The 114,439-nt window shown below is 57.4% G+C and carries 107 protein-coding genes, 1 tRNA gene and 8 pseudogenes (2 of these 116 running past the window's edge); 53 read left to right on the top strand and 63 right to left on the bottom strand.

The features are described 5' to 3' along the window. Positions 1–152, top strand: the final stretch of a protein-coding gene (locus tag ACZ1HN_RS05225; protein WP_472726729.1) for an HlyD family type I secretion periplasmic adaptor subunit. 1,219 nt of this gene lie to the left of the window's left edge; the window shows 152 of its 1,371 coding nt (coding positions 1,220–1,371); its start codon lies off the left edge, out of view; the stop codon is at positions 150–152. A gap of 11 nt (positions 153–163) precedes the next feature. Here the strand turns inward: ACZ1HN_RS05225 and ACZ1HN_RS05220 are convergent, their stop codons facing one another. From ACZ1HN_RS05220 to ACZ1HN_RS05210, 3 genes and pseudogenes are all read right to left on the bottom strand, one after another. Then, entirely contained in the window at positions 164–874 is a 711-nt protein-coding gene (locus ACZ1HN_RS05220; RefSeq protein WP_472729279.1) for a LysR substrate-binding domain-containing protein, read from the bottom strand. 36 nt (positions 875–910) lie between these two features. Then, positions 911–1,084 (bottom strand): annotated as a pseudogene (locus ACZ1HN_RS05215) (LysR family transcriptional regulator); the annotation flags it as partial. A gap of 630 nt (positions 1,085–1,714) precedes the next feature. Next, positions 1,715–2,299: a hypothetical protein gene (locus tag ACZ1HN_RS05210; RefSeq protein WP_472726728.1), complete on the bottom strand. Its 585-nt coding sequence runs from the start codon at positions 2,297–2,299 to the stop codon at positions 1,715–1,717. 618 nt (positions 2,300–2,917) lie between these two features. On the opposite strand from ACZ1HN_RS05210, the gene ACZ1HN_RS05205 reads away from it, so the two are divergent. Then, positions 2,918–3,817: a LysR family transcriptional regulator gene (locus tag ACZ1HN_RS05205; protein ID WP_472726727.1), complete on the top strand. Its 900-nt coding sequence runs from the start codon at positions 2,918–2,920 to the stop codon at positions 3,815–3,817. Then, on the top strand, positions 3,814–4,557 hold the full coding sequence (locus ACZ1HN_RS05200; protein ID WP_299770846.1) for a sulfite exporter TauE/SafE family protein: 744 nt from the start codon (positions 3,814–3,816) through the stop codon (positions 4,555–4,557). The genes ACZ1HN_RS05205 and ACZ1HN_RS05200 overlap by 4 nt, the downstream gene beginning before the upstream one ends. Before the next feature lie 7 nt (positions 4,558–4,564). On the opposite strand, the gene ACZ1HN_RS05195 is transcribed toward ACZ1HN_RS05200, so the two are convergent. The 8 genes from ACZ1HN_RS05195 to ACZ1HN_RS05160 all read right to left on the bottom strand — a co-directional run bounded on the left by ACZ1HN_RS05195 (position 4,565) and on the right by ACZ1HN_RS05160 (position 10,867). Next, on the bottom strand, positions 4,565–5,311 hold the full coding sequence (locus tag ACZ1HN_RS05195) for a sulfite exporter TauE/SafE family protein (RefSeq protein WP_472726726.1): 747 nt from the start codon (positions 5,309–5,311) through the stop codon (positions 4,565–4,567). A 7-nt stretch (positions 5,312–5,318) separates the two neighbouring features. Beyond that, positions 5,319–5,978: a fumarate hydratase C-terminal domain-containing protein gene (locus ACZ1HN_RS05190; RefSeq protein WP_472726725.1), complete on the bottom strand. Its 660-nt coding sequence runs from the start codon at positions 5,976–5,978 to the stop codon at positions 5,319–5,321. A gap of 3 nt (positions 5,979–5,981) precedes the next feature. Further along, a complete protein-coding gene (locus ACZ1HN_RS05185; RefSeq protein WP_299211586.1) occupies positions 5,982–6,581 on the bottom strand; it encodes a short chain dehydrogenase in 600 nt (199 codons plus the stop codon). Next, on the bottom strand, positions 6,578–7,534 hold the full coding sequence (locus ACZ1HN_RS05180; protein WP_472726724.1) for a fumarate hydratase: 957 nt from the start codon (positions 7,532–7,534) through the stop codon (positions 6,578–6,580). Before ACZ1HN_RS05180 ends, ACZ1HN_RS05185 begins: the two co-directional genes overlap by 4 nt. A gap of 181 nt (positions 7,535–7,715) precedes the next feature. Continuing rightward, entirely contained in the window at positions 7,716–9,473 is a 1,758-nt protein-coding gene (locus tag ACZ1HN_RS05175; RefSeq protein ID WP_472726723.1) for an L-aspartate oxidase, read from the bottom strand. A gap of 1 nt (position 9,474) precedes the next feature. Continuing rightward, on the bottom strand, positions 9,475–9,825 hold the full coding sequence (locus tag ACZ1HN_RS05170; protein ID WP_299211595.1) for a succinate dehydrogenase/fumarate reductase transmembrane subunit: 351 nt from the start codon (positions 9,823–9,825) through the stop codon (positions 9,475–9,477). Then, on the bottom strand, positions 9,822–10,154 hold the full coding sequence (locus tag ACZ1HN_RS05165; RefSeq protein WP_299770835.1) for a succinate dehydrogenase/fumarate reductase transmembrane subunit: 333 nt from the start codon (positions 10,152–10,154) through the stop codon (positions 9,822–9,824). Before ACZ1HN_RS05165 ends, ACZ1HN_RS05170 begins: the two co-directional genes overlap by 4 nt. Then, positions 10,154–10,867, bottom strand: coding sequence for a succinate dehydrogenase/fumarate reductase iron-sulfur subunit (locus tag ACZ1HN_RS05160; protein ID WP_472726722.1), 714 nt, complete (start codon positions 10,865–10,867; stop codon positions 10,154–10,156). Before ACZ1HN_RS05160 ends, ACZ1HN_RS05165 begins: the two co-directional genes overlap by 1 nt. Positions 10,868–10,996: 129 nt before the next feature. Here ACZ1HN_RS05160 and ACZ1HN_RS05155 point away from each other — a divergent pair, with 129 nt between their 5' ends. Then, positions 10,997–11,833 carry a nitroreductase family protein gene (locus tag ACZ1HN_RS05155; RefSeq protein ID WP_472726721.1) on the top strand — a complete coding sequence of 279 codons (837 nt, stop codon included), beginning with the start codon at positions 10,997–10,999 and terminating at the stop codon, positions 11,831–11,833. Positions 11,834–11,854: 21 nt separating this feature from the next. Here ACZ1HN_RS05155 and ACZ1HN_RS05150 read toward each other — a convergent pair whose 3' ends face one another. The 9 genes from ACZ1HN_RS05150 to ACZ1HN_RS05110 all read right to left on the bottom strand — a co-directional run bounded on the left by ACZ1HN_RS05150 (position 11,855) and on the right by ACZ1HN_RS05110 (position 23,519). Next, positions 11,855–12,871, bottom strand: coding sequence for a zinc-binding dehydrogenase (locus ACZ1HN_RS05150; protein WP_472726720.1), 1,017 nt, complete (start codon positions 12,869–12,871; stop codon positions 11,855–11,857). 75 nt (positions 12,872–12,946) lie between these two features. After that, entirely contained in the window at positions 12,947–14,041 is a 1,095-nt protein-coding gene (gene goxB / locus ACZ1HN_RS05145) for a glycine oxidase maturase GoxB (RefSeq protein ID WP_472726719.1), read from the bottom strand. Further along, positions 14,038–16,065, bottom strand: coding sequence for a CTQ-dependent glycine oxidase GoxA (gene goxA, locus ACZ1HN_RS05140; protein WP_472726718.1), 2,028 nt, complete (start codon positions 16,063–16,065; stop codon positions 14,038–14,040). The genes goxB and goxA overlap by 4 nt, the downstream gene beginning before the upstream one ends. Positions 16,066–16,211: 146 nt before the next feature. After that, positions 16,212–19,211, bottom strand: coding sequence for a hypothetical protein (locus ACZ1HN_RS05135; RefSeq protein ID WP_472726717.1), 3,000 nt, complete (start codon positions 19,209–19,211; stop codon positions 16,212–16,214). Between the two features lie 308 nt (positions 19,212–19,519). After that, complete coding sequence (locus ACZ1HN_RS05130; protein WP_472726716.1) at positions 19,520–19,840, bottom strand: cupin domain-containing protein; 321 nt, start codon at positions 19,838–19,840, stop codon at positions 19,520–19,522. After that, the gene (locus tag ACZ1HN_RS05125) at positions 19,837–20,580 is read right to left on the bottom strand and encodes an SDR family NAD(P)-dependent oxidoreductase (protein WP_472726715.1); all 744 of its coding nucleotides are present in this window, start codon (positions 20,578–20,580) and stop codon (positions 19,837–19,839) included. Before ACZ1HN_RS05125 ends, ACZ1HN_RS05130 begins: the two co-directional genes overlap by 4 nt. Positions 20,581–20,647: 67 nt before the next feature. Continuing rightward, the gene (locus tag ACZ1HN_RS05120) at positions 20,648–21,958 is read right to left on the bottom strand and encodes a TRAP transporter large permease (protein WP_299600226.1); all 1,311 of its coding nucleotides are present in this window, start codon (positions 21,956–21,958) and stop codon (positions 20,648–20,650) included. Then, entirely contained in the window at positions 21,955–22,449 is a 495-nt protein-coding gene (locus ACZ1HN_RS05115; protein ID WP_472726714.1) for a TRAP transporter small permease, read from the bottom strand. Before ACZ1HN_RS05115 ends, ACZ1HN_RS05120 begins: the two co-directional genes overlap by 4 nt. 86 nt (positions 22,450–22,535) lie before the next feature. Beyond that, a complete protein-coding gene (locus ACZ1HN_RS05110; RefSeq protein WP_299211631.1) occupies positions 22,536–23,519 on the bottom strand; it encodes a TRAP transporter substrate-binding protein in 984 nt (327 codons plus the stop codon). Positions 23,520–23,897: 378 nt separating this feature from the next. On the opposite strand from ACZ1HN_RS05110, the gene ACZ1HN_RS05105 reads away from it, so the two are divergent. After that, positions 23,898–24,578 carry a GntR family transcriptional regulator gene (locus ACZ1HN_RS05105; RefSeq protein WP_299211633.1) on the top strand — a complete coding sequence of 227 codons (681 nt, stop codon included), beginning with the start codon at positions 23,898–23,900 and terminating at the stop codon, positions 24,576–24,578. A gap of 33 nt (positions 24,579–24,611) precedes the next feature. Here ACZ1HN_RS05105 and ACZ1HN_RS05100 read toward each other — a convergent pair. Next, a tRNA-Leu gene (locus tag ACZ1HN_RS05100) sits at positions 24,612–24,698 on the bottom strand. A 201-nt stretch (positions 24,699–24,899) separates the two neighbouring features. On the opposite strand from ACZ1HN_RS05100, the gene ACZ1HN_RS05095 reads away from it, so the two are divergent. Further along, entirely contained in the window at positions 24,900–25,880 is a 981-nt protein-coding gene (locus tag ACZ1HN_RS05095) for a complex I NDUFA9 subunit family protein (protein WP_472726713.1), read from the top strand. On the opposite strand, the gene ACZ1HN_RS05090 is transcribed toward ACZ1HN_RS05095, so the two are convergent. Next, entirely contained in the window at positions 25,877–26,680 is an 804-nt protein-coding gene (locus tag ACZ1HN_RS05090) for an undecaprenyl-diphosphate phosphatase (protein WP_472726712.1), read from the bottom strand. The genes ACZ1HN_RS05095 and ACZ1HN_RS05090 overlap by 4 nt on opposite strands. A 212-nt stretch (positions 26,681–26,892) precedes the next feature. On the opposite strand from ACZ1HN_RS05090, the gene ACZ1HN_RS05085 reads away from it, so the two are divergent. The 4 genes from ACZ1HN_RS05085 (at position 26,893) to gltB (ending at position 34,219) form a co-directional block, all read left to right on the top strand. After that, entirely contained in the window at positions 26,893–28,335 is a 1,443-nt protein-coding gene (locus tag ACZ1HN_RS05085; RefSeq protein ID WP_472726711.1) for an NAD(P)-dependent oxidoreductase, read from the top strand. A gap of 195 nt (positions 28,336–28,530) precedes the next feature. Continuing rightward, entirely contained in the window at positions 28,531–28,983 is a 453-nt protein-coding gene (locus ACZ1HN_RS05080; RefSeq protein WP_472726710.1) for a GFA family protein, read from the top strand. After that, a complete protein-coding gene (locus ACZ1HN_RS05075; protein ID WP_472726709.1) occupies positions 28,980–29,693 on the top strand; it encodes a hypothetical protein in 714 nt (237 codons plus the stop codon). The genes ACZ1HN_RS05080 and ACZ1HN_RS05075 overlap by 4 nt, the downstream gene beginning before the upstream one ends. Then, on the top strand, positions 29,690–34,219 hold the full coding sequence (gene gltB, locus ACZ1HN_RS05070) for a glutamate synthase large subunit (RefSeq protein WP_472726708.1): 4,530 nt from the start codon (positions 29,690–29,692) through the stop codon (positions 34,217–34,219). Before ACZ1HN_RS05075 ends, gltB begins: the two co-directional genes overlap by 4 nt. On the opposite strand, the gene ACZ1HN_RS05065 is transcribed toward gltB, so the two are convergent. Continuing rightward, complete coding sequence (locus ACZ1HN_RS05065; protein WP_299204005.1) at positions 34,220–34,453, bottom strand: hypothetical protein; 234 nt, start codon at positions 34,451–34,453, stop codon at positions 34,220–34,222. A 171-nt stretch (positions 34,454–34,624) separates the two neighbouring features. On the opposite strand from ACZ1HN_RS05065, the gene ACZ1HN_RS05060 reads away from it, so the two are divergent. Genes ACZ1HN_RS05060 through ACZ1HN_RS05040 form a run of 5 tightly spaced genes read left to right on the top strand, consistent with a single transcriptional unit; the run spans position 34,625 to position 39,888 of the window. Further along, positions 34,625–35,269, top strand: coding sequence for an SGNH/GDSL hydrolase family protein (locus ACZ1HN_RS05060; RefSeq protein ID WP_472726707.1), 645 nt, complete (start codon positions 34,625–34,627; stop codon positions 35,267–35,269). Between the two features lie 36 nt (positions 35,270–35,305). Next, entirely contained in the window at positions 35,306–36,031 is a 726-nt protein-coding gene (gene mtgA, locus ACZ1HN_RS05055; RefSeq protein WP_472726706.1) for a monofunctional biosynthetic peptidoglycan transglycosylase, read from the top strand. Positions 36,032–36,086: 55 nt separating this feature from the next. Further along, entirely contained in the window at positions 36,087–36,752 is a 666-nt protein-coding gene (fzlA, locus tag ACZ1HN_RS05050; protein ID WP_472726705.1) for an FtsZ-binding protein FzlA, read from the top strand. Positions 36,753–36,812: 60 nt separating this feature from the next. Further along, a complete protein-coding gene (gene queG, locus ACZ1HN_RS05045; protein ID WP_472726704.1) occupies positions 36,813–37,874 on the top strand; it encodes a tRNA epoxyqueuosine(34) reductase QueG in 1,062 nt (353 codons plus the stop codon). A gap of 25 nt (positions 37,875–37,899) precedes the next feature. Then, positions 37,900–39,888 carry a hydantoinase/oxoprolinase N-terminal domain-containing protein gene (locus ACZ1HN_RS05040; protein ID WP_472726703.1) on the top strand — a complete coding sequence of 663 codons (1,989 nt, stop codon included), beginning with the start codon at positions 37,900–37,902 and terminating at the stop codon, positions 39,886–39,888. Between the two features lie 30 nt (positions 39,889–39,918). Here the strand turns inward: ACZ1HN_RS05040 and msrA are convergent, their stop codons facing one another. Beyond that, positions 39,919–40,425 (bottom strand): peptide-methionine (S)-S-oxide reductase MsrA, encoded by a 507-nt coding sequence (gene msrA / locus ACZ1HN_RS05035; RefSeq protein WP_299749402.1) that lies wholly within the window; start codon positions 40,423–40,425, stop codon positions 39,919–39,921. Then, positions 40,422–40,865, bottom strand: a complete 444-nt coding sequence (gene msrB, locus ACZ1HN_RS05030; RefSeq protein ID WP_299704836.1) for a peptide-methionine (R)-S-oxide reductase MsrB — start codon at positions 40,863–40,865, stop codon at positions 40,422–40,424. The genes msrA and msrB overlap by 4 nt, the downstream gene beginning before the upstream one ends. Positions 40,866–40,984: 119 nt before the next feature. On the opposite strand from msrB, the gene ACZ1HN_RS05025 reads away from it, so the two are divergent. Further along, positions 40,985–41,515 (top strand): glutathione peroxidase, encoded by a 531-nt coding sequence (locus ACZ1HN_RS05025; RefSeq protein WP_472726702.1) that lies wholly within the window; start codon positions 40,985–40,987, stop codon positions 41,513–41,515. Here ACZ1HN_RS05025 and ACZ1HN_RS05020 read toward each other — a convergent pair. The 8 genes and pseudogenes from ACZ1HN_RS05020 to ACZ1HN_RS04985 all read right to left on the bottom strand — a co-directional run bounded on the left by ACZ1HN_RS05020 (position 41,512) and on the right by ACZ1HN_RS04985 (position 49,959). Further along, positions 41,512–42,810 (bottom strand): capsule assembly Wzi family protein, encoded by a 1,299-nt coding sequence (locus ACZ1HN_RS05020; RefSeq protein ID WP_472726701.1) that lies wholly within the window; start codon positions 42,808–42,810, stop codon positions 41,512–41,514. The two genes, ACZ1HN_RS05025 and ACZ1HN_RS05020, sit on opposite strands and share 4 nt — an antisense overlap. Positions 42,811–42,853: 43 nt before the next feature. Further along, positions 42,854–44,761, bottom strand: a complete 1,908-nt coding sequence (locus ACZ1HN_RS05015; protein WP_299204053.1) for a polysaccharide biosynthesis protein — start codon at positions 44,759–44,761, stop codon at positions 42,854–42,856. A 194-nt stretch (positions 44,762–44,955) separates the two neighbouring features. Then, positions 44,956–45,574: pseudogene (locus ACZ1HN_RS05010) on the bottom strand (sugar transferase). After that, positions 45,571–46,341, bottom strand: a complete 771-nt coding sequence (locus ACZ1HN_RS05005; RefSeq protein ID WP_472726700.1) for an NAD-dependent epimerase/dehydratase family protein — start codon at positions 46,339–46,341, stop codon at positions 45,571–45,573. Before ACZ1HN_RS05005 ends, ACZ1HN_RS05010 begins: the two are co-directional and overlap by 4 nt. 3 nt (positions 46,342–46,344) lie before the next feature. After that, positions 46,345–47,592 carry a glycosyltransferase family 4 protein gene (locus tag ACZ1HN_RS05000; protein WP_472726699.1) on the bottom strand — a complete coding sequence of 416 codons (1,248 nt, stop codon included), beginning with the start codon at positions 47,590–47,592 and terminating at the stop codon, positions 46,345–46,347. A gap of 52 nt (positions 47,593–47,644) precedes the next feature. Further along, a complete protein-coding gene (locus ACZ1HN_RS04995; protein ID WP_299749417.1) occupies positions 47,645–48,631 on the bottom strand; it encodes a GlxA family transcriptional regulator in 987 nt (328 codons plus the stop codon). After that, positions 48,621–49,019 (bottom strand): thioredoxin family protein, encoded by a 399-nt coding sequence (locus ACZ1HN_RS04990; RefSeq protein WP_299704852.1) that lies wholly within the window; start codon positions 49,017–49,019, stop codon positions 48,621–48,623. The genes ACZ1HN_RS04995 and ACZ1HN_RS04990 overlap by 11 nt, the downstream gene beginning before the upstream one ends. Before the next feature lie 70 nt (positions 49,020–49,089). Continuing rightward, a complete protein-coding gene (locus ACZ1HN_RS04985; RefSeq protein ID WP_472726698.1) occupies positions 49,090–49,959 on the bottom strand; it encodes a DMT family transporter in 870 nt (289 codons plus the stop codon). Between the two features lie 131 nt (positions 49,960–50,090). Between ACZ1HN_RS04985 and ACZ1HN_RS04980 the strand changes: the two genes are divergently transcribed. Then, positions 50,091–51,458, top strand: coding sequence for a DUF3179 domain-containing protein (locus ACZ1HN_RS04980; RefSeq protein WP_472726697.1), 1,368 nt, complete (start codon positions 50,091–50,093; stop codon positions 51,456–51,458). A gap of 47 nt (positions 51,459–51,505) precedes the next feature. On the opposite strand, the gene ACZ1HN_RS04975 is transcribed toward ACZ1HN_RS04980, so the two are convergent. The 3 genes from ACZ1HN_RS04975 to ade all read right to left on the bottom strand — a co-directional run bounded on the left by ACZ1HN_RS04975 (position 51,506) and on the right by ade (position 55,183). After that, positions 51,506–51,793 carry an HU family DNA-binding protein gene (locus ACZ1HN_RS04975; RefSeq protein ID WP_039684873.1) on the bottom strand — a complete coding sequence of 96 codons (288 nt, stop codon included), beginning with the start codon at positions 51,791–51,793 and terminating at the stop codon, positions 51,506–51,508. A 130-nt stretch (positions 51,794–51,923) separates the two neighbouring features. Then, a complete protein-coding gene (locus ACZ1HN_RS04970) occupies positions 51,924–53,384 on the bottom strand; it encodes an AMP nucleosidase (protein WP_299204072.1) in 1,461 nt (486 codons plus the stop codon). Next, positions 53,381–55,183 carry an adenine deaminase gene (gene ade / locus ACZ1HN_RS04965; protein WP_472726696.1) on the bottom strand — a complete coding sequence of 601 codons (1,803 nt, stop codon included), beginning with the start codon at positions 55,181–55,183 and terminating at the stop codon, positions 53,381–53,383. Before ade ends, ACZ1HN_RS04970 begins: the two co-directional genes overlap by 4 nt. 173 nt (positions 55,184–55,356) lie before the next feature. Between ade and ACZ1HN_RS04960 the strand changes: the two genes are divergently transcribed. Beyond that, positions 55,357–56,112: a class II aldolase and adducin N-terminal domain-containing protein gene (locus ACZ1HN_RS04960; protein WP_299601461.1), complete on the top strand. Its 756-nt coding sequence runs from the start codon at positions 55,357–55,359 to the stop codon at positions 56,110–56,112. Positions 56,113–56,124: 12 nt separating this feature from the next. Here the strand turns inward: ACZ1HN_RS04960 and ACZ1HN_RS04955 are convergent, their stop codons facing one another. Both ACZ1HN_RS04955 and ACZ1HN_RS04950 read right to left on the bottom strand, forming a co-directional pair. Further along, positions 56,125–57,204 carry a Hint domain-containing protein gene (locus ACZ1HN_RS04955; RefSeq protein ID WP_472726695.1) on the bottom strand — a complete coding sequence of 360 codons (1,080 nt, stop codon included), beginning with the start codon at positions 57,202–57,204 and terminating at the stop codon, positions 56,125–56,127. Next, positions 57,201–58,799, bottom strand: coding sequence for a Hint domain-containing protein (locus ACZ1HN_RS04950; RefSeq protein WP_472726694.1), 1,599 nt, complete (start codon positions 58,797–58,799; stop codon positions 57,201–57,203). The genes ACZ1HN_RS04955 and ACZ1HN_RS04950 overlap by 4 nt, the downstream gene beginning before the upstream one ends. Positions 58,800–59,043: 244 nt before the next feature. Between ACZ1HN_RS04950 and dapE the strand changes: the two genes are divergently transcribed. From dapE to rnr, 4 genes are read left to right on the top strand one after another with little or no spacing between them, the layout of a single operon-like run. Then, entirely contained in the window at positions 59,044–60,189 is a 1,146-nt protein-coding gene (gene dapE, locus ACZ1HN_RS04945) for a succinyl-diaminopimelate desuccinylase (RefSeq protein ID WP_472726693.1), read from the top strand. Further along, complete coding sequence (locus ACZ1HN_RS04940) at positions 60,186–60,608, top strand: GNAT family N-acetyltransferase (protein ID WP_472726692.1); 423 nt, start codon at positions 60,186–60,188, stop codon at positions 60,606–60,608. Before dapE ends, ACZ1HN_RS04940 begins: the two co-directional genes overlap by 4 nt. Beyond that, entirely contained in the window at positions 60,605–61,174 is a 570-nt protein-coding gene (locus ACZ1HN_RS04935; RefSeq protein ID WP_472726691.1) for a TIGR04282 family arsenosugar biosynthesis glycosyltransferase, read from the top strand. The genes ACZ1HN_RS04940 and ACZ1HN_RS04935 overlap by 4 nt, the downstream gene beginning before the upstream one ends. A gap of 31 nt (positions 61,175–61,205) precedes the next feature. Continuing rightward, the gene (gene rnr / locus ACZ1HN_RS04930) at positions 61,206–63,461 is read left to right on the top strand and encodes a ribonuclease R (protein WP_472726690.1); all 2,256 of its coding nucleotides are present in this window, start codon (positions 61,206–61,208) and stop codon (positions 63,459–63,461) included. Here the strand turns inward: rnr and ACZ1HN_RS04925 are convergent. Next, positions 63,458–64,150 (bottom strand): glutathione S-transferase family protein, encoded by a 693-nt coding sequence (locus tag ACZ1HN_RS04925; protein ID WP_299774277.1) that lies wholly within the window; start codon positions 64,148–64,150, stop codon positions 63,458–63,460. The two genes, rnr and ACZ1HN_RS04925, sit on opposite strands and share 4 nt — an antisense overlap. 84 nt (positions 64,151–64,234) lie before the next feature. On the opposite strand from ACZ1HN_RS04925, the gene ACZ1HN_RS04920 reads away from it, so the two are divergent. Both ACZ1HN_RS04920 and ACZ1HN_RS04915 read left to right on the top strand, forming a co-directional pair. Beyond that, entirely contained in the window at positions 64,235–64,954 is a 720-nt protein-coding gene (locus ACZ1HN_RS04920; protein ID WP_299204102.1) for a helix-turn-helix transcriptional regulator, read from the top strand. 68 nt (positions 64,955–65,022) lie between these two features. Further along, on the top strand, positions 65,023–66,378 hold the full coding sequence (locus tag ACZ1HN_RS04915) for a lytic murein transglycosylase (protein WP_472726689.1): 1,356 nt from the start codon (positions 65,023–65,025) through the stop codon (positions 66,376–66,378). 92 nt (positions 66,379–66,470) lie between these two features. Here the strand turns inward: ACZ1HN_RS04915 and ACZ1HN_RS04910 are convergent. From ACZ1HN_RS04910 to ACZ1HN_RS04890, 5 genes and pseudogenes are all read right to left on the bottom strand, one after another. Further along, positions 66,471–67,349, bottom strand: a pseudogene (locus ACZ1HN_RS04910) (ABC transporter permease); the annotation flags it as partial. 12 nt (positions 67,350–67,361) lie between these two features. Beyond that, positions 67,362–68,999 (bottom strand): ABC transporter permease, encoded by a 1,638-nt coding sequence (locus ACZ1HN_RS04905; protein WP_472726688.1) that lies wholly within the window; start codon positions 68,997–68,999, stop codon positions 67,362–67,364. A gap of 3 nt (positions 69,000–69,002) precedes the next feature. Further along, positions 69,003–69,290: a DUF1330 domain-containing protein gene (locus tag ACZ1HN_RS04900; protein WP_299601437.1), complete on the bottom strand. Its 288-nt coding sequence runs from the start codon at positions 69,288–69,290 to the stop codon at positions 69,003–69,005. 91 nt (positions 69,291–69,381) lie between these two features. After that, positions 69,382–70,491: an extracellular solute-binding protein gene (locus tag ACZ1HN_RS04895; protein ID WP_299749462.1), complete on the bottom strand. Its 1,110-nt coding sequence runs from the start codon at positions 70,489–70,491 to the stop codon at positions 69,382–69,384. Between the two features lie 81 nt (positions 70,492–70,572). Further along, entirely contained in the window at positions 70,573–71,673 is a 1,101-nt protein-coding gene (locus ACZ1HN_RS04890) for an ABC transporter ATP-binding protein (protein ID WP_472726687.1), read from the bottom strand. A gap of 191 nt (positions 71,674–71,864) precedes the next feature. On the opposite strand from ACZ1HN_RS04890, the gene ACZ1HN_RS04885 reads away from it, so the two are divergent. After that, entirely contained in the window at positions 71,865–73,016 is a 1,152-nt protein-coding gene (locus tag ACZ1HN_RS04885; RefSeq protein WP_472726686.1) for a M24 family metallopeptidase, read from the top strand. On the opposite strand, the gene ACZ1HN_RS04880 is transcribed toward ACZ1HN_RS04885, so the two are convergent. Continuing rightward, positions 73,013–74,410 carry an aspartate aminotransferase family protein gene (locus ACZ1HN_RS04880; RefSeq protein WP_472726685.1) on the bottom strand — a complete coding sequence of 466 codons (1,398 nt, stop codon included), beginning with the start codon at positions 74,408–74,410 and terminating at the stop codon, positions 73,013–73,015. The genes ACZ1HN_RS04885 and ACZ1HN_RS04880 overlap by 4 nt on opposite strands. A 150-nt stretch (positions 74,411–74,560) precedes the next feature. Between ACZ1HN_RS04880 and ACZ1HN_RS04875 the strand changes: the two genes are divergently transcribed. From ACZ1HN_RS04875 to ACZ1HN_RS04855, 5 genes and pseudogenes are all read left to right on the top strand, one after another. Next, a complete protein-coding gene (locus tag ACZ1HN_RS04875) occupies positions 74,561–75,643 on the top strand; it encodes a polyamine ABC transporter substrate-binding protein (RefSeq protein WP_472726684.1) in 1,083 nt (360 codons plus the stop codon). 60 nt (positions 75,644–75,703) lie between these two features. After that, positions 75,704–76,828, top strand: a complete 1,125-nt coding sequence (locus ACZ1HN_RS04870; RefSeq protein ID WP_472726683.1) for an ABC transporter ATP-binding protein — start codon at positions 75,704–75,706, stop codon at positions 76,826–76,828. Next, positions 76,825–77,701, top strand: a pseudogene (locus ACZ1HN_RS04865) (ABC transporter permease subunit). Before ACZ1HN_RS04870 ends, ACZ1HN_RS04865 begins: the two are co-directional and overlap by 4 nt. Next, complete coding sequence (locus ACZ1HN_RS04860; protein ID WP_472726682.1) at positions 77,698–78,516, top strand: ABC transporter permease; 819 nt, start codon at positions 77,698–77,700, stop codon at positions 78,514–78,516. The pseudogene ACZ1HN_RS04865 and the gene ACZ1HN_RS04860 overlap by 4 nt, the downstream one beginning before the upstream one ends. Before the next feature lie 92 nt (positions 78,517–78,608). Beyond that, positions 78,609–79,832, top strand: coding sequence for an NAD(P)/FAD-dependent oxidoreductase (locus ACZ1HN_RS04855; RefSeq protein ID WP_472726681.1), 1,224 nt, complete (start codon positions 78,609–78,611; stop codon positions 79,830–79,832). On the opposite strand, the gene ACZ1HN_RS04850 is transcribed toward ACZ1HN_RS04855, so the two are convergent. The 4 genes from ACZ1HN_RS04850 to ACZ1HN_RS04835 are packed head-to-tail and all read right to left on the bottom strand — an operon-like array spanning position 79,829 to position 82,035. After that, complete coding sequence (locus tag ACZ1HN_RS04850; protein WP_472726680.1) at positions 79,829–80,356, bottom strand: FlgD immunoglobulin-like domain containing protein; 528 nt, start codon at positions 80,354–80,356, stop codon at positions 79,829–79,831. The two genes, ACZ1HN_RS04855 and ACZ1HN_RS04850, sit on opposite strands and share 4 nt — an antisense overlap. Then, positions 80,277–80,495 carry a flagellar hook capping FlgD N-terminal domain-containing protein gene (locus ACZ1HN_RS04845; protein ID WP_472726679.1) on the bottom strand — a complete coding sequence of 73 codons (219 nt, stop codon included), beginning with the start codon at positions 80,493–80,495 and terminating at the stop codon, positions 80,277–80,279. Before ACZ1HN_RS04845 ends, ACZ1HN_RS04850 begins: the two co-directional genes overlap by 80 nt. 2 nt (positions 80,496–80,497) lie before the next feature. Next, complete coding sequence (locus ACZ1HN_RS04840) at positions 80,498–81,556, bottom strand: flagellar hook-length control protein FliK (protein WP_472726678.1); 1,059 nt, start codon at positions 81,554–81,556, stop codon at positions 80,498–80,500. 44 nt (positions 81,557–81,600) lie between these two features. Beyond that, positions 81,601–82,035 carry a hypothetical protein gene (locus ACZ1HN_RS04835; RefSeq protein WP_472726677.1) on the bottom strand — a complete coding sequence of 145 codons (435 nt, stop codon included), beginning with the start codon at positions 82,033–82,035 and terminating at the stop codon, positions 81,601–81,603. A 114-nt stretch (positions 82,036–82,149) separates the two neighbouring features. On the opposite strand from ACZ1HN_RS04835, the gene ACZ1HN_RS04830 reads away from it, so the two are divergent. The 6 genes from ACZ1HN_RS04830 to ACZ1HN_RS04805 all read left to right on the top strand — a co-directional run bounded on the left by ACZ1HN_RS04830 (position 82,150) and on the right by ACZ1HN_RS04805 (position 85,468). Further along, on the top strand, positions 82,150–82,434 hold the full coding sequence (locus tag ACZ1HN_RS04830) for a rod-binding protein (protein ID WP_472726676.1): 285 nt from the start codon (positions 82,150–82,152) through the stop codon (positions 82,432–82,434). Continuing rightward, on the top strand, positions 82,421–82,780 hold the full coding sequence (locus tag ACZ1HN_RS04825; protein WP_472726675.1) for a flagellar biosynthesis protein FlgN: 360 nt from the start codon (positions 82,421–82,423) through the stop codon (positions 82,778–82,780). Before ACZ1HN_RS04830 ends, ACZ1HN_RS04825 begins: the two co-directional genes overlap by 14 nt. Positions 82,781–82,987: 207 nt before the next feature. Then, positions 82,988–83,830: a flagellin N-terminal helical domain-containing protein gene (locus tag ACZ1HN_RS04820; RefSeq protein ID WP_299204379.1), complete on the top strand. Its 843-nt coding sequence runs from the start codon at positions 82,988–82,990 to the stop codon at positions 83,828–83,830. A 92-nt stretch (positions 83,831–83,922) separates the two neighbouring features. Further along, complete coding sequence (gene flaF, locus ACZ1HN_RS04815) at positions 83,923–84,279, top strand: flagellar biosynthesis regulator FlaF (RefSeq protein ID WP_472726674.1); 357 nt, start codon at positions 83,923–83,925, stop codon at positions 84,277–84,279. Continuing rightward, positions 84,276–84,677, top strand: a complete 402-nt coding sequence (gene flbT / locus ACZ1HN_RS04810; protein ID WP_472726673.1) for a flagellar biosynthesis repressor FlbT — start codon at positions 84,276–84,278, stop codon at positions 84,675–84,677. The genes flaF and flbT overlap by 4 nt, the downstream gene beginning before the upstream one ends. A 2-nt stretch (positions 84,678–84,679) precedes the next feature. Further along, on the top strand, positions 84,680–85,468 hold the full coding sequence (locus ACZ1HN_RS04805; RefSeq protein ID WP_472726672.1) for a DUF1217 domain-containing protein: 789 nt from the start codon (positions 84,680–84,682) through the stop codon (positions 85,466–85,468). Between the two features lie 100 nt (positions 85,469–85,568). Here ACZ1HN_RS04805 and ACZ1HN_RS04800 read toward each other — a convergent pair whose 3' ends face one another. Next, the gene (locus ACZ1HN_RS04800; protein WP_472726671.1) at positions 85,569–86,921 is read right to left on the bottom strand and encodes a FliI/YscN family ATPase; all 1,353 of its coding nucleotides are present in this window, start codon (positions 86,919–86,921) and stop codon (positions 85,569–85,571) included. A gap of 82 nt (positions 86,922–87,003) precedes the next feature. Between ACZ1HN_RS04800 and ACZ1HN_RS04795 the strand changes: the two genes are divergently transcribed. The 9 genes and pseudogenes from ACZ1HN_RS04795 (at position 87,004) to ACZ1HN_RS04755 (ending at position 91,554) form a co-directional block, all read left to right on the top strand. Further along, complete coding sequence (locus tag ACZ1HN_RS04795) at positions 87,004–87,396, top strand: FlgB family protein (RefSeq protein ID WP_472726670.1); 393 nt, start codon at positions 87,004–87,006, stop codon at positions 87,394–87,396. 10 nt (positions 87,397–87,406) lie between these two features. After that, positions 87,407–87,799, top strand: coding sequence for a flagellar basal body rod protein FlgC (gene flgC, locus ACZ1HN_RS04790; protein WP_299204168.1), 393 nt, complete (start codon positions 87,407–87,409; stop codon positions 87,797–87,799). A gap of 27 nt (positions 87,800–87,826) precedes the next feature. Beyond that, positions 87,827–88,111 carry a flagellar hook-basal body complex protein FliE gene (fliE, locus tag ACZ1HN_RS04785; RefSeq protein WP_472726669.1) on the top strand — a complete coding sequence of 95 codons (285 nt, stop codon included), beginning with the start codon at positions 87,827–87,829 and terminating at the stop codon, positions 88,109–88,111. Position 88,112: 1 nt separating this feature from the next. Then, complete coding sequence (locus ACZ1HN_RS04780; protein ID WP_472726668.1) at positions 88,113–88,382, top strand: flagellar biosynthetic protein FliQ; 270 nt, start codon at positions 88,113–88,115, stop codon at positions 88,380–88,382. Position 88,383: 1 nt separating this feature from the next. Beyond that, positions 88,384–89,102, top strand: a pseudogene (locus ACZ1HN_RS04775) (flagellar hook-basal body complex protein). Positions 89,103–89,112: 10 nt separating this feature from the next. Beyond that, entirely contained in the window at positions 89,113–89,898 is a 786-nt protein-coding gene (flgG, locus tag ACZ1HN_RS04770) for a flagellar basal-body rod protein FlgG (protein WP_299204180.1), read from the top strand. Next, the gene (gene flgA / locus ACZ1HN_RS04765; protein WP_472726667.1) at positions 89,895–90,311 is read left to right on the top strand and encodes a flagellar basal body P-ring formation chaperone FlgA; all 417 of its coding nucleotides are present in this window, start codon (positions 89,895–89,897) and stop codon (positions 90,309–90,311) included. Before flgG ends, flgA begins: the two co-directional genes overlap by 4 nt. Further along, entirely contained in the window at positions 90,308–91,060 is a 753-nt protein-coding gene (gene flgH / locus ACZ1HN_RS04760) for a flagellar basal body L-ring protein FlgH (RefSeq protein WP_472726666.1), read from the top strand. The genes flgA and flgH overlap by 4 nt, the downstream gene beginning before the upstream one ends. Before the next feature lie 11 nt (positions 91,061–91,071). Then, positions 91,072–91,554: a flagellar basal body-associated FliL family protein gene (locus ACZ1HN_RS04755; RefSeq protein ID WP_472726665.1), complete on the top strand. Its 483-nt coding sequence runs from the start codon at positions 91,072–91,074 to the stop codon at positions 91,552–91,554. On the opposite strand, the gene ACZ1HN_RS04750 is transcribed toward ACZ1HN_RS04755, so the two are convergent. The 9 genes and pseudogenes from ACZ1HN_RS04750 to ACZ1HN_RS04710 form a co-directional block, all read right to left on the bottom strand. After that, the gene (locus ACZ1HN_RS04750; RefSeq protein ID WP_472726664.1) at positions 91,523–91,960 is read right to left on the bottom strand and encodes a hypothetical protein; all 438 of its coding nucleotides are present in this window, start codon (positions 91,958–91,960) and stop codon (positions 91,523–91,525) included. The genes ACZ1HN_RS04755 and ACZ1HN_RS04750 overlap by 32 nt on opposite strands. A gap of 2 nt (positions 91,961–91,962) precedes the next feature. Next, entirely contained in the window at positions 91,963–93,048 is a 1,086-nt protein-coding gene (gene flhB, locus ACZ1HN_RS04745; RefSeq protein ID WP_472726663.1) for a flagellar type III secretion system protein FlhB, read from the bottom strand. Continuing rightward, on the bottom strand, positions 93,045–93,815 hold the full coding sequence (locus ACZ1HN_RS04740; RefSeq protein WP_472726662.1) for a flagellar biosynthetic protein FliR: 771 nt from the start codon (positions 93,813–93,815) through the stop codon (positions 93,045–93,047). The genes flhB and ACZ1HN_RS04740 overlap by 4 nt, the downstream gene beginning before the upstream one ends. Beyond that, the gene (gene flhA / locus ACZ1HN_RS04735; protein ID WP_472726661.1) at positions 93,812–95,893 is read right to left on the bottom strand and encodes a flagellar biosynthesis protein FlhA; all 2,082 of its coding nucleotides are present in this window, start codon (positions 95,891–95,893) and stop codon (positions 93,812–93,814) included. Before flhA ends, ACZ1HN_RS04740 begins: the two co-directional genes overlap by 4 nt. Positions 95,894–96,179: 286 nt before the next feature. Next, on the bottom strand, positions 96,180–98,450 hold the full coding sequence (locus ACZ1HN_RS04730; RefSeq protein ID WP_472726660.1) for a hypothetical protein: 2,271 nt from the start codon (positions 98,448–98,450) through the stop codon (positions 96,180–96,182). Further along, positions 98,447–99,316 carry a flagellar motor stator protein MotA gene (gene motA, locus ACZ1HN_RS04725; protein ID WP_299774323.1) on the bottom strand — a complete coding sequence of 290 codons (870 nt, stop codon included), beginning with the start codon at positions 99,314–99,316 and terminating at the stop codon, positions 98,447–98,449. The genes ACZ1HN_RS04730 and motA overlap by 4 nt, the downstream gene beginning before the upstream one ends. A gap of 68 nt (positions 99,317–99,384) precedes the next feature. After that, positions 99,385–99,987 carry a MotE family protein gene (locus ACZ1HN_RS04720; RefSeq protein WP_472726659.1) on the bottom strand — a complete coding sequence of 201 codons (603 nt, stop codon included), beginning with the start codon at positions 99,985–99,987 and terminating at the stop codon, positions 99,385–99,387. Continuing rightward, entirely contained in the window at positions 99,984–100,355 is a 372-nt protein-coding gene (locus ACZ1HN_RS04715; RefSeq protein WP_472726658.1) for a hypothetical protein, read from the bottom strand. Before ACZ1HN_RS04715 ends, ACZ1HN_RS04720 begins: the two co-directional genes overlap by 4 nt. A 10-nt stretch (positions 100,356–100,365) precedes the next feature. Further along, positions 100,366–100,855: pseudogene (locus ACZ1HN_RS04710) on the bottom strand (flagellar basal body-associated FliL family protein). Between the two features lie 122 nt (positions 100,856–100,977). Between ACZ1HN_RS04710 and fliF the strand changes: the two are divergent. The 5 genes and pseudogenes from fliF (at position 100,978) to ACZ1HN_RS04685 (ending at position 105,051) form a co-directional block, all read left to right on the top strand. Next, positions 100,978–102,595, top strand: a pseudogene (fliF, locus tag ACZ1HN_RS04705) (flagellar basal-body MS-ring/collar protein FliF). Further along, entirely contained in the window at positions 102,595–103,194 is a 600-nt protein-coding gene (locus tag ACZ1HN_RS04700; protein WP_472726657.1) for a FliH/SctL family protein, read from the top strand. The pseudogene fliF and the gene ACZ1HN_RS04700 overlap by 1 nt, the downstream one beginning before the upstream one ends. Continuing rightward, a complete protein-coding gene (locus tag ACZ1HN_RS04695) occupies positions 103,187–103,480 on the top strand; it encodes a FliM/FliN family flagellar motor switch protein (RefSeq protein WP_299204224.1) in 294 nt (97 codons plus the stop codon). Before ACZ1HN_RS04700 ends, ACZ1HN_RS04695 begins: the two co-directional genes overlap by 8 nt. A gap of 48 nt (positions 103,481–103,528) precedes the next feature. Next, entirely contained in the window at positions 103,529–104,209 is a 681-nt protein-coding gene (gene fliP / locus ACZ1HN_RS04690; RefSeq protein ID WP_472729278.1) for a flagellar type III secretion system pore protein FliP, read from the top strand. A gap of 127 nt (positions 104,210–104,336) precedes the next feature. After that, positions 104,337–105,051: pseudogene (locus tag ACZ1HN_RS04685) on the top strand (IS5 family transposase). Between the two features lie 247 nt (positions 105,052–105,298). On the opposite strand, the gene ACZ1HN_RS04680 reads toward ACZ1HN_RS04685, so the two are convergent. The 4 genes from ACZ1HN_RS04680 to ACZ1HN_RS04665 form a co-directional block, all read right to left on the bottom strand. After that, positions 105,299–108,232 (bottom strand): Ig-like domain-containing protein, encoded by a 2,934-nt coding sequence (locus ACZ1HN_RS04680; protein WP_472726656.1) that lies wholly within the window; start codon positions 108,230–108,232, stop codon positions 105,299–105,301. 313 nt (positions 108,233–108,545) lie between these two features. Next, complete coding sequence (locus tag ACZ1HN_RS04675; RefSeq protein ID WP_472726655.1) at positions 108,546–109,811, bottom strand: glycosyltransferase family 4 protein; 1,266 nt, start codon at positions 109,809–109,811, stop codon at positions 108,546–108,548. Between the two features lie 33 nt (positions 109,812–109,844). After that, positions 109,845–111,101, bottom strand: a complete 1,257-nt coding sequence (locus ACZ1HN_RS04670; protein WP_472726654.1) for a hypothetical protein — start codon at positions 111,099–111,101, stop codon at positions 109,845–109,847. 127 nt (positions 111,102–111,228) lie between these two features. Beyond that, positions 111,229–111,834 (bottom strand): polysaccharide biosynthesis/export family protein, encoded by a 606-nt coding sequence (locus ACZ1HN_RS04665; RefSeq protein ID WP_472726653.1) that lies wholly within the window; start codon positions 111,832–111,834, stop codon positions 111,229–111,231. A gap of 463 nt (positions 111,835–112,297) precedes the next feature. Between ACZ1HN_RS04665 and ACZ1HN_RS04660 the strand changes: the two genes are divergently transcribed. The 3 genes in view from ACZ1HN_RS04660 to ACZ1HN_RS04650 are tightly spaced (at most 17 nt apart) and all read left to right on the top strand, a layout consistent with a single transcriptional unit that may run on beyond the window. Beyond that, the gene (locus tag ACZ1HN_RS04660) at positions 112,298–113,389 is read left to right on the top strand and encodes a Gfo/Idh/MocA family protein (protein WP_472726652.1); all 1,092 of its coding nucleotides are present in this window, start codon (positions 112,298–112,300) and stop codon (positions 113,387–113,389) included. 4 nt (positions 113,390–113,393) lie between these two features. Beyond that, the gene (locus tag ACZ1HN_RS04655; protein WP_299704971.1) at positions 113,394–114,263 is read left to right on the top strand and encodes a hypothetical protein; all 870 of its coding nucleotides are present in this window, start codon (positions 113,394–113,396) and stop codon (positions 114,261–114,263) included. A 17-nt stretch (positions 114,264–114,280) separates the two neighbouring features. Further along, positions 114,281–114,439 carry the 5' end (the start) of a WecB/TagA/CpsF family glycosyltransferase gene (locus ACZ1HN_RS04650; protein WP_299704973.1) on the top strand. 624 nt of this gene lie beyond the right edge of the window, so the window shows 159 of its 783 coding nt (coding positions 1–159); its start codon is at positions 114,281–114,283; the stop codon falls past the right edge of the window.

Raw genomic sequence — 114,439 nt, 5'->3', positions numbered from 1 at the left:
AACTGGATGACGTCCAACCCCAAGAGGTGGCCGCACTGGATCTGGTGCCGGGTATGCCCGCCGACCTGTTTGTGAATACGGGCGAACGCACGGCCCTGAGCTACCTGACCCAGCCGCTGAGCGACCGGTTGGCGCGCACCTTTATCGAATAGGAAAAAACGCGTCACGCCACAAATGTTGGCGTGACGCCTTTCGGTGGATTTTCCTGGATATAGGTCCCGATCTTGGCAAGCAGCGGTTTTCGGGGGCAGTTCAATCGCGACGCGGCACCGAGGTTGCGAAGGTTCCCCGGGGCTTCGAACGGGATGAAGGACAAAGGCCAATTGTCCTGGCGGAACTGCTCGGCGGCGAGGGCGGAGACAATCGTGCAATCGTCCGAATGGCAGATATGCCGACAGATGGTTTCGAAACGCAGCGCAGTCAGGTCGAATTTCTTGGACCCGCGTGATGCCTGGTCAGGTGTAGGTAACCGTTCTTCAAGTTCGTATCCGAACGAATGCGGGAGACGAATTAAGTCATGTATTGGCACGTCTTCAGGCCGGATGGATGGGAGTGGCGCAAGCGGGTGCCCCTGGTGAACTGCCAAATACAAAGGCTCTTCCCAGATCGACGTGAATTCGAGCGTCGGATTGTGATTGAGTTTCGCCACCAAGGCCACGTCCAGGCTGTGATCCTCGACCATCTTCAACATGTTCTGCGGCAGGTCTTCGATCATTGTGACCCGCATTCGTGGAAAAAGGACGCTGAACAATTTTGAGAAGTAGTCGGTCAGATACGGGGCCAGTGTCGGGGTCAGGCCGATGTTAAAGGGCACCGCTTCTGGGTCGCGAAACTCGGTAGCCGTGTCTTTGATCCGTTGAGCGCTGATCAACATCTCGTTGGCAATTTTTATGATGCGTTGGCCGCAGGCTGTTGGTCTAACCTCGCCGCTCAGGCGGAGGAACAGATCAGTGCCCAGCTCTTTCTCGAGTTTTTTGATTTGGTTTGACAGAGCGGGCTGCGAGACGTTGCAATACTCCGCAGCGGCGCTGAAGTTACCACACTTCGCAACTGCAGCCACGTATTCTAAATCTCGTAAGTTCATTACTTCCCGTAATATTTGTGTAATTTTCTTCTAAAGGACCTTTCTTGCGATAGAAAGAACCGTCCGCCGGAGCGAACCAGACGGTATTGGAAGACAGCACACGGCGGGGTTCGCTGTTTGAAGACAGGCATTTGGCTGCGTTGGCTGTATGTCGGAAATGTCTGTGGCTGCTAAGTTCGCCTGCTACCTAATTTGCACATGCGGTGAACGGTCGGTTTCGTGAAGCTGCGCCGTATTTGATGCCCCGGCCAAGGTCCGCTTCGAGCTGGCACCATTCAACCGAGCCAAACCGTCAGATGACGGCTCCGAGCCCTCTTTGACCGATGCTGCGCGATGTACCAATGTCGGCTTCTGAGGCTATCCACCAAAAACGTGCCAAAACCAAACGAAGTCTTGAAAAAGGTTTATGTCCGATGTGTTGACAATGCCGCTATAGACGCAAGGCTCAGATTTTGGACACGACTGGTTCCCCAGAAAACACTGTCAGCACGTGCGCACGTTTGTGGTTCGCTAAAGCTGCGAATTATGCACGCGCATCCCAAGCAATATGAAGTGATTGCCATAGCACTTGCGGCGGATTGAGCGGCGCTTCCAATAGGCTGGGATGTCATTCAGCGGAGGCGGCAGAGCTCACTGCTTGGTCTCAAAGACATAGTAACTTGCGATAGCCGAACGGCCCCGAGTTGGATCGCGAGCTGGCAGCCCGCAGACCAGTGTCCAGCCTGAACCCGCTCGATTGGCGCTTGGCCCTGTTGAGTTGGGTGTGCTCAGGCGTGAGGCACAAGCACCACCCGGGTTGCTGCCGGTTAACAAAAGGCTAGGGTTGCACACTGGTTCATCGACCCCGGTAAGCGAAGGTACGCTCCGCAGCACAAAGCGGTCGCGGCGGATGTCGGTATCGCCCATCACGGGCACCTCGCGCAATTCGCAAGCCAGTGGATCGTCGGCGTTATTGGCGTGGTAATAAACCGAGACATCGAGCCCCCGGGTCGTGTCGATCTCATCCCGCAGGATCGGGCAAACGATCTGCATCCGGTTGTTGTCGGAGTTGTTAATGATTTTACCAAAGCGGTCATAGCGCACGGCGCCAGTGCCCGCCTCAGAGTTGTCAGCCACCTTGCAGAAGGTGCCGGGGTAGTGCTTACCGTCCGTGTCCGCAAATGCAGTGGTGGAGACAAGTGCGGCCAATGCCGCAGGTGCAAAAATCTTAAACATAAAATACCTCAAATCGTTTGTACGAAATCAGCGCTTCCGAAATAGATGAAGTAAAAAATTCTACCAAATTTGCGACAAACTAGCAACTCTGCGGATGCAGGTGATGTGGTGGGAGAGCTTCAAGTCAATGCAGAAACTTTGGTTTTTTCACGCACATGTTCACGGTGTCGGCCGTTCGCTGCGCCCACACTACCGAGCTGAATGGGCTCGCTGCAGGCCACCCTATGGAGCCGAATGTGCCAAAAGCAACGATTGGTGCGAACGCAGTGAATTGGTGCTCTGTCCCGCAGAGCCGACCTTGAGCCTGACCAACGCAAGCCCGTGGGGTGGTGTCGCACCGCACATTCAGTAGCGCTTTATGGTCGCCAAGCACATTCCACAGAAATTCTGTTCGGGGCAGCAGCCGAAACACCAGCCCGCCGGGACGGGCTTGTGTTGGACCGGCGCCTGCGGCTTGATTCCGGTCTGGTCTGTGATCTGAATGCACGGGCTTTCGTCCCGCAGATCTAACCTATGGGCCATTCCAGCGGTGTCCGCTTCGGGCTGCAGTTTGATCTTTCGGCTTTGCGACGCTAGCCATGGAGTTTGAAAGACTGACTTTCAGGCGGTGCGGGTGACATGACCATTCGATTGCTGCGCACCCTTGTTGCGGTCGCGGACAACAAGACGTTTAGCGCTGCGGCAGACGCCGTTCACGTCACCCATGCCGCTGTAAGCCAACAAATGCGCGCGTTGGAGGCCGAGTTGGGCCTTGCCCTGTTCAACCGTTCAACGCGGACACCCGAACTGACCCCCGTTGCGCATGAAGTTGTGGCAAAGGCGCGTAAGCTGATTTCTGATTATGACACCCTTGTTCCGTCCGTGCTGGCCGATGGTGGGTTGAGCGGTGTGCTGAAACTGGGCGCCCTTGGCACGACGCTGACGGGGCTGACGCCGCAGGCCATGGCCATATTCAAAGGCCGGTTTCCACGCGTTGGCCTGCACATCCGCCCCGGGCTGACGGGCACATTGCTGGCCGATATTGAACGCGGCCATCTGGATGCCGCGATCATTACCAAACCTCACCTCATGCCCGTGGGCATCGTGTTTCGCCCGTTGACCGAGGAGCCGATGCAATTGATCGCTGCCATGGAGGAGCGGGAAGATGACCCCATGCGGTTGCTCGCGACCAAACCATACATCCGCTTCAACCGGAACGCGGTGCTGGGAGTCTTGATTGACAATTGGATCAGGTCGAAGCGTATCCGCGTGACCGAGGCAATGGAATTGGATACGCCCGAAGCCATTGTCAGCATGGTGCATGCCAACCTGGGTGTGTCGATTGTGCCCGATCTTGCCGTGAAACCGTTGGAGACTGTACCCGTGAAGCGATTGAGCCTTGGTGCCGACGCACCGACCCGGGTGCTTGGGTTGGCCTTCCCGGAAGATCAGATCAAGATGCGGGCCGTTGATGAGATTTTCGATGCCCTGGCCGGGGTCATTGCGGCCGTGCGACCGCAGGGCATAGACACTGTATGACCACTGACATGATCCTGTTTCTTGCGCTGGGGGCTGCGGCGGGGGGCTTCATCAATGGCCTGTCCGGCACTGGCACCGCATTGTTTGCACTGGGTTTTTACCTGGTTGTTCTGCCGCCCACGACGTCTGTTGCCATCGTGGCTTTGATGTCCGTACTGGTGGGCCTTCAAGGTCTGTGGATCGTGCGCGCGTCCATCTTTGCCCGTCCGGACCGTTTGGCCCGTTTCATCCTGCCCGGGCTTGCGGGTGTGCCGCTTGGCCTACTGTTGTTGGATGTCATTGACACCGGGACGCTGCGCATCGGGATTGCCGTGTTTCTGATTGTCTATGGCGGATATTTTGGCTTTCGTGCGGCGCTGCCGTCATTTTCGCGCAAGACCCCCGTCATTGACGTGATTGTTGGTTTTCTGGGCGGTGTCCTTGGCGGTACGGCGGGCGTGTCGGGTGCTTTGCCTGCCATGTGGCTGTCTGTGCGCCCGTGGACCAAATCCGAGACGCGCGCTGTCATGCAGCCGTTGAACATGGTCATTCTGAGCACGACGGTCACGTTGCTTTTCTTCAAGGGGGCGTATGATCAGGCTGCGGTGAATGCGCTGATGATCACAATTCCCTGCGGGTTGATCGCGGCGCAGGTTGGGATCATGGTGTTTCGCCGACTGAGCGATATCGGCTTTCGGCGTTTGCTGATCCTGTTGACCCTTGCGATGGGGGCGGGTCTGCTTTTGAGCGAATTGACGTAGGCGCGTGTCAGCCCAAGAGCGCGCCCAACACCAGATTTGCACCCAACACCGAAAACGCTGCCAGGAAGAGTGTCCTGAATTGTTCCGGGTTCGTCCGGTGTCTCAAGCGCTCGCCTGCTGAAAAACCGATAAGCGCCGGGATCAGCAAGAAGGTGGAGACTGCCAGATCCGGGGCCGAACTGTGCCCGACGGCAACAAACATGACAAAGATCGAGACGCTGCCTGCCGAGATCAGGAATCCAAGTGCCTGCACAAAAGCATCGCGGTCAAGCCGGAGGCCGGTCAGGTACATGACCAGGGGCGGGGCCCAAGCGGCCGTCAAGCCTCCGATCAAACCGGCGATTACGGCGCTTAATCCTTCGAACAGGCGCACCCGATGCGTCGGGATGGGGGGCACCATGTTGCGCCAGCTGAGAAAGCAGAACGCGAGAACGAAAACACCCAAGGTCGCACGCAGAAATACATCGGGTGCGGATTGGCTGAACCAGACGGTTGCGGCCACAAACAGGGTCAGAATGGCCGCGTAACGCCAATGCTGTTTGACACACCCGAGCCTGTCCGGACCACGCGAGAACTGCCAAACATTGCTGAGCAGCATGGGGACGACGACCAACGACACGGCAGACCTGGTATCAAGCTGAAATGTGAGAAGGGTCAGGGCCACTGTCGGCATCCCCAACCCGATAAAACCCTTTACCGTGCCTGCCAGCAACAGGACGGCGCTGGCAAACGCGATCAGGGACAGGTCGGGCATGGATGCTTCAGATCACCTCGTCCGTGCGGTCATCGCTTTCGCCGTAGCGTTTGAGGACGGCCGGTTTGGTGCCTTCGTACACCCGGGCCACGTTTTCGGCAATCTTGGCGTTTTCGCGTTCGAACAGGCAGTCGCCGTTCAGGTCTGATGCCACAATGAACGGTCCCATATGGTTGCATTTGATGACCCACATGGCCTGGGCCAGGCCCAGTTCCTCGTTCCAATGCACCGCTTCGACGTTCTCCACGCCGCGACCCAGCAAGGCACCGGTGCCATAGCCCACCGTGGACAGGTAGACGGCTCCGTTTGGGACGAAGTACTCTTTGTAGTCCTTGGAGGTCATGCCGCCCTTGCCCACGATCAGCTTGGCCCCGGTCTTGGCCATCCATTCCGGCAGCCATTTGGCAAAGCGGAAGGAGGCGGTGGCGGTGACGGCCCCCATATCAAAGCTGCCATCGGGGTTGATGCGGGCCGCTGGCGAGCAGTGGAAATTCGCCGCCGATTGGCTGGGCAATTCCATCGGGATGTTCGCCTTGTCCTCAAGCGCGCGCATGTAGACACCCTCGCGCGCTGTGTACATTAGGCCGTCGAGGTAGACGACATCGCCGAGGCGTAAGTCGGCGATGGCCTCATCGGTTGGGGTGGTCGATAGAACGATTTCGCGCATGTTTCACTCCACGATCAGAACTTGGCCCGTCACGGCACCTTCGACGGATTTCACATATGCCGCTCCGACCTTTTGCGACGACACCGGGATATGCCCTCTGAACCAGTTGCCATAGCGGGGCATGGAGGCTTCGAGCACTTCAGGGCTGACCACATTGATGCGCAAACCGCGTGGCATCTCAAGCGCGGCGGCCTTCACAAAGCCACCCAAGGCCCCATTGGCAGCGGCGGCGTTTGTGGCCATCGGGATCGGATCTCGATCCAATACACCGCTTGTTAAAGTGAATGAACCGCCGTCGTTCAGATGATCCAAGCCTTGCAGAACCAGATTGACCTGACCCATCACTTTTTGGGTGAGACCGATCATGAAGGTTTCTTTGGTCTGATCCACAAGTGCCGCAAAATGCGCATCGCCAGCTGTAGAAACAAGCGCATCCAATGGGCCGACCTTTTTGTACATCTCGGCTACGGAAGCTGGATCGGCGATATCGACTTGAATATCGCCCGAAGACCGCCCTGCCCGGATGATCTCGTTGCGTTCAGACAAGGCGTCGCAGGCAGCTTGACCGATGTCCCCATTTGCACCAACTACGAGGACCTTCATTCCGCGGCCTCTCGCTGTGGTTCCCATTCTACTGTTTCGCGGCGCTGGTAGTCGGTGAACCAGTCGGGATCCGTGCGATGTTCCACCCGGCCATCAGCATGGATGCGCGCGACGGCGCGGCGCGAGGACAGGCAGAAGGCGTGGACCGACATGGGCATGCCACCGGTATGGCAATAGCCCACCTCGATATTGCAATCGATCACCATGTTCTTGCCCACAAACCCCATGGCGCCCATGCCGATGGAGTTGCCGAGGTCCTTGAACTCATCCTCCATTTCGGCAATCCGCGGATCGGAATTGCGGCTGCCCACGATGCGTAGGGTCGAAGCGCGTTTGCCCAGCGTCATGCAGATGTCCTTGGACCCGCCCAGACCAATGCCGATAATGGCGGGCTGACACGCAAGACCGCGTTTGCCAAAAGCCATCAGGCTGTCGAGGTAGAACCGCTTGATCCCCTGAATGCCGTCGCTCGGGAACAGCATCCGGTAGTCGGTGCCGAACAGCCCGCCCTTGTGCACGGTGATCAGGTCGATCCATTCGCCTTCCGGCTCGAACCCGTATTCGATTTCGGGTGCACCGATGCCGACGTTGTTGTCGTGATCCGTGCGCCACAGCGGGTGCACGCGGTTGGGGCGCAGGGGCACGCCGTTGGTGGCGTTGGCCGTGGCGCGGCGCAGGGCCGCTTCGAGGGCGACCATGCCGCCCTCCACCTGCGCCTCGTTCCCCATCTTCACGAACCAGCGGGGCACGCCGGTGTCGCCGCACATGGCGCGGCGGTCTTCCTTGGCCGCTTCGTAGTTGTCGAGCATGGCCTTGAGGACGAAGGAGGACAGGTCGCCGTCTTCGGTCTTGGCCGCGTGTTGCAAGCCGTCGAGGTAGTCCTGCGGGATTTCGATGGCCGCCTTGTCCATGAGGATTTCTGCGGTGGATTGGATGAGGGAGATGGGGATCATGTCACGTCTCCTGACTGTACAAGCGTATGCGCCATGCCCGACCTCGGGAGGCGCTTCAACAAGGGCAAACCAACTTTCAGTCTAGCTGCGGTACCGGGATGACGGCGGATGGTTCTGTATGCCCTCCCCGGGGGGAGGTCGGGCATGGCGCATACGCGCCGGTTCTTCGACTTGATGATGGTCATTGCGCCGCCACCAATGTTTCTGGCTCGCCGTCCGGTAGGATCGTTTCGCCGGGACGTACGATGGTAAATTTCACCGGTTCACGGGTGACCTTGACGCCTTCGCCGTCTTGCGTCGCGACTGTGAAATCGCTGTTCTCCAACCCGCCATCTTCGGGGAAGTCCTCACGATAATGCGCCCCACGGGAGTTTTCACGGGCGATCCCAGCCTTGGTGATGACCTCGGAGACGTCGCAGAGCGAGCGGAGGTTCAGCCAATCGTGCCACGTCAGGTTGAAGGCGAGGTTGCTGGCGTCCACGCCAACATTCATCAGCGCGTCGGATACCTGCGCGATGCTCTCTAGCCCGCGTTTCATCCCTGCCTCGGTCCGCATCACGCCGACCTCTTCCCACATGAGGTCCTGTAGCTGCTTGCGCATGGGCAGGATCAGGTCGGGTTTCCGGGTCAGGGGATACGTGGCGCGTTCGAACTCGGCGGCCAGCACGCCTTCGTCCGGGTCGCGCAGCGTCATCGCACCCACGTCATGGCCCATCGTGTCACCCGCGATGCCGCCGTAGACGGTGGAGTTGGCGACCCCGTTGCCACCCAGCCGGTTCGAGCCGTGCGCGCCGCCTGCGTCCTCGCCTGCGACGTATAGCCCCTCCATCGCGGTGCGCGTGTCGACATCGACCACGACGCCGCCCATGAAATAGTGGGCTGTCGGCACCACCTCAACCTTGCCCGCGGCGAGATCAAAGCCGCTGTCGGCGCAGCGTTTCACCATGCCTTTGAATTTCTGAGCCACCCACTCCGGGCCAAGGTGGGACATGGAGATGAACACGCCTTCCTGATCCGGATTGTTGTTCTTGCGCATCTCGGCATAGATGCCGCGGCTGACGACGTCGCGGGTGGCGCGTTCGCCCTTGCCGTCATAGTCGAACATGAAGCGCTGGCCGGCGTGGTTGATCAACTGCCCGCCTGCCCCGCGCAACCCTTCCTCAAGCACCGTTCCAGTCATGCGCGTATGGTCACCAGCGAGGAGGCCCGTGGGATGAAACTGCACCATCTCCATATCACGCAGCGGCAAGCCTGCGCGCAGGGCCATGGCGAGGCCGTCCATCGTCTTGTCCCCCGAGGGGGTGTGGTATTTGTACATGGTTGGGCCACCGCCCGTGGCCATCAGCACCGTTTTGGCTCGGACCAGACGAAAGCGTCCGGTGCGCATGTCGATCATCAGGACGCCCGCCAGCGCGGAGCGATCTTTCGTTGGAATGAGGCCCACCGCCCGGTGTTCTTGCATCTTCTCGACGCCACTCGCCAGCACCTTTTCCATCAGGCGGTTGATGATCTCGATTCCCGTCAGGTCGCCCTTGTGCACGGTCCGGTCAGCGGTCTGGCCCGCGAATGCCTTTTGGTGAAGCGACCCGTCGGGATTGCGATCAAAGAAGCATCCGACCTCGTTCTCCAGCTCGCGGATGCGCACCACGGCCTGTTCGCATAGTCGCCACGCCATGTCCTGATTGGGCAGCCATTTGCCACCCTGGATCGTGTCCATGAAGTGCCGCTCGACCGTGTCGCCGCCGCCCAGCGCTACGTTGTAACCGCCCTGCACCATGCGGGTGCAGCCGCACTTGCCGATCAAACCTTTGACCGCGATGGTGATCTTGGTGCCTTCGGGGGCGGTCTGTTGTGCGTGCAGCGCCGCGAAGAGGCCCGCGCCCCCGGTGCCGAGGATCAGGATGTCTGTGTCGTGGCGTTCGATATCGCTTAGTTTCATGTCACACCGCCTGCATCAGAAAGAGCGTGGCGATCAGGAATGACAGGGCAGTCGCGCCTGCCGCGAGCGTCTTTTGCGGTGGTGTCCAGGGCAGCCATTCCATCGCCATGAGGCGCAGGCCACCGAACATGTGGACGGCCAGCAGAAAGACCAGGCCGACCTCTGCCAGTTTGACCGCGCCGATGTCCGTCAGCGCCAGAAAACCATCCAGCCGCGCGGGGTTCGTCAGGGCCAGCGACAGGATCCAGAAGTGGAACGGCAGGAACAGGGCGAGGCCGAGCCCCGACAGCCGGTGCAGGATGTAAGCGAGCCACAGGGGATGCGCCCGTGATGTGATGCCTGCGGCCCTCATGCGAATGTCACGGCCCAGACGGCCCGTGCCCCCAGTGCGAAGAGGCCAAAGCCCACCACCCACATGAATGCCTCGAGCGCTGCGCCTTTCAAACCACCCCACTCATGCACAACCGTGCGCAGGCCGATGGCGCCGTGGATCGACACGGCGGCGACGAACAGGCCGTAGAACAGGAACCAAGCGATGGATCCTTGGGTTCGACCCAGGATTTCGGCGGCGCTGAGCCCCCCTTGGATTGCATAGATCATCACGGCGAGGTGGCCGAGCACCAGCGGTGCCATCAGGAGGGCCGTGATCCGTTGCAGCATGTAGAGGCGCAAGCTCAGCATCAGCGGCGCCTCCGGAAAAAAGACTTGGCCGTTTCGCGTTTCAGACCGGCGATGGCGGACATCGGGTCGAGGTCGTTCGGACAGTAGGTGGTGCAGGAGCCCATCGAGTGGCAGTTATGACAACCGCCACTGCCCGAAACAGCGTCGAGGATGGCGACGCGCCCTTCGTCCTTTGCGTCATTGAGCAGGGTCCATGCGCGTTGCAGCGCAGCCGGGCCAAGGTAGTCGGGGTTGCCCGCAACGGTGTCACAGGCCGCATAGCAAACCGAACAATTGATGCATTCGATCCCGGCATTTGCCTCGACCCGTGCTTCGCTGGTTTCGTCCACCGGGGCGATTGGGTCGTCGCGGGTCAGGGTGCCATGATGCACGCCCTCGGCCCCGACCCACTTGTCAAAGAACGGGTCCATATCGACGACCAAGTCCTTGACCACCGGCAGATTGCGCAGGGGGCCAATAGTCACCGCGTTGTCCTTGAGGACCTTGGACATGTGCGTGCGACAGGTCCACCGGGGCACGCCATTCACCATCATCGCGCAACTGCCGCACATCCCCACACGGCAGGCGAACCTGTAGCTGAGCGTTGGGTCGGCATTCTGCTGCACCCAAGAAACAACGTCGAGCACGGTTTGGCTTTCGTATGCGGGCACGTCGAACACATCCCACGTGTCCGGGCCACGTTCGATGGTTACCTTGAGCGAATGTGCTGTCATGGTTGGCTGGGACTTTCCCGGGCTGCATGTTTCGTGTCAGAGTATAGCTTACAGAAATGCTTAATGAGTGCGATAATTTCTGAAGCTTCTTGTTAGAAAAGCTTACAATTATTCAATCCGGATGGCTGGATGACACAAAGTTCCGAACCAGACCTGAACACTGCGTTGGCCGCACGCTATTCCGACGCGCCCGATACTGGGATGTCAGAGGAGCCGCTGCTGCAATCGATGGCGGCCCGCGGGTCGTGCCGCGCCTTTGAAGCGACGCCGGTTCCGGACGATCTGTTGCAAACGCTCTGCGCCATTGCGCTGGCGTCGCCCACCAAAAGTGATTTGCAGCAGCGCGACATCGTTGTGTTGAAATCACCCGAAGCGCGCGCACAGCTTGCAAAGCTTGTGTCTGGCCAAGCGTGGGTCGCGCAGGCGCCTGTGCTGTTGGTGTTTTGCGGGAACAACCGGCGTCAGCGGTTGTTGCACACCTGGCATGACGTGCCGTTTGCCAACGATCATATGGATGCGGTCATCAATGCGACGGCAGATGCGGCCATCGCCCTTGGTGCATTCGTTACAGCGGCTGAAGCGGTGGGCTTGGGATGCTGCCCAATCAGCGCCGTGCGGAACGACGCGCAAGCCGTATCTGAGTTGCTCAGGCTGCCGGATCACGTGTTTCCCTTCGCCGGTCTGGCGCTGGGGTATCCGAGCGATGCGCCCGAGATCGCAAAGCGACTGCCGTTGAGCGTCACGTGCCATGCGGATCGATATCAGGAGGATGGTCTGCGCGACGCTGTTCACGCCTATGACGCAGATCGTGCCGAAGCGCAGCCATATGCAAAGCAGCGTTTTGTCGAAGCGTTCGGAGAAGCGGAGCACTACACTTGGTCAGACGACAAGGTGCGCCAATACAGCCAGCCGGAACGTGCAGGTTTTGGCGCGTATCTGCGCAAGCGGGGCTTCTGCGTCGACTAGGACGCTAGGCTTGGAAATTGGTTATGACAGCGGTGCCCGGCGGGGTGGGGCCATGCATGGCCCGCAATTCGGCGCTGGCACCGGACAAGGGACCTCGCGCGCAACCATGGGGCTCAGGTCAACATCGCCCCGCTCGATCATCGACAGGAGCGACGGGTACTTCCACGCGGGCATGCCGCGTGTGCCGAAGAAGGACAGTTGCTTGGTATAGATCGCCCGCATGTTCACCTGCATCATGCCGGAACCCGCTGGCATACCCACATGCACGTGGCGGCCCAAGGTGCGCAAGCAGTCCACCGACGCGTTGGTGGTCGTTTCGATCCCAAGGGCTTCGACAGATACATGGGCGCCGCCGCCGGTGATGTCGCGGATCGCAGCGGCCGCGTCGGTATCGGCTGCGTTTACTGCTGCATCCGCGCCGAGGGACTTGGCATGGGTCAGCTTTTCCTCGACCACGTCCACAACAACCACCTGTGCCCCAAGCATCTTGGCCAAGAGCAGCGTGGCAAGGCCAATGCCCCCGGTGCCATGTACGGCCACCCATTCACCTGCCCGCGCATTGGCCCGATCGGTCAGCGCATGCCACGCGGTGGTCACCCGGCATCCCAGCCCGGCGGCCAGCGCGGGTGTCATCGTATCGGGCAGGTGCACCAGATTGTGGTCAAATGGCGCGGCCACGTATTCCGCATAGGCGCCCGGCACCCCGAAACCCGGCACCACCTGGTTTTCGCAGGTATTGGACACACCGGTGTGGCACGCTGAGCAGTCGCCGCAAGACAGGATGAAAGGTGCGATCAACCGGTCGCCCAGCGCGTGTTTCGCATGTGGTCCCGCATCGACCACCGTGCCGCAGTATTCGTGGCCGAGGATCGATCCGTCTTGGACGCGAGGATGTTCACCCGTCCATCCGTGATAGTCGGATCGGCAAACGCCGCAGGCCGTGACCTCAAGAACGACGCCGTTGTCGGGGCAAACCGGGTCGGCCACCGTTTCGATCGACAAGTCTTGGCTAAATGTGCGGACGACGGCTGCGCGCATGGAGACACCCGGAAGCTGTTTCGAATGTGGCAGATGATCTGCCCTTGGACCCGTTTACCCGCCAAGCAAAAGAAATCAAAAAGTATTCTCAGCCTTCGGCACCTTGTCTGTTTTGGCATATGTGCCGGCCCTGCGTGCCCAGAATGGGCGATCCACCCATCGTTGTTCGGAGCTGTAAACCTGATGCAATGCCGTCAGATACTGTTCGACCCCGTTGGCAACATTTTCGGCGTAGGCGTGCATCTTGCCCCGATCCTGCGCGACAAACGCATCCGCAGCTTGTATGGCGGACCAAAGTGCAGTTGTCATGCCGTGCGACGAAAGAGGGTCAAACGCTGCGGACGCATCTCCGATGGCAACCCACCCAGCGCCGATGGCGGGGGCGATCCAGCTGCTGTTTGTCGTGATCCGCTTGGCATCGCCGCTTATCCGATAACCGTAGTCCGAGAGGTAGGCTGATATGGCCTTGGTTCGATGCGCATTTTCCTCGAGCTGCGCGTTTTCAAACCCGGGCAAGTCCGCGTCTGAATAGAAGTTCACGATGACGCGTTGGTCAGCCAAGACGGACATGTACCACCATCCGCGCGCTTCGGCCTCGATCAGTGTAACGGGCCTTGGGTCTTCCAGCGCCGAGCTGGTGAACAAAGCGTATTGGCAGCTCAGTTTGTCGGCTTGAAACCGGGTTGCAAACTTTGATGCGACAATTGCTTTCCGTCCGGTGGCATCGAACACGAAACCTGCCTTGATCTGATTGTCGCCGGTATCAAGGTGCCAAAGCCCGTCGGCAACGCGCAGGTTGCCAACGTCCTGTTCAATCCGTTGGGCACCCGCAGCGACCGCCTGTGCCGTCAGGGCATCCTCGAACGCGCCGCGATCGAGGACGAAAGGTGGGCCTTCGAGATGAACGATTGCATTGCGTTCGACCAGCATGTCGCTGCCCCAGGCCGAATAGGTGCTGTGGGCATGCCGGTGGACTTCGGACCGCAGCATCGCGTCTGATCCGAGTGTTTTCAGCAGCGGAATGGCGGCGGCGCTGAGGTGTTCGCCCGGTTTGAAGGTATCCTGCCGGTTCTGCGCGATCCAAACGGGGTGTAGGCCGCCCTGCGCCAAACGCAACGCAGCCGCGGCCCCCGCGATCCCGCCCCCGAGGACGGCAACCTGATGGATCAATTGGGCAACATCCCCTGACCGGGGTTCCAATCGAACCGGGTTTCCATGTTGTCGGCGTGCTGCATCTCGACAAAGACGTCGCCCTGCGGGGACGGCATTCTGACAACAAAGCCCATCCGTTCCCACACAGTGATCATGTTGGTGATCCCATCCCAGTAGCTGGAATTGGCGTGGTACCCGATGCCTGCGACACCACGCGACCAGTTGACCCGGCTTGCAAGGAACTTGTCCCGCTCGGCTTCGGTCAGGGTCTCATCAAGGCTGGCGGCGTAGTAGGGTTCGGGCAACACATCGATGGGCAGCAAGGCTGGCCACCACACGGCGGTGGGATAGTTCTGCTGCAAAAGCACCTGCTGGCAGCTGAATGCATCGCATTGCCATGGCAGGCCCATCCACCGGGTCAGGTCGCCTGCCATCTGTGGTCCGATTGCGGGCGGCGTATCTTCAAATCCTCCAAACGCAATCTCGGGCGTCAACAAACGGCCAAGGTTCTGGTTCAGGCTTGGTCGATCCCCATGCGCGATGCGGAAAGGCTCGGCCGTATCATCGTAGTTGCGCGCATACATCTCTTTGAGCCGCAGGTAGTAGGTCAGTTCCACCCCGGGATGGAACGCCCCTCCGGAACAGGGTTCGAGCGCGGCTTGGGTCAGCGCCCCCGGTTGCAGTTCGAGCGGGATGTCATCAAAGGTTTGGTAGTCTGCTGTCGTATCCTCGGGGGATTGTCCGTCATAATCGTCGACAAAGTCACCCGCCGCCCAAGCAACTAGATAGTCATATTGCAATTTGGGGAACTGGAACCACTGCAGGGGGCTGCCGTCATAATTCACGCCATCGCCCAGCATATAAGGGATCTTCAGTCGCTCTTCGATGTAGGACGTGTCAGTCAGGTTGTAAGGGTTGCGGAACAGATCGAAGATGGACTGCCGGAACGCCGCATTCTCTGGCGACGGGTCAGCAAGTTGCGCCACATATGCAGGGTCGCTCAGGTCTCCAATCGCCATCCAGCCCTGACGCAAGTTAGCGGCTTGCGTCACCCACTCCATCAACGCAACCCGCCTGAAGGTTGGGTAGATGTATGTCATGAATGAGATCGGAAGCGCTGGCGCGTCTGACCAGCCTTCCTGCACGTTCAGGTCGGCGACCAAGTCATAGAGCGTTGTGATGGGGGGAATTTCCGGCGCGAAGTTTGGACCGACACAGGCCACCCATGACGGTTCAGCCTCAAGCACTTGATCGCCGATTTGTACCAGCGCGGTGACCGGACCATCGCACCAATCGTCATGCCAAGCGTTGTTGTCTGCAAAGCTTGTGATTGCGGCATTGCTGGGTGAATTGGACACGCCATCCGGTGGGACCACCAGCAAGCGCCCGGCATCATCGGTGCGAAGTTGACCCAAACCGACCGAGATTGCGTCAGCCTGCCCACCCCAGAACGTCCCTTCGAATTGGTAGGTGGGATCGTTGCCAGCCTGATTGGTGCCAAGTCCCGAGATTTCGCGCGCACCGCCGTCGATGATCAGGTTTTCTTCGCGGTCCGCATTCGTGACAAAGTATTGATTGCGCTTTTGCGAAGGCAGGCCGGGGGCCAGATCACCATTATCGAGAGGATTGTTGAACCCGTACCAATTGGCCTTTGTGTTGGCCAAATGGACACCCCATGTGATGTCCTCGCCCGTAACTTCGCCAATGATCCTGTCCTCTGCGTCAAAGGCATAGACGCGAAAGCGCTGAACTTGCTTTTTGACCTTCTCAAGCCCGTCCTTGAAATTGCCGTCCTCGGGCTGCGGTGGCAGACCCGGCACTTCGGGCGCATAAAACCATTTTGGTGATCCCCCCACGCGGCAAATGCCCAGCGCGGGGTAAATCCGCACTTTGGCAACAGCAGCGTCGGATGCTGCCAGTTCGTAGACATTTTGCGTATTTATGTTCGCCCGCGCGGGCCAAGGGGCACCTGCGATCAATGCTGCGCTTGACGCCATGCCAAGAAACTGGCGACGGGATTTGAAATCTGAACGATCTGACACAATACACCTCTTTAAAAAATTCCTTCGAGACGAGCGTCTACGCAAAGGCTCAAAAAATCAACCATAAGGTGTGTGGGTCAGCTGGATAAAATGCAATTGTGGGTTTGACCAAGCAAAGCGTTTACAAACGCAAGCGCATGGGAATTTTAGCGCAGTTGAGCACTGTCCCCTTGTATCTTCAGCTTCCAATCTTCGATCAATGTACCTTTGGTTTTCAGGCGGCTGGCCAGATAGTACAGGCGCTGTGTTGCCGGACCATTTGGTGCCGTTTCAAAGCGCTGTTTGAGGTAGTAGGGCGGAATGGCCTGAGAATAGAGTGTGGCCGCGACGGTCACATCCTTGGCGTCGACACCGGATGGCAGCGCGATCTTGTAGGTCAGTTCATCCTTTCCCGCTTTCACGCCCTCATCATGCTCTGCCCGGCCTTCTGGCATTGTTGCTTTCATAAAGGCGGCTGTGACCTCTGACGTGCCAAACCGTTTCACGAACGCCTCGGTGCCGGGTTCGGCTGCACCCCATGGCAGCAACCGGTTGTCCTTGGGGTGATAAACCCGATGTACGAAGCTGGTCGTGAATTCCTTTTTGGCGTTCTGCGTCAGCTCTTCGTAGATTTGGACCTGTGTCTCATCATCAATCAGATTGTAATGTGGCTGATACAGTGCCTCGGTCGCGCCTTCGGGCACAAAGTCCAGGAACTCGGTTTTCAAGGGCTGTTTGTCTGGTCCGATGATGACCCCGGCGCCGTTTGTGCAACCGGAACACCAAAGCTGCGTGCCACTGCCATCGGTCACTCGAACTTCGAGAAATGCGCGGCGGAAGCCGACGCCGGATGGCAGACGGTGACCGGTCTTGTTATCGACGCTGACCACGGCTTCGAGCGTGCCATTGCTTTCCGTCAGGCTTTCGATTGCAACATCTGCCGTTTCATCCCGCGCCTGCAGCGCCATCGTGTCGAGTGACAGCTGCGCGCCGTTTGTCGCGTAAGTCATTGGATCCTTGGGACCCAATCCCATCTCTTCGTCGAACTGCGACAACATTTTCACCATAAAGGCGTTGAGGCCGACAAAGTTGTGACGTTTGTATGTGTCGCGGAACGGCACATCGATCTCTTCATGCGGTAGCGCGTTGGGCACTTCGGGCAGGTTGGTGTCCTGGATTGATGCGATTTGCGTGGTCAGGCTTTCGATATTCACCGTCCCATCCAGCGTTTCGAAGTTGCTTTTCATGTGGCAGTCCTGACAGGACTGCGCCGTGCCCGCGTCGGCGAATTCACTGTTCTGCCACTCAATGAATGTTGCCTGTTCAACCGAGTGCTGAAACTGCACCAGCGGCTCGCGATAGGTGACGCCAAACTCATCCTTCAGGAACGCAACCGCGTTCTTTGCGGAGTCGTTGAGGATGGCCTGTTCGGCAGGCGTGAACCCGGGCAATGGCTGATCAGTTGCAGCATCCACATTGGGCAGGTTGATCGTATGGCAGGCGCCACACATCTCGCTGTCTTTGATGTAATCATTGTGCAGCGGCGTGATGCCCATCGCATTCTGCATCGGCTTTTGTCGGACGTCAGAATAGGGGCCGATCAATTCATCCGCAGCGTTCATGCGGAACACCCCGGTTGTGCCGTTCATCAGATAGGTATCGAGTTTGTTGTAATCCGGTTGCCCATCTGCCCGCTCTGGTGGCGCGATGTGGTGGCACACGGCGCACGAGATGCCCTCGCGCGCGAGGTTTCCATATTCGTGATAGGGGTAGGTGCCGTCCGCGATTTGCTGGTCTTTTTCTTCCAGTGTCAGCGGGTCATGCAACAGGACGTATTCAGGTTTGAAGTTATTGCCGTCCAGCCCGAGATCGGGATTGGCATGTGCGTCAATCTCAAGCTGGCGCTGTCCCATGGCACCGTGACAGGACAGGCATGTCGTGCCCAGATTACCGGACAAGTCGCCGACACCGGCCTGTTCCAGCAGTGCAAACTCTGATTCCAGTTGCGCATAGAAAATCGGATCACGCCCGGCCAGACCCATGGGGGACCAGCGCCATTCGCCGTATTCCGAGATGTTGTAGCCATCGCCATAGTCCGGGCCGTTCTTGATGAACATGGTCACGCCTGATGGCGCGCCGCCCAGGCCGCCATGGCATCCAAGACAGTTGTCGGAGGTCAGGAAATGCTGGGTGTCATTGGGGCGGGCGGGCACATGGTCCAGCCATTCGCTTGGCAGGGTCTGCAAGTTGGCTCGCGTAATATCGACCCCGCCCGTGCCGGGGAACATGGCGGTGAACTCAGGGTTCTGATCGACGGGAGACGCGGTTGCGGCCGCCACATGTGCGGCGCGCATGGCGGCCGGATCGTGGGGATCGTTCAAATAGGCTTCGATCAACGTCGTCAGGTCCACACCGAATGCAGGTTTTTGCTGTTTTGGCAGGTCCCGCCAGCTTTCATCGACGCGGAAGATCAACGGTTCGCCCGGATATCCTTCGATGTTCTCAAGTGCGGAAAAGATCAGCTCTTCGGCCGCAGACGCATGGCAGCGCATGCACATCCCGTCGCCGCCCGCTCCGAGCGGTGGGCTGTAGGGCGGCTGGAAATTGTCGATGACCGGCTTGCGCGCCTTCATGTCGTCCTTGTCGGCGAAATAGACCGAGGCAAAGAACCACCCGCCATGCGACAACTGGCTGTCCTTGACCATGACCGTCCAATTCAGCCCGCCGGTGTCATAGGCATAATCGGCCATTTCCTTGGCGACTTTTTCGGGGTCATCCTTGTACTTTTCGACAAGCGCTGCGCGATGTTCATTGTATTTGGCAGACGGTGGATTCACCATTTCCTTGATGACGATTGCGCCATCTGCAATCACGCCCTCGCGGCCGTTTTCCAGCCAGGACATGATTTCGGGTGAATAGTACATGCGCACTGCGGGATGAATCCCAAAGCTCATGTTGAATACGAACGGGCCGGTATCTCGCCAGCTTTTGTCACGGTTCCAACCGAGGCCGACATATTCGCGTTTGGCGATCCAGGGGAACAACGCCCTCTCGTAATCGATGAGTGGCAGGCTGGAAGGCAGAGGAAGATCGGCGGGCCGGGATTGGGTCGGTTCACCCGCTGCAAATGTTGCGGTCGCGCCGACCATCGGCAGCAGTAAAAGCAATGCAAAAACGAAAATACATGCCCGGAACATCAGCAATCCCCCAGATTGTCTATACGCGACAGTATTCCCGCAAAACGTGTTCTGACAAACCGTTTTGGAGTCAAGAATTGTTACAGTTGGGTTTTCTGACGGGCCTGATGGCATTGAGCGACGCCGTCTGCAGCTGTTTTACGGGGCATATCAGCGCCCAACGATTTCATCGTCGGTTATGTGATGGGTCGGATGCTTTTTGCCCAAACGGCGCAGGTTTGATGTGATGCCACCGCACCGTTTGAGCCAAAGAACGGCGCGTTGTGCGGGAAGGAACCCTACAGGAAGTCGTCGCGTCGGGGCGTGAAGCTGTCGATCAGCGTCCCGGGCGCGAGGCAGACGCATCCATGTGTCTGCCCCGATGGAATGACAAAACTGTCGCCCGGGCCAACGACGCGTGTGGTGTCGCCAAGCGTGAATTCGAAGCGCCCGCTCTCCACGTAGGTGGATTGAACGTGGGGATGATCATGCAACGCGCCGATGGCGCCTTCCGCTGAGAAACGGAAGGCCACCACCATCATCTCGGGGTGGTCAGCCAGCACTTGCCGTGTGACGCCCTCGCCCGTCTGAACGACAGGGTGGTTCGGAGTGCCGGTCATGAAAACAGCATGCCGCCGTTGATGTCGATGTTTGTTCCGGTGACGAAGGCGCTGTCATCACAGGCGAGGAACAGCACCAGGTTCGCAGCATCTTCGACATAGCCCTGCCGCTTGAGCGGGGCGTTCGCTTCGAACCCGCGGCGGCCTGCGTCGGGTGTGTGGATGTTGTGGAAATCGGTGTCGATCATACCGGGGCAAAGCGCGTTGACGCGGATATCCGGGCCCAGTTCCTTGGCCAGACCACGTGTCATGGTCATGACGGCCCCCTTGGATGTGGCATAGGCCACCGCACCTGGCCCGCCCCCGTCACGTCCAGCCTGGCTGGCAAGATTGACAATGGCCCCTTGCGACATGTGAGCAAGGCAGGCCTTTGTCATCAGGAAAGTGCTTGTCAGGTTCAGGGACATGACAGCATTCCAATGATCCACGTCCATCTCGGCGATGGTCTTGCGCGCGATCAGGCCCCCGGCATTGTTCACGAGGATGTCTATGCCCCCGAAGGCCTCGACCGTTTTGGTCACCAGTGCATCAACATCCGCTGTTTTGTTCAGATCACCTTGGACTGCGATGGCCTTGCCGCCGACCGCCTCGACCTGCGCCACCGTCTCCTCTGCGCCCTGTGAGCTGGCGAAGTAGTTGATGGCGACATTGGCCCCTTCGGAGGCCAGTTTCACGGCAACGGCACGTCCAATGTCGCGGCCACCTCCGGTCACGATCGCGGTTTTGCCTGCAAGTTTCATAAAGCTCTCTCCTGTCAGGGCGGGCGCTATGCGGCCCGGGGGTTCGGGATGATTTAGGTTCTCGGGATCAGGGGAATGCCCCGGGCATGAGGGTTCTGGGAAGCCACAATATGATGTCGGGAACCGCCGCGAGGAGGATCAGGATCGCCAGCATTGGGGCCAGTATGATTGCCACTTCGCGCAGCACCTGCACCACGTTGAGGCCGCCGATAGCTGATGAGATCAGCAAGCATAACCCGTAGGGCGGTGTCACCAATCCGAACGCCAGCGACACGATCCCGATGATCGCGAACGCGATGGGGTCGACCCCGCCGGCCTGCGCCACCGGCATCAGAACTGTGCCAAGGATAATGATTGTCGGGATTGCATCGATGAACAGCCCGAAGATCAGGAACAGTGCAGCGATGACCAACGCGGTGCCGAACGGGCCGAAGTCCCACGCGGTCAGGATACCGACGATCAGGCGCGGCGCGTTGTAAAACGACAAGAGCCAGCCAAAGGCCGTTGCAGTGCCGATGGCGAACAGGGAAATCGCAGCGAACCGCGCGGTGTCGTACAGGATGAAGCCAAGATCGCGTGGCTTGACGGTTCGGTAGACGAACATGCCCAGGATCAGGGCATAGCCTGCTGCGATAATGGCGCTTTCAGTTGGCGTAACGATGCCCCCCACGATGCCACCAATCACGAAGATCGGCGTCAGCAGCGCAAGAGCGGCCCCTTTCCAGGCTGCGAGGAATTCACGCCAGTCCGGTCGCGCCGTCACGGGATAACCGCGTACCTTTGCAAAGCCATAGACCGTCGCCATCAGCGCCAGTCCGATCATCACCCCAGGTATGGCGCCCCCCAGAAACAGCGCCCCGACCGAGACTTGCATCACACCGCCCCAGACGATCATCAGGATGGACGGCGGAATGATCACCCCCATCACGGACGAACAGGCGGTGATCGCGACGGCAAAGCGGGTGTCATACCCTTCCCTCTGCATGGCGGGGATCAGGATCTTGCCAATCCCGGCAGCATCCGCAGTGGATGAACCGGAGATACCTGCAAACAACATGGAAACGGCCACATTCACATGCCCAAGCCCGCCGGGCAGCCAGCCCGTGAGCACGCGGGCCAGTTCGATCAACCGATCCGTGACCTTGCCGCTGTTCATCAAATTTGCCGCAAGCAGAAAAAACGGCACGGCCAGAAGGATGAACGAGTTGTAGGACTGGAACATCCGGTCCAGCACGATGAACGGCGTCAGGCGCAATTCGATCAGGACAACCGGCACCGTGGACAGGCCAAGCGCAAAGGCCACAGGAATCCGGATCAGGATGAGGATGAGGAAGCCCGCAATGAGCATGAGGCTCGCCGTGGCAGTGTCGAGGATCATTGGGTCGCTCCGGCGGGTTGGCGGAATGCCAGGAATTCCTGCACAAGTCGGTAGCTGGCAAAAATGGACCAGATCACGCCGGCAACTGGCAGGGAAATGTGGGTGATCAGAAGGTTGGCACGCATCATCACCGACCGCTGGTTGCTGCCAAACTCGGCATATTCGATCCCGTAGATTGCAAACATCAGCCCGAATATGAGGATCGCCAGATGGACAATGCCGTTCTGGATCAGACGCAGCACGGGGCGCTGTGCATCCGGGATCACACGCACATCGAAATGTGTGCCATCCCAGACAGCCACCATTGATCCGATCATGACGATCCATATGAAGATGAATGTCGCCAGTTCCTCGGTCCACAGATACGTAGGGATCAGGCCGGTGTACCGAGAGATCACCTGCATCGCGACCGGGATGGCCAGAACGCCCATCAGCACGCCGAGCAAGATACGAAGACCGATGCAAAATCGGTCTAGAAGTCGTCCAACCATGTTCTGTCCTATGCGGGAGTGTCCCGAAACCGGGTCAAAGAGCCGACGGACGGCACCCCCGAAAGGTGCCGTCCGTCATCATGAAATTACATCCCGCGGATGCGCTCAAGCAGTTCGGTTGCACCCAGCTCTGCAGCATAAGCGTCCTGGACCGGTTGCACGAGTTCGAGCATCTCTTCACGTCCGGCGAAGTCGTGAACCTTGATCTGGCCGGCGTCCGCCATCGCCTGTAGCTTTTCACCGTCCTGCCCGCTTTCAAGGGCACGACCAAATGAACCGGCCTCGGCCCCTGCATCCATGATGGCAGCCTGCAGATCGGCGGGCAAACCGTCAAAGATCTTTGCCGACATCACGATGGGACGCACTGTGATGGTGTGCTGTGTCAACGAGATATGTGGAGCAACCTCGTAGAACTTCAGGTTCTGGATTGACGCCGCTTCGTTTTCGAAGCCTGCGATCACACCGGTCTGGATGGCGTTGTAGACCTCGTTATACGCGATGGCCGACGGCGCGGCACCCACGGCCGAGAATGTCTGTGCCTGGATTGGAGCACCCATCACCCGCATCCGGTGACCGGCGAGTTCTTCCATATTGGTGATTGGTTCGGCCGAGGCGAGGTTGCGCACACCGCCGCCGTGATAGCCAACAATGACAATTCCAGCAGCTTCGCGCAGATCAGCCTCAAGCGGTTGCAGCGCGTCCGATGACAGAACCGCGTTCCAATGGTCGAGATCCCGGAACAGGAAAGGCATGTCCATCAATGGAATCGATTCCGAAAAGACGGCCATGTTGGACGGTGCAAGGATCGTATAGTCGACCGCCACGCCCTGATTGAGATACGTCACATAGTCGGATTCAACGCCCAGTTCCCCGTTCAGACGCAGATCGAATGCGACCTCACCGTCATATTTATCGGCAACCAGCCGTTCGAATTCGCGCAGGGTCTGAGTGAACGCATGTTCTTCGTCGAACATGCTTGCGCCCCGCAAGGTTACGTCGGCTTGTGCGATGGAAACGCCGCCGATCAGGACAGCAGCAGCGGTCGCTGCCTTCAGTGAAAAGTTAAACATGTGAGCCTCCCATTCATGTTCTGGTCTTCCTGTGCGGTTGCCGTCCTCCTCAGACGGAAACCATAGTGGAAGGCGTAGGCTTGCGGGTCTTAAGCTGAATCATGTGGAGCCGAATGAGCCGTTGATTGCTGGCCACTGCAAATCCCACGAGACTTCACTCCTATCGACCCGGTTGTCCCGTCCCTTCCTGAAGTGAAGATAGGCAACACGAAAACTTGCATACTAGTCAACAAGAAAGTTTACATTTTACGGTATCTGTTTATTTTCAACGTTGCGGAGCGCTGTTTCAGATGTTGTCTGGTATACAGAAATGGGGGCTTCCCAAGCCTTGTATCTTTGGCAAAATGCGCCAATCGAATATCGGAAAGACGAACACCAATGGCATCCACAGAGACCGTCGATCGCATCACCAGCACGGACCGCATCTTCGACGAATTGTTTGCTCGAATCGTCGGGCTTGATCTGCTTCCCGGTACAAAGATTTCTGAGACGGATGTTGCGAAGTCTTTCGGATATTCACGCCAGCCGGTGCGCGAGGCGTTTACGCGGCTTGCCAATCTCAACCTACTGCTGATCAGGCCCCAACGGGCCACGATTGTTCGCCCATTCTCGCGCGATTTGATTGCAAATGCACGGTTCGTGCGCGCCGCCATTGAACTTGAGGTGGTACGCACTGCCGCCCAGTCACGGAACGTGGCATTCGATGCCGATCTCAAGGCGAGTCTGCGCGGTCAGCGGGATGCAATTGCGGCGGAGGACACGAAGGCGTTTCATGATCTGGATTACGACTTTCACCGCTTGCTTTGTCTGTCGGCCGGCCGCCCCTTTGCATTCGAGATGATCGCTGCAAATAAGGCACAGGTCGACCGGTTGTGCATGTTGTCACTCACCAGCACTGAGGCCATGCAAACGCTGTACGAAGATCACGATGGGCTGGTGCAGGCGCTGTTTGGACAGGATGCGGAGGCCGCTGATCGCATTCTGCGCCAACACCTTAACCGTCTCGACCCGATCATCGACGCGATCTATACGACGCATAAGGGCTATTTCGAAGAATAGGCACACAATGCGGATCAAGGATAAGGGGATTTTTGGTGCCCAGAAGAGGACTCGAACCTCCACGTCCATACGGACACTAGCACCTGAAGCTAGCGCGTCTACCAATTCCGCCATCTGGGCACGGGTTGGTGGAGCGTCGTTTAAGCGTGGTGCTTGGGGGTGTCAATCCGATTCTGCATGATCATCAGGCCATGGCGCGGGTCTTCCGAGCGACGGCTTTGAAAAACTTCAAATCCGGCCTTTGCCGTGCCAATTTGGCGTCTTGTCTGCGCGCCAAGCGGCAGATAGACCCGTTTCGAACCTGTGCGCGAGGAGCAAGACATGTCCCAGCTGGTCACGATCTATGGCGGATCCGGTTTTGTAGGGCGGTACGTCGCAAGACGGATGGCCAAGGCAGGTTGGCGTGTGCGTGTCGCCGTGCGCCGTCCGAATGAGGCGATCTTTGTCAAACCCTATGGTGTCGTGGGACAGGTTGAGCCTGTCCTGTGCAACATCCGCGACGATGCGTCTGTTGCGCAGGTGATGATGGGCGCCGATGCCGTTGTGAATTGCGTCGGCATTCTCGCCAAACAGGGCAAGAACACTTTTGAGGCCGTGCAGGCGGAAGGGGCGGAGCGGATTGCGCGCATCGCAGCTGAGCAAGGTGTCGAAAAGATGATCCACATCTCTGCGATCGGTGCGGATGCAGAAAGCGCCAGCGATTATGCCCGGACCAAAGCAGAAGGTGAAGCGGCTGTTCTACAGCACATGCCGGAGGCGGTGATTTTGCGCCCTTCCATCATCTTCGGGCCAGAGGACCAGTTCTTTAACCGGTTTGCATCCATGTCCCGTTTGGGCCCAATCCTGCCTGTCGTCGGTGCAGATACCCGGTTCCAGCCTGTCTATGTTGATGATGTTGCCAAAGCTGCCGAACGTGCGCTGACAACCGATGTCCCTGCCGGTGTGTATGAGCTTGGCGGCCCGGACGTGCGCACATTCCGGGCACTGATGACTTTGATGCTCGAGGTGATCCGTCGCCGCCGGGCCGTTGTGAACATTCCGTTTTGGGCTGCATCCATCATGGGGTTCGGCTTTGACACGCTGAGTGCGCTGACACTCGGGCTGGTCCCGGCGCAGATCACGCGCGATCAGGTGCGCAACCTGCGCAATGACAACGTGGTGTCCGATGCCGCCAAAGGTTTCGAGGATCTCGGGATTGATCCGATTGCGATGAGCTCGGTGCTGCCAGACTATCTCTGGCGCTTCCGCCCCTCGGGCCAATACGATGCGATCAAGGAAAGCGCGCGGAACCTGCGCGTCTAACTGTAGGCCCAGATCAACAACCCAATTCCCAGGATGACGCGGTAGATCACATACGGTGTGAAGCTGACACTGCGCAGCAACCGCATCATCAGAACGAGGGCTGCGAGGGCTGCAACAAAGGCAAACGCGGCTGCGATGACTGCGTCGCGCATCACGGCCCAATTTGCATCGCTGACGACATCAACGCTCAACACCGCACCTGACGCGATGATAACGGGGATCGACATGAGCATGGACAGTTTGGCGGCCCCTTCGCGCTCATATCCAAGGGCGCGTGCGGCGGTGATGGTGATCCCCGACCGGGACGTGCCGGGGATCAGCGCCAGGCATTGTGCAAGGCCCATCAAGCCCGCGTGCTTGATGGTCCATCGTTCTGCTGTGCGATCGGTCGGGCCGCGTTTGTCGGCCCAGTAAAGGACAAGACCAAAGATCAGCATGGTCCATCCGATCACCGCTGCGCTGCGCATGGCTTCGTCCAACCCGGTCACTTTGATGGCAAGGCCAACTACCAGTGCTGGAATCGTTGCCGTGATCAGGCACAGGGCCAGGAATGCGCCCTGGGTGTCGACCTTGCGCTGTGCGAGCCGTGTCAAACCATGTGCAGCGGTTCGTACATCGGACCAGAAGTACAGGATAACCGCGAGCAACGTGCCGACATGCACTGCAACATCGATGGCGAGTCCCTGATCTGGTGTTCCGGTCAGCGTTGGCAACAAGATCAGGTGCCCAGACGATGACACCGGCAAGAATTCGGTGATGCCTTGAATGATGGCCACCATCAGAAGTTGAAAAAGAGTCATCTTGCGCCTGATCCTATGATATAGTGACGTTACAAGCCTTTGATTCTGAACGTAAAGCAGTAATATAGGTCCGACTCGGATGTATATTTGTGCCAAATTTCCCAAACCTACAGTACGATTTCGCAAAAAATCTGAAAAAAGTCAGCAATGCTGACTTTTAATTCCCCCCACGATACCATAAACGGCTCGGACCGCTTGTTGGAGGATATGTCTTGGCTGAACAACCGATGCTGAAATTCGTGAAGATCGAACGGGACATGCCTGAGAAGCGTGGGGCTGACGTGCGTCGTGAGGATTTTCGGGAGATTTATGCTGAGTATGCAGATGCGAAGGCGAAGGAGCAGGCATCGCGCTGTTCGCAATGTGGGGTGCCCTATTGCCAGTCGCATTGTCCGTTGCACAACAATATCCCTGACTGGCTGAAGCTGACCGCCGAGGGGCGCTTGCGTGAAGCCTATGAGGTGAGCCAGGCGACCAATACCTTCCCGGAGATCTGTGGCCGCATCTGCCCGCAGGACCGTCTGTGTGAAGGCAATTGCGTGATTGAACAGTCCGGCCACGGCACCGTCACCATTGGGTCGGTTGAGAAATACATCACGGATACCGCCTGGGAAGAAGGCTGGGTTCTGCCCATCAAGCCGAGCACGGAACGGGCCGAATCTGTTGGCATCATCGGGGCGGGTCCCGGCGGGTTGGCCGCAGCGGACGTGCTGCGCCGCGCCGGTGTGCAAGTCACCGTCTATGACCGCTATGATCGCGCGGGCGGTTTGCTGACCTATGGTATCCCCGGCTTCAAGTTGGAGAAGGACGTGGTCATGCGCCGCAACGAACAGCTTGAGCTGGGCGGCGTGACCTTCAAACTGAATTGCAACGTGGGCGAAGACATCGCTTTCGATGACATCCGTGCAGAACATGACGCCGTCATCATCGCCACAGGTGTGTACAAAAGCCGTGATCTTTCAATGCCTAACGGTGAATCAGCCGGTATCGAGAAGGCGATTGATTTCCTGACTGCATCGAACCGCAAGAGCTTTGGCGATGATGTAGCCGACTTTGACAATGGTCGCCTGAATGCCGAAGGCAAGCGGGTGGTTGTCATTGGTGGTGGCGACACTGCAATGGACTGTGTGCGGACGTCGATCCGGCAGGGTGCAACGAGCGTGAAATGCCTGTATCGCCGCGACCGCGCGAACATGCCCGGCTCGCAACGCGAAGTGCAGAACGCCGAAGAAGAAGGCGTCGTTTTCGAATGGTTGAGCGCGCCCAAGGGCTTTACGACCGACGGGGAAAAGGTGGCCGGAGTCATGGTGCAAAAGATGCGTCTGGGTGCCCCTGATGCCACGGGTCGCCAAGCGCCCGAGGTGATCGAAGGTGCCGACTATGTCGAAGAGGCAGATATTGTCATCAAGGCGCTGGGCTTTGAGCCTGAGGACCTGCCAACGCTTTGGAACACGGACGGTTTGGACATCACCCGCTGGGGCACGATTAAGGCGCAATTCACCACAGGCAAAACCGCCGTCGACGGTGTCTATGCCGTGGGTGATATCGTGCGGGGTGCTTCGCTGGTGGTGTGGGCGATCCGGGATGGTCGGGACTGTGCCGACGCGATCCTTGAACAGTTCAACGCGGCAACCGAGGTGATCGCGGCAGAGTAAATCGCGTAGTTTCGGATCGAAACTGCGAAGTTTGGTATCCCTGAAAACACGCCGTTTTCCAGCGATTTTGGAAAACTGCACATTTGTCGGCTCAAACCGCGAAGTTTGGGATGGGGCCGAAACCTGAACGAAAGATGAAGGCAACAGGACAGCATCGCTGACCCGAATGACCCAGAAGGTTAAGGACGTCTGAAGATGAACGACATGTTGGACAAAGCGACCGGAGGCTGCCTGTGTGGGGCGGTCCGCTTTGCTGCGCGCAATGTGCCGACCACTTTTAGCATCTGCCATTGCCCGTCCTGCCGCCGCTGGACCGGATCGGCGTTGTTTGAGGTCAGCGTGAAGACCGATGATCTGACCTGGACTGGATTCGAACACATTGCGACCCGTGCCACCAGTGATTGGGCCGAACGGGCCTGGTGCCGGGAATGTGGGACGAACCTGTATTTCCGTCAAACGAAGCCGGGTAAGTGGTTTGGGGGCACTGACCTGCCGCTTGGCATCTTTGACGATCCGGACGTGTTCACGCTGAGCCACGAGATCTTTGTTGATCATATGCCAGCCGGTCTGCGTCTGGAGAACAATGGTCAAAAGCGGCTGACGCGTGACGAAGTTGTCGCCATCAATCCAGACGTGGGTGCATCATGAAACTGTGTGCAAGCATCAGCATTGCCTTGGCGATTGCCAGTGCCGTTCCGGCCTTGGCACAGCAGGATGGATCGCGGTTCTATCCGCCTGCGGGATGTACCGAGGTTTTGACAATCCAGAGCCGTGGGTGCGAGGTGACGCATCTGTATACCTGCGAGGCGGATGCCCAAGGTGAACAATGGGGCATCACCTTTGACGTGGATGGGCCAAGCAATCTGGGCAAGATCGACTATGAAACCCAGTGGGTCGAAAGCTATGAGATGTTTCCGATGCGCCGGTTCGTCCTGGTTGAGCCGCCCGCCGATCCGGCCAACATGACCGAATTGCTGGAGACAGGGGTCGATAGCCTTGATTTTCAGCAGCAGGGACCGGACGGGCTGAACCGCTATGTCGGCTTCGACCGCATTCTGCCGGGTGAGGTTGTGATTGATGGCGAAACGCTTTTAAAAACGCAGTTTTCCATGCGCAGCGAGTTGGCCGACGGCACCGTCTTTGAACTTGAAGGCAACGAATACATCATCCCGCGTTTGCGCCGTTTCATCAGTGGCAACTACACGCGGACCGACACTGACGAGCCCTTCTCTTGGGACAATTCACCGATTGATTTTGTGTATCCCGGTGAGCCCGGGTTCTTCACCAAAACGCCGCTATATGAGTGCGAGCCGACGCTGGCGCGTTACGCAAGCCCGAAGAAAGGAACCGACCAATGACCAAATATGATGCTGACTGGGTTCGCCGCGAAGAAGCCAAGCGCACGTTTATGGCCGAGAATGGTCTGTATTCCGAGGCCGAGGAGCATTCGTCTTGCGGTGTGGGTCTGGTTGTGTCCGTGGATGGCACCAAAAGCCGGGCTGTTGTTGAAAACGGCATCAAGGCGCTGAAGGCCATTTGGCACCGTGGCGCTGTGGATGCCGATGGCAAGACCGGCGACGGCGCGGGTATTCATGTGCAGATCCCCGAGGCGTTTTTCTATGACCAGATCGAGCGCACGGGCCACACCCCCAATCGCGATCAAATGGTGGCCGTGGGTCAGGTGTTTCTGCCCCGCACTGACTTTGGCGCGCAAGAGACCTGCCGGACCATCGTGGAAACCGAAGTGCTGCGCATGGGCTATTACATCTATGGCTGGCGCCATGTGCCGGTCGACATCTCGTGCCTGGGTGAGAAGGCGAACGCGACCCGCCCGGAGATCGAGCAAATTCTGATCTCGAATTCCAAGGGTGTGGACGAAGAGACGTTCGAGCGCGAGCTTTACGTCATTCGTCGTCGGATCGAGAAGGCCGCTGCCGCTGCGCAGGTGCCTGAATTGTACATTGCGTCGATGTCGTGCCGGTCGATCATCTACAAGGGCATGATGCTGGCCGAGCAGGTGGCCGAGTTCTATCCCGACCTGATGGACGAGCGGTTCGAGAGCGCCTTTGCCATTTATCACCAGCGCTATTCCACCAACACCTTCCCGCAGTGGTGGCTGGCGCAGCCGTTCCGCATGTTGGCCCACAATGGTGAGATCAACACCCTGAAGGGCAACCTGAACTGGATGAAATCTCACGAGATCCGCATGGCTTCGGGTGCCTTTGGCGAGATGGCCGAAGACATCAAGCCCATCGTGGCCAGCGGGTCGAGTGACTCGGCCGCGTTGGATGCCGTGTTCGAGATGCTGGTGCGTGCGGGCCGCAATGCGCCGATGGCCAAGACCATGCTGGTGCCTGAATCGTGGTCGAAGCAGGCGGTGGAACTGCCGCAGGCGTGGCGCGACATGTACTCCTACTGCAACTCGGTCATGGAGCCGTGGGACGGTCCTGCCGCCTTGGCGATGACCGATGGCCGCTGGGTTTGTGCCGGGTTGGACCGGAACGGCCTGCGTCCGATGCGTTATGTCGTGACCAATGACGGGATGGTCATTGCCGGGTCCGAGACCGGGATGGTGCCATTGGAAGAAGCTGGTGTGGTTGAGAAGGGCGCGCTGGGCCCCGGCCAGCTGCTGGCCATTGATATGGTCGAGGGCAAGCTGTTCCACGACACCGAGATAAAGGACCAGCTGGCGGCCTCGCAGCCCTTTGGTGAGTGGGTGGGCAAGATCACCGATCTTGAATCCGCGCTGTCCGGTGTGACCGAGAGGGCGTTGTTTGAGGGTGAGGCGTTGCGCCGCCGTCAGATTGCGGCTGGCTATTCGATTGAAGAGTTGGAAAGCATCCTTGCCCCCATGGCCGAGGATGGGAAAGAGGCGTTGGCGTCGATGGGGGATGACACACCTTCGGCGGTTCTGTCCAAGAAGTATCGCCCGCTGTCGCACTTCTTCCGTCAGAATTTCTCTCAGGTGACAAACCCGCCGATTGACTCGTTGCGCGAGTATCGGGTGATGAGCCTGAAGACGCGGTTCGGGAACCTCAAAAACGTGCTGGATGAGAGCAGCGCGCAGACCGAGATCATCACGCTGGACAGTCCGTTTGTGGGCAATGCCCAGTGGGATGAGTTGATCACGCAGCTGAATGCCGATCTGGTCGAGATTGACTGTACATTTGAGCCCGGACAAGGCGCCCTGAGCGCGGGGTTGACCCGTATCCGGGCCGAAGCCGAGGACGCTGTGCGGTCGGGTGCTGGGCACATCGTGCTGACCGACCAGCATTCTGACGCGGACAAGGTGGCGATGCCGATGATCCTGGCGACGTCTGCCGTGCATTCGCATCTGACGCGGCAAGGCTTGCGGACTTTCTGTTCGCTGAATGTGCGGAGTGCCGAGTGCATCGACCCACATTACTTTGCCGTGCTGATTGGTTGTGGTGCAACCGTCGTGAACGCTTATCTGGCCGAGGATTCACTGGCCGACCGCATTGACCGGAACCTGCTGGATGGCACCCTGACCGAGGCTGTGGCGCGGTATCGCAATGCCATTGATCAGGGGCTGCTCAAGATCATGGCGAAGATGGGGATCAGCGTCGTGTCGTCCTACCGTGGGGGCCTGAATTTTGAGGCCGTGGGCCTGTCCCGTGCCATGTGTGCCGAGTTCTTCCCCGGCATGACGAGCCGCATCTCGGGCATCGGTGTGACCGGCATCCAGTCCAAGGTGGAAGAGGTCCACGCGCAGGGCTGGACCGGCACCAACGTGCTGCCCATTGGCGGTTTCTACAAGGCGCGGCAGTCGGGTGAGACCCACGCGTGGGAAGCCACGTCGATGCACATGATGCAGATGGCCTGCAACCGGGCGTCCTACCAGATGTGGCAACAGTATTCGGCCAAGATGCGGTCGAACCCACCGATCCATCTGCGCGACCTGATGGACATCAAGCCATTGGGCAAGCCCGTGCCGCTGGAAGAGGTGGAAAGCATCACCTCGATCCGTAAGCGGTTCGTGACGCCGGGGATGTCGCTGGGCGCGCTGAGCCCGGAGGCGCACAAGACCCTGAACGTGGCGATGAACCGGATTGGCGCGAAGTCGGACAGTGGTGAGGGCGGTGAGGATCCGGCGCACTTCCACCCCGAGCCAAATGGCGACAACCCCAGCGCCAAGATCAAGCAGGTGGCGTCTGGCCGCTTTGGCGTGACCGCCGAGTACCTGAACCAGTGCGAAGAACTGGAGATCAAGGTGGCGCAGGGCGCCAAGCCCGGTGAGGGTGGGCAGTTGCCCGGCATGAAGGTCACTGATCTGATCGCGCGGCTGCGGCATTCGACCAAGGGCGTGACCCTGATTTCACCCCCGCCGCACCACGACATCTATTCGATCGAAGATCTGGCGCAGCTGATCTATGACCTCAAGCAGATCAACCCGCGCTGCAAGGTGACGGTGAAGCTGGTGGCGTCGTCGGGTGTGGGCACGATTGCCGCTGGTGTGGCGAAGGCGAAGGCCGACGTGATCCTGATTTCGGGCCATAATGGTGGCACGGGCGCGTCGCCCGCGACCTCGATCAAATATGCCGGTCTGCCTTGGGAAATGGGCCTGACCGAAGCCCACCAAGTACTTGCGATGAACAACCTGCGCGACCGGATCACCCTGCGGACCGATGGTGGACTGCGCACTGGCCGTGACATTGTCATGGCCGCGATGCTGGGGGCCGAGGAATACGGGATCGGCACGGCGGCCCTGATCGCGATGGGCTGTATCATGGTGCGTCAGTGCCAGTCGAACACCTGCCCCGTGGGCGTGTGCACGCAGGATGAATCCCTGCGTGAGAAGTTCACCGGCAATGCGGACAAGGTGGTGAACCTGATCACGTTCTACGCACAGGAAGTGCGCGAGCTGCTGGCCGAGATTGGCGCGCGGTCGTTGGACGAGGTGATTGGCCGGGCGGACCTGCTGGCGCAGGTGTCGCGTGGATCGGCCCATCTGGATGATCTGGACCTGAACCCCATGCTGATCTCGGTCGATGGGGCGGCGGACATCGTTTACAACCGCGACAAGGATCGCAACGCGGTGCCGGATACGTTAGACGCGCAGATCGTGCGCGACGCTGCGCGGTTCCTTGAGGATGGCGAGAAGATGCAGTTGCAATATGCGGTGCAGAATACGCATCGGACCGTGGGCACGCGCACCAGCAGCCACATCGTGCGTAAGTTCGGGATGCGCAATACGCTGCAACCCGACCATCTGACTGTAAAGCTGAACGGGTCAGCGGGTCAGTCCTTGGGCGCCTTTGCAGCACCAGGGCTGAAGCTGGAAGTGTCTGGCGATGCCAATGACTATGTGGGCAAGGGCCTGTCGGGCGGCACCATCGTGGTGCGTCCGCCCATGGCATCCCCCATCGTCGCCGCCGACAATACGATCATCGGCAACACCGTGCTGTACGGTGCCACTGATGGTTACCTGTTTGCCGCCGGTCGCGCAGGCGAACGGTTTGCCGTGCGGAACTCGGGCGCGAAGGTGGTGATCGAGGGCTGCGGGTCGAACGGGTGTGAATACATGACCGGCGGTGTCGCCGTCATTCTGGGTGAGATCGGGGCCAACTTTGGCGCGGGCATGACCGGGGGCATGGCTTATCTGTATGATCCGGAAGGCAAGTCACAAGCGCTTATGAACATGGAAACGCTGGTGACCTGCCCCGTGACCGTGGACCATTGGAAGGCGCAGCTGGAAGGTTTACTGGAGCGCCACCTGGAAGAGACGGGGAGTGCCAAGGCGGCCACCCTCCTTCAGCACTGGGATGTCGAGCAACACAATTTCCTTCAGATCTGTCCGAAGGAGATGCTAAACAAGCTTGCGCATCCGATCAGCGAAGAAACAGCGGCCATTCCGGCGGAATAGTCAGCTTTCGGAGCGGGCGACCATCCTGGTCGCCTGTTCCTTGCTGCCCAAATGCGTGTTTTCCGCAAGGATGTCCGCGACACGCGTGGGCATTGTCCCCAGCTTGTTTGCGATGACGTGGTTCGCATCACCAGACCATTTCAACACCCAGACAAGTGCTGCGTCGGCTGCGTTGAGCACGCGGTATTGGTGCGCAATGGTCCCCGGTTGGACCCCGGTTGTTGGTTCGATCATCTCCTAACTCCGTGCGGGTTTGAACGCCTCCACCACGGCAAAAATAGCAGACATCGTTAACGCGTCTTAGTGATTAACACTTTGTAATTAAGTTTAATTTTTGATGAATTGGTGAACAGAGTGTTGCGGTCTGGTCTTCGCACGCGCCTGCCATATCTTACACCTATGCGATTGCTTGTTCTTGTTTTTTGGATGCTGGCCGGTGCTGCATCTGCGGAGCCGTTGCGGGTTCTGGCCATCGGCGACAGTATCTTGGCGTGGCACAAGTGGACTGGCCGGGACATTCCGTCCGTCATGGGGGACCTGCTGGATGCACGGGTCGAGAATGATGCCGTGGCGGGCGCGCGGTTTTCCAATGACTCGTCCTTAGGCCGTGCTGCGGGGTTCGATGTGCGTGCGCAGTTTCGAAGCGGTGCGTGGGATGTGATCCTGATCAATGGTGGGGCCAATGATTTCCTGAGCGATTGCAGGTGTCAGGCCTGTGATGCTGTTCTGGACGGGTTGATCGCGCCCGACCTGACGGGCGAGGTGCCCGCCTTTCTGGCCCAGTTGCGTCAGACTGGGGCGCAGGTGATCTGGATGGGGTACTACGCCAGTGCCCGGTCCGGGCAGTTCACGGGCTGCCGGCCCTACCTGGTAGAATACGATGCCCGCCTTGCCCGGTTGGCTGCCGCTACCCCGGGCCTGCGCTTTGTCGATAGTGAAGACGTGATGAACCCGTCGGAGCGTCGGCTTTATGCCTTTGACGGCATCCACCCTTCCCCATCAGGAGCGCGTCGTATTGGCACCTATCTTGCCCAATCTCTGACGCGATAGTTCACTTGCGATGTTCTGCGCCCTATAGCTGGGCGCATGGCAAGAAAGAGCAGTAAACGCACATCAAAAACCAAGGCGAAGCGTCGGTTTCGACCGGGCCGCTGGCTGTTGCGGTGGACATTGCGCGGCGTGAGCGTGGTGTTTCTGGTGGCCGTTGTGGCGGCCTTGCTTTGGTCGGTGATCAACCCACCGACGACCCTGTACATGATGCAGGAGTCCCGCCGTCTGGGCGGCGTGGACCACGAATGGGTGCCGATGGAGGAAATCTCGCCCATCATGGCGCGGGCCGCGGTGGCCGCGGAGGATGCCAATTTCTGCCTGCATTGGGGGCTGGATGTCGTCGCCATTCGCCGTGCCATTGACGAGGGCAGCAGCCGGGGCGCGTCCACCATCAGCCAGCAGGTCGTGAAGAACGTGTATCTGTGGCATGGTCGGTCGTGGGTGCGGAAGGTGATGGAGGCCGCGATGACCCCGCTGGTCGAAGCGTTGTGGTCGAAGCGCCGCATTCTGGAGGTTTATCTGAACGTCGCCGAGTTCGATGAGGGTGTCTTTGGCGTCGAGGCGGCATCGCGCCATTACTTCGGTGTCGCCCCCGACGCATTATCAAATGTCCAGGCGGCCCGTCTGGCCGCGATCTTGCCGAACCCGAAGGGACGGTCTGCCAGTCAGCCTTCGCCCTTCGTGCGCAAGCGGACATCGCAGATCCTGAGCGGAGCGGCCACGATCCGCGCGGATGGGCGGGCAGACTGTTTCCAGAGTTGAAAATCACGGCCTAGCCGTGCATGGATGCCAAACGTTTGACCAAACCGGATTGACCATGGCCCGCCTGTTTCACGTTCCCCTGTCCCCGTTCTGCCGCAAGGTGCGTCTGAGCCTTGCCGAGAAGAAGATCGAGGTTGAACTGGTCGAGGAGCGTTATTGGGAGGCTGACCCGGACTTTCTGCGCCGCAACCCTGCGGCCAAGGTGCCTGTGCTGCGTCTGGACGGCGTGATGATGAGCGAGAGCGCCGCCATCTGTGAATACATCGAGGAGACGCGCCCGGAACCATCTCTGCTGCCCTCTGACCCGGTGGCGAAGCTGGAGGTGCGCCGGTTGGTGGGCTGGTTCGACGACAAGTTCCACAACGAGGTGACGTCGAAGCTGCTTTATGAGCGGGTAAACAAGAAGGTGATGGGCCAGGGTTTTCCTGACAGCCGCAACGTCAAGGATGGGGCGAAGGCGATCAAGTATCACCTCGACTACATGACGTGGCTGCTGGATCACCGTCGCTGGTTGGCGGGGGACAACATGACACTGGCCGATTTTGCCGCGGCTGCGCATCTGTCGTCTTTGGACTATATCTCTGATGTGGATTGGAACCGCAGCGAGGTGGTCAAGGATTGGTATGCGAAGATCAAGTCGCGCCCTGCCTTTCGGAGTATCCTGGCCGATCAGGTGTCGGGGTTTCCGCCACCGCGGCACTACAATGACCTGGATTTCTGAACCATCGGTTGGACTGGGGCGCTGCCCCAGACCCCGTCGTATTTTTAGTCAGAAGAAGACATGGGCCTGAAAGAACGGGTCATAAGGCGTGCTCTGGACGAGGGGTTCGTGGTGGCGCGGGTCTGTCGCCCGGATGCTGTGCCGGATGTGCCGGGGCGGTTGGCCGCCTTTGTTGAGGCCGGGCGACATGGACAGATGGGTTGGATGGCGGAGCGGATGCAGTGGCGCGGCAATCCGGCGGCGCTGTGGCCCGATGCGCGGTCGGTGATCATGCTGGCCGAGAGCTATGCACCGGAGCATGACCCGTTGGCGGTGCTGGAGCGACCCGAATTGGGGGCTGTTTCCGTTTACGCGCAGGGGCGGGATTACCATGATATCGTCAAGAAGCGTTTGAAGCGTTTGGGCCGCTGGTTGATCGAGGAAGGCACAAAGGAGCTCAACGGGGCGCCGGAGATCAAGGTGTTTGTCGATACCGCACCCGTGCCTGAGAAGGCGCTGGGGCAGGCAGCGGGCCTTGGCTGGCAGGGCAAGCACACCAATCTGGTGAGCCGGGATTGGGGCAATTGGGCCTTTATAGGGTCTGTCTTCACGACTTTGGAACTGGAACCCGACGCGCCCGAGATCGATCATTGTGGGTCGTGTCGCGCCTGTTTGGATATCTGTCCGACGAACGCCTTTCCGGCACCCTATCAGCTGGATGCGCGGCGCTGCATTTCGTACCTGACGATCGAGCATGAGGGGCCGGTGGACGAAGATCTGCGCCCCGGTCTGGGCAACCGGATTTACGGCTGTGACGACTGCCTTGCGGTCTGCCCATGGAACAAGTTTGCCGTTTCTGCCAGCGACATGCGATATCTGGGCGCTGTGGGGCAGCCGCCTCTTGCTGAGCTGGCCGCCCTTGACGACGCAGGGTTTCGGGCGCGGTTTTCGGGGTCGCCCGTCAAACGGATCGGGCGGGATCGGTTTGTCCGCAACGTGGCCTATGCCATCGGCAATTCGGGGCGCGCGGACCTGTTACCTGCCGTTCAGGCCCTGGTAGACGACCCGGATACAGCGGTCGCTGACGCGGCCTGTTGGGCGGTGACGCAATTGAGCGCGACGGGTCGCAAGCGGGCGCTGTAGGGCTGCTCGAAAACGGGGAATGAGCATGGCGATTTTGCTGGGTGTGGATACGGGCGGCACCTATACCGACGCGGTTCTGATGCAGGATGAGGAGCGGGTTCTGGCCCGTGCCAAAGCGTTGACCACACGCCATGATCTGGCGGTGGGTGTCGGGCGCGCTGTGCGTGCAGTGTTGAGAGAGGCCCGCGTTGATCCGGCGGATGTTGGCATGGCGTCCCTGTCCACGACCCTTGCCACCAACGCGTTGGTCGAAGGACAGGGTGGGCGTGTTGCGCTGATCCTCATCGGCTTTCGCGAACGGGATCTGGAGACTCAGGGCCTGGCCGATGCGCTGGGCGGTGATCCCGTTTGTGTTCTGGCAGGGGGGCACAAGCATGACGGGTCGGAGGCTGTGCCGCTGGATGAAGCGGACCTTTTGGCCTTTTTAGAGAAACATAAAAGCGATGTGAGTGGGTTTGCCGTGGCTGGGCAATTCGCCACGCGCAACCCTGCGCATGAAGTGCGTGCCATGGAGCTGGTGCGTGATGTGACGCGGTTGCCCGTGTCCGCCTCGCACCAATTGTCCGCGAAGCTGGGTGGACCCAAGCGCGCGTTGACGGCCGTCCTGAATGCGCGGCTGATTGGCATGATTGATGCGTTGATCGGACGGGCTGAGGCGGAACTGCGCACCATCGGGATACGCGCGCCGATGATGGTTGTGCGGGGAGACGGGGCGTTGATGTCGTCCGCACAGGCGCGGGCGCGGCCCATCGAGACGATCCTGAGCGGCCCTGCAGCGTCCATCGTTGGCGCGCGCTGGCTGACCGGGGCGGATCATGCGCTGGTCAGTGACATCGGGGGCACTACCACGGATGTGGCCGTACTGCGGGGTGGTCGGCCCGTGATTGATCCGGATGGTGCGCGTGTCGGTCCGCACCGCACCATGGTCGAAGCGGTGGCGATGCGCACGACCGGGTTGGGCGGTGACAGCGAGGTGCATTTTGTCACGGAGGGTTTGCGCGGTGGCGTGACCCTTGGACCGCGCCGGGTGTTGCCGGTGTCCTTGTTGGCGCAGGAAGCGCCCGAGGCCGTGCTGCCGGTGCTTGAGCTGCAGATGCGGAATACCACGCCTGGTGAGCATGACGGCCGTTTCGTAAGGGCGGTGCCGGGTGTGCAGGCGGATGGTTTGGCTGCGCGGGATGCGGACCTGTTGGCCCGTATTGGCGAGCGCGTGCATGGTCTAGGCGCAGTGTTGCGCACACGGATGGAGCATGGCGCGCTCAAGCGCCTTGTGGGCCGTGGGTTGGTGCAGGTGGCGGGTCTGACCCCATCGGATGCCAGCCATGTGCTGGGGAATGTGAACGCGTGGGACGCCGATGCGGCGCGCATGGCCTGCGCCCTGTTTGGTCGACGTCGCACTGGTGCCGGAGAGCGGCTTGCTGAAACGGCGGAGCAAGTGGCGGAGATGGTTATCGATCGGCTGACATATCAGACCAGCGTTGCGCTGCTTGAGGCGGCATTGGCCGAGGATGGATTGGACGAGGCGCTGGCAACCCATTCGTTGATGCAACGCGGTCTTTCGGGGGCAAAAGGTTTGGTGCGTGTGTCTACTGGTCTGGACGTGTCTGTTGTGGGGTTGGGTGCGTCGGCACGGGCATACTACCCTGCGGTGGGCGCGCGTCTGGGCTGTGACATGCAGTTGCCCGAGGATGGGGGTGTTGCCAATGCGATTGGCGCTGTTGTGGGCCGTGTGACTGTGCGGCGGACGGGAACGGTCACCTCTCCGTCCGAGGGTCTGTTTCGCGTGCATTTGCTGTCAGGGCCCGAGGATTTTGCAGCCTCAGAGCCTGCTTTGGCCCGGTTAGAGACTGTTTTGGCCGAGGATGCGCGTGCTTCGGCGCTTGCTGCGGGGGCATCTGATGTCGAGCTGCATGTCGCGCGGGACATTCGCACGGCGCAGGCGGAGGCGCGCGAGGTGTTTGTCGAGGCCGTGTTGGTTGCAGAGGCGACAGGGCGACCGGGTATCGCCCTGTAAAAAGGGCGGGCGCGATGCCCGCCATTGCCTCTATTCAGCGGCCCGTTTGGGCAGAACCCAGTCGGGGCGTACGAAATGGCAGGTATAGCCGTTTGGGATGCGTTCGAGGTAGTCCTGATGTTCGGGTTCGGCTTCCCAGAAATCGCCCACTGGTTCGACCTCGGTCACCACTTTGCCGGGCCAGATGCCGGAGGCTTCCACATCCGCGATGGTATCCAGTGCCACCTGCTTTTGGGTGTCATCCACGTAGTAGATGGCAGAGCGGTAGCTGAGACCGACATCGTTGCCTTGCCGGTTCAGCGTGGTCGGGTCGTGGATCTGGAAGAAAAGCTCGAGCAGGTCGCGGAAGGTGATGACCGAGGGGTCATAGATGATCTCGATCCCTTCGGCGTGGGTGCCGTGGTTGCGGTATGTTGCGTTCGGGACATCCCCGCCCGTGTAGCCTACGCGGGTCGTCTTGACCCCCGGTTTCTTGCGGATCAGGTCCTGCATGCCCCAGAAACAGCCCCCAGCCAGTACTGCGCGTTGGTCGTTCATGCCACATCCTCCACTTGGTTCAGGTAGGCACCATAGCCTTCGGCCTCCATATCGTCACGGTGTACGAACCGCAGAGAGGCCGAGTTGATGCAATAGCGCAGGCCGCCGCGGTCGCGGGGGCCGTCGGGAAAGACGTGACCGAGGTGGCTGTCGCCGTGTTTGCTGCGGACTTCCGTCCGGATCATGCCGAGGCTGGCGTCTTGGTGTTCGGTGACGTTGTCGATGGGTTTGGTGAACGAGGGCCAGCCGCAGCCGCTTTCGTACTTGTCGGAGGATGCAAAGAGGGGCTCACCCGAGACGATGTCGACATAGATGCCCGGTTCTTTATTGCTTAGCAGCTTGCCCGTGCCGGGGCGTTCCGTGCCGCTTTCCTGTGTGACATGGTATTCCTCGGGCGAGAGTGTCGCGATGACGTCGGGATTCTTGGTGTAGGTGGTCATTATCAGCCTATCCGTTCAGCGTTGCCTTATACTTGGTGCGATTGAAGGAAATTGGAAGAGCATGACAGCCAGCACCCGCGCCCTAACTAAGACGTGACCGCGAGAGAAGGAGCGATCACATGCGTGCATTTCTTGTTTGTCTTTTTATTGGCCTCGCACAAGCGGCCAGTGCGGATGTGCGCGACGTGCAACTGCCATCGATTGATGGCGGCATGATCGAGATGTCTGACTGGGAGGGGCGGCCGGTTCTGGTGGTCAACACCGCATCGCAATGTGCCTACACCGGGCAGTACGAAGCGCTGCAGACCCTTTACGACACGTATCGTGAGCGCGGGCTGGTCGTGCTGGCGGTGCCGTCCGATGACTTTCGCCAGGAGTTGGACAGTGCCGAGGAAGTGCGGGAGTTCTGCGAAATGGCCTTTGGCATCGACATGCCGATGACGGATATCTTGACGATCAAGGGCGCAAACGCGCATCCGCTATACGAGGGGTTCCGCGAGACTGCAGGGTTCGTGCCGCGCTGGAATTTCAACAAGGTCCTGATCGGAGCCGATGGCCGCATTGTCGAAACATGGGGCGCACGGACTGCACCCACGTCGCGCCCGGTGCGCAGCGCGGTTGAGGCCGCGCTGGCGCAGGCTGGATCCTAGAACGATCTGCTGAAATTCACGCCGACGCGCACACCGCTGTCTTGTTCGGCGGTGTCCAGATCAAATGACTGGTGCGCGACGATCCCTTGCAACGTGCCACCCCAAACCTGAGTGCTTGCACCGACCGAAACAACCGTACCGGTTTCGCGGGTGCTGCTGAGACTATGATTGGGGTTTGACGCATCGTTGATGGTGAACTTGCCCACGTTCCAGTCCAGGGCCCACGTGTCGAATTCATGCTTGCCACGCAGGCTGGTTGAGCGACTTTCCGACCCGATCGCAGCACCCATCACCACGCCTTCGTTCCGATAGGAATAGACGTCGTTGTTATAGGCCGTGTTCGGCCCGCAAAAGCCAGCCGTACTGAAGTCCACGGTGGTGTCGACATGTTCGAGCGTTATCGTGGTATCGGCGTTGAAGAGCCGCGACTTGTTTTCCAGCCCGTACAGAAAGAAGAAGCATGAGGGCAAGCCGCCTGCCTCGTCTTCACCCACAGCCTGGCCGTAGATGCGGTTGCTGAACGTCTCGGGGCCAAAGCGGTAAGAGGCGCCGACACCGGCAATCTGGTTGGCCGGTGCGCTGTCGCCCTCATTTGAGTTGCCCACCAGCACGTCAAGGAACGTATCAAAGCCATCAGGCTGGCCTGCGCCGCCGTATTGGGCAACGCGGACAAGTTCAATTTCGAGGTCGCGGATAGGCTCGAACCCAAGACGCATGCCAAGTATCAATGCGTTGTCGGGTTGGTTCGCATCGTCGGTTTGACCGATAAAGACCTCACCGTTCCAAGGCCCTATCCAACGCAGAACCGGGACATCCGAGGTGCGCGCCTCTTCCTTGCGGATGTAGACAGACGGGAAGGCAGGCGCATTTCGAGACAGTATCAACGACGTGTATTCGGAAGGCGACCAGTGTCGTTCGAACTGCCCGACACCAACTTGCCAATTGTCATTTCCAAACCGGTAGCCCACGTCACCGAAGATAAGCACACTATCGACAGCTTCGTTTTCGAAGGTGTCACCCAGCGTCAAATCGAATGCCAACCGCCCAACGCGTGTGCTGGTCGAGATTGAGACACCGTCAAATGCGAGGATGCCATACTGCTCGGTTCGACCAAGAAAATCATCCGAGATGGCGCCGAACCTTAAGGTGGTCGTGGTGTCCGCCTGGGCCGAACCACCCACGGCCATGGCGATAACAAGCCCGAGGGCGAAAGCGTTTTCACTGTGTCTCGTAAAATATGTCACGGTCAGGCCTTTGAATTGAACCAGAAGTCTAAGAGCTTTCCAGTATTGCATTCTTGTAATGTCATGGCAGGCGTCAGCCTTGCTTTACAAGGTTTTACTGGATGGGTTGCGCAAGCTCTATGCCTTTTTCTGCATGTGCTTGTTTCTGCCCAAATCCTTCCACCCAACGCTTTACAACGCTGCGGGCCTCGTCTTCGTCGCTTGCTGCAAGCGCTTGGCGCAACGACCTCATGGCTGAGGCAACTTCGATTTCGCTCAGGCAGTCTTCGACCGTGGAGAAGATCTTTTTGTGTCCGGTGCCGACCTGAGTGCCGCTGAGCGTCAGCTCTTCGGTCATCTTTTCGCCTGGGCGCAGACCGGTGAACTCGATTTCGATATCGCCATCCGGGTATTGGGCATCCCGCACAGTGAACCCGGCGCTTTCGATCACCTGACGGGCCAGTTGTTCGATGCGTACGGGCTTGCCCATATCCAACACGAATACTTCACCGCCCTTGGCCATAGACGCGGCGCGCAGCACGAGGTTCACGGCTTCGTGCACGGTCATGAAATAGCGCGAAACGTCTCGGTGTGTGACGGTCAGGGGCCCGCCGCGCCGCAACTGTTCCTGAAACAGCGGGACAACAGATCCGGACGAGCCCAGCACATTGCCAAAACGCACAATCGAAAACTTCAGACCGTTTGGTGTTGCGATGCGTTGGGCAATGTCTTGCACCACCAGCTCGGCCAGACGTTTGGATGCCCCCATCATGTTTGTGGGACGCACCGCCTTGTCCGACGAAATCAACATGAACCGTTCAACACCTGCGCTGGCGGCCTCGGTGACCAGGGTTTGCGTGCCCAAAGCGTTGTTGGCCAAGCCGGCGAGCGGATTGAATTCGACAAGAGGAACGTGCTTGTAGGCGGCTGCGTGCAGCACAACCTGAATATCATGATCCTTCAACACAGCGCGCACTTGCCGCGCATCGGTAACAGACCCCAAAAGCGGAACAATTTCGATGTCGCTGCCTTCGGCGAGTTGGGTCAGTTCCTGATGGATCTGATAGAGTGCAAGTTCACTCAGTTCGTATAGAACGATTTTTTGCGGACGGTACTCCAGAACCTGACGGCTGAGTTCCGAGCCAATGGAACCACCGGCACCAGAGATCAGAACGCGCCGGTCGGCATAGGCTTCGTCACCCCCATCCTGCGCTGTCATGACTTCGTCGCGACCAAGGAAATTCCTTGGATTGATCGGAGTAAGCTTTTCGATCAGCGCCTCTTCCCCGATCAGTTGGGAGAAGGACGGCAGTGTTTGCACCTCCAGCCCCATTTTCTGCAGGCGTCTCGCGATCTGCATTTGTTTGGGATGGCTTTGCGATGGAATGGCAAGCAGCACGCGGTCGATTTTCTTCTCCGCGACAATCTCTGCAATGCGAACGGGGCTGTAGACTGGCAACCGCAATACATTCACACCCTGCAGAGCCTGGCTGTCGTCAACAAAGGCGACAGGCTCGATGAATTCGTGACTGCGTAGGGCGGACACCAGTTGCATACCGGTCGTGCCAGCGCCGTAAATCAGGACACGACACCTGTTGGATCCATTGCGGTAGATGGCCAATACGACTTGCAAAAGGATCGCGCGGCTTACGATGGAGAAGACGAAGAACGAAATGCCAAATGTGATTTGCGTCGACAGGGGAAGAGGCATGTTGGCCGCCGTCGTCAGTAGAATCGACATCATCGTCATGAGTGCGGCGAACACCCCCGTCCGTCCGATCGATGCGGCTTCATATTCGTTCAGGGTTGTCGAACAAATGCCCAGCCACAGCGACAGGCCAACGGTCACGATCAGCATATATGGTAGTATCGGCAAGTAGGCTTGAAAGCTCGCGATCGCTGTGTGCCCGGAAAGGTTGAGGCTGAACGCAAAAACCAGAGCAGCGGGAATCAGGATCGCATCAATGACGATTAAAATATTTCGTTTCTGCGTGCGCGAAAGCAGCTTCAGCAGATTCAGCATGATGCCCCCTTGGTCGGTCGCCTTTCCAAGCTGCCAAAAGCGCTAACACGAATGCGTGTCAGAGTTGTGCAACTATTTTGCAGGTGCAGAAAAGTCCGCCGATAGCCGGCGGAAAAGCGCCAAAAAATGCCCATTAAATAACCGTTCACAGGCACAAATTACACATAATAAGTGATTCGATAAGGGATTGGTCGCTAGCTGCGATGACGGCGGAACAAGTTGCCAATCGTTTGAAAGACCAAGTCAAAGTCGTAGCAGGTGCTTTGATTCTTCTGATAGATGAGGTCCAGCCGCGCCTTGCGTGGCACACAAATGCGGCAATAGGTGCTGTCGGTCTCTTCTGGTGTGCTGCACCGCGCGAGTAGCCTGTCTTCGTGCTTGTGGAAACGAGATCGTTGCCAGCCCTGTTACACCTGGCCGTGATTTCAATACCTTACCGTATAGTTCCGGGAAGCGTTCGACATATTCGCGCAGTGGCGGGCGGGGTCCAACAAAGGACAGATCGCCCTTCAGAATGTTCCACAGCTGTGGAAATTCATCCAGCCGCTTGGCCCGTAATTTGGCGCCCAGCGGTGTGATCCGCGCTTCCTTATGCCCGCCAGAAACGCCCTGATCATTGTTGTCGATTGTCATGGTGCGGAATTTCCACAGTCCGAAACTTTCTGTGGGCGACTTCATGCGTTCGGCCACATAGAACAGCGGGCGACCCTGTTTCCGCCAAACCAGCCATACAAGGTACAGGACGATCGGGCCAAGCATGATGACCAGAAGACTGGCAAAGAACAGGTCGAAGATACGCTTGCGACATGTCATCTGCGTGGTCCTTGCTTCCAGTCGGCGACGATCCCTGCTGCTGTGCTGTCAGAGTCCGTAAACGATGTGAACCGTTCAAGCGTGCTGGTGTCCAGATGCACGTTCGCAATCGTGCGGTCCGTTGCCGGTTGTGGCGTCCATTTGAGCGAAGCCGCGTCCAGGAGGGCCCCCATACTGACCGTTTTGGGCGCAGCGATGTTCATGATTTTTGGTAAGGTGTTGGCGCGTGTTAGTGCGTTCAGCACCCGCGCCAGTTTCCCCGGACCTATATAGCTGCGGGCCGGAGTTGTGTTGTCGGAGAACTGATCGAGCTGAAAGCCGGGTTTCCAACCGCCAAGGATTGCGTCCGCCCCGGCGACATTGCCCAGCCGCAGCGATGTGCTTGGGTTCGGGTGCCTGGCGGCCAGGCGCTCCATCTCGAGCTTAGACTTGCCATACGGGCTTTGCGGTGATGTTGGTCCATCTTCGGTGAGAGGCCCCTGCAGCGCGCCGTAAACAGCCGCGGATGAAAACAGGAAGACATGCGCACCCTGTGCGGCATCCAGTGTCTGCCGGGCCAGCGTCGCGTTCAACTCCATCGAAGCTGTGGAACCGGGGGTGACCCCCGCAAGGCAAAAAACCGCATCTGCCCCATTCAGCGTGCGGGTCAGTGTGTTGGGGTCGGCAATATCGACATCGGAACGTGTGGTCCAAACCGCTTCACCCGGCCACCGTGGTTCGAGCAATTGGCCCAGTTTTCCGCCGGCACCAAGTATTACGATCCGCATGGCTTACCCTGTCGCGATCTGTTTGTCCGCCGGGACCAGCGCGTTGATCTGGCGGATGTGTTCCGGCAGGCAGATGGTTTCAAAGTCGTAGGTGTCGATCACATGCTGGCGCGCGGCAGAACCCAGGTGCGCGTAGTCGCGGGGCTTTTCCAAAACGTCTGCGACTTGCGCGGCAATCGCATCGGGGTCGAAGAAGTCGACGAGCAAGCCCGTCTTGCCATGTTCTACAGCCTCGCGGACCGGGGCGACGTCGCTGGCGACAATCGTTGCCTCCATCGACATGCATTCCAGCAGGGACCACGACAGCACGAACGGCATCGACAGGTAGATGTGGCACGCGCTGATCTGAATGATGCTTTGATAGCTTTCGTATGGCACTTGCCCCAGAAAATGGAGCCGGTCCCAGTCAATCAGGTGCCCCACCTCGGCCTCCATCTGGCCGCGCAAGCCACCGGGGTGCTTGTTCTTGCTGCCATAGGACGCATCATTGCCGCCTATTACGAGGATGCGGGCGTTGGGTCGTGCCTTTTGGATCTTGGGAACGGCGCGCATGAACTGGTGGTAGCCGCGCGTGGTTTCGAGATTGCGGGACATGAATGTCACGATCTCATCCTTGGCCGTTAGCGGCCGACCAATCCGCCCAAGGCTGACCTTCGCCTTCTTGTTTGGCTTCAGCTTGTCGGTGCGAATGCCATCATGGCACACATACATCTTGTCATGAAAGTGTTTGGGAAACCGGTCGCGTTGCCAATTGGTCGGGCTGTGCGCCACGTCGACTACGTTCAGGTTGACCTGTGGCACCACGTTGTGGCCGTGCATGATGAACGGCGCGTGTTCGCTGACCGGACTTTCGGGGTCGAAGCCAACCGGGCCACCATGGGCTGAATAATAGTATTCAAAAAACCCGATCATCGGCGTGTCGGGCAGCACTTCGCGAAAGAACGACATCTCGCCCCACCCGACATGACCGATGACGATGTCCGGGGTGAACCCTTTGTCCACCAGCTGGCGCAGGGCAATGACAGCGCCAAAGCCGTTGCCGGAGGCGTTTTCCCATGTGCGGGAGAGGCCGTAGGCGTCTTCCTTGGCCTGATGGTGCGACTTGTAGACGACCGTTTGGACGCCGTCGAATTGGGGTGCTTTCTGGCGTTGGGTCAGAAAGACTATCTGGTGCCCGCCTTTTGCCGCCAACCATTGGATCAGCTCGCGGTACTGGCCCGGCATGTTCTGATGCACAAACAGAAATTTCATCTGCCCCTCGTTCCTTTTGGGGTGGGATACATCGCGTTGCGTGATGCCGCAATCATGGCTGTGTCGGCCACATCGATCCCGTGCCACGTTTTTCCTGTCCGGGGCTCAGGCCAAAGGTGCCGCGATAGCTTTTGGAGAAATGCGAGAGCGATCGGAACCCGCATGCCACGCAAATGTCCGTGACGCTCAGGTTGGTCTGGCGCAAAAGCCCACGCGCCTTTTCCAGCCGCAGCTGCAGGTAGTGACGCTTGGGGGACATGCCCAGATGCTTGGCAAACACCCTTTCCAGTTGCCGTGTGCTGAGTTCGATCAGGTCGGCGATCTCGTCCGGGCGCAGCGGGTCTTCGAGGTTGTTTTCCATGATCTGCAGCGCCATGCCCAGTTTGCCATGCGCCATGTCCGGACGCGCCCGGCGTGACAGGCGTTGACCGTGACTGGCGGCACGCGGGTCGGTGTACACCATCTGGTCCGCCACCCATGTCGCAAGATCAACGCCGTATTCCGATTTGATCCGGTCCAGCATCATGTCCATGGATGCCGCCCCGCCTGCGGTGGTGAAGATGCGTCCGTCCTTTGAATAGAGACTGTTTTCGATGATCACGTCTGGCAGAAGCTCGATCAGGGCGTCGCGGTATTCCCAATGGGTGGTCACCTGTTTGCCTGCCAACAGACCGGCCAGCGCCAGCGTATACGTACCGGAAGACAGCGCGCCAAAGTCCATGCCTTTGCGTGTCTCGCGGCGCAGCCAGTTGAGGATGGGTTTGGTACTGCCCTCGGCCGCCCGATTGCCGGCGCAGACGACAAGCGTTTCGTCACGGGAAAGTTCGGGCAGCGCGGCATCCACGGCGGTGGTGATGCCGTTGTAGGCTGGCACCGGATCGCCCGTTTCTCCGATCACGCGCCATGTATAAAATGTCTGACCTGACGGGTGCAGGTTGGCAAGGCTCAGAGCCTCCAACGCGCAGGCAAAGCCCAATTGGGAATAGCCGGGAATGAGCAGAAAGGCATAGCGCCTTGGGCGCGTTGCCTCAGGCAGCAAGGGCGGCGTCCAGAAGTGCGCGGACCTTGCGGGCATAGGGTTCATTCACAAGCCGGGCCACTTCGTCCCCGTTCTTCATCACCAGCAAGGTCGAACGGCGTTTGACCTTCAGCCGCTGGGTCATTTGCGATGGGCCAAACGTATCCCAATCCACGTCAACGAATGTCAGGTTGGTGTACGCCGGGTTTTCCGCCAGCGCCTCGGCGATCAGGTCGGATTTGATCTGGCATGTCAGGGACCAGCTGGCCCGAAAATTCATCACGACCGTTTGATCCGTGCCGCGTAGATCCCGCCAGATGGCAGGTGTGAAGGTTTGCGCCGGATAGGCCGCGCTGAGCGATGGCACGGCGCAGGCGGCAGCAGACAGAAGAAATGTGCGGCGGCGCATCAAAAAGGCTCCGAAATCTGAAATCTCAGGATACAATATTGCGGGCGCGCGCGGGCGCAAGTGGCCGCGTTCAGCTTTTGGTCTGTCGTGACAATTGCACCGCAAGAATACCGACCGTGATGATGGCGACACCAACGATATCTTGCGCACCCAAGCGTTCGCCCAAAAGCGCTGCGGCGATGGCGACACCGAAGAAGGGATTGAGGAAGTGGAAGGTGGCCGCCTTGGTTGCCCCGATCCGGGCGACAAGCGCGAACCAGATCCAGGTGGCGGCAAGACCGGGAACCAAAACGGTGTAGGCAAAGGCGGCATAAAGTACCGGTGTCGGTGTCACTTCGATCGTTTCGATCATGGCGGATGCGATGCCCAGCACCACGGCGCCCACGAACATCTGCAATCCGACAACCATCATCAGGTTGCCCCCGGACGACATTGTGCGCATCGACAGGGTTGCTACGGTCAAGGCAACGGCGGCGATCACGCAAAGCGCCACGCCAAAGAGGTCAACGCCCGCATCCAGCCGCGCCGACATGATCAGGAACACACCTGTGATCCCGAGCACCAGCCCGACGATGCCCATCGTGGGAAGCCTGTCCCGAAACACGACCCATCCGGCAAAGGCCACCATCAGTGGCATGGTCGAGGCGATGATCGACGCCACCGACGCCTCGACCGTCTGCATGGCATAGAAATTCAGGCCCAGATAGATCGCGTTCTGGCACAGGCCGAAGATCAGCGTGGCGCGCCACTGGTCGCGGGTCAGGTTCCATGTCTGCCCCATCATCCGTGCCACGGCGACACCGATGATCCCGGCAATGAAGAAGCGTAAGGACGACGCCGCGAAGGGCGGTGCGTGCGTCACGATAATCCGCGCCGAGGTGAAGGCAGACGACCAGATCAGGGCAAAGGTCAGGCCCATCAGAAGTGCGCGGATGTCCATGACCGTCCCTTTTCGTCTTGGGCGGACGTTCGGGGAAATTGGGCGGGGATGCAAGGCGCTGTTCACAGCCCTTTGCAATGTATGTGATCGCGTTTCGGTGCACACAGGCTGCAAAGCAGAGGAGGACCGACATGACCCTGACCCGCCGCACCTTTGGTGGCCTGACCTTGTCCAGTGCGTTGTTGCCTCATGCCGCCCTGTCGCAAGGCATCAGTGCTTTGGACGCCATGCGCGCGCCATTGTCGGCCCCCACCACCGAATTCGAAGCCGCATTGAAGTGGATCGAAGAGCGCGGGTCACCCGACATGGCCGCCCCGTTGATCACATCCTTGCGCTTTTCCCGATCCCGTGGCCCACAGATTGCCGAAACACTGACGGCGATCACCGGTGAGGACTACTTCACTGACTGGTTCCAGTGGATGTTGTGGCAGGAGCAGAACCCGCAGGTCAAACCGCACGAAGATTTCCCCACCTACAAACGCGAGGTCATGCTGCGGATCGATGACAATTTCGACCTGTTCCTGCGGCCCGAGCATATCCAGCCCGATCAGATGCGCATCCGGCTGGAAGAAATTGCGTGGGGCGGGGTGGTCAAGGACGGTATCCCGTCGCTCGATAATCCTGAGCTGATTGCGGCAGGCGATGCGGATTATCTGCGTGGTGACGATCTGGTTTTTGGCGTGTCGATCAATGGTGATGTGCGGGCCTATCCGCTGCGGATCATGGGCTGGCACGAGATGTTCAACGAGGTGATTGGCGGGGTTCCGGTGGCGTTGGCCTATTGTACGCTGTGCGGCTCGGGCATTCTGTTTGAAACGGACGTGCCGCGGCGCTCGAAGCCGTTGGTGTTCGGATCTTCCGGGTTTTTGTATCGATCGAACAAGCTGATGTTCGACCGCGAGACGCATTCGCTGTGGAACCAGTGGACCGGCAAGCCCGTTGTGGGGCCGCTTGTGAACAGCGGGATCGAGTTGCAGCAGCGCCCGGTGGTCATCACCACGTGGGACAGTTGGAAAGCGTCAAACCCGAAGACCAAGGTGCTGAGCGTGAACACCGGGCATCGCCGCGACTATGGCTCGGGCGTGGTCTACAACGACTACTTCGCCTCGCCAGACCTGATGTTTCCGGCGCAGGTCGATCAGCGGCAGCACGCGCAGAAGGACTATATCTTTGCCGTGCGCCAATTCGGAGCTGCGCGTGGCTGGCCGCTGAATGCGTTTGAAGGGCAGCCAATCATCAATGACGGGATTGCGGATACGCCACTGTTGCTGATCGGAGATGTTGGGAAACGCAGCGTGCGGGCTTATGAACGTGGGGACAGGACGTTCAGCCAAACCGATGGAAAGATCGCAGATCAGTCGGGGGCCGCGTGGCGGGTGACCGAGGATGCGCTGTTTGGCCCGGATGGGACACGGTTGGAACGGATCGCGGGGCACATCAGCTATTGGTTTGCGTGGGACAACTACCTGGGCGACGCGGCCACGGTGTACAGCCCATAAAAAAGGGTCGCCCGAGGGCGACCCTGAATACGTCGAGAGACACGGTCTTAGCCGTTCACGCTGTCTTTCAGCGCTTTGGCGATGGTCATTTTCACGACCTTGTCCGCTTCTTTCTTGAACTGTTCACCCGTGGCAGGGTTACGCACCATGCGCTCGGGACGCTCGCGGCAATAGATTTTGCCAACGCCCGGCAGAGTGACTGCGCCACCGCCCGAAACTTCCTTGGTGATCAGCCCGCAGATCGCGTCCAGCGCGCCGCCTGCGGATTTCTTGTCTGTCCCCATTTCTTCGGCCAGCGCGGCGACGAGTTGGGTTTTTGTCATTGGTTTTGCCATTTCATGGTCTCCTTCGTCTGCCCGACAACTTGGGCCTCTGATCCGCAATATAACGGAATGTTGTGCGAACACACAACGAATAGTGGCTCAAGGCAAGCTAAAATAAGGGGTTTTCCGCTGTTTTTCGCCGTTAAAGGAAGGCTGTTTCCTCAAAAGACCGCAATTTCCGGCTGTGAATGCGCTCCAGAGGCATGGTTCGCAGATGCTCCATCGCGCGGATTCCGATCATCAAATGGCGCGCAACCTGCTCTTTGTAGAAGTTCGAAGCCATACCCGGGAGCTTCAATTCGCCATGCAGCGGCTTGTCGGACACGCAGAGCAATGTGCCGTAGGGCACGCGGAAGCGGTAGCCGTTGGCGGCGATCGTTGCGCTTTCCATATCCAGTGCGATGGCGCGGGATTGGGACAGGCGCTGCACCGGCCCGTGCTGGTCGCGCAGTTCCCAGTTGCGGTCATCATAGCTCGCCACGGTGCCGGTGCGCATGATGCGCTTCAGCTCGTAGCCCTTGAGTTGTGTGGTCTCGGCCACGGCCTCTTCCAATGCGATCTGGATCTCGGCCAGCGCGGGGATGGGAACCCATGGCGGCAGGTCAGTGTCGAGCACGTTGTCCTCGCGCAGGTAGGCGTGGGCCAGAACGAAGTCCCCCAGGGCCTGGGAATTGCGCAAACCGGCACAGTGGCCGACCATCAGCCAGGCGTGGGGGCGCAGGACGGCAATGTGGTCTGTTGCCGTTTTGGCGTTGGACGGCCCCACACCGATGTTCACCAGCGTGATACCAGAGCCGTCGGCACGTTTGAGGTGGTAGGTCGGCATCTGCGGCATCTTGGGGCTGGTGGGCAGCTCTTGATCGCCTGCCGTGATTTCGGCATTCCCTGTCGACACGAAAGACGTGTACCCGCTGTCGGGATCGTCGATCTGCGCGCGCGCATACGCCTCGAATTCCGAGACGTAGAACTGGTAGTTCGTAAACAGAACGTGGTTTTGGAAGTGATGTGCATCGGTGGCGGTGTAGTGTGTAAGCCGTGCCAGCGAGTAATCGATGCGTTGGGCCGTGAACGGGGCGAGCGGGCCAATGCCATCGGCGGCTTCGTATGTGCCGTTGACGATGTCATCGTTGGTGTTTGTCAAATCCGGAACGTCAAACACGTCGCGCAGGGGAAAGGCCGCTGCCCCTTCTTGCGGGACGGTTATGTTCTGTTCGTTTGCCACCGCGAAATGGACGGGCATCGGTGTGTTTGAGTAACCGATTTCGACAGGTTGCCCGTGATTGGTGATCAACAGGCCGATCTGTTGTGTCAGGTAGTTTTCGAAAAGGTCGGGCCGCGTGACCGTCGTGGCGTAGGTGCCGGGGTCTGCTACGTGCCCAAAGCTGAGGCGCGTATCGACCTGCGCGTAGCTTGACGTGGTAAAGCGGATTTCAGGGTAGTAGGCGCGCACGCGCCCCTCGGGTGCGCCGTGCTCCATCGCGTGCTGGAACTGCTGGCTGAGGAATTCGACCGCGTCTTCGTACAACTCGCGCAGATGGGTCACCGCAGCCTTGGCGTCGTGAAATTCGGTGTGGCCGTGGCCAGCTTGTTCAAGTGTTCTCATGTTGTTGTCTCAAGGACTGGAATGAAATCAAACGTGCGGACATCGACCAGTCCCAGGTCGGAGATGCGCAGTTCAGGAATAACGACAAGCGCCAGCAGCGAGTGCTGCATATAGGCGTTGTTCAGGGTGCAGCCGCAATCAACCATGGCCTGCACCATCTTGTCGGCTTTGGCGGCAACGTCGCGAGCGGGGCTGTCTGACATCAGGCCCGCAATGGGCAGTTCGACAAGCGCGAGTTCTTCCCCATCGTGGAAGATGGTGATGCCGCCACCCACTTCGGCCAGCCTGTTGGCGGCCAGTGCCATCTGATCCCGGTCTGTGCCGACGACGATCATGTGGTGACTGTCATGCGCCACGGTCGAGGCCATGGCCATTTTGCCCTGGTAGTTAAAGCCGGACACCAGCGCGTTTGTCACGCCGCCGGTCGCCTGGTGCCGTTCGACCAGCGCGATCTGGCAGGTGTCGCCGTGGCTTTCGACCTTGCCGTCACTGACAGGCATGTCGCGTTTCAGCGCCTTGGTTGGTGCCTGGTTTTCGACAACACCGATGACGTTGGCCGTTACGGAGTTGCGCCCCTCTGGCGCTGCTATCTCGAAGTCGGTGGCCGTCTTGGGCGCACCCACGTTGATTGTTTGACGCGCTTTGGTGGGCCAGTCGAGATGCGGGCATTCAGTCGTCAACTCGCCGTTGATGGAGACTGTCTTGCCCCTCGCGATGACCTGTTCGATGGGCAGTGTCTTGAGGTCAGATGTCAGGATCACATCCGCCCGGCGTCCGGGCGTCAGAGATCCGATTTCACGCTCCAGCCCGAAATGCGTGGCCGTGTTGATCGTCGCCATTTGCAAAGCGATCAGCGGGTCGCATCCACACGCGATGGCGTGCCGCACAACGCGGTTCATGTGCCCGTCATTCACCAGCGTGCCAGAGTGGCTGTCATCGGTGCAAAGGATCATGTTGCGGGGATCGAGGCCCTTTTCGGTGATCGCCGTGATCTGCGTTTCAACGTCGTACCACGCGCTGCCCAGCCGGATCATGGACCGCATGCCTTGGCGCATCCGGGCGATAGCGTCGGCCTCGCATGTGCCTTCGTGATCATCCGCGGGGCCGCCGGCAACATAGGCCGCAAAATCAGGCCCCAAATCAGGCGATGCGTAGTGTCCGCCCACCGTTTTGCCCGCCCGTTGGGTCGCGGCGACTTCGGCCAGCATTTGCGGATCAGCGGCAGCCATGCCGGGGAAATTCATCATCTCGCCCAGACCGATGATGCCCGGCCATGCCATGGCCTCGGCCACATCCTCGGCGCTGATCTCGTACCCTGTCGTTTCCATCCCTGGCGCTGAGGGCGCGCAGGAGGGCATCTGTGTCCAGATGTTCACCGGCTGCATCAGCGCCTCGTCATGCATCAGACGCACGCCTTCGAGGCCAAGCACGTTGGCGATCTCGTGCGGGTCGGTGAACATGGTGGTGGTGCCGTGTGGAATGACGGCCGCCGCAAACTCCGCGGGGGTGAGCATCCCGGATTCGATATGCATGTGCCCGTCGCACAGGCCGGGGATCATGTAGCGGCCATTTGCCTCGATGATCTCGGTCTCGGGTCCGATCTGTGCGCTGGCGTCCGGCAGGACGCAGGCAATACGCCCGTGTTTGATGGCGATGTCGTGGTCTGGCAGTGCCTCGCGCGTGTGCACATTCACCCAGATGCCACCGCGAATGACAGTATCCGCAGGCGCACGGCCAGCGGCGACATTTACAAGATCGGGGGCAACATCGGGCCAGGACGGGAAAAGGTCATGTTCCATGTCCTAAATGATCAAGTTTCGCGGGGAGGTGCAAGGGGGACCGCACAGATGTTGTGAAACTGTCATTTCGGCAGGCGGGGTTTGGCTGACGTGGTTTCGCGAGCAGAGCGGGATTTGTATTGATCGAAGCCGTGCCGCCGTGCACGCTTTGATCCAGGCAAAGGGAGAGCATCATGACCGTCGCACAGATTCGCCCCAACATGGACAATTGGCAGGAGCGCGTTGACCTGGCTGCTGCCTTTCGCTGGACCGTGCGTTTGAACATGCATGAAGCGGTGGCGAACCACTTCTCCCTTGCCATCAATGACGACGGGACGAAGTTTTTGATGAACCCAAACCAGATGCATTTCTCGCGCATCAAGGCGTCGGACCTGATTGTTGTGGATGCCAACGATCCCGACAGTATGGAGGGGCCGGACGCGCCCGATCCGACAGCGTGGGGGCTGCATGGCGGGATGCACCGGCATTGCGCCCATGCCCGCTGCGCCATGCACGTGCATTCGCCCTATGCCACAGCTCTTGCGGCCTTGGCCGACAGCACGTTGCCGCCCGTCGATCAAAATGGGTGCATGTTTTACAATCGTGTGGTGGTTGATGGGGATTATGGCGGCCTTGCCTTCGAGGAAGAGGGTGAACGCTGTGCCAAGCTGTTCGATGATCCCAAAACGAAGGTGATGGTCATGGGCAATCACGGGATCATGGTGATTGGCGATACAGTGGCCGAAACGTTCAATCGGATGTTCTATTTCGAGCGGGCCTGCCAGACCTATCTTTTGGCGCTGCAAACCGGGCAGCCGCTGCGTCTGATCCCGGATGACGTGGCAGAGAAGACGGCGCAAGAGATCGAGGACTATCCCGAGCAGGATTTGCGTCATCTGGCCGAGCTGAAGGCCATTCTGGACGAAGAGGGATCAAATTATGCCAGTTAACCCCCGTCCCTTTTAAGCTGCGCGCTGATCGACCAGCGTGATCGCCTCGAACGGGCCAAGCACTTGGTGGATGGGCCGCGCATGTTCGGGCAGCAGACGGCTTGGGACGTCTGCCAGCACACTTGCATTCAAACGCTCTGCATCACGGCGAATACGCCCGATATACAGACTTTCGACTGCGCAGCCTGCCGCAATCAGAGACTCATTCCCAGGCAGGATAAGTTGAACGTAGTCTGTAGTGCTACCGCATGTGTTCCAGATCGCGGCGTGCCCGTTCACGAGGTGCCGAGCAGGCACCAGGACCGCTTCCTGTCCAAAGATGTATTCGACCTCGGACCCTTTCAGAACAAGTCGCTGTTCAGGCGCGACAACGATGTCGCGCTGCAGGCCAAAATAGGGTGCGCGCAGCCGCACTGGGGCAAAGCTGCCGCGCGCGGGAACGGTGTGGCGTATCGTGTGCAGGATGGGAACGATGTCGCCGCTGTCTGTCACTACGGTATCGCCGCGTTGCAAGACTTCGGCAGGGCGGTAGCCGCCCGGTGTCGCAATGGGTGTTGCGGGGTGAAGTGATGGCATCGGGCCGATCGGCAGGATATCGTCGCTGAGTGCGCTAAACAGCACTTCTTGTGACAATGTCCGAGCTGGATGAGCCAGCACAACATCGCGCAGATCGTCAGTCATGAACGGTCGGGGCATGTGAACGGGACGGCTGACGATGCGGTTGCCTTCGGGCCGCTCCAGGGCCAGCCGCCCCCACCCTTCGGGTGCGTTCCATGCGTAGGTGACCCGCAGCGTGTGGGTGCGCCCGTCATTGGCCCAGCGGATGGCAGCATGCGTGATATCGGTATTGTGCCGGTGCAACATGGCAATGCCGCCGCCCGGGATCGCACGAAACGACAGCTCGCGCGGCCAGGGAAAGGGGTGTGCGATGCCGAGTAGTTCGTGGGGCCGTTCATGCCCAGCCACCTGCGTTTCGAACATCAGCGTGCCGCGTTCGAGCATCGGCCCCAGCTTTGCAATAGACGTGTCTTTGCCAAGGCCGGTTTTCGAAAACCGACCGTCCTCGTGATCGTTGACGCCGATCCAGGTCATGCGGCGGCGCGCGACTTGCGCCACAGCCCAGCTTCGTATCCGCGTAAAGTACGGCGGGCGGCTGGGCCGTAGCCTTCGCCCGTTTCAGGGTCGAGTTCAGGGAAGATGCTGCAAATCTCCTCCACGATTTCCCGCTCGAAACTCTTGGTTGTCTGCGGTCCGGGCAGGAAGCTTTCGGTTGCCAACCCGCCCGAGAACACAACCTGATGTCTGTCGAACATCAGGTGGACATAGGTGACTGTCCCGCCCTCACGCCGGGTGACGGAGCGGTCGTTGACCAGATCTTTCGCCGCCACCAGAACTTCGCGATCACCAAACAAAAGTTCGGCCAGACTGTCGCGGATCAGCACGCGGTGCAGAGGAGAGAGCATGACATCGTCATGTTGGCCAAATGTGCCAGCGCGGATCAGGATCGGGGCGTATTGATCTTGGGCAGCGACGGTGCGAGTGCCAATCCAGCGCAAGGGCTGTGGCCCATCGTCTTGGGTCAGAACCGGATCACCTTCGCGCAGGCTTTCGACCGGAACATCGCCCTCAGGCGTCGAGATCAGAGTGCCTGCCACGAAACAGGGGACGGATGTTGCATTGACGAAGCCGACGTCCGTGTTGTTGCCGTCCGTGACGGTATACGTGAAGTTAAAGTCTTCTTCGTCGCCGTCGCCAACAACGGTCAGTTCGCCATTCGGGCCAATCGTGACTTGTTGTCCTGTTGGCAGTGTGATGGTCGTCCCAATCCCGGTGACGGAGTCGTAGCTGACAGGCTGGCCGTTGATATGGGTGATCGTCAACGTGCTGCCCACGGGCGACACATCGTTGTCGAGTACGTTGAACGAAGTTGTCCCGTCCGGGTAGACGTTCACGTCATCGCCCACGGCGACCAAGGATGTCTGAACCGAGTCCCCGGCAATCAGCAGGTTGGAATCGAACTGGCTGTCCGCAACATCAGCGATACCGATCCGGATCGAATTTACCACGTCCGGGTTGACGACCATGGTCAGGGTCAGGGTGATCGTGAACCCGTCCATTTCGGTATTGAAGTCATCATTTGAGTTGTCGACGAACATGTTGATGTTGTTGGTGGTGTTGATGTTTCCTGGGTCGGTATCGCCATCCCCGACCTCCATTTCGACAAGGTCACCGTTGACCCAGACACCCACAAAGTCCTGGTAGATCGAGTTCTGGAATTCGGGATATTCCTCGGAGCTGAAAACGAATTGCATCGTCATCAGGTTTCCATCCGGAATAAAGTCAACATCCAGATAAGATGCGTCGAAGGTTCTTGCCCCTGCCGCCGCATTAAACTGGCCATTGTTGTTTTGTCCCGAGGTGTTGGTCGACGTGTTGGTCGCCTGGTTCTCTTGACCGGAGGAGTTGGTGAAATCCTCAACCTCGCCCGTTGACAGGATGACACCCGTATCGCCTGGGGTCACGCCGGGGGAGACGCTGTCACCGTTCGAATAGATCCCGGCGCTGTCTATGTCGCCAGTATACGATGCGGATACCACCTGAACACCGTCGCCAAAGATGGCATCTGCCATATCGGACGCGTCAACGCCTTCGCGCACCGTTTGAATCGGAAGCTCTGCTGCCGGCATGTTTGCCCCACCCCAATAGTTGCGGACAGAACAAGCGCAGCGCACGCGGTTGATCCGCGCGTCTTGTGTGCCTTTTTATGCACTTGGGTGGCCGCACGTTGGCGGCCGAACTGCTGATGCCCTGCCTCGGGTCATATTATTGCCCTGACCCTAGCACAGCTATTTGCGGGCTGTTAACTGTCTTGGCGGCGTAAGGTGTTCGCAACGCGTCCTTTTCGCCACATGCTTGCAAAGGGGCTTATTCATGCAACCTGTTGATCCTGTTGCTCTGACCGCTGAACTTGTGCGCTGCCCGTCGGTGACACCGATGGATGCGGGGGCTTTGGATATCCTGCACGACCTGTTGTCGTCGGCTGGTTTTGAATGTGCATGGGCTGATCGTGGCGGCATTCGCAACCTCTTTGCCCGTTTCGGTGCCAAGGGCCATGCGCGGACCTTTGGTTTCAACGGGCATACGGATGTGGTGCCGATCGGCAATGCCGAGGATTGGACCATGCCGCCCTTCGGTGCCAAAGAACGTGATGGCGTCATGTACGGTCGCGGCACGACGGACATGAAGTCGGGCGTCGCTGCCTTCGCCGCCGCCGCCATCGATTTCGTCACGAGCACACCGCCGGATGGCGCGATCGTCTTGGCGATCACAGGGGATGAGGAGGGCGACGCGGTCGACGGGACGACCGCCCTATTGGCGCATATGGAGGAAGAGGGCGAAGCGATGAGCGTCTGCCTTGTGGGTGAGCCGACCTGCCCCGACACGATGGGCGAAATGATGAAAATCGGTCGGCGTGGATCAATGACCGCTTGGTTCACCGTCACTGGTGTGCAGGGTCACTCTGCGTATCCGCATCGCGCCAATAATCCTCTGCCCCCGCTGATGCGTCTTATGGACCGGTTGGCCAGTCACGAACTGGATCAGGGTACGGATCACTTCGACCCTTCCACCCTTGCCGTGGTCACGGTGGATACCGGCAACCCAGCCACCAACGTCATTCCTGCGCAAGCCCGCGCGGCAGTGAACATCCGCTTTAATGATATCCATTCGGGTGACAGCCTGACCGCGTGGTTGAAGGCGCAGGTGGACGAAGTGGCAAGCGCCTATGGTGTTGAGATCGACGTGACGGTCAAAGTGTCTGGCGAGAGTTTCCTGACCCCGCCGGGGCACCTGTCTAACCTTGTGGCCGCGGCAGTCGAAGCTGAGATCGGGGTGAAGCCGGTTCTCAGCACATCCGGAGGCACCTCGGATGCGCGGTTCGTGAAAAACCATTGCCCGGTTGTCGAGTTCGGGCTGGTTGGTCAGTCCATGCACAAGGTCGATGAACATGTGGAGGTGGCACATATTCGTCAGTTGAAATCGATCTATACCCAAGTCTTGCAGGACTATTTCAAGTGACTTGGCAGATCGAACAGACCGACGATCTGACCACCTGCCACGCGTTGCGGCGCTCCGTGTTCATCGAAGAACAAGGTGTGAGCGAGGCGGAAGAGGTGGATGGTCTGGACGAACATGCATTGCACGTATTGGCTCATGTTGAGGGCAAGCCGATGGGATGCGCACGCATTCTGGTGCAAGGCTCCGTCGCCAAGATTGGACGTGTATGCGTGTTGAAAGAGGCGCGCGGCACGGGCCTTGGTGCGGCGATCATCCAGGCGTGTCTTGATGTTGCCCGCCGACAGGACGGTGTTTCGAAGGCCAAGCTTGGCGCGCAAACCCACGCGTTGGCATTCTATGAACGGCTTGGATTTGCCGCGTTTGGCCCGATCTATGACGATGCCGGCATCCCGCACCGCGACATGGAGAGGCCACTTTGAGGTCCACGCTGGTCGTCATGCTAAAAGTGCCGAGACCGGGCCGCGTCAAAACACGTCTGGGCGGGGACATCGGGATGGTGTCGGCCGCATGGTGGTTTCGTCATCAGGTGCATGCGCTTTTGCGCCGGATTGAAGACCCCCGCTGGCGCGTGGTGCTTGCTGTTGCGCCTGATTACGAGGGGATGGGCAGCCGTGTCTGGCCGGGACGGTTTGAGCGGTGGCCGCAAGGTAGGGGCAACCTTGGTGACCGGATGATCCGAATGATGCAGCAAGCGGGTGGTCGGGTCTGCGTGATTGGGGCTGACATCCCTGATATTACCAGAAAGCGTATCTCAAAGGCATTCGCGGCGCTGGGCAACCACGATGCAGTCTTTGGGCCTGCGCCGGATGGTGGGTATTGGCTGATCGGGGTCAAAACAGGCTCTAAATTGGGGAAATCGGCTTTGAACGGGGTACGCTGGTCAACAGAACATGCGCTTGATGACAGCCGTGCAGCGCTGGGTATGCCCCGTGTTGCGCTGGTCGACACACTGGCGGATGTCGACAGGGTCGACGATTTGCGATGACGCCCCTGTATGCGCGTGCTACCTCGAACCCATGAGCCGTATTCCCACAAAATCCGAGATACTGGACTGGATTTCCGCCAATCCGACCCTGACTGCAAAGCGTGACATCGCCAAGGCGTTCGGGATCAAAGGTGCTGCGCGCATCGACCTCAAACGCCTGCTGAAAGAGCTGGAGGCCGAAGGGCATCTGGAAAAGCGCAAGAAGACGTATCAGGACCCAGACCGCCTGCCGCCTGTAAGTGTGCTGCAAGTGGAGGAATCGGACAATGACGGTGATCTGTTTGCCCGCCCGATGGAGTGGCAGGGTGAAGGGGTTGAACCCAAGATCCTGGTCCTGCCGCGCGCGTCTGATCCAGCCCTTGGACCCGGCGACCGCATTCTGGCGCGTCTGACATTGGTCAAGGACAGCGATCATAATTACGAAGCGCGTCTGATCCGCCGCATTGGCACCAACCCGCGCCGCATATTGGGCGTGTTTCGGGCCGGAACCGAGGGCGGACGTATCGTGCCCGTTGACAAGGGCAGCGACAAGGAATGGTCAGTGCCTGCGGGGGCGACCCACGGTGCCAAGGATGGCGAGTTGGTCGAAGCCGAACAGGCTGGGCCGAAAAACCGGATTGGCCTGCCCCGTGCACGCATTGTGGAACGGTTGGGCGATCCGTCAGCGCCCAAGGCGGTGTCGCTGATTGCGATCCATGAACACGGTATTCCTGACGCCTTTCCTGATCCGGTGATCGCCGAAGCCGATGCGCAAAAGCCCAAAGGCTTGAAGGGGCGGGAAGACCTGCGGGACATGCCGCTGATCACCATCGACCCGTCCGATGCGCGGGATCACGACGATGCGTGCTATGCCCATGCCGACGACGATCCCAAGAACGAAGGTGGGCATGTCATCTGGGTGGCGATTGCGGATGTCGCAGCCTATGTGACGCCCGGCTCTGCGTTGGACCGCGAGGCGAAGAAGCGTGGCAACTCGACCTATTTCCCGGATCGGGTTGTGCCGATGCTGCCAGATCGGTTGTCGGGCGACCTGTGTTCGCTGCACGAGGGTGTGCCGCGCGCCTGTATCGCGGTGCGTATGCAGATCGATGCGCATGGCGAAAAGATCGGGCACAGTTTTCATCGTGGCCTGATGCGTTCACCCGCGTCGCTGCATTATGAGGAGGTGCAGGCGGCCATCGACGGGCACCCGAATGACCGCACACAGCCCCTGTTAGAGCCTGTTTTGCGGCCTCTCTATGCGGCCTACGCGGCTTTGGTCGAGGCGCGCAAACGCCGTCAACCGCTTGAGTTGGACCTGCCGGAACGACAGATTGTTCTGGACGAGGATGGCACGGTGCGGTCGGTCGCATTCAAGGACCGGCTGGATGCTCACCGTCTGATCGAAGAATTCATGGTGCTAGCGAATGTTGCCGCAGCTGAGACGTTGATCGCAAAGAAAACGCCGCTCTTGTTCCGAAATCACGAAGAACCTTCGCCGGACAAGTTGGACAGTTTGCGCGAAACGGCGCAAGCGGCAGGGCTGACCCTTGCCAAGGGGCAGGTGCTGACGACGGCGCATCTGAACCGGCTGCTGGCGCAAGCGGCTGAGACCGAGGATGCAGAGCTGATTAATATCTCGACCCTGCGGTCGATGACGCAAGCCTATTACAGCCCACAGAATTTTGGGCATTTTGGCCTGGCGTTGCGCAGCTATGCGCATTTCACATCGCCCATCCGGCGCTACGCGGACCTGATCGTGCACCGGGCGCTGATTGCGGCGCATGGCTGGGGCAAGGATGGGCTGACGCCGGAAGACATCGAGAACCTGGAAAAGACGGGCACCCACATCTCGGACACGGAACGCCGGTCGATGGTGGCCGAGCGGGACACGACGGATCGTTACCTTGCCGCGTATCTGAGTGAACGTGTGGGGGATGAGCTTGAAGGGCGTGTGGCCGGAATTGCCAAGTTCGGTATCTTCGTGAAGCTGGATGACAGCGGGGCGGACGGTCTTGTACCGATGCGGTCCATTGGTGCGGAGTATTTCCATTTCGACCGCGAGGCGAACACGCTAATGGGGTCCGACACCGGCATGATTATCGGTTTGGGGCAGCGCGCGACCGTGCGCCTGGCCGAAGCGGTGCCTGTGACGGGAGGCATCGCTTTGGAGCTTCTCACTCTGGACGGACAGGCACTGCCACGCGGTCGGCGCAGCCCGGCAGGTCGCAGCCCGCGCCGCAAACCTGCCAATGCCAAGCGCCGGTCAGATAAGGCCAAGCGCAAGGTAAGTCGCAAGCGGCGCTAACCCAGCGCCGCCTCGACCCGTTTCATGTAATCGACCAACATCACGTCTTGCTTCACCCGGCGTGAGAGTGCCGTCCCCCCGGGAGTGGAGGCCATGGCGCCGAGCATGGCGGCGACACTGGCGTCTGCCGCACTGGGTTTCGGTCCGAACAGGAACGGGCCGTGCCACAGGCGATCGGTTATGGCCAAGAGGTCCGGTTCGATCCGCTCAAGCCGTTCGCCTGCGGTCAAGCGGCCAAGACCTTGTGCATCCATGCCGCGCAAGAGCATGCGGCGGATGCCACGCGTGATGAATTTGCGCAGGAAAGTGGGGATTGCAGCAAAATATGTGTCTCTAACCAAGGGCCAAACGGCTTTGTCCCCCCAACGATCCATGACAACGTGGAAGTACATGTGCTCTTCGGCCATGCGGATGAAAGCGCGTGACGTAGCACGATCCAGATCGCTCAGCCCCTGGTCAAAGTGTGCGCCGTGCTCTTCCAGCCAGGCGCGGATATTGTCGCTATCGCCGATGATCTCATCATCGACCCAAAGGGCGGGCAGCTTGCCCTTGGGCCAACTGCGCGGATCAGCGGTGTCTTTGCGCTGCCACTGCAGCCCGGACAGGTTCAGAAGGTACAGCGCCTTGACGCAGAACGGGCTGCCGCTGGGTTGGCCAAAGGCGGGAGGGTAAGTCACAAGGGTCAGCATCTTTCTCTCCTCAAAATGAATTCTGAGCTTGAGATATCGAGGCGTACTGTCAGAAATTGGCAGCACATGTGATATGAATGAAGCATGACCAGAACACACCGCCTTTTTCAGTTGATGCAGACCTTGCGGCGGCTGACGCCCCCTATCACGGCGCAATCGCTTGCCCATGAAATGGACGTGTCGCTGAGGACGATTTATCGCGATATCGACGAGTTGCGTGGCCTTGGCGCCGTCATTGATGGTGAGGCGGGGTTTGGCTTTACGCTGATCGAAGATGCCTCATTGCCCCCACTTGGTTTCGAGAATGACGAATTGGAAGCGTTGGTTCTGGGGTTGCGCGATGTTGCAGTCATCGCGGACCCGGCACTTGCGAAGGCGGCGACGTCCGCGCTGGCAAAGATTCAGGCCCGCGTGCCACCGAAACAGGCGCACCGGTTGAAACATGCTGTGCTTGATGCACGGCGGTATTGGCGGCCTGATCCGCCACGCATTGATGTTGGCACGCTTCGACAGGCAGCATGGGACGAGGTGAGCGTGCACTTTGCCTATCAGGATGCCAAAGGCGATCAAACCGAGCGGACAGTCAAACCGCTGGGCATCGTCTACATGGAAAACACCAACGTGTTGCTGGCGTGGTGTCACCTGCGCGAGGACTTTCGGGTCTTCCGTTTGGACCGTATGGATGAGCTGTGTGTGACGGACAAAAGCTTTCGCCCGCACCGTGTTTCGCTATTGCGTGATCACCTGGCGCGTATCAGGGCAGAAGTTCACGAAGTGGCGAAGGACCGCGCCCATTTCGACTGAGCCTTTGCCGGACAGCCGATTTTCGCTACATTAGGGAAAACGCGGCACAAGCGATTATGAGGCAAAACATGCGGTGGGCAGTCACCCTTAGCGCGGCAGGCAGCGCGATTTTCATTGCTGGCACAGCAATGGCACAAGCCATTCCGTCTTCGATCAGGCCCGAACAGCGGCCCGTTGTGGATACGGTTACCCGGACACAAACGCTGTCACCACTTGATGTGGCAACCCTAACGGTTGTGCGTCCACAGCTGCGCCCGGCCGCGCTGCAAGCACCATCCCCACCGCCCGTGGAAGCATCAGAATCCAATGCGGATTTTCAGCGATGGATCAGGGATTTCAAGTCGCGTGCACTGGCCCAAGGGATCAGTGGTGCGACCTTTGACCGGGCCTTTGACGGGGTGAGTTATGATCCGGACGTAATCCGCCTGGATCGAAACCAATCAGAGTTTACCAAGACGATCTGGGAGTATCTGGACAGCGCCGTGTCCGACCGGCGCGTGCGCAACGGCAAACAGGCATTGCGTGAGCATCGGGATGCGTTGGAGGCCATCGAGGCGCGTTACGGTGTTGCCAAGGAGGTGGTTGTCGCCGTTTGGGGGCTTGAGAGCAGCTACGGCAGTATTCGCGGGTCGAATGATGTCGTGCAAAGCCTTGCGACACTTGCCCATGACGGACGGCGGGGAGAATTCTTTGAGGAGCAGTTGATTGCCGCCCTGAAGATCCTGCAAAGCGGTGATACCAGCCCCCGTAACATGACCGGATCCTGGGCCGGTGCGATGGGGCACACGCAGTTTATGCCGACGTCTTACCTTGACCATGCCGTGGATTTCACAGGCGATGGTAAGCGTGATATCTGGTCTGATAATCCCACGGATGCGCTCGCGTCGACCGCAGCCTACTTGGCCGGGTTTGGCTGGATTAAGGGCCAGCCTTGGGGCGTTGAGGTGGAGCTGCCAATTAGCTTCGACTATGCGACAGCCAGCCGAAAGGTGGCCCGCATGCCGTCCCAATGGGCCAATCTTGGGGTTTTCGGTGTCGATGGTAAGCCGGTTCCGGACTACGGTTCTGCGTCGATCCTGTTGCCCGCAGGCAGTCAGGGTGTCGCCTTCATGATCTTCAAAAATTTCGAGGTGATCGAGCGGTACAACGCGGCAGATGCTTATGTCATTGGCGTGGGGCATCTGAGCGATCGGATTGGCGGCGGGCAAGAGTTCCAGGCGGAATGGCCGCTGGAGGATCGTGCTTTGACCTTTTCGGAACGTAAGGAAATGCAGCGTCGCCTGACGGCGGCCGGGTTCAGCACCCAAGGTGTGGATGGTCGGATTGGGCCAAAGACCTTGGAGGCGGTGCGCACGTTTCAGCAGTCACAGGGGTTGGTTGCGGATGGATATGCGTCACTGACCTTGCTGAAACGCTTGCGGTGATCCGCAAGGGCGCCTGCGGCGGCGCTATTGTTTGTGGGGGCGCTGCCCCCGCCCTTCGGGCTCCCCCGTGGTATTTCCGGTCAGAAGAAGGCTTAGCCGGGTGATAGCCCGCGCAACCGTTCGCTGCGGCGGCGAAGGAGCTCAACCGTTGTCAGCAGCGCGATGGAGATCACGACCAGGATCGTCGCCACTGCAAGGATTGTTGGGCTGATCTGTTCGCGCAGGCCGATGAACATTTGCCAAGGCAGAGTTTTCTGGCTGGCTGATCCCACAAACAGAACCACGACGACTTCATCGAACGAGGTGATGAAGGCAAAGAGGCCGCCCGATATGACGCCGGGCAGGATCAGCGGCATCTGTACGCGGAAGAAGGTTGTGACCGGTCCTGCACCCATGTTGGCTGCTGCGCGTGTCAGGGAGTGGTCAAAGCCGACCAGCGTTGCGGTGACCGTGATGATCACGAACGGGATGCCAAGCACGGCGTGGGCCAGCACGACTTTGACATAGCCGACGAACCCTTTGTCCAAGCCCAGCGTGCCCTCGAGCCAGTTGCCGAGCTGAGCGTAGAAGAAGAACATGCCTGTGGCCGAGATGATCAGGGGCACGATCATGGGCGAAATCAGGATGGCCATGATCGTCCCTTTGAACGGCACGTGGCTTTGGCTGAGGCCGATTGCGGCAAGCGTTCCGAGGCTGACCGAGATGATCGTTGCCAGCGGTGCGATGATCAGCGAGTTCTTGAGGGCCAACTGCCATTGTGGGTTGGTGAAGAAGTCGCGGTAGTGTTTGAGCGAGTACCCTTCGGGATCAAGCCGGAGCATTTCGGGCGTGAAGGTAAAGAAGTCCTGTGCGTTGAACGACAGGGGCATGACCACCACGATGGGTGCGACCAGGAAGAAGAATATCAGCCCGCAAATGACCCGGAAGCTGTAGTACCAGATGCGCTGACCCAGCGTGGCGTATGGAGGAAGGCCCATGGTCTGTTATCCCAGCTTGACGTTGTCGATGCCCACGATCTTGTCGTAGGCCCAATAGAGCACCAGCACGGCGGCCAGCAGGATGGTTCCAAGCGCGGCGGCAAGGCCCCAGTTCAGCGATGACGAGATGTGGTAGGCGATCCGGTTCGAGATGAAGACACCCTTGGTCCCACCCACGATTTCGGGCGTGATGTAGTAGCCGATAGACAGGATGAAGACGAGGATGCTACCCGCGCCGATGCCTGGAACAGACTGCGGGAAGTAGACGCGCCAAAACGCGGTCCAGTTGGTGGCGCCTAGTGATTTGGCGGCCCGCAGGTAGCTGGGCGGGATGGTTTGCATCACCGAATACATCGGCAGGATCATGAACGGTAGCAGGATGTGCGTCATGGCAACGATGGTGCCGAACTGGTTGTTGATCATGATCAGGCGGTCGCCGTCACCGACAAGGCCGATCCAGACCAGCACATCGTTGATCACACCTTGCTGTTGCAGCATGACTTTCCAGGCTGATGTCCGCACGAGGAGCGAGGTCCAGAATGGCAAAAGAACGAGGATCAGGAGCAGGTTCGCCTGTCGCATTGGCAGGTTGGCGAGCAGCCACGCGATGGGATAGCCCAGCGCGATGCAGGAGAAGGTGATCAGCAGTGACATCCAGATTGTACGACCGAAGAGTTTCAGCAGGATCTGTTTGTCGTCGGGTTGCCAGGCGACCCCATCAGGCGTTTTCTGCGCGTCGACGGCGTTGAGGAAATAACCTGATGTGTAGGTGCTGGAATGCGTTTGAATTGTCTTCCAGACCGTTGCTCCAGCCCAGTCTTCATCCATGTCTGCAAAGGCAGTCGCCATCGCCGGAACGGGCAGGTCAGCGGTCTGGGCCTCGGCCAGCAAGTCAGCGCCCGGACCTGAATATGCCGAAAGGTCAGCGGTTCTGAGATCCAGCGCAAGGGCGGTTGCAACGGCTTCCCATGGGTCGCGGGTCGCCGGGTCACGACCTTGCTGCGTGGCTGTGTAAACAGCCCACGCCGTGTAGGCCCGTGTTGTCTTGGGCAGCAGGTTGGACAGGGTCGCGTCCGGTGCAAAATTGACCTCATCACTGGCTGGTGAGCCCGTGAGGGCCGCGACACGCTTGCGCTGCAGGTCAAGCAGAGCGGTGTCGGCGTTGTCTGTGGCATTGAAGATGCCGTGCCATGTTTCGCCGTCTTTCCAAGCGTTGTTGAGCTCTTCGAGCGGTTTTTGCGTTTCCTTGCCAATGTCATCGAGCGCGCGCCCGGATTGGCGGAACAGGGAGGAGACACCGGTCTGTTCATAGTTGAGACGCGTTCCGAGCCGTGTGTGGCGCTTGGCCTCGGCTGCGAGGAACATGTCGAAATACAGTGCTTCGTAGACCGCCTCGTCGGGCGGCGTGCCAGCGTTCGGGTCCCAGTCCGCTAGTGCTTCGACCGCCATGGGAAGTGTGTTTTCGACGATCTGGTTTTCGACCGAGCGGAACAGCATGGACGCGATCGGCACGATGAATGTGATCAAGACAAAGATCAGGAGTGGCGCAATCAGCCCCAATGCCCGCAGTTTCTGACGGCGCAGGGCGCGTGCGAGGCTGCGTTTCAGCGGGGTGCCGTCGGCGGCAAGCATCATTTCGGCCATGGGTCAGGCTCCTTTCGCAACGACAATCATTGATGTCGCAGTGCGGTGGCGGATCTTCATGACCTCTTGGTATTCGGGGTCGTTATAGGCGGCCAATGCCGCCTCGTAGGTGGGGAACTCAAAGACGACGTGGCGGGAAAACTCCGGCCCTTCCATCGACTGTGCTTCACCGCCACGCACCAATGGGACCGCTCCGTGTGACAGCAAGATCGGCGTGTCCTTTTCGACGTATTCTTTGTACGCCTCAGGGTCGTTCACAGTGATATGGCCGATGATGTAGCCTTTGGGCATGGTCGTCCCCTTTGGTGGGGCAAGGCGGGGGACACCCCCGCCTTACGATTGGTGTGCAGTAAGGCGGACGTGTCGTCCGCCAAACCTTGGCTTATTGTGCCAGCCAAGCTTGGAATTTGGCGTCGATGTCGTCGCGGTAGTCCGCCCAGAACTCGTAGTTGTAGAGGAACGTGTTCTGCGCGTTGTTGGGATCGGTCGGCATGTGTGGTGCCATATCGATGCCCAGTTCCGCGTGTTGACCAACCAGCGGTGCCGAGGACGCACGTGCAGGGCCGTACGAGATGTACTTGGCCTGATCCGCCAGACGCTGCGTGTCGGTTGCGAACTTGATGAAGTCACGTGCACGTGCTTCGCGCTCGGGGCTTAGGCCCGTTGGGATGATCCAACCATCAAGGTCGAATACCTGCGCGTCCCAGAGCATGCCGATGGGCTGCTTCTGCTCTTCGATGGCGGCAAACAGGCGACCGTTATAGGTCGAACCCATCACCACTTCGCCATCTGCCAGCAACTGGGGTGTGTCGGCACCGGCGGACCACCAAATCACGTCGTCCTTGATGGTTGCCAGCTTGTCGAGTGCCTGCTGTTGGCCATCATCAGTGGCCAGAACGTCATAGACGTCGTCCTTGGCCACACCGTCACAGAGCAGCGCCCATTCCATGTTGTTGATCGGGCGCTTTTCCAGCGACCGCTTGCCAGGGTAGGCTTCAGTGTCGAAGACGGCGCAAACGCTTGTGGGCGCTGTATCGCCGACCAGGTCGGTACGATAGCCGAACGTGGTCGAATAGACGATCTGCGGGATGAAGCAGTCGCTGACCAACAAGTCACCGAAGTCGTCCGCAGCCGATGTGCCATCGGGGGCGGCTGCCAGATCTTCGTCTGGATCGATTTCCAGTGCCAGGCCTTCGTCGCATAGGCGGATCGCGTCTGCGGCCACGACGTCAACGACGTCCCATGTGACGCTGCCCGCTTCGTTCATGGCGCGCAGTTTCGCCACGGCTTCGGCCGAGCTTTCGTCCCACACGGCGCTGACGCCTTCGTTCATTTCCAGATACGGCGCGACATATGCGTTTTGCTGGCTGGACTGGTATGCACCGCCCCAGCTGACAAGAGTCATGTCGCTGGCCATGTGGCCGTCGGCGAATGCCGTGCCCGACGCCAGCGTCAAAGCAGTTGTGGCAAGTAGGGTCTTGGTGAGTTTCATGAACTTACTCCCATTGTTAACGCCCGTTTGAATTGTGCGAAGGCCGGACCACGGGCGTCGCCCTGGCCTTCTTCTCTTTGCTCAGGCGTCAAGCGCCCGGCAATCCTGTGGCAACCACCCGATGTCGATCTGAGTACCCGGTGTCAGGCGCACCTGATCGGGGGCGTTGCGTGTCTTGATGACAAAATCGTCGTTCCCTGCGACGCGCAAGCGCGTGCGGAAGATGTCACCCATGTAGATGAATTCCAGCACTTCGGCCTTCAGCGTATGCGCGTCAGGGCTGAGCCGTTCCTTGTTCATTTCGACGCGTTCAGGGCGAATGGAGACGCGGGTGCGTTGGCCCACTTGGGTGACATTGACGGGCTTGGCGTCAATGATCTCGCCATCGTCCAACGTCACTTCGCACTGGTTGCCTGCGATCTTGCTGACGGTGCCCATGAGCGTGTTGTTTTCGCCGATGAACTGCGCGACGAAGCTGTTTTCGGGTTCTTCATAAAGTTGATCTGGCGGGGCCAGTTGTTGAATGCGCCCGTCGTCGAAGACGGCAACGCGGTCGGACATGGTCAACGCTTCGGTTTGGTCGTGGGTCACGTAAACGGTGGTGATTCCCAGATTGTGCGCCAACCGCGTGATTTCGAACTGCAGGGTTTCGCGTAGTTGCTTGTCGAGCGCACCGAGCGGTTCGTCCATCAGCACCAGCTCGGGTTCGAACACCAGCGCACGGGACAAAGCGATCCTCTGCTGCTGCCCACCGGACAGCTGCGCCGGGCGGCGGCCCGCAAAGTCCTGCATCTGCACCATGCCAAGCGCGCGCATTATCTTTTCTTCGCGCTCGGATTTGCCAATCTTGCGCACCTCAAGCGGAAAGCTGAGATTTTCGGCCACCGTCATGTGCGGGAAGAGCGCATAATTCTGGAACACCATACCGATCCCACGCTTATGCGGCGGGATGTTGTTGATCGGTTTTCCGCCCAACTTAATTTCGCCATGCGTGGCTGTCTCGAATCCGGCCAGCATCATCAGACAGGTCGTCTTGCCCGACCCTGACGGCCCAAGCATCGTCAGGAACTCGCCCTTGGGCATTGAGAGGTTGAGATCTTTGACGACGAGGATTTCGCCATCATAACTCTTCTGCACACGCTCGAATTCGACGAACGCGTGGTCGGTCGCAGTGTTGGCCAAATCTGGCTCCCCGTTCTTTTGGCGATCTTGTGTCGCCGCTTTGACGCAAACTAAACCGAGGTGGATGGCGCAATGCAACCAACTATGACGCAAAACAACGATTGGTAGCGCAATCCGGTCGGAATCACTGCACTGTTGTGCGTTTTTGGGCATTGTTCCCGTGACATCAAAACAGGGAATGGCTGGGAATCATGGAATATGCATTTGACATTGGGGAGTATCACGCGCGGTTGATGCAGGTCCGGACAGCCATGGCAAAGGCCAATCTGGATTGTCTGTTGATCACGGACCCGTCGAACATGGGATGGTCGACGGGTTATGATGGGTGGTCATTTTATGTGCATCAGGGTGTGATCGTGACCCATGATGCCGATCCGATCTGGTGGGGTCGTTTGCAGGACGTGGCGGGCGCGATGCGTACGACTTGGATGGGCGACGGTGGCGCGGTCGGATATGACGAACATTACATTCAAACCTCAACCCGGCACCCAATGGAAGACCTTGCTAGCCGTCTCTCTGGTCGTGTTGGAGTCGAGATGGACAACTACTATTTCTCTGCCAAAGCATATGCGGTGCTTGAAACCGCAGGGCTTGAGTTGGTTGATGCCACGTCGCTCGTGAACTGGTGTCGTGCTGTAAAATCGGATGCCGAGATTGCTTTCATGCGCAAGGCGGCACGCATTTCTGAAGCAGTAGTTGACGGTATGGCACAACGTATCGTTCCGGGCACCCCAAAGAATGAGGTGGTAGCGGAAGCATATCGGGATGCCATCCGGGGCGTCGACGGAGACTGGGGGGACTATCCAGCGATTGTGCCGCTTGTGCCATCGGGGGCAGATGCAGCCGCGCCACATCTCACATGGAATGGCGATCCGTTTCGGTCAGGAGAGGCGACAACACTCGAGATTGCAGGGTGTTACCGTCGATATCATGTGCCATTCTGTCGATCGGTGTTCCTTGGGCACCCACCGGACGAGATGAAGCGCGCCGAAGCCGCAGTGATTGAGGGGCTGGAGGCAGGAATTGATGCCGCCCGTGCAGGCAATCAGGCGCGGGACGTAGCGGCGGCTTTGAATGGAGCGCTGAAGAAGGTTGGGATCGAACGCACGGCGCGCTGCGGGTATCCCATTGGATTGAGCTATCCGCCCGATTGGGGCGAACGCACCATTTCATTCCGGGCAGAGGACGACACGGTGCTTGAGCCGAACATGACCTTTCACTTCATGCCAGGCCTGTGGATGGACGGCTGGGGCCTGGCCATCACAGAAAGCATTCGGATCACGGAAAGTGGACCCGCAGAATGTTTCTGCGATCGGCCAAGGGGCATGATTGTAAAGAACTAGGTGGTGGGCTTTAGCATGTCGCCGTCTACGAGTTGCGCATAGCACTCGTCCAACGCGGTTCGTGCCCGGCGACCCATCTCTGCAATCTCATCCAGTGAGATGATCAGGGGTGGTGAAATGACCATTCGGTCATAGACATGGCGCATCACCAGATTGTTTGCAAAGCACCGTTCGCGACACATGAACCCCGCGGTGCCCGCGTCCATCGCGAACTTTGCGCGGCTGTCCTTGTCTGGTGTGAGCGCGAGCGATCCCATCATGCCGGTGATCGTCGTTTCACCGACCAACGGATGGTCGGCCAACCCGTGCCACATCTTGTGCAATGCAGGCATTGCAACATCGCGCACATGCTCGAGCACGTTTTCCTCTTCGAGGATACGCAGGTTTTCAAGGGCGACCGCAGCGGCAACCGGGTGACCGGAATAAGTGTAGCCGTGATTGAATTCACCCGACCCGATCACCTCTGCCACCTCGTCACAGACCACTGATCCACCGATGGGTTGGTAGCCCGAGCTGAGCCCCTTGGCGATCGTCATGATATGCGGTTTGATCCCGAGGGTTTGGCTTCCGAACCAGTTCCCCGTGCGACCGAAACCGCAGATCACTTCGTCTGCAATCAGCAGGATTTCGTATTTGTCGCAGATGCGCTGGATTTCGGGCCAATACGTGCTGGGTGGGATGATCACACCGCCGGCACCCTGGATGGGTTCGGCGATGAACGCGGCGACCTTGTCCTCGCCATGCTCCAGAATGGCGGCTTCCAGTTCCTGTGCCCGCGCCAGACCGAAGTCTTCGGGCGTTGTATCACCGCCTTCAGACCACCAGTTGGGCTGGTTTATGTGAACGATGCCGGGGATCGGCAGGCCGCCCTGTTCGTGCATCGCCGTCATGCCACCCAGCGACCCCGATCCGACGGATGAACCGTGATAGGCGTTCTTGCGGCTGATCACGATCTGCTTTTGGGGTTTGCCCTTGATCGCCCAATAGGTGCGGACCATGCGCAGGTTGGTATCGTTTGCCTCGGACCCCGATCCAGCAAAGAAGACGTGGTTCAAATCGCCTGGAGCAAGTTCGGCAATCTTCTGGGCCAGCGCAATGACGGGCACGTGGGTCGTTTGGAAGAAGGTGTTGTAATAGGGCAGTTCGCGCATCTGGCGGGCGGCGACATCTGCAAGTTCCGTACGGCCATAGCCGATGTTCACACACCAAAGGCCAGCCATGCCGTCGAGAATTTCGTTCCCTTCGCTGTCGTGCAGATAGACACCATTGGCCCGCGTGATGACCCGCGCGCCTTTTTCAGCCAACTCGCCCCCTGCGGTGAAGGGGTGCATGTGGTGCGCTGCGTCCAGTGCCTGAAGCTCGGACGTGGGCAGGTGGTTTGTGATGGCGGGCATGGAAACCTCGGGTGTTGAACAACGTGCCGAGAATATGGGCAGCGCGCCTGCCGTCAATCCGCCATCTGCAATCTTGCTGGACGCATGAAGCAAAAGTTGATTTCATAACCGCTGACCCGGGCTCACCGGGCGTGATACGGGGAGTACACCATGAAAACTACACTGCTGAGTTCTGTCGCAGCTTTTGCCCTGACGGGCGCTGCGCTTGCAGACGAAGTGCGCGTTTACAACTGGTCTGACTACATCGACGAAGACCTGCTGACGAAATTCGAAGAAGAGACCGGGCTTGATCTGGTTTATGATGTCTTCGACAGCAACGAGGTTTTGGAAACGAAGATGCTGGCCGGCTCTTCTGGCTATGACATCGTCGTGCCGTCGGGCACCTTCTTGCAGCGCCAGATTAGTGCAGGGGCATTCCAGAAACTGGATGCTTCCAAGCTGCCCAATGCCGAAAACCTGTGGGATGTGGTCGAAGCGCGGACTATGCAGTATGATCCAGACAACGCTTATTCCATCAACTACATGTGGGGCACCACCGGCATCGGTGTGAATGTTGGCAAGGTTCAGGAAATCCTGGGTGAAGATGCGCCGCTGGGATCGCTTGATCTGGTGTTCAAGCCTGAGAACATGGAAAAGCTGCAGGCTTGCGGCGTGCATTTCCTGGATGCACCGACCGAGATGGTTCCAGCGGCTCTGCAATACATCGGTGAAGACCCCGACAGCCACGATCCGGATGTTCTGGCCAAGGCCGAGCCAATCCTGATGGGTGTGCGTCCTTACGTACAGAAATTCCACAACTCGGAATACATCAACGCGCTGGCGAATGGTGACATCTGCGTCGCCTTCGGTTGGTCCGGTGACATCCTGCAGGCGCGTGACCGTGCTGCCGAGGCTGAGAATGGGGTTGAGGTGGCCTATAATGCACCCAGCGAGGGTGCTCTTATGTGGTTCGACCAGATGGCAATCCCCGCTGACGCGCCCAACCCGGAAGGCGCGCATGTATTCCTGAACTTCATCCTGGACGCGCAGAACATGGCGCAGGCGTCGAACTACGTTTACTACGCCAACGGCAACGCAGCCTCGCAAGAGTTTCTTGTTGAGGATGTAATTGGTGATCCGGCCATCTACCCGGATGAGGCGACGCTTGAGAACCTTTATACCACCACACCGTATCCGGCCCGGGTGCAGCGGACTGTCACGCGGATGTGGACCAAGATCAAGTCCGGCACTTAAGGCCGACTTCCGGGCGCGAGGCACCTCCTCGCGTCCATTTCCTTTTGAACGGAATTCCCCTTGGCAGAGACTGTTTTCGCCCCCTGGGACGACCCGAACGAGAAACCGCTGATCCGGTTTCGAAATGTGACGAAACGCTTTGGCGATTTTATCGCCATCGACGATCTGACCCTCGACATCTTTGAACGCGAATTCTTTGCCCTGCTGGGCCCTTCCGGGTGCGGCAAGACGACAATGATGCGGATGCTGGCCGGGTTCGAAAACCCGACGGGCGGTTCTATCGAACTGGCGGGTCAGGACATTGCTGGTGTCCCTGCGAACAAGCGGGCCGTGAACATGATGTTCCAGTCCTATGCGCTGTTTCCGCATCTGTCGGTGTGGGACAATATCGCGTTTGGTCTACGGCGCGAGAGTAAGGACAAGGCGGCCATTGCTGCGCGGGTCGAAGAGATGCTCAAGCTGACGCGGCTGGAAAAGTTCGCGCGCCGGAAGCCTCACCAGATTTCGGGTGGTCAAAGGCAACGCGTGGCGCTTGCCCGTTCGCTTGCAAAGGCACCCAAACTGCTTTTGCTGGATGAACCGCTTGGTGCGCTTGATGCCAAACTGCGCGAGGCGACGCAGTTCGAGTTGATGGACATTCAGGAAAAGACGGGCACGACTTTCGTTATTGTCACCCACGATCAGGAAGAGGCGATGACCGTCGCCAGCCGCGTGGCCGTCATGGACGAGGGGCGCGTGATGCAGGTCGCAACGCCTGAGCGCATCTATGAAGCGCCGAACAGTGTCTATGTCGCGGATTTCATCGGGGATGTGAACATCCTCCGCGGCCAAGCCAAGCCGATTGAAAGCGAGACCTACGAGGTCAACTGGGCCGCACAACAGACACCGGTTGTCGCCGCAAGCACCTGCCCGTTTTCTGATGGTCAGGCATGCCATCTTGCGATCCGACCCGAGAAGGTATCGATCCACAGGGACAAGCCTGAGGCTGATAATGCTGTGCAGGGCAAGGTTCTGGACATCGCCTATCTTGGGAACCTGTCCACGTATCACGTGGAGTTGCCCACGGGTGACATCATCAAGGCACAGGTAGCCAACACGCGCCGCATCTCGCGCAGAGATTTCACGTGGGAAGACCCGGTCTGGGTGAGTTGGACCAAGACCGCCGGGGTGCTTTTGGCGGAATGAGGCGTGCGGTTCTCATAGCGCTTCCCTATGCGTGGCTTTTTGCGCTGTTCCTGATCCCGTTCGCGGTGGTCTTCAAAATATCATTGTCGGATATTGCGCTGGCCATTCCGCCGTACACGCCCACCGCCAAAGACGGCATCTGGAATATGCTGTCGCAACTGGATTTCGAGAATTTCATCTTCCTGACCGAAGATGATTTGTATTGGAAAGCCTATGTCAGCTCGCTTCAGATTGCGCTGATTTCGATGCTTTTGACGCTGCTGGTGGGTTATCCCATGGCCTATGCCATGGCCCGCGCGCCCGAACAGTGGCGTCCAACCCTGCTGATGCTGGTGATCCTTCCGTTTTGGACGTCGTTCCTGATCTCGCGTCTATGCATGGGTGGGTATCTTGTCGGGCGAAGGTTTTTTGAACCAATTCCTGTTGTGGATTGGGATCATTGATGCGCCACTGACCATCCTGAACACCAACACCGCAGTCTATATCGGGATCGTTTATACGTATCTGCCTTTCATGATCCTGCCGATATATTCCGCGCTGGATCGGCTTGACGGGTCGTTGATCGAGGCGGCTGAGGACTTGGGATGTTCGCGGATCAAGGCGTTCTGGCTGGTGACGATCCCACTTTCACGCAACGGGATCATCGCGGGGTGTTTCCTGGTCTTTATTCCGGCGCTGGGCGAGTTCGTGATCCCATCGCTTTTGGGTGGTTCGGGCACGTTGATGATCGGGAAGGTGCTGTTCGAAGAGTTCTTCTCAAACCGTGATTGGCCGGTGGCTTCTGCGGTTGCTGTGATCCTCCTGCTGATCCTGATCATACCCATCGTTCTGTTTCAGCGGAACGAACAGAAACAGGTGGAGGCCGAGGGATGAACCGACTTTCCTCCTTCAATGTCGTATCCCTGACGCTTGGGTTTGTGTTTCTGTACGTGCCGATGCTGATCCTCGTGATCTACAGTTTCAACGCGTCAAAGCTGGTCACGGTTTGGGCGGGGTTTTCGACCAAATGGTACGGTGAGCTGTTGTCGAACGAGGCTTTTCTGGACGCGGCTTGGGTAACGCTCCGCGTTGCGGTCATCTCGTCGAGCATTGCCACCGTTCTGGGCACGATGGCAGCGTATGTTCTTGTGCGCGGCGGACGGTTTTGGGGGCGTACCCTGTTTTCTGGCATGATATATGCGCCGCTGGTGATGCCCGAGGTGATCACCGGTCTGTCGCTGCTTCTGCTGTTTATTGGGATTGGATTGGATCGCGGCGTTTTGACCATCGTTCTGGCGCACACGACCTTTTCGATGTGCTTTGTATCGGTTGTTGTGTCCTCGCGCTTGGTGAGTTTCGACAGATCGCTTGAGGAAGCAGCGCTTGATCTTGGTGCGTCGCCTTGGGATGCCTTTCGCCTCGTGACATTGCCGATCATTGCCCCTGCCGTCATTTCCGGCTGGCTTTTGGCCTTCACGCTCAGCCTTGACGATCTGGTCATCGCTTCCTTCACATCAGGACCTTCAGCCACAACCCTCCCGATGAAGATATGGTCGTCTGTCCGGCTTGGTGTCAGTCCTGAAATCAACGCGCTCAGTACGATCCTGATCGGACTGGTCACGGTTGGGGTCATTGCTGCGTCACTGGCGTCGAAACAAGCGGCGGTGAGGGCCAAACGGGATGAACAGGCGGCTGCCCGCGCTATATGAGGCGCATTTTTTCAAAATATGCCTATGCATCCGGACCAAGGAATGGATGTTGGTGGGATGAAACGACCGAAGCAACGGCGCGACCTGCGTTGTTGGGTGATGCTAAATATGACGTCGCCATTGTCGGGGCTGGCTTCACGGGTCTTTCTGCAGCGTTGCATCTTGCACGGCGCGGTGCGCGGGTTGTTGTTCTGGATGCAATCGCGGCCGGCTGGGGCGCGTCAGGGCGCAACGGTGGATTTTGCTGCCTGGGTGGCAGCATGCGTTCGGATGCGGCATTGGATCAGCGATATGGTTATTCAGCGAGGCGGGCGTGGCGGACCACAGAGCGGGTTGCTGTTGAGCTGGTTGAACAGTTGATTGACGATCTATCGATAGATGTGGATCGGCATTCGCACGGCGAAACATGTCTTGCCCACAGGCCCCGCGCCTTTGAAAATTTCGAAGGGGAAGCACGTGCCGCTTACGAAAACTATGGGGTCGAAGCCGACATTCTGCCTCCTTCAGATTTGGCCTCAGCTGGTTTGTCTGGCCCCTTTCACGGTGCGCTTACAATCCCGATTGGGTTTGGCTTGAACCCACGGAAGTTGCTTGATGGGTTGATAAATGCGTGTCTCGAGTTGGGTGTCGCGGTCCACGATAACAGCCCGGCTCTGAGCATCACGTCCGGAGCAATCAAAACTCCGAAAGGTCTCGTCCGTGCAGAACGGATAGTCATTGCGACCAACGGCTATTCGAGCGAAGACGTCCCTGCTTGGATGGCGGCACGCTACATGCCCGCTCAATCCACTGTTATCGTAACGCGCCCGCTGGCCGATGAGGAATTGCAGCGACAGGGATGGACGAGCGATCAGATGGCGTATGATACGCGGCATCTGCTCCACTATTTTCGTCTGATGCCAGATCGGCGGTTTCTGTTCGGAATGCGCGGTGGGTTGCTCTCGGGCGCCAAGGCAGAAACAGCAGCGCGTTCTTCCGTGATGCGTCACTTTCATTCCATGTTCCCGGCGTGGTCTGATGTTGACATCACACATGCATGGTCGGGACTTGTCTGCTTGACGCGAGATCGCGTGCCGTTTGTGGGGGCAGTACCTGGAATGTCAGGCGTGCTGGCCGGGTTTGCATATCACGGCAATGGCGTAGCAATGGGCACGTATGCTGGCCATGTTCTGGCGGCTCTAGCAAGCGGCAAACGTCCAGATCACTACCCGGATGTCATGTCTACTGCCGCCACGCGCTTTCCCTTTGGTCGCTTTCGTCGTCTCATCATGCCGAGTGTCTATACCGGGTTCAGAATAAGCGACGCGTTGCCCTAGGACGCTTCTCGCAGCCCCGTCACATTATTGGCATGTACCATGTATCCACTTTCAAGCACCAACAGGGTTGATCCATTTTCGATGCGCGCCTCGGTCACGCGATTGTAAGCCAGTGCTGGTTCTGTCAACAGAACCTCTCCATTTGCGACGCTTTCGACCTGGAAGGAGTACTCGCCATGTGGAAGAGCCGTTCCATCCGAGTCCAGGCCATCCCAGATATATGGTTCGGCGCTGACCGGCAGGCTGCGGCGGGTCACCTCGGTGCCTTGTTCATTTGTTACGACAAGGGTCACAGCATCTGCGGCGACAGGCGGGTTGGGAGCGATCGTGATCGACGATCCTTCAAATTTGACCGGCCCTTGTACCAACGCCTCCATTCCGATCCAATTGGCTGCGCCAGACATGTCATTGGCACCCAGTGCAGCAAGCATTTCTTGCATCAGATCATTCGTCATGACCTGCTGTTCGACCATTGAGAATTGCGCCAGCTGTGCCGCGTATTCGGACGAGATCGATGGGTTCAAGCGGATCCTGATATTCAGCTTGCGCGGTAAGCATTTTGAGAAACACTTCAAAATCCGAGCTTAATACACTGGAGGTCGCAGCGTTGCCGATTGCACTGTTGGTGGCCTGTGTGGGAGCAGGTGTTTGTGTGATATCCATTTTTAAAGCCTCATATCGATGCCAGTTGTCACCGCGTTCGAAACACGTGCGAGTGGAGTTGTCGTTTCGTGTGCAGCAAGAGGTTCGTCAGTCGTAGCTGAGTCATCGCTGCCTGTCTGTTCTTGCTGTTCGGCACTCTGTTGCCCTTGATCAAAAGCAAAGGATACATCCTCGAAACCCAGATCGTTCAGAGATTTGCCCAGATCGTCGATATTGCGCCGCATCAGATCCAGCGTTTCGCCACGATCGGCTGCAATGGTCACTGTGATACCGGTTTCGCTCGTTGACATTATCATTCGAACACGACCGAGTTCCGCCGGGTTGAGCGCAATTTCAATCGGTTTATCAGGCGCCCTTTTGAATGCTTCCGCGATGGTATTAGAGAGATGCTGAGGCAACTCTGCGCGTAGGGCTGGCGGTGTGGTCTTGGCAGTGTTCGGCGCGTTCATTGGGCGCGTTTCCCAAGGCAGCTCATCAGCTTTGTCCGTGGGTTCGATCCCGATCGCAGACTGCTCCGACAGGTTTTGAACGATCGTGTTGACGGCTTGTGTCCGTTGAGTTCCCATTGCGACGCTCTGAGGAACCAAGGGGCTGCCATATGCGCCGGTTCCTGATGTATGTGAAGTTGCGGTATGCTGGTCTGAGAATCTTACAGTCGCGGTGATCGGTTCATTGGATTTTTCTGGAAGCCCGTGCGGCGCTTGCATTTGTGTCGATCGCGTTACCGCTACAAGTGACGAGGCGCCAGTTTGACTGCTTGCGACAGCCTGTGCGGTGAAGTTCAATTTCTCTGCTGACTTGATTCTGTCGGACGCACCGTCAAATTTTGGGACATGCGACAACTCAGTGTGAAGACTGTTTTTGTGCGATTTCAAAGGCTCAAGCCCATAGATTCTGTTAATCGGCATGCTCGTATTTGTCGGCGTCGATTCCGGAGATATCGCGTTTTGCTTTGTTTGTTGTTCTGTTCCGATCATCCCAGCTACGGTCGCCGGAACAACGGATTGGGTCCGACCCGATCTATTGCGCGCCTCGCTTTCAGCGTCCTTGGGATTGTCCACGGCCGCTGCATCAGATGCCAGGTTGGGTTGTGACAACCCCTGAATCATTGCCGATATCGGTGAAGCCTTTTGGGTTGGTTAGAACGCGCATGGGGTTCTTCCCCTGAAGTATTCCGAGTGTGTTGTGCAGAATTACCGTGTGTTGTGCCGGTATAAAGTGTTTGCCCTGGCTCGCCATGAAGCGTGGTGGATGTCTTATGCGTGTCTTGCGCCTCGGTGTCCTGGTTGACTGGTGGCCCATCGCCCTCGCTCGAAAAGTCAGAGGAATGCAGCGCATCCAAATCAGGTTTCTCAGCTTGCAGCGCGGCTTCATCAGCAGCCTGAGCGATCATTTCGGGGATCGTCGGCTCGGTGGTCTCGTTTGCGTCTTCTCCCATCGCGAGCGCGAAAGAGGTGCCTGACATATGTTCTGACGTTGGTTGGGTCGGCGCTGCCGGATCAGTCTTTGGGCTCGTACTGATGGTCTGGATGAGTTGCACGCATTTCTCCGGGATTCTTCCACGTTTCGCACACATTGGACCAGTCATAGTTACTGGTTCTTTACCGCTGATCTGCAAGGGTTGGGAAAATTCATCCAATTCTAAGGAAGGCCAATGATCACAACCTCTATACACACTGGTTTGCCGTCATCTGCTGATCACCGCGACACATCCTTGCGTGCGGCTGCCGCAAAACTTGAGGCAGCATTCCTTGCGGAAATGTTGAAGTCGGCAGGGCTTGGAGAAAGCCGTGACGCGTTCGGAGGCGGCGCGGGCGAAGATCAGTTTTCATCATTCCTCGTGCAAGCCCAAGCTGAAAAAATGGTCGAAGCAGGTGGCATAGGGCTGGCTGAGGCACTGTTTGAATCGCTTAAGGAGCGCAGCCATGAGACGGGATGAGTTTCAAATCGCACTAGACGAACTCGAGGATCTGCTTGATGCCGAGAGAACCGCTGTTCTGAACGGGAACATTGATGACGTTGGCCGATTGTTTGATCAGAAATCGCGTTTGCTTGAACAGCTTGGAGGTTGGGATGCAACCAATGCCGAAGTATCGACTGCGTTGCGGATCAAGCTCGAGCGGAACCAGAACCTTTTGGAATCGGCTGCAGATGGGGTGCGATCTGTAGCACGACGATTGTCTGCGGTCAGACGTGTCCGTGAGTCGCTTGACACATATGACGCGCGGGGTCAGCGCACGTCTGTCAATCTAAAGTCCCGCGGCGCATTGGAAAAACGAGCTTGAGCAGGATTAGTTCAAATCCGCCCTTTTCGGATTTCCGAATTTAGGAATCCGTTAGGCAAATCACCGTCATGGTGATCGCGCACTTGGCAACAAGTGGCGCATCGCCCCGCTAAGGGGTGTGCATTTGTCAGAATGGCAGTTTGGCCGTCCCATCGGGGGGCGGGACGTAAACCAGGGCGCAAAGCGCCGTGACAAAAGGAAATGCACATGTCGAGCATTCTTACGAACAACAGCGCAATGGTTGCGCTGCAGACCCTGAAGGGTATCAACAAAAACCTGGCGATGACGCAGAACGAGATTTCGACAGGTAAAACTGTCGCGTCTGCCAAAGACAACTCGTCCATTTGGGCGATTTCCAAAGTTATGGAATCGGACGTTGCTGGTTTCAACGCGATTTCGGACTCTCTGAGTGTTGGTGAGTCAACGGTTGCAGTTGCGTCTGCTGGGGCTGAGCAAATTGTAAACGTTCTTGAAGAGATGAAAGAACTGACTGTTTCGGGCAACAGTGAAACAGCTGACTACGCGAAAATCGAAGCCGACATGGCGGAGAAAGAAGCGCAAATTCTTTCCATCATCGGTGCGTCACAGTTCAATGGCGTAAATCTGTTAGCGACGGACACCGATGGTAATGGCGGAACTCAGCTCACCATTCTGTCGTCTTTGGACCGTGTTGGATCTGGTGCGCCGACAGCATCGACTATCGACGTTGCAACTGTTGATTTCGAAGCCAACCTGGACATCGCCGGACGCACTGCCGTGACAGACCAGGCATCAGCCGCTACTGCGTTGGGTGAAATGGAAGCGTTCCTTCAAACCGCGATCAACGGAGCTGCTCAACTGGGCGCTTCTGCGAAACGGGTCGAAGATCAGAACACTTTTGTTAGCAAACTTACGGACGCGATGAAATCTGGTATCGGCGCGCTTGTCGACGCGGATATGGAAGAAGCATCTGCACGTTTGCAAGCCCTGCAAACTCAGCAGCAGTTGGGTGTGCAATCGCTTTCGATCGCCAACCAGGCACCGCAGACAATCCTGTCGTTGTTCCGGTAATCAGGCAGGCCGGGGCGTTGACGTTCATCGCCCCGGCATTCTTCTGACATGAACCTCTGAAAGGCGATGGTGTGAATGCAACCCTCCAGGCCATGCGTGGCTATACTGAAAATGCAGTATCAACCAAAAACGGACGACGGGCGGAATATGAAATCATAGCCCGTGTAACCCAAGGTTTGCGCGACACGGCCATTAAGGCCAAATCAGACTTCCCCAGTTACGCGCATGCACTGCACGACAATCAAAGGCTGTGGACGGCACTTGTCGTTGATGTTGTGGATAAAGAAAATCCGCTGCCAGAAGATCTAAAAGCGCGGATCATCTACTTGGCCGAATTTACACGCCATCACACCAAGAAAGTATTGCGCAAAAAGGCATCAGTGTTGCCTTTACTCGAAATAAATATGGCTGTTTTGCGTGGTCTAAAAGTGGAAGGACCTTCAAAATGAGTGGCCTTATTCTAAAGCTTGGCCCGAAAGAGCGCATACTGATCAATGGAGCGGTCATTGAAAATGGCGATCGTAGAAGCCGGTTGGCAATTGTTTCTTCTGATGCGAACATTTTGCGTTTGCGTGACGCGATCCACCCGCAAGACGCGACCACCCCGGTTCGGCGTGTGTGCTATGCTGTTCAGCTCGTTTTATCAGGTGACAGTGACAAGACCGACTCGCGTCAATGGTTGTTGCGCAGCATCGAGGAGTTGAGCCAGATATTCATCGACTCTGACAGCCGCAAACATCTCGATATCGCGTCGCACGCTCTTGTACAAGATGATCACTACAAGTGCCTCAAGGCACTGCGCGCCCTTCTACCCCGTGAAGAGCGTCTGTTGGCAGCGAACCACTAACCATGTACCAGCCAGTTTTGATTTCTTCCGGTTTGGCCGGGTGGCAGTTTCTACAACGAACGTATGACCAGCAACTTTCTGTATTCAGCCAGTCAACGGAGCTGAAACGAGATACTGATCACTTTGCGGAAAAAATCGCGTCCGTCGGTACGGCTGAAGAATTGGTATCAGATCGTCAATTATTGACCGTGGCAATGGGTGCCTTTGGCTTGTCAGATGACATAAACAATACTTTCTTTATTCAAAAAATGTTGAGCGATGGCACGACTGCAGATGACGCATTGGCAAATCGCTTTTCGGATAGTCGCTACAGAGACTTTTCGGAGGCTTTTGGCTTTGGTCCCGGAGAGATCAGGGGCGCGTTAAAGCCAGGCTTTGTTGATGATATAATTGCGAAGTTCCAGGCTAATAGTTTCGAAGTCGCAACCGGCAACCAAGATGAGTCGATGCGTATCGCGCTTTATGCTGAGCGGACTCTACCAGACGTAGTTCAGGGCTCTGGAACCGATGCAGCGAAGTGGTTCAGCATCATGGGACAACCGCCTCTAAGAACTCTTTTTGAGACCGCTTTAGGATTGCCCCAAGCTTTTGGGCAAATTGATATCGACCAGCAATTGTCTGTGTTTCAAGACAGGTCCGAACGAGTGTTGGGTGTCAGTGATCCTGCAGATTTTGCCGACCCGGAAACACTCGATCGCTTGGTCACAATATATCTTGCACGTTCGCAGTTGGGCCAAATCGGGAGCGGAGCGTCTGGCGCGTCAATTGCCCTTACTCTGTTGAGCTCCTGAGCCCATTCGATCATTCGTTGCGTGCACGTACTTTTGGAATTATTGATGCGGCACCCGAACTTGTTAAGGTCGTCATTCATACAATGGTCAAGCGCAGCAATTAACGGGGCGCACTGCGGTTGTTGGCGCTACCGCCTCGGCGCAACGCCAGCTTCAGTTGATCGAAACTATGTGCGCACCCTTCGCTGTGAACCAATGTCATCGCCTTGTCTAGATGGGGCCATGCCAACAGTGCTCCATCTATTTCGGCATCCGCTCCTTGTGTGTAGAGCCCGGCGCTGATCATCATTTGGTTTTGCGTGTAGACACTCATGAGCTTTCGGACCTGTGCGATTGTCTCGTTCTCAGCTCTTGAAGCTGCCGCCGGTAGGCTTCGCGAAACAGATTGTAGAACGTCGACAGCTGGAAAGTGCCCCCGCTCTGCAATTCCTCGATCCAATACCACATGCCCATCCAGTACGCCGCGCAGAATATCAGCTATTGGTTCATCCATATCAGAACCGGCAACCAGTACGCTGAACACCGCGGTTATATCGCCCTGGTCTGGTCCGCCTGGGCCAGCACGTTCGCACAGTGACATGATTAGATGCGAGGTGGAGGCAGGGAACCCGCGCAACACTGGCGCTTCACCCGCAGCAACCGCAACCTCGCGATGTGCCTCTGCAAAACGAGTGACAGAATCAGCCAGCAACAGAACGGATTTTCCCTCATCGCGGAAATGCTCTGCAACAGCCATAGCAGTCCAAGCGCATCGGCGCCTGAGCAAAGGGGACTGATCGGATGTCGCTGCAACTACAACTGAGCGCGCCAATCCCTCAGGCCCAAGGACATCATCAACAAATTGGCGTACTTCGCGGCCCCTCTCACCGATCATGGCGATTACGACAACATCTGCCGACATGCGTTGGGCCAATCGCCCCATCAGGTTCGATTTTCCTACGCCGGAACCGGCAAACAAACCTATCCGCTGCCCCCGAACAATCGGCAGCATTGTGTCGAATACAACATGTCCCGTTTCCAATCGGGGGCCAAGCGCACGCCGAGATGCCGCAGCCGGTGGCTCATTCTTTAGCGCACGCGGTGCCAATCCTCGGCCAACAGGTTTTCCATCAAGTGGGTTGCCGTCCGGATCAAGAATGCGACCGAGCCAACTTTCATTTGGCGCAATATTGCTTTGGGTATCGATAGTCACACGGTCACCGAGTGCGATGCCTTCAAAGGGACCGTCTGGCATAACAGTTACAGCTGCTTGGGATAGTTGCACGACCTCCGCCGAAAGGGGTTCATCCGACTGACGCGAGACCAACACGCGATCCCCAATCTTTGCACGTTCATTCAAGCCTGACACGGTAAGCACACTTCCGTGTGCCGCACTGATCCGGCCAATTGGATACATGACCTGAATGTCTGCGAGTTGGGCTTTCAACATTTGCAATCGCACGGCTTGGCGCATCGGATTCTCCTGATGTTTGCACACAGTTTCTTAGGGAATCAGAGTTAAGCGTTGATTGAAATTGCACGAGGGAGAAGCCCCGATGTTTCAAAATCTGACCGTTTTTGAGTCGGCACAAGCGATGGCGATACATGCCGGTCAAAGGCAGGCGGTGATTGCGCAAAATGTCGCAAACGCCGATACGCCTGGCTACGTTGCACGTGACCTTCCAAGTTTCACGGATATCTATGGACCGGGCGAAGGTTCTGCTTTTTCGCAGCGCGCCACGCGGCATTCTCATATGAACGGCAGTCCATCAAACACTGCCGAAGCAACGACAGAACAAGATAAGTCGTTCGCCTCACCAGATGGAAACACCGTTTCGCTGGAAACTGAAATGCTGCGCGCGACCGAAGCAAAGCGGCAACATGACAGATCCCTGGCTATCTACAAATCGGCTCTCAACATTCTGCGTTCTAGCTTGGGACGCCAATAGGGAACTTCCAATGAGCGAATTTGCAAAATCTCTCTCGGTGTCCGCCAGCGGTCTAAAGGCTCAGGCATCTCGTTTGCGTCACTTGTCTGAAAATATCTCGAACTCGGACACACCAGGCTATAGGCGCAAGACCATACCGTTTCGGACAGAGTTCGATGCCGGCCAAGGCGTTGCCAATGTCGAGGTAGGACGTATGTCGCTCGATGATCGTCCGCTTGCGCGTATTTATGATCCGGGACATCCAATGGCAGATGAAACGGGCCACTATGAAGGGTCGAATGTAGACCTGTTGATCGAGTTGGCCGACGCGCGCGAAGCACAGCGCAGCTACGAGGCAAATCTGAAGATATTCGAACAAACGCGGCAAATGTCGTCCAGCTTGATGCAACTACTGCGCCGCTGAATGCGCGCACCTTGAAGGAGATCCAGAATGGAAATCGCAGCACTATCGGCCGCTCAGAACTATACGGCACTTCGACCGGCGACGCAGCCTGGTCAAGGCACCGGCGGCAGTGTTTTCGGCAAGGTGGCCGTGGACTTTGCGCAGACACTTGCACAAGGCGAGCAGGTCGCAAAGAACGCAATGATCGGTCAGGCAGATCCACATGCGCTGGTGCAGGCCCTTGCCCAAACCGAGCTTGCTGTTGAAACAGCTGTCACCGTACGAAACAAAGTTGTCGAGGCCTATCAGGAAATCCTGAGGATGCCTGTCTGACATGTTGAATGAAGTCATCTTCTTCGACACATTGCGTCAGGGTCTGTGGATTGCCGTTGTGGTTTCCATGCCGATACTAACGGTCGCCTTGGTGGCCGGGGTATCCATTGGTTTGGTGCAGGCACTTACATCCATTCAGGAAATGACTCTCACATTTGTGCCCAAGCTCGCAGCAATTGTCGTCGTGTTCTGGTTGTCGATGGGCTTCATGACACACACGCTCGTTTCATTTTTTCAAAGCCGGATTATCCCGCTGATTATCGGAGGTTGATATGGACAACACCGGTTACATAACGCTTACACGCCAGTCCGGGTTGATGCGTGAAATGCAGATCGTTGCAAACAACATCGCAAACAGTGCAACAACTGGATACCGCCAAGAAGGTTTGGTCTTTTCAGAGTATGTGCAAGGCATGCGAGGCGGACCATCCCTATCGATGGGCCACGGCAATGTCCGAGAGACATCTTTCGTTCAGGGTACATTGACCCAAACTGGTGGAACTTACGATTTCGCGATTGAGGGCGATGGTTTCTTTCTGATCCAGACACCCGAGGGTGAGCGCGTTACGCGGGCTGGCAGTTTCTCTCCGAATGGACAAGGCGATTTGGTTACGCCTGACGGTCACGCTGTTCTGGACGCTGGCGGCGCCCCAGTATTTGTTCCTCCGGGGGTAAGGGCGCTGTCGGTGTCTCCCGACGGATCGATCAGCGCAGATGGAGCGTTTGTAGGTCAGATCGGCCTTGTTGAACCCGTAGATCGGACAACACTCATCCGCGAAGGGGGGTGATGTTTAGCTCTGACGCGGGGTTCGAACCATCAGATACCGCGCGAATTTTGCAAGGTTTTGTCGAGGAATCCAACGTCGATCCGATAGGTCAACTTGCAAGGATGATCGAAATCCAGCGGGCTTATGAGATGGGTCAAGACTTTCTCAATTCTGAAGATGAACGGGTCCGTCGTGCGATGGATGCCATGTTGAAATCCAACTGAGGAGACTTCAATGCGCGCTCTCAAAATCGCTGCGACGGGCATGTTGGCCCAGCAAATGCGGGTGGAAACAATATCCAACAACCTCGCAAACATGAGCACGACGGGGTACAATGCGCGACGCGCTGAATTTGCCGATTTGCATTATCAACAGATGACACGGCCGGGTGCAATCAACGCGTCAGACGGAACGGTCTTACCAACGGGTGTCCAGCTGGGATTGGGGGTCCGCCCAGCTGCAGTGTCAGTGCATTTGGCACAGGGTTCGCTTGCTGCAACCGGCGGTGATCTTGACTTGGCCATCGATGGTAATGGTTATTTCGAAGTTACATTGCCTTCCGGACAAACAGCGTACACTCGCGACGGTGCACTCAAACGAACTGGCGAAGGACTTATCGTAACGTCTGATGGCTATGCCGTAGCGCCTGAAATTGTGGTTCCTGAGGATGCGCGCAGCATCTCGATCAACGGTGATGGCGAAGTCTATGCCTATTTCGCGGATGCGGCCGCAGGGCAGCTAATTGGCCAATTTGATTTGACTGGGTTTTCCAATCCAAAGGGATTGGAAGCCCTTGGCAGCAACCTGTTTGCCGAGACCGATGCGTCTGGTCCACCGGTTGTCACGACGCCGGGCCTTGATGGTCTTGGGACATTGCGCCAGGGCTATCTCGAAGAAAGTTCAGTGGATGCGGTTCGCGAGATTACAGATTTGATTGCTGCGCAACGCGGATACGAGATGAACTCAAAAGTAATCTCAGCCGCCGATCAAATGATGGGTGCAATGACACAAATCCGATGAAGCGAGCGCTGATCATAACTTGCCTGATTGCTACCTCAGTTTCGGCGGACATTGTTACGCCGACCCGAACCTTGCGGCCCGGGACATTGATCACGGCAGCGGATCTGACAGTTCGCGATGGTGTGCAAGCGGGTATGTTCGAATACGTGTCCGATGTCGTTGGACAAGAAGCAAGAACAGCGCTCTATGCAGGCCGACCAATTCCTTTCGAAGCAATTGGTGCCCCGGCAGTGGTGAGCCGAAATCAGATTGTGCCTTTGTTTTTCAATGCAAACGGCCTGTCTATTGCAACCGAGGGGCGTGCTTTGGAGCGTGGCGGCGTCGGTGATCGCGTGCGCGTTATGAACTTGAGTTCTCGTTCCACGTTGTTCGGTTTTGTTCAAGAAGACGGTTCAGTGAAAGTGACTCGATGAACTTGTTATCCATTAGAAATATAAAGAAAACATGCGCTACGGTTGCTTTGTGCGGTCTAATGTCTGCATGTGGCCGCGGTGACCACCTTGGCAAACCGCCAAGCTTCTCGAACCCGTTGGAAACACGCGAGCACTCAGCAATGGTATCGGCCAGCCTGCCGCTTACGGTGGATGAGGTTGGCCCCGCGGATCGCGCTTCACTTTGGAGCGGACAACGATCTTCGTTGTTGGGTGACCGACGCGCTGTTCAGCGGGGCGACATCATGACAGTTGTGATTGAAATTGACGAGCGAGCTGAAATCTCCAATGAGACGGATCGGTCTCGGAGCGGTACTGAAAGCCTGCAAGTGCCGCAGTTGGGCGGACTGCCGCAGAGGTTGGACGAAAAGTTGCCGGAAGGGGCGTCATCTTCTGATCTTGTCTCGATTACCTCCAAGTCCGGATCAAGTGGTGATGGGTCCGTCAAACGCAAGGAGAAGTTGACGTTGCGCGTGGCAGCGACTGTTGTTGATGTCCTGCCGAACGGAGTCTTGTCAATTTCAGGTTCCCAAGAATTGCGTGTCAATTTCGAGATGCGTGAACTTCTTGTATCCGGTTATGTTCGCCCGGAAGACATCTCGCGCAAAAATGAAATCACCTATGACAAGATCGCTCAAGCACGTGTGTCCTATGGTGGCCGCGGTCAGATCACTGATGTCCAGCAACCCAGGATTGGTCAGCAGGTCCTCGACGCAGTCCTGCCATTTTAGGAGTGATTAGCGTGAAAAAGCTACTTCCATTGATTTTTCTTGCCGTTGGAGCGGGTGCCGGTGTGGGTGCCGGTGTCTTTTTGAGACCGGTTCCTGAACCTGCTGAAACCATGGATATGGAAAAGCCTGCCAAGCCGTCAGATTCTGCTCATAAGGCCGAAGATTTGACGGATCGTGAATACGTCAAGATGAATAACCAATTTGTTGTGCCGGTTCTGCGAGATGGCGCAGTGCATGCTTTGGTGGTGATGTCGCTTAGTCTTGAAGTACCTGCCGGGCAAAAGGATGCAATCTATTCCCATGAGCCAAAGCTAAGAGATTCCTTCCTTCAAGTTTTGTTTGATCATGCGAACGTTGGCGGATTTGACGGCGCTTTCACGGACGCCAACAACTTGGCAGTCATACGCGGTGCATTGCGTGAAGTCGCAATTAAAGACATCGGTGATCAGATCTCAGATGTGCTCATCGTTGAGATTGCTCGTCAGGATTACTGAAAACTGACCTAGTTAACGATGTCTCTATGGCTTCGTTCAACGCATGGGTTTTGCGCAGCCGCTGCCTATCGAGCTGTTGTTTCTCTGACAGCGCGTCAGTGATCAACTTTTTCCCATTTGCCTTCCGGTGTTGCGCGACAAGCTCTTCCTTTTGTGCGAGCACCTGGGCCAGTTCAATGTTCAACCTTCGCCGGCTGTTTTCTAACCATTTCAGCCAAATGATATCTGCACCGATGGCACGCAGTTCTGAATCTGAAGCAGGCTGGCAGTGGGTCTCGTGTGCGAGACCTTGAAGTCTTGCCAGTTCCGACCGCAGAGATGCCTCCCGCGCCCTGAGTTTTGAAACAGCCTGCTCGCTGTGCTGAAACTTTAGATCTGATATCTGTTTGAGGCGGAACCAGTTCATTGTCACAGACCGTCGCGCACGTGCTGGCGCATCTTGTCGGCGAAGCGTATTGCTGCGGCGACAGCTACATAGTGGTCTGGATGAATTTCATCTCCAATAGATGTAACCGCATGCAAGGTGCGCGCTGTTGGTGGGTCACTATGTATTGGAACACCATTGCTTTGAGCAATTTCCCGAATGCGGAATGCAATCTCGTCAACACCCTTTGCAACACAGACGGGCGCCGTTCCGCTTTCGCGCGTCCACTTCAATACAACCGCGTAGTGTGTCGGGTTGACGATAACCACATCAGCCTGTGGCACATCTGCCATCATTTGCTGCGTTGCAATGGCTTGAGCACGTGTGCGCCGCTCTTGTTTCAGATGCGGATCGCCCTCAGAGTTCTTGGTTTCATCCATGATCTCCTTTCTCGACATCCGATTTTTGCGAATATGCTCATGGTGCTGCCAAACGGCATCGATCCCACCCAAAGCCGTTGAAATAAGAACAACCAGGAACAAAAAAGCCACGCAGACTTCTGCTAGAAGAGACACGACCAAGCCAGGCGAAGTTTGTATTGCACTCACCATGTCTGGCAACCGCGCGTTGAGAAACATGGCCAGGCCCCCTGAATAGAGGAGTAGCTTTACAAAGCTCTTGCCAAATTCAAAGAACCCGCTTCGACCGAATTTTTGTTTAGCGTTCTGTATCAATGATATCCGAGACAGCTTTGGTTGCAGTTTCGTTGGTGCGACAACAAATGCACGTTGGGCAAGTATTGCACCCAAGACCGCGAGCCCCGGCACAACAAAGATAGGCATAAGCGCGACGGATGCACTTAACAGAATGCCCCCGATCACCGCAGATTGCCCACCGCTGAACAGAACGGTGGCGAAGTCTTCGGATTGATCCAATATGACCTGCATGCTGCTACCGAATGACGTCACACTCTGTGCGCCGACGGCAACAAGAGCCAATGTGAGCCCGGCATATGCTGCCGCGGTCTGCAGGTCAGTTGATTTCGCAACCTCACCTTTCTTTCGCGCTTCGAGCAACTTCTGCGGCGTCGGGTCGAACGACTTGTCGTTGGCATCATCTTGATTGCTCATCTGCGTACCTCCAACGGAGATGCCATGAATTGATCAAGAGCCGATAGCCAAACAGACAGCATTATGGGTGCTGCCAGAAAGAGCAGGAACAGACCACCCAGTGTAATGAGGGGTGCGCCAACAAAAGCAACCATGAGTTGCGGCATGGCCTTGTTAATGACGCCGAGCGCGAGGTTATATAAAACAGACATTATGACGAAAGGCGTTGCCAGCAAGAAGGCAAGTTCGAACGCGTATGCGATCTGTGTCAGCCCCCAATCCGCAACATCGTTCGGCGATAGAAACAGCCCCATGGGCAGAAAAACGTAAGAGTGAATGAGCAACTGCGCCGCTTTGATGTGCAAGCCAGCCATCACGGCAAGCGCGACAGCTCCAATTGTGAGTACGTGTCCCATGGCCGGCAGCGGTTCAATCGCGGCGCCGCCCATGATTTGGGATAGGGACGTAGATTGGGCCGCAATTGCACCAGCGGTTTGTAGGGCCAGTATGAAGAGACGAACACCAAGTCCAATGATTCCTCCGGACAATGTCTCGGTCATGGATAGAAGCATAAGGTTCTCGATCGTAAACGCTGGCGGCTCTTGCGGAACAGCGGGTGCGATGATCAACGTGAACGCAACTACGAGGACTAGCTTAATGCGGGCAGGAACCGACTGTTCGCCAAACCCTGGCAGCAAAGCAACTGTAGCACCCACTCTTAGCAGCACTACAAAGCCGACCCAAAGCTGAGTCTGTAGCAGTGAGATAGCTTCGGCTGCAGCGATCATGCGGCAACAACACCGACAAGTGCTGGGCGCGCATCCAATCCTAATTCTTCGAACGACAGAACGGGGTTGTTGATACCCTTGGCGCGCATCATCGTCTTCAAGAACCGGCGCCGACGGGTGTTTGTCACAATCGCGGGGAAGATGCCTTGGTCGCCGGCATCTTGCAGTTTTTCAGATACGTTTTCCGCCAGTCGATTAAAAAGTTCAGGCGGCAGCGCAATGTCCAGCCCTCGATCTGCATCTACTTGGTAGCTGGAGAATGTATCCTCCCATTCTGGAGCTAGTTGAACAAGTGGAAGGGTCCCGTCATCCCGCCGAATGCCCGATACAATCTGAAAGCCCAGGCGTTGGCGAACGTGCTCACAAATCGCCTCCGGCTGGGCATTGAGCGCGCGCGCTTCAGAAACGGCTTCTAAGATCAAAGGCAGGTTTCGGATCGATACTTGTTCGTCCAGCAGAAGTCGCAATACGGCGTGCAAGATGTCCATAGGCACTTTGTCTGGAATCAGAGCGTCGAGCATCTTGCGATTGGCTTCTGCTCTGGTCGGGTCCGACACAGCTTTCATCTCTTCCAGCAAGCGCCGTATGGACTTCAGAGTCAGCAAACGGCTGAAGTTTTGCTTGATAACCTCAAGAAGATGCGTTGCCAGGATTTCAGTCGGTGTGACCAGAGTAACACCAGCTATGGCAGCAACTTCCTGGTCCTCAGTCGCGATCCAGCGGGCTGGTGCCCCATATACTGGTTCTGTGGTGTCTTCCCCTTGGGGAACATCGTGGGATGTTTCGAGAGCCAACGCCAAGACTTTTGTTGGCTTTATTGTGCCGCTCGCTTGTTCGACACCCTGAATCCTGAGGACATATCCGCCCGTCGGAAGTCCCGCGTTATCTGTCAACCGGATTTCGGGAAGAATGACTCCAAATACAGTTGCAACATGCACGCGCATGTTCGCAATTCGAGCATCCAATCCAGTGCCTGGATCAAGCACCATGTTGACAAGGTCCGGAGCAAATTCGACGTGAATGTCGTCCAGTTCCAATACGTCGCCCAGAGTTCTTTCAGGAATTGGGTTTGCAGAGTCTTCCGGCTCCGGTGTGATTAGCTCGGCTGCTCTTGTTTTGCGTTTGATCAAGAATGCAGCGGCAGCGAGGACTCCCGCCCCGGCAACAAATGGTAGGATTGGCAAGCCGGGCACAAGACCGAGCAAAGCCATCAGCACAGCGACGGTCGTCAATGCGGCGGGATGTCGGCCTAGCTGGCCAAAGACGGCCAGGTCGGTTGCACCTTTTGCTCCTCCTCTGGCCAATAGTAGCGCGGACGCAATCGAAATCACGACGGCAGGAATCTGGGAAACAAGGCCATCCCCAACAGTCAGAATGGCATAGGTCTCAAATGCATGGCCAAGTGGCATTCCATGCACCGCGACACCCATCACAAGTCCAGCGACCAAGTTCAGAAGTGTGATCAACAAACCTGCAACGGCATCGCCTTTAACAAATTTGGAGGCACCATCTAGAGATCCAAAGAAGGTGGTCTCTGCCTGTTCAAGTTCGCGCCGTGCTTTTGCTTCCTGGTGGTCGATGGCCCCCGCCGACATATCGCTGTCGATGGCAAGCTGCTTGCCAGGCATACCATCCAGTGCGAAACGCGCTCCAACTTCCGCCATGCGGGTTGCGCCCTTGGTTATCACCATGAAGTTGACGATTAGCAAAACGCAGAAAACAACCAGACCAAGAAAAACACTTCCGCCCATAATGAATTGTGCAAAGCCTTCGATAACTTCGCCTGCGGCATGTGTGCCCGTGTGTCCTTGACCGATTATCAGCTTGGTTGATGAAACATTCAGGGATAGCCGAAGCATAAGGGACGCCAAAAGGATTGTGGGGAAAGATGAGAAATCCAACGGGCGCTCAATAAAAAGCGTGATCGTAAAAATCAGAATTGCAAGTGCGAAAGAGGTGGCCAAACCGATATCCAGAACCCAGGCTGGCATGGGTAAGATCATCATGACGATAATTGCCATAAGTGCGACCGCTAGCAAAACGGTCGGGTTGAAAGCGGACGATACTGAAGTCTTCATCCTATCAAAAACTCTCTGTTTTTCTACTTTTTATTATCATTTCGCTTCCTAGGTATTGCGGTACGAAAAGGAATTACTATCACTCGAGATGAGCTCAAAAGCTTCACTAAAAGGAACGTGAGTGAAGTGTTTCGCCTGACGCTGATGTTTGCCCTCGACACTCGCCAGTGGGTACGACGCGGCAGACAGTTCCTTGCATCCGTGATACGCCTCTGTCAATTCTATGGCAGATCCAGTTAAATCCATGCAGGTTTAGATTTAGTAACTAAAAAACTCTGTAAGTTTTCTAGTTTTGCAACCTGCCGTGAGTAGGGTATGCTTCCAACAACTGCTCAATTGCGCGGCGTGCAGTTGCGCTTTCCTTTAGCGCCCCTTGCATGCGATTCAACATACCAGTCGAAGTATTCGAGGTGTCCAGTCTTGATGAGGTTGCTTCAGCCACTGCGCCGAGGACTGGGTCATCTGATCCAAGAAATTGTTGCCAGTTCTCAGAAAGCCATGCAGCTCGTGTGCGCCCGTCTTCGTCTCCCAAACCTGAGAAAAGCTTGTATGCAGCGTCGTGATAACCCGCATTGATGTTCGCCTGTGCTCTTAAGCTGTCGGCGGAATCGCCCGCTACCCCACCGAGGTGTGCGAGGGCTGCACGCGGCTGAGACAGACCCAGGGATATTTGGGCAAGCAATACTTTTCTTTGTCGTGTCACAGGTGTGCCGGTCTGTGTCGAAAGAAACTCCTTAGCTTCTGCAAAAAACCCAAGATTTGCCAACCGTTGAGCCAGTGCATCTGTGGTTTTCGTAGACATGGCGTTGTCTCGCTCGGCAATCGCAGGAAATGCGTGCTTCAAAAAAGTTGTGTCGTTTGCAATTTGGGCGAGAAGAAAAAGTAATGTGGAGTAAAGCGTTTCGGCATCTGAAATGCTGCCACTTGGCCGCATAAGCTGAAAAACATCGAAGGCTGAATCAAACTGGTTAGACTTTGCTAATGCCAATACATGCGTGCTTTGTAACTGCTCGCCGAGAGGGTCATTGCGCATCTCGATCGCATAAGCTTCGACCAAGGTGGCGATGTCTTCGTCGATCTCAATTTCTGCGTCTAGCTGAGTGTTCACGTATCGGATGAGTGCTTCGGCGGATTGTTGATCATTGGACGCAACAATGGCTTCGAGCCTGCCTTGTGCCGCTTCAACGTCCCCCCTGGTTAGTTCTATGTCTGCCTTGGCCAGTTCAGCGGCACTGGGCAATGGTTCCACGGTGCGTTCCAGTCCGCGCAATGCCGCAGCCGCTGCAACTTCATCGCCATACTTCAGCAGCTTCCTGCTTAGCGTAGGCGCGAGGAAGTTGCGCAAATGTATTGGTAAACTGCTCAACGCCAGAAGCGCAGCACTGCTGTCAACGGATGAAGATGGTCGCAAGTTCTGGGCTGATAGGATAGCCCATAGTGCAACATCCGAGTCGCAATCGGTGAAGTTCCCAAGATAGTTTTCCGCCTGCGCCGATCCAAACTCCATGACATCAGCAATGTCGACGAGTGCTCTGTTTGCAGGTGCCAAATCGGCGTCCATTAACAACACTTGCTTCGCCTCAGCACCGAAACCGAAATGAAGATAAAGTCGCGCCAGTTCAACGGCAACGTTCTTGTCAATCTTGTCAAACTCGGAAAATAGGGCGCCTCTTAGTAAGGAAATTGATGTCGCAAAGCTGGTCGTGCCTCCCCAATCCTGAACGCGCACTTCTAAGGGGTCGATGCACTGCATGCCGAGTGTTGTGGATGTATCCCGGACTTCTGCATTTGGCACATCGCTGCTGGATGTTATGCGTAGATTACCGCTTGGCAGCCCAGTTTGTTCTTCTTCAAACGCCTGTATTGACGAATTGAATATACTTGTGTCGATCTGCGGACGTTGTTGTCGTTGGGGCGCGGTTACACTAAGATCGCTCGGCTGCAGAATGCCCGTGGTCGCGGCAAAACCAATCCTGTTAGCGAGCTGTTCCTGCGCTTTTTGGAGGCTGCTCACCTCAGTTGTACTAGGTGCTTCACTCAGCAGGAATGTTGGCGCTTCCTCAGCTACGGGTGCGTCTAAACTGGCAGGTGGATTGCTGACAGATAACTCATTTCCAGGTTGATCTGGTGTAAAACGCAGCTGTGTTGAACCTACGAACTTCAGCGAGGACAATCCAATGTTCTGGTTTTTGTCAGTTGATCTAGTTGTAAGCGCACTGACATCAATCACGAGCATTGGGCCAGAGCGAAAAACGTCTGCCTGACATTCGCATCCATACTTTATGTCAAGCGACGTTGCATCTCCATCAACGGCGCTGACGTAAGTCTGACCGATGCGATTAAATACGCGAGAGGTATCAAAACCGTCGGTATGGCCAGTAATTGTGACGGTGATGCCCGTAGCCGTCTTTTCAAGCGACCACTTCTTTTCTTTGGGAACGTCCAGAACAAGCCTGGCAAATGTATCATGCGCACCTGAGCGAACTGGAATTTCCCCGCTGTAGGCAGTCCCAGCCACTAAGGTGAACAAGACAAACAGTTTGAAGGTCAACGTCATGCCGCGTTCTGTTTTACAGATTTCAATGCATCTTCCAGATCCGAAAACGAGGGTCGGCAATGCGACGGCGTATTCTGACGCCCAACCTCAATACAGATGTTAGTTGCGTGATTGTGTAGATTCGCCACAAGCACTTCGCGGATAAGCTGATAGAAATGGCTGTCCTCTTCGACAACTGCTTTTACTTTTGCTGCAAACGGCCCCACGAGACCATATGCTAGGAAAACACCAAGGAAGGTACCAACAAGCGCCCCACCGATCAGCTTGCCCAGTATTTCCGGTGGTTGATCAATGGATGCCATCGTCTTGATCACACCGAGAACCGCCGCAACAATCCCGAGAGCAGGCAAACCATCCGCCACTGTTTGCAACGCGTGGCTTGAATGGAGCGCATGGTGCATGTTTGTCTCCATTCGCTTTTCAAGCACCTCTTCGACCTGATGCGGGTCATCGTAGTTCATGGATGCCGAGCGCATTGTATCGCATATGAGCGCCGTCGCTTCCCCATCTGCAACTATCTTTGGGTAGCGAGAGAAGATGGACGAGCTCTCTGGATCTTCGATGTGTTCTTCGATTGCGACCGGGTTTTGGCGTGCTAATCTGATCAACTCAAACAACAGGCAGAGCAATTCCTTGTAGTCCTCGTGCGCCCATTTCGGACCTTTGAATACTTTTCCCAAGTCTTTGACAGTGTGTTTGATCTCGGACATAGAATTGCTGATTAGGAAGGCCCCTACTGCCGCGCCGATGATCATTGTCATCTCGAACGGCAATGACTTGAGAATAATTCCCATCTTCCCACCGGCAGCCAAGTAGCCACCGAATACCATCACAAAGATGGTTACAATGCCAATAATCCCGATCACTTCACGATTCCCTCAATGCGTTTGACCATGACGATTGCAGACTGCGGTTAATAAAGCTTCACGCAGAGTCAGTTTTTGGGTGCACGCGCATTTCGCCCCGCCAGGATTGCGCTAATCGAATAAGCGGACTCTGGCGTTAGCCCAGCCATTACTTTTGCCGCTATCTCTGGTCGCATGCGTCCAAGAAACCCGGCTGCAAACGCCGGCTCCATTGCTCCAAACAATGCGGCTGCCTCTTTTGGTTTCATATTTTCATAAACTACAGTCAATTTCGACAGATCATCTTCTGCGGCGGTTTGTGCGATAGACAATGTTTGACGCAACCGTTGCTCCGCATTTTCCAATGCAAAAAGGCGCCTTTCGATCTCAACTTGCGCGATATCCAACGCCTTAGAACGCGCAGCAAGTTCACCTTCAAGTTCATTCACTCTGGCCTCGCGCGCGCGCAATGCATCCAGCAGGGATTTGATGTCCGTTTCCCGTTCTTCGAGCGGCTCTGAGGTTATGGGTTGAGCGGCCAATGGAAGAGAGAAACCATCTTCCGGGTCTACCTCGGCAAGCGCTGAATTGGCGCCTATGCCGATGCGTATCACGGCCGATCCTGCAAGCAAGGCAGCCAACAACGTGATTGAACCACGGTTGGAGAAGTAAGACTTTTTCTTGGCTTTCATTTTCCTCCTCCCACGGTTCGGCGGGTAAAGATTGGCTCACTTGGCTCGACCGGAGCACTGGATACTTTTTCGGGTTCTTTTGTTTTCGGAACGTCGTGCAGAGCAGCCATTTGCAATTCGAGCCGCCGCGCTATTTCTGCAGCACGCTGCGTTGTATCGCTCAGAGCTTCGGCGGATTCTGCGGCCGTTTTTTGTGCGGCCTCAAGTGTCCTTGTCAGATCGTCGACCTGCGCGGAAAGGACGGCTACAGCGCCGCCCACTCCTTTTTCAAGATCGTTGAACCGCTTAAGTCGGCGGCCCAGAACGAAGCAATAAAACCCGGCACCCAATGCGCCCGCTACTAGCAAGATATCAGCTACGAGATCCATTCATTCACCATTAGCTTAATACGAATTCCATGATGAGCAGGTCGTTGACCCGCCCTGGTCCGGCGACAATCTGCACGCGTCGCAACATTTGAGCACGCAATCTGGTCAGCGCCGCGGGGCTTTCTATGTCCGCGGTTTCAATCGCGCGTAGATAGCCGTTCAAAACGTCAACAACGCGCGGAAGCAGAGATCTCGACATCGGACGCATATTGTGATGGTACCTCCAGCTGCGCCCTGAAGCGCAGATGACGGCTGTGAGAGTTGGGCGCCAGCGATATTACCATCGGTTCAACCGGGACAAACGCTACGTCAGGCAGATCTGCTGGCGATGACTTGTCCAATTCAGGCTGAACACTTGATTCGGGCGCTAGAATCAGACCCGAGAATGTTGCAAAGAAGCCGCCGCCAGTGCCGAGAAGCAGCGCAACAACACCCATAATCAAAGGCATCTTCGAAGGTTTCTTGACTTCCTCATCAGTATCGACGGCTGCGTCTGTCATCTGGATCCTACTCAAAAATGATCGAAAACAGATTTGCCACAGATCAACTAACCGATTGTTAAGGCTGTTCAGCCATTGCTGTCTCAAAGTCGAGCAGAACGCGCGACATGACGGAGACAAACGTGCAGCAGTTACTGAATGTCTGGATGGGCCTGGATATCAAGCGCCAAATCACTGTCGTCGCGGCGACGGTTGCAATGTTCCTTGCAATACTTGCGATGTCACGAATCGTGACGGCACCTACAATGACTCTGCTGTACGCCGGATTGGAGAATGGGGCAGCTGGTGAAGTGGTGAGATCGCTTGAACAACGCGGTATTCCATTTGAAGTGCGCGGCGGATCCATTTTTGTTGATGCGCAAGATCGGGATCAACTTCGGCTCACTCTGGCAAGTGAAGGATTACCGGCAAACAACAGCCGTGGATATGAATTGCTGGATAATCTGTCCGGCTTTGGCACCACCTCGCAAATGTTTGATGCAGCATATTGGCGCGCGAAAGAGGGCGAGTTGGCGCGCACAATTGTCTCGAGCCCTCACGTGGGAATGGCGCGTGTTCATATCGCCTCAACAGGATCCAACCCGTTTCAACGCAGCGTCACGCCCACAGCTTCCGTCGCAATCACCTCCAACGGTGGGCAGCTCACGACACAGCAAGCCAAAGCAATTCGGTTCTTGGTTGCATCTGCCGTGGCTGGGCTGTCTGCGGAAGATGTCGCTGTGATCGATGCAAACGGTACTTTGGTTGGCGCAAACGACGACTCAGCACCTGCTGCAGGTTCAGAAGACAAGGAAAAAATGCTTCGCGAGCGTGTGGAGCGATTGCTAGAGGCGCGCGTTGGCCCGGGAAACGCGGTGGTTGAGGTCAGCGTCGAAACCGTCACAGAAACGGAAGAGATCTCGGGAACGCCGGTTTGATCCACAGGAACGTGTGGTGATCAGCATGGACACTGAAGAACGTTCAAGTACTTCCAGCGAAGCCGCTGGAGGAGATGTGACTGTTGCCTCCAATCTACCGGATGGAGATGGCGCTGGAGGAGACAGCGCGTCATCACAGAACTCAGAAACTCGCGAGCGCATCAACTACGAAGTTTCCGAAACTGAGCGAGCCATTGTTAAAGCTGCCGGTGCAATTCGGCGTGTCACGGTCGCCGTGCTCGTCAACGAGGCAGTTGCTGATGCAGAGGGTGGCACTCAAACAATTCAGCGATCAGCAGATGAATTGAGTGCGCTGCGCGAACTAGTTGCTTCCGCCGTCGGTTTTAATGAGGACCGCGGCGATGTCATCACAATTAAGGCAATGGAACTACAATCAGTTGTGCCCCAAGGTACTGTCGCGGAAACATCAGTTTTCGACGACTTCCACATTGATGTGATGTCCGGAATCCAGATGGCAATCTTGGCCATTGTAACCCTAATACTTGGGCTTTTTGTCGTCAGACCCGTTTTGTCACGTGCGCCATCGTCACTGCCGGATAGTTTGCCAGCACCATTGCCGGAAGACACCACGGATACACCGGTGATCGCCAATTCTTTGGATGCCTCTTCTATCGGGGACATCAGCATCGACCGCGCTTCGGACAGGTTGCCGGATCTGTCTTCACTTGATCATGCACCGGTCGCTACAACAGTGGAGCATGTACAGGCAGATCCGGTTGATCGCCTTCGATCGATGATTGGTGAACGCCAAGAAGAAACAGTCGAAATACTGAGAAGCTGGCTCGAAGAGGAGCGCGCATAATGACCGCGTCGCACCTATTCCAAGACTTTGGGGGCATCCAGTCCTCGCAGCATTCTCGGCAAGACATTCCGATTGAAGACGTCGAGGACCAAAAGCTTGAAGCCTTTGAAAAGGGTTACCAAGCGGGTTGGGAGGACGCAGTAGCAGCGCAGACTGAAACACGCTCATTCGTTTCGAGCGGTTTGGCTAACAGCCTGCAGAACGCTTCGTTTGAGTATCACGAGTTGCGCGCGACGTTGAACGCGTCAGTTGAGGCAATTATGGGTAGCGTTGTTGGCATTGTGCTGCCTCAAATCGCACATGCAAGCCTCGGCGCACATGTGCGCGAAGAAGTGTCGGCATTAGCACGAAAAAGCTTGGATCGAAATATCGAGATTGCGGTCGCGCCAGAGACTGAGCCTGCGGTCCGTGCTGCACTCCAGGACGATCTTCCCACGCCTTTTGTCCTGACAACGGACAAGTTGCTGGCACCGACCCAAGTGATCTTGAGGCTGGACCGTAGCGAGGCAGAGCTGCACTTGGACCGTGCCATCGCGGATATTTCTGCAGCAGTTGCATCGTTTTTTGAAAACAATCCGAACGAGGCGAAAGATGGCTGAAACCCCTTCAAAGAAAGCTCTTGCATCTGACACGCACAATCCCTTCACAGCGGTCCCGATTGAAATAACAGTATCTGTCGGGCAGGCTCGACCATTGGTTCGCGACTTAGTGATGCTTGGCTCCAACGCTGTTCTCACACTTGACAAGCGCGTTGATGACCCCGTCGATTTATTTGTCGGGAACAAGTTAATCGCGAGAGGCACGCTGGAGGAAGCTGACGGCGACGACGAAGGGCAGTTGGTTGTACGGCTGACGGAAATACTTGATCTTGGTGCGGGCCTTTAGACGAATGGTCGGGCGCACCCTCCTCATCCTACTTTTGCTTTTTTTCCAATAGCTGCAGGTGCGCAGGATGTTTCCATCTCGCTTGGAGACGATACATCTCTGAGTGCAAGGACACTGCAGTTGATTGCCTTAATCACAGTCTTGAGCCTTGCTCCGGGTCTTGCAATCATGGTTACCTGCTTTCCATTTCTGGTGACGGTGTTATCCATCCTTCGCCAGGCGATTGGACTGCAACAGTCCCCTCCAAATATGCTAATTGTCAGTCTGGCCCTCTTCCTGACGTATTTTATCATGGAGCCAGTCTTTTCCGAAGCGTGGGCAAATGGCTTGGGACCGCTCGTGAACGAACAAATTGATCCTGGCGTCGCCTTTGTGCGCACGCTTGAACCATTTCGTGCGTTTATGGCAGCTCGACTTGATGCCGATACGTTTGCTGCAATGTCCGATCTGCGACCCGACACGCAAGGTGTCGCCCTCGAACCGGACGCGCCTTTATCAGTATTGATCCCGAGCTTTTTGCTGTCGGAGATATCCCGTGCATTTCAGATTGGTTTTTTGATCTTCCTCCCATTTTTGATTATTGATCTCGTTGCCGCGGCTGTCCTGATGAGTATGGGGATGATGATGGTTCCTCCTGCGATTGTCTCCTTGCCCTTCAAGCTAGCGTTTTTTGTCATTGCAGATGGTTGGGAGCTTATCGCTGGCAGTCTAGTCCGGAGCTACTTCTAGTTTCCAATCACACGGCTGCTTCAAACCATTTACGTGAAATGGGCATTCAGCCTGACTGAATAATTGGGTCAGACTTCATTGATTTTGGCATTGCGGCATGATCCACCGGCCAAAAGCGGGCGGTGATATGGGCAACCTTTTCCGGCTGATCGATAAGTAGATAGCGCGTTTGGAGCTCTATTTCCTGAAGCCCATAGCAGACCACGTGTAGATGACAGGCGTGTCTTGAACGGCATTATCCTCTTCAATCGCAATGGCTTAAGTTTGCGCGATGCACCTAAAGACTGTGGGGGCCACAAGACCCTATGCAAGCGCTGGAACGAGAAAGGTGTCTTTGCCCAGATCGTGATGGGCCTGGCCTCCAAGCACGGCGAGGAAAAAACGATCATGATTGATGCAACCGATCTTACGGCACACCGCACCGCGACCTGTATGGGCGTCAAAAGGAGGGCGTGGACACCTGATTGGACGCACCAAGGGGGGCAGGAACACTGTCGTCTGTGACAGTCATGGCCACCGGATCAGCTTCTTCGTCACTGCGGGACAGGTCAGCGACTACACCAGTGCGTGAGCATTACTGAGCAGCTTGCCGAGCGTAGACTGGCTACTTGGGGACCGTGGCCACGACGCCGACTGGTTCAGTGAGGCCCTGCATCCTCGGTCGAAACTCTTGGGCCAAAACTGCGCGATATGACAAGCGAAAGTATAAGCGACGCAATCGTATCGAGATCATGTTTGGCCGATTGAAAGACTGGCGGCGGGTTTCAACTCGATACAACCACTGTCCCAAGGCCTTCCTCTCCAAAATCGCCCTCGCGGCTACCATCATCCGTTGGGTGTGAGGCCCGAATTTAAGGGGTTTTTTGCAAGCCTGATGCGTTTTGGAAGAGTTAGCTCGTTGGACTCTTGACGTCATTTTCTTCTAGCAAACCGGCGCACCAAATACTGCAATGTGCCATGGTGGTGTGTTGGACTTCAAAGAAAGGCGGCCTGCCTCCAAGTAGCCTGTGTCAAGTGCAAGGGGCGGGCCGCACACTCTCGTGTCGCGGCCCCATGGCTTTTATCAAGACGCTTGGAGGGTCTTTGGGTTCAATGCCAATCGTCGTGACACTCCCAAGTCGCACCCGCTTGTTTCTGCATCTCGATCATAGACATGTCGGAAAAAACAGCCTGCTTGTAGGAGCCTGAAATCGCGTCAGGCGCATTGTCGCTTGAGAAAATCATTTCCCCGGCGGGCGCAAGGCCAGTCTCTGTGGCATCCATAACGGATCTTTCGTCGCTGATCTCGACGTCAGAGACCTTTTCACCTGCTTCTTGCAAGAAGACAAACCTGTCTGCTCCACCATCCTCGCCGCGTGTGTCCAGGCCTCGACCACCATTGCTTTCATCAGCTCCGTCGCTGTCCAGACCAATCACAATGTTGGGGGCATCGTCTTGCCCGATTGTTCTAATGGACGTGCCAGACCCGGCACCAAGCTCAAGCCAAACTTCATCTGTGTTGTAGTCCACCGTGATAGTGGCGCCGCGTCCGCCCAGACCTGTCACATCGAAGCTGCCCAAGCTACCGACAATCTCATCCGCGCTCATGAGCATGTACGTGCCATTGTCAATATAAGCTTGAGTCAGATCCACGGTCAGGTCCAGGTCGCCCAATTCGATGCGGGAAGTCACATTCGGGTTGTCTCCAAACGCGCCAGATCGGAATTCAGCGATACGGCCCAGACCCGATGCGTCGCTGGCAATCGTCAAATCAGCCCCCGCATCAAAGCGGATCACACCCAGATCGCCATCGTCGTCGTCAAAGCCGACCAACGCGTCCGCACCATCGATCACAAGTTCACCGTTCCCGCCAACCGTGTAAATTCCGCCGTCAGCACTCAGGATTGCCTGGCCACTTTCGATAACAAGGTCGACATTGCCGCTAACCAAACCCGTATTGGCAAATCGCCCGCCATCTTGTGTGACGCTCAGGACGCCTTGGCTTGAATAACCTCCCAGCCAGACTTGACCGGCGGCGGTAATGTCAATCTCGGCACCCGATGCACCGGATGTGGCCTGCCCGGTAACCGTCAGCCGACCGCTTGAAACCTCAAGACGACCATTGTCACCCATGTCGAGCGCAGAAATGGTTTGAGTGCCGCCATAGATCACGAGATTACCGCCAAGATCTACACTGTCGCCCGCAACGCTTCCCGCGATGTCGCCGCTGTCCCAATTAAGGCGGTTGTCCCAACGCACACCATCGCCTCGTTCATCAGGGATAAAACGCACCTCGCGGGCGTCGGCGCGGTTGTCCGGAAGAATACCAAAGGCCGCCTGGAAAAAGGCATTGAGTTCGTCTGCGGTGACTTCGTTGACCTGGATCCATTGTACTAGGTCATCGGTGGTCGCATTGGGGTCGTTGAGGAGCATGCGAGCCAAGTTATTCATGGTAGTCTGATCCAGAACATCTCGATCAAGGCCATCCACGTTTCGCTCATGAGACTCTTCGCGGTCATACAGGACGTCTTCGCCACTGAACCAATTGTAGACGACGGTGTCGTCAAAGAACGCAGCCCGCTGATTGTTCAGCCCACCGTTGTTGTAAAAGTGGCTGTCGAGTTCCCAAGGGGCTTCAGGATCGGTCAAATGGGCCACGATGTTTCCGATCAGGGCCGTTTGATATCCTTGATTGTCGATCCCCAATGACAAGGCACCCGCCGTTACCGCGTCGCGATACCCTGCATCCGTCACCACGTTGCCTTGGACGAGGGAGTAGTGCCCGATTGGTCCACCGTCGCCGCCACCGAGCACATTGAGCATGGCATTGTTGTCAAAGAACAGGTTGTCTTCGACGAAGCCACCGGTTCGAATTTGAGCGCCAAAGGATGCGGCCTGACCCATGATGTTGTCACGGAAAGTGACATCAAGGTTGTCATTCTGAACGTACACGGCGTGGCTGAACATGCCGGGCGCTTGCGGAGAGTCCGCACTGCGGTCGTATGCGTAGCCGTCTTCCCAGCCAATCTCGGTAAAGCGCGTGCCTTCGATCAAAAGGCCGACGCCACCTTGGGCATAGATGCCTTGAACCCGGTCATCGAATGCGTGCCAGGTACCACCGTGCACTGGTTCGTCAGGGTTCAGGTTATAGAAGTTGGAGTCGCGCAGAGTGAAGCTGTCAACATTCTGCACAACAAGCGCGCCTTCCTCGGTGCCGGTGACGGAATCGAAGATCACGTTGTTGCTTTGATCGCCAGGACCAGCCACCAGAACAGTATCCACGAAGTGCAGATCGTGGACGACTATATTGCTGAAATCATTGGCGATAAAGTAAATGTCGCCCTCTATGACCGGCTGTGCGCCTTCGCCATAGGAAGTGATAACGATAGGGTGCAGCGGGCTTTCGCCCTGCATGCCGCGGGTAGAGATGTCTTCACCGCGCGATTGATAGGTATACCCGGCCTCGAAACGCAGCCAGTTGGACGATGGCTCGGACCCTGTGCCGACCAGTTCCCCCCAAAGCATCATGGCGGCATCCATGTCCAACGCCGTATCCGCGCTCGACCCGTATTGGGGGTTGTCTGCCAGCCATTGTGCGTTGATCTGCCATGTCTGCAGCCCTTCTGCAGAAGCAATGTCGGCAATACTCAGAGCGTCGGATGACCCGGTGACATAAACTTCGCGGTGGTTGTCGCCTGTTTCGATGACCAATTCACTGTCATCATCAGTTTCCAGCATGTAGTGGTTGGCGCCGGTTGCCCAACCGGCGGCTTGACTGCCCTGCACAACATTCATCGAGATCGTCTGCTGCGAGGTTGCGCCACTTGCATCGGTCACCTCGATAGTAAAATCGAGGGAACCGGTGTAATCCGTTTCGGTCATCACCAGCGCCAGAGAATTGTCTGGATTGACCGTCAGCCGACCGTGGTCGGGACTATCAATGATTGAAATCGACTGTGCTGTGTCGAAGTTCTCTGGTTGCAATGTTGTAGTGCGGCCGCCAGAGATTTCAGCGGTCGTTTGCGTTGTAACTGTCAGCGGCATCGGTGCCTCTTTTCGTATCCAAGCCAATCCCTTAGCGACCGGCAAAAGTGTCCCGGGGGCTTGCAAAGGCAAACCCCGATTTCCTGCACACCGCGTCGGCATCAGCCGGCGATGCGCTGTTTTCTGTCAGATACTGCTCTGACCCTACGTTAACCGTTACTACTCAAACGTGCTTTTTTTAGTTCGAGATTGTGGCTGTAATACGGCACTGAATGGTCCGGGCAAGTCGACGTTGCCTCACGACGGATGAAGTCGCACAGTTTCGGCGAGGTTTTGCTAGTTAGTGGGCCTCAAGGCCGAATTCTGCCGCAATTCAGGTCGAATCCGTATCCGTATGGCGCGGATTTTCGCCCAACTTTCCTGCGATCAGGTTGGCGAGCTGCGCGGCTTCTTGTGCTACGTCGAAGTCGGCAGCGACCACGGAAGGGCCAGCTGCACCCATACGCGCGCGCAGAGCGCTGTCGACAATGATGGTTTCTAAATGGCGGCGAAGGGTCTGGACGTCTCCCGGTGGGGCGATAAGCCCAGTTTCCCCGTGCCGGACCAGCTCGCCAACTCCGGCCACTTGAGTGGTCACCACCGGGCGTGCGCTTGCAAGGGCCTCCATCAGGATCACGGGCAGACCTTCGGAGAAACTGGGCAAGACCAGTACATCATGATCTGCAAGCGCCTGTGCGACGCCAGCCTGATCCAGATAACCGGTAAAGCGAACACGATCACCGAACCGTGCTGCGGCGACTTCCAGTTTGGCCCGATCCTGACCGTCACCCACCATTGTCAGCGTTACACCTGTATGGGTAGGCATCAGATCGTCCAACGCCTCGAACAGCACGTGGACCCCTTTTTCGGGATCAAGGCGTCCAACAAAAAGCAGACGACACCCATCTGCGTTCTGTGGCAAGGCAGGAGCATCGGCATAGAGGGTGGGATCCACACCGCAATGGATGATGCGGAACCGATCCCAGTGGGTCTGATCAACAAATAGCATCAGTTGCGAACGTGCAAAGTGACTGATCACGGCGACAAACGCAGCATTCTCGGCCTTTGCACCCAACTTAAGTCCTTCGGGTTCAAAGAGGTCAACAGGACCATGCAGGGTGAACGAGTAGGGCACGCCGGTCAGCTCTTTGGTCAGCAGGGCGACCATGGTGCCGTTGGTGGCAAAGTGGCTGTGGATATGGCCGATGCCCTTCTGGTCAACGAAATCAGCCATAAGCGTTGCTTCCAGAAAATAGATCATCTGGTAGAGCATCGACTTCAGGCCAGGATTGCGCAGGCGCCACGCGGTGCGCAAAGCAGTAAAATAACGCGCTGGTTCTTTAAAGAGCCGCAGTTGCGCTTGGAGAAGCCTCAAGGGGTTCTTAGCCTCGCGCAGTAGATAATGGGTCGAGGCTGCTGCTGCACGCCCCTCTGCGCCGCTATGCTGGCTTTCCGCGGTTTCGCGCACGGACACCGTATGAATTTCAGCGCCCAAGTCCCGCAAGGCTGCGATTTCCCGCTCGATGAACGTTAGTGAAACGAGCGGATAAAGCCCGGTCAGATATGCAATACGGGGCAAGGCAAGGGCCTTCGATGCCATGGCGTGATCCTTCAATGGCACGATGCGCTCTGCTTAGTTCCACCCAAACCGCTTTTCCAATCCCAGGAAGAGCGTATTGGCGTCGCGATCGGCACTGCCTGTCTCAATGATGCGAACGGTAGAAAACTGCCCCACTAAATCCCAGTCCTGAGCCAAGTCGTGTCGATAAGTCAGATCAAGCCCGACGCGGCGCGTGTCGCTTGCCCCGACACCTTCTTCATCAGCATCGCGGAGGGAAAACAACACGTCCAGACTGCTTCGGGATGTGAGCTGCTGGTTCAGGTTGAGACTGAGGACCGAATTGATCGTTTCCACGTTGTCACGCGTAGTCGTGGGCGTCTGAGAGAGGTCGGCCGTGAATGTGGCGCGCGGCATCTCGTATTCCCAGTTCAAACCAAAAAGAGGCCGGGTGCCAAGTTCGTCGGCACGAGACAGGCCAATCGAATAGCCGAAGCCGCCGCGCGGCAGCTCAAGCGTACGCTGAAATTGCAAAGTCGTACGCCGACCGTTGGCATCAATGGGGCTGTCTAAAACCAATCCGGCCGTGCCATTGGGACGGGTCCAGGTGAGTTCGCCATCGGCGAAGATACCGTCAGTACGGGTTGTCGTGGTGCCAGATTGCTCAGTCTCTTGCCACCCCATGGCGAAGCGTCCTGCAAGGGTTGATGTAATGTCGGAGCGCAGTTCACCGCCCAACCGAACCGACTGTGTATCAAGGGCACCAGCCCCTTTCTCATCAAAATCAGACAGGCTGCCGATGAGGCCCACAGTTGTTGTCTGATCCATGGCAGCTGTAACCGAAAAACTCAGATCGGTCACATCTGCATCCAAAAGAGAGGGGTCGTCCGTATCTTCATAGGTTATGCTGGTTTGCGACAGGCGGTAACTGGCGCCCAACGGGCTCTCAATTCCAAAGGCACCTTCCAGCTCGAACCGGGTACTGCGGCGGTTGCCGCCGTCGAAGGTGTCAAAATCTACGCTTTCCGCGCTCTCGCCCGTTGCAAAACTTGTGCTGTCCAGCTCAGCATTTTCCAAGGTCACGCCAAGCCCGATGCGTGACCGTCCGACATCCCGGTCCCAACGAAGCCGCGCGTCCGAGTTTTCCACCGTCTCATCGGTGTCCTCACCAAAAACCAGATCGCCGCCTAGTCCTAAGGTAAACGTATCGATGGATGTGCGCCGTTCGAGTGAGAAATCCAGACGTGTACGGCTGATCAGACGGCTGTCTCCGGTGACACCCAAGTCAGGATTGTCGGACCATTCCAAGCCACTGCGAAGATCGAGAAACATACGTTGAGCGCTCTCAGGCAGCTCCTGGGCCTGGCCGGCAAACGCCAGCGCACAAACACCAATGGAACCCGTCCCTACAAGGCGCACCCAATATCGTGCTTCGCCTCTATCAGCCTGTTCGCGGGAGTTATTCGAACAAGCGCCTTTCTGGTACAAGAATAACATCCCCGTCCTTCAGCACGATATCGTTGCTCAATGCAGCCCCTTCGGCTAGGGCTTTGTAGTTGATTTTCCGGACCGTTTGGATGCCCGTTTTATGATCTGTGCGGCGCAATTGAAGGCGTTTGACAGCAGCGAACCGTGTCATACCGCCACCCATGGACAGCGCTTGCAAAATGGTGGTTCCGGGAGGCATTTCTGCCAGACCCGGCGTATTGAATTCACCCAGTAGATAGACGTTGATCGTCTGTGGCTCGAGCGGCTCGCGCTCTTCCGGTACCACAAATACGAAAACATTTGGTTCGGTCGCAAAGTTACTGGAGATAGCGATGCGAATATTGCGCTCAATCTGAGCGATGGTCAGCCCCGCTGCGCGCAGGGTTCCTGCAAAGGGGAATGTGAAGCGGCCATCCGGCAGCACCCGAACTGATCTGTCCAGGCTCGGATCCTCGAGCACCTGAATTTCCAGCGTATCGCCCGTATGCACACGATAGTTGCTTTGCGCGTCGGCCGCGGACAAAGTGCTAAATACGATGGCCAGCGCCAGCGAAATGAATAAAATGATGCGCGTCACAGGTTGGTTCCCGGTTCGGACCATGCTCGTTACCCAATGTCGTAGGGCCAGATTCTCATTCTGAAAAGCATGTTTGCTCTCAATAATGGAATTTCTTGGATATATGTTCTCTATTTAACACGCTGGATCAGGCCTGAACCGGTGCTTTGTAAAGTGCTGTGGGGTCAGAAACGGGTGTCTTAAGCTGCAACGCGATAGTCGCGCGACACATGCTATATCGCATGTCCGAGGGTTTCTCTTGCTGGATCGTTCTTGTCTGGGGCGCCCTTCTCAGCGAAGAACTTAACGTACAAGGTGACTGGTTTCGCGGCGCGGTGCCCCGCAAAGCTCATGTTGTGGCCATAAAACTGACCAATAACAGTTGCATGGCCGTGCGAATGGCAGATACGTATACTAAGTCAACAGCGCTCTATTTTATGCGTATATTTTATTTGAATTTTGAACAAAGAGATAAGGCAAGGTTTTGAAAAAACTCAAGGTTGCCGTTGTTGGACTGGGCAAGATGGGTCTGAGCCATTTTTCCATGGTCAATGCACACCCGGACGTGGAGTCGGTTGCCTGTGATGGGGCAGGCTTCATGGTTGATGTGCTTGGCAAGAACATCCAAACGCCCATCTACAAGGACTTTGACGCAATGCTGGCGCAAGAGCCGCTGGACGCGGTGGTGATTGCTACGCCGTCGCGCCTGCACGCGCCCATGGCCAAGGCAGCATTGGACAAGGGTCTGCATGTTTTTTGTGAAAAACCATTTTGTCTGAATTGGGCGGACAGCCAGCGCCTGACAGACTTGGCAAGGGACAAGGGGCGCGTCGCTCAAGTGGGCTATCATTATCGCTACGTCGGTGCCTTTGGCGAGATGAAGCGCTTGATCGAGGCGGGCGCCATCGGTCGCATCACCCACGTGTTGGCAGAGGCCTATGGCCCGGTTGTCCTGCGTTCGAAGAAGGCAACTTGGCGCACCGAGAAATCCGAAGGCGGCGGCTGTCTCTATGACTACGCCGCACATCCCCTGAACCTTTTGAACTGGTTTTTTGGCGCACCGGATCAGGTGATCGGGTCCCATCTGGGGCAGGTCTTTTCAGAAGGAACCGACGACGAGGTCTTTTCAACCCTGCGCTGGAACGACGGACCGACGGCACAACTGTCGGTGAATTGGTCCGATGAAAGCCATCGCAAAATGTCCACCAAGATCAGTCTGATCGGCACCAATGGGCGCCTGTATGCGGATCGGCAGGAATGCCAGGCCTATCTGCGTAAACCCGTAGATGGGCTGGAAGGCTACGGCGCGGGTTGGACTGTGAAATACACCACCGAGTTGACTGAAGATCGTTGGTTCTATTTGCGCGGAGAAGAATACTCCGCCCAGATCGATGAGTTTGTCGGCGCCATACAGGCAGGTGAAACAGTGGCCCGCGAAAATGATTTTGCTTCGGCCACGCAAACAGACAAAACCATGGCGATGATCATTGAAAACTCCGAGACCGGCATGCCCGTGGGCGAAGCGCGCGCAGCTGCGCCTCAGGCGGTGAAGAAACGCAGCTGGTTCGGGAGGTAGCGCAATGGATAAACTTTTGTTTGGCGACAACCAGTTTTTCGGCATCAACCACATGTCCGAAGAAAAGGCCCGTGCCCAGGCCATGCGGTTTCAAAAGACCGACGCGATCATGGAAGTGCTGGACACTGCCTATGAATCCGGCATCCACACGTTCATGTGCACGACCCACGACCGCATTGCAGAAGTTGCAGCACGGGTCAAAGCGGACCCGGTGAAGTACGACAAGTTTCAGTTCTATCCCTGCATGCCTTACGCTCATAAATACGCCAATGCAGTGACCGAGCATGGAATGGTAGGTGCCCTAAGAGAGTTCATGCCCAAAGACGGTCTTCTGTCCACTGCACTTGCGGGCGGCAAGGCACTGGCAACGAAAGAAGTTGACGGCATCTCGAAGGTGTTGATCGACATGGAGATGAAGATGTTCGAGGGCACGAAAGCTCCTGTGGTCTTTATCCAGAACGTTTTTACCGATCTGCTGCTTGGAATGGGCTTCACCCGAGCCTTCAAGATTTTTGATGATCATGTGCGGGAAAGCTGGGGGGTGGAACCGGCTTACATCACCATGAACATGCCCGCCCTTTTGGATGCGTTGGAAAAAGAAGGGATCGAACAACCGATCATATGTTCCAACATCAACAAGATCGGTTTTCGCATGTCGGGGGGATTTGACGCCTATCTCGACGCTCTGAAATCGGGGCGGGTGCGCGCGGTAGCCATGTCGGTCTATGCGTCTGGCGCAATCCCTGCAGATGAAGCGATCCACTGGATTTCCGAACTGCCTGGCGTCGAAAGCATTGTCTTTGGCGCATCTTCCGCTGGTAACATCCGTGGCACGAAAGAATTGGTGGATCAGTACATGGGCGAGGCAGTGTGATGGCGGACGGGCGCAGCATGGATACAAACCAGGGCCTTGGACAGATGAAACGCGTACCGATGCTGAATGCGTGGGTGCATGATGTTTCCATGGACGATCTGGTCGAGCAGTTTCGCGAGGGGGTCATGCTGACCTTGCATGTGGACATGATCATGAAGCTACAGCAAGATCGTGAA

The sequence above is a fragment of the Tateyamaria sp. GN1-10 genome (assembly GCF_055693845.1).
Note: the sequence above shows the minus strand (reverse complement) of the source record. Positions and strands in the feature narration are given on the sequence as shown.

Coding starts and splice junctions, on each gene's coding strand:
- ACZ1HN_RS05220 (WP_472729279.1), bottom strand. CDS start 874: ATGTTGATCAGCGCTCAACGGATCAAAGACACGGCTACCGAGTTTCGC.
- ACZ1HN_RS05210 (WP_472726728.1), bottom strand. CDS start 2,299: ATGTTTAAGATTTTTGCACCTGCGGCATTGGCCGCACTTGTCTCCACC.
- ACZ1HN_RS05205 (WP_472726727.1), top strand. CDS start 2,918: ATGACCATTCGATTGCTGCGCACCCTTGTTGCGGTCGCGGACAACAAG.
- ACZ1HN_RS05200 (WP_299770846.1), top strand. CDS start 3,814: ATGACCACTGACATGATCCTGTTTCTTGCGCTGGGGGCTGCGGCGGGG.
- ACZ1HN_RS05195 (WP_472726726.1), bottom strand. CDS start 5,311: ATGCCCGACCTGTCCCTGATCGCGTTTGCCAGCGCCGTCCTGTTGCTG.
- ACZ1HN_RS05190 (WP_472726725.1), bottom strand. CDS start 5,978: ATGCGCGAAATCGTTCTATCGACCACCCCAACCGATGAGGCCATCGCC.
- ACZ1HN_RS05185 (WP_299211586.1), bottom strand. CDS start 6,581: ATGAAGGTCCTCGTAGTTGGTGCAAATGGGGACATCGGTCAAGCTGCC.
- ACZ1HN_RS05180 (WP_472726724.1), bottom strand. CDS start 7,534: ATGATCCCCATCTCCCTCATCCAATCCACCGCAGAAATCCTCATGGAC.
- ACZ1HN_RS05175 (WP_472726723.1), bottom strand. CDS start 9,473: ATGAAACTAAGCGATATCGAACGCCACGACACAGACATCCTGATCCTC.
- ACZ1HN_RS05170 (WP_299211595.1), bottom strand. CDS start 9,825: ATGAGGGCCGCAGGCATCACATCACGGGCGCATCCCCTGTGGCTCGCT.
- ACZ1HN_RS05165 (WP_299770835.1), bottom strand. CDS start 10,154: ATGCTGAGCTTGCGCCTCTACATGCTGCAACGGATCACGGCCCTCCTG.
- ACZ1HN_RS05160 (WP_472726722.1), bottom strand. CDS start 10,867: ATGACAGCACATTCGCTCAAGGTAACCATCGAACGTGGCCCGGACACG.
- ACZ1HN_RS05155 (WP_472726721.1), top strand. CDS start 10,997: ATGACACAAAGTTCCGAACCAGACCTGAACACTGCGTTGGCCGCACGC.
- ACZ1HN_RS05150 (WP_472726720.1), bottom strand. CDS start 12,871: ATGCGCGCAGCCGTCGTCCGCACATTTAGCCAAGACTTGTCGATCGAA.
- ACZ1HN_RS05130 (WP_472726716.1), bottom strand. CDS start 19,840: ATGACCGGCACTCCGAACCACCCTGTCGTTCAGACGGGCGAGGGCGTC.
- ACZ1HN_RS05125 (WP_472726715.1), bottom strand. CDS start 20,580: ATGAAACTTGCAGGCAAAACCGCGATCGTGACCGGAGGTGGCCGCGAC.
- ACZ1HN_RS05120 (WP_299600226.1), bottom strand. CDS start 21,958: ATGATCCTCGACACTGCCACGGCGAGCCTCATGCTCATTGCGGGCTTC.
- ACZ1HN_RS05115 (WP_472726714.1), bottom strand. CDS start 22,449: ATGGTTGGACGACTTCTAGACCGATTTTGCATCGGTCTTCGTATCTTG.
- ACZ1HN_RS05110 (WP_299211631.1), bottom strand. CDS start 23,519: ATGTTTAACTTTTCACTGAAGGCAGCGACCGCTGCTGCTGTCCTGATC.
- ACZ1HN_RS05105 (WP_299211633.1), top strand. CDS start 23,898: ATGGCATCCACAGAGACCGTCGATCGCATCACCAGCACGGACCGCATC.
- ACZ1HN_RS05095 (WP_472726713.1), top strand. CDS start 24,900: ATGTCCCAGCTGGTCACGATCTATGGCGGATCCGGTTTTGTAGGGCGG.
- ACZ1HN_RS05090 (WP_472726712.1), bottom strand. CDS start 26,680: ATGACTCTTTTTCAACTTCTGATGGTGGCCATCATTCAAGGCATCACC.
- ACZ1HN_RS05080 (WP_472726710.1), top strand. CDS start 28,531: ATGAACGACATGTTGGACAAAGCGACCGGAGGCTGCCTGTGTGGGGCG.
- ACZ1HN_RS05075 (WP_472726709.1), top strand. CDS start 28,980: ATGAAACTGTGTGCAAGCATCAGCATTGCCTTGGCGATTGCCAGTGCC.
- gltB (WP_472726708.1), top strand. CDS start 29,690: ATGACCAAATATGATGCTGACTGGGTTCGCCGCGAAGAAGCCAAGCGC.
- ACZ1HN_RS05065 (WP_299204005.1), bottom strand. CDS start 34,453: ATGATCGAACCAACAACCGGGGTCCAACCGGGGACCATTGCGCACCAA.
- mtgA (WP_472726706.1), top strand. CDS start 35,306: ATGGCAAGAAAGAGCAGTAAACGCACATCAAAAACCAAGGCGAAGCGT.
- fzlA (WP_472726705.1), top strand. CDS start 36,087: ATGGCCCGCCTGTTTCACGTTCCCCTGTCCCCGTTCTGCCGCAAGGTG.
- queG (WP_472726704.1), top strand. CDS start 36,813: ATGGGCCTGAAAGAACGGGTCATAAGGCGTGCTCTGGACGAGGGGTTC.
- ACZ1HN_RS05040 (WP_472726703.1), top strand. CDS start 37,900: ATGGCGATTTTGCTGGGTGTGGATACGGGCGGCACCTATACCGACGCG.
- msrA (WP_299749402.1), bottom strand. CDS start 40,425: ATGAACGACCAACGCGCAGTACTGGCTGGGGGCTGTTTCTGGGGCATG.
- msrB (WP_299704836.1), bottom strand. CDS start 40,865: ATGACCACCTACACCAAGAATCCCGACGTCATCGCGACACTCTCGCCC.
- ACZ1HN_RS05025 (WP_472726702.1), top strand. CDS start 40,985: ATGCGTGCATTTCTTGTTTGTCTTTTTATTGGCCTCGCACAAGCGGCC.
- ACZ1HN_RS05020 (WP_472726701.1), bottom strand. CDS start 42,810: ATGCAATACTGGAAAGCTCTTAGACTTCTGGTTCAATTCAAAGGCCTG.
- ACZ1HN_RS05015 (WP_299204053.1), bottom strand. CDS start 44,761: ATGCTGAATCTGCTGAAGCTGCTTTCGCGCACGCAGAAACGAAATATT.
- ACZ1HN_RS05005 (WP_472726700.1), bottom strand. CDS start 46,341: ATGCGGATCGTAATACTTGGTGCCGGCGGAAAACTGGGCCAATTGCTC.
- ACZ1HN_RS05000 (WP_472726699.1), bottom strand. CDS start 47,592: ATGAAATTTCTGTTTGTGCATCAGAACATGCCGGGCCAGTACCGCGAG.
- ACZ1HN_RS04990 (WP_299704852.1), bottom strand. CDS start 49,019: ATGCGCCGCCGCACATTTCTTCTGTCTGCTGCCGCCTGCGCCGTGCCA.
- ACZ1HN_RS04985 (WP_472726698.1), bottom strand. CDS start 49,959: ATGGACATCCGCGCACTTCTGATGGGCCTGACCTTTGCCCTGATCTGG.
- ACZ1HN_RS04980 (WP_472726697.1), top strand. CDS start 50,091: ATGACCCTGACCCGCCGCACCTTTGGTGGCCTGACCTTGTCCAGTGCG.
- ACZ1HN_RS04975 (WP_039684873.1), bottom strand. CDS start 51,793: ATGGCAAAACCAATGACAAAAACCCAACTCGTCGCCGCGCTGGCCGAA.
- ACZ1HN_RS04970 (WP_299204072.1), bottom strand. CDS start 53,384: ATGAGAACACTTGAACAAGCTGGCCACGGCCACACCGAATTTCACGAC.
- ade (WP_472726696.1), bottom strand. CDS start 55,183: ATGGAACATGACCTTTTCCCGTCCTGGCCCGATGTTGCCCCCGATCTT.
- ACZ1HN_RS04960 (WP_299601461.1), top strand. CDS start 55,357: ATGACCGTCGCACAGATTCGCCCCAACATGGACAATTGGCAGGAGCGC.
- ACZ1HN_RS04955 (WP_472726695.1), bottom strand. CDS start 57,204: ATGACCTGGATCGGCGTCAACGATCACGAGGACGGTCGGTTTTCGAAA.
- ACZ1HN_RS04950 (WP_472726694.1), bottom strand. CDS start 58,799: ATGCCGGCAGCAGAGCTTCCGATTCAAACGGTGCGCGAAGGCGTTGAC.
- dapE (WP_472726693.1), top strand. CDS start 59,044: ATGCAACCTGTTGATCCTGTTGCTCTGACCGCTGAACTTGTGCGCTGC.
- rnr (WP_472726690.1), top strand. CDS start 61,206: ATGAGCCGTATTCCCACAAAATCCGAGATACTGGACTGGATTTCCGCC.
- ACZ1HN_RS04925 (WP_299774277.1), bottom strand. CDS start 64,150: ATGCTGACCCTTGTGACTTACCCTCCCGCCTTTGGCCAACCCAGCGGC.
- ACZ1HN_RS04920 (WP_299204102.1), top strand. CDS start 64,235: ATGACCAGAACACACCGCCTTTTTCAGTTGATGCAGACCTTGCGGCGG.
- ACZ1HN_RS04915 (WP_472726689.1), top strand. CDS start 65,023: ATGCGGTGGGCAGTCACCCTTAGCGCGGCAGGCAGCGCGATTTTCATT.
- ACZ1HN_RS04905 (WP_472726688.1), bottom strand. CDS start 68,999: ATGGCCGAAATGATGCTTGCCGCCGACGGCACCCCGCTGAAACGCAGC.
- ACZ1HN_RS04900 (WP_299601437.1), bottom strand. CDS start 69,290: ATGCCCAAAGGCTACATCATCGGCCATATCACTGTGAACGACCCTGAG.
- ACZ1HN_RS04895 (WP_299749462.1), bottom strand. CDS start 70,491: ATGAAACTCACCAAGACCCTACTTGCCACAACTGCTTTGACGCTGGCG.
- ACZ1HN_RS04885 (WP_472726686.1), top strand. CDS start 71,865: ATGGAATATGCATTTGACATTGGGGAGTATCACGCGCGGTTGATGCAG.
- ACZ1HN_RS04880 (WP_472726685.1), bottom strand. CDS start 74,410: ATGCCCGCCATCACAAACCACCTGCCCACGTCCGAGCTTCAGGCACTG.
- ACZ1HN_RS04875 (WP_472726684.1), top strand. CDS start 74,561: ATGAAAACTACACTGCTGAGTTCTGTCGCAGCTTTTGCCCTGACGGGC.
- ACZ1HN_RS04860 (WP_472726682.1), top strand. CDS start 77,698: ATGAACCGACTTTCCTCCTTCAATGTCGTATCCCTGACGCTTGGGTTT.
- ACZ1HN_RS04845 (WP_472726679.1), bottom strand. CDS start 80,495: ATGGATATCACACAAACACCTGCTCCCACACAGGCCACCAACAGTGCA.
- ACZ1HN_RS04830 (WP_472726676.1), top strand. CDS start 82,150: ATGATCACAACCTCTATACACACTGGTTTGCCGTCATCTGCTGATCAC.
- ACZ1HN_RS04825 (WP_472726675.1), top strand. CDS start 82,421: ATGAGACGGGATGAGTTTCAAATCGCACTAGACGAACTCGAGGATCTG.
- ACZ1HN_RS04820 (WP_299204379.1), top strand. CDS start 82,988: ATGTCGAGCATTCTTACGAACAACAGCGCAATGGTTGCGCTGCAGACC.
- flaF (WP_472726674.1), top strand. CDS start 83,923: ATGCGTGGCTATACTGAAAATGCAGTATCAACCAAAAACGGACGACGG.
- flbT (WP_472726673.1), top strand. CDS start 84,276: ATGAGTGGCCTTATTCTAAAGCTTGGCCCGAAAGAGCGCATACTGATC.
- ACZ1HN_RS04805 (WP_472726672.1), top strand. CDS start 84,680: ATGTACCAGCCAGTTTTGATTTCTTCCGGTTTGGCCGGGTGGCAGTTT.
- ACZ1HN_RS04800 (WP_472726671.1), bottom strand. CDS start 86,921: ATGCGCCAAGCCGTGCGATTGCAAATGTTGAAAGCCCAACTCGCAGAC.
- ACZ1HN_RS04795 (WP_472726670.1), top strand. CDS start 87,004: ATGTTTCAAAATCTGACCGTTTTTGAGTCGGCACAAGCGATGGCGATA.
- flgC (WP_299204168.1), top strand. CDS start 87,407: ATGAGCGAATTTGCAAAATCTCTCTCGGTGTCCGCCAGCGGTCTAAAG.
- fliE (WP_472726669.1), top strand. CDS start 87,827: ATGGAAATCGCAGCACTATCGGCCGCTCAGAACTATACGGCACTTCGA.
- ACZ1HN_RS04780 (WP_472726668.1), top strand. CDS start 88,113: ATGTTGAATGAAGTCATCTTCTTCGACACATTGCGTCAGGGTCTGTGG.
- flgG (WP_299204180.1), top strand. CDS start 89,113: ATGCGCGCTCTCAAAATCGCTGCGACGGGCATGTTGGCCCAGCAAATG.
- flgA (WP_472726667.1), top strand. CDS start 89,895: ATGAAGCGAGCGCTGATCATAACTTGCCTGATTGCTACCTCAGTTTCG.
- flgH (WP_472726666.1), top strand. CDS start 90,308: ATGAACTTGTTATCCATTAGAAATATAAAGAAAACATGCGCTACGGTT.
- ACZ1HN_RS04750 (WP_472726664.1), bottom strand. CDS start 91,960: ATGAACTGGTTCCGCCTCAAACAGATATCAGATCTAAAGTTTCAGCAC.
- flhB (WP_472726663.1), bottom strand. CDS start 93,048: ATGAGCAATCAAGATGATGCCAACGACAAGTCGTTCGACCCGACGCCG.
- ACZ1HN_RS04740 (WP_472726662.1), bottom strand. CDS start 93,815: ATGATCGCTGCAGCCGAAGCTATCTCACTGCTACAGACTCAGCTTTGG.
- flhA (WP_472726661.1), bottom strand. CDS start 95,893: ATGAAGACTTCAGTATCGTCCGCTTTCAACCCGACCGTTTTGCTAGCG.
- ACZ1HN_RS04730 (WP_472726660.1), bottom strand. CDS start 98,450: ATGACGTTGACCTTCAAACTGTTTGTCTTGTTCACCTTAGTGGCTGGG.
- ACZ1HN_RS04720 (WP_472726659.1), bottom strand. CDS start 99,987: ATGAAAGCCAAGAAAAAGTCTTACTTCTCCAACCGTGGTTCAATCACG.
- ACZ1HN_RS04715 (WP_472726658.1), bottom strand. CDS start 100,355: ATGGATCTCGTAGCTGATATCTTGCTAGTAGCGGGCGCATTGGGTGCC.
- ACZ1HN_RS04700 (WP_472726657.1), top strand. CDS start 102,595: ATGACCGCGTCGCACCTATTCCAAGACTTTGGGGGCATCCAGTCCTCG.
- ACZ1HN_RS04695 (WP_299204224.1), top strand. CDS start 103,187: ATGGCTGAAACCCCTTCAAAGAAAGCTCTTGCATCTGACACGCACAAT.
- ACZ1HN_RS04680 (WP_472726656.1), bottom strand. CDS start 108,232: ATGCCGCTGACAGTTACAACGCAAACGACCGCTGAAATCTCTGGCGGC.
- ACZ1HN_RS04675 (WP_472726655.1), bottom strand. CDS start 109,811: ATGGCATCGAAGGCCCTTGCCTTGCCCCGTATTGCATATCTGACCGGG.
- ACZ1HN_RS04670 (WP_472726654.1), bottom strand. CDS start 111,101: ATGTTTCTCGATCTTCGCAGTGGCTTGGAATGGTCCGACAATCCTGAC.
- ACZ1HN_RS04655 (WP_299704971.1), top strand. CDS start 113,394: ATGGATAAACTTTTGTTTGGCGACAACCAGTTTTTCGGCATCAACCAC.